The organism is Streptomyces sp. UG1 (assembly GCF_049974585.1).
Taxonomy (GTDB): domain Bacteria; phylum Actinomycetota; class Actinomycetes; order Streptomycetales; family Streptomycetaceae; genus Streptomyces.
In genome coordinates, this window is sequence record NZ_JBNGGG010000020.1 from 57,672 (window position 1) to 173,014 (window position 115,343).

Annotated in this window: 87 protein-coding genes and 6 pseudogenes (2 of these 93 cut by a window edge); 44 read left to right on the top strand and 49 right to left on the bottom strand. The window is 72.1% G+C overall.

The features are described 5' to 3' along the window. The 4 genes and pseudogenes from ACP4J3_RS22715 to ACP4J3_RS22730 form a co-directional block, all read right to left on the bottom strand. Window positions 1-917, bottom strand: partial view of a PP2C family protein-serine/threonine phosphatase gene (locus ACP4J3_RS22715; protein WP_426537239.1) — the 5' portion only. Its footprint begins 184 nt before the window's first position; only the first 917 of its 1,101 coding nucleotides appear in the window; it begins with the start codon at window positions 915-917; the stop codon falls past the left edge of the window. Window positions 918-1,129: 212 nt separating this feature from the next. Further along, entirely contained in the window at window positions 1,130-2,128 is a 999-nt protein-coding gene (gap, locus tag ACP4J3_RS22720) for a type I glyceraldehyde-3-phosphate dehydrogenase (RefSeq protein WP_426537241.1), read from the bottom strand. Window positions 2,129-2,231: 103 nt separating this feature from the next. Beyond that, window positions 2,232-3,188: a GlxA family transcriptional regulator gene (locus tag ACP4J3_RS22725; RefSeq protein ID WP_426537243.1), complete on the bottom strand. Its 957-nt coding sequence runs from the start codon at window positions 3,186-3,188 to the stop codon at window positions 2,232-2,234. Window positions 3,189-3,266: 78 nt separating this feature from the next. After that, window positions 3,267-3,386, bottom strand: a pseudogene (locus ACP4J3_RS22730) (GNAT family N-acetyltransferase); the annotation flags it as partial. Between the two features lie 11 nt (window positions 3,387-3,397). Between ACP4J3_RS22730 and ACP4J3_RS22735 the strand changes: the two are divergent. Then, window positions 3,398-3,700 (top strand): annotated as a pseudogene (locus ACP4J3_RS22735) (histidine phosphatase family protein); the annotation flags it as partial. A gap of 38 nt (window positions 3,701-3,738) precedes the next feature. Here the strand turns inward: ACP4J3_RS22735 and ACP4J3_RS22740 are convergent. From ACP4J3_RS22740 to ACP4J3_RS22755, 4 genes are all read right to left on the bottom strand, one after another. Next, window positions 3,739-4,848: a hypothetical protein gene (locus tag ACP4J3_RS22740; RefSeq protein ID WP_426537245.1), complete on the bottom strand. Its 1,110-nt coding sequence runs from the start codon at window positions 4,846-4,848 to the stop codon at window positions 3,739-3,741. Window positions 4,849-4,850: 2 nt separating this feature from the next. Beyond that, window positions 4,851-5,906, bottom strand: coding sequence for a hypothetical protein (locus ACP4J3_RS22745; protein WP_426537247.1), 1,056 nt, complete (start codon window positions 5,904-5,906; stop codon window positions 4,851-4,853). A gap of 346 nt (window positions 5,907-6,252) precedes the next feature. After that, complete coding sequence (locus tag ACP4J3_RS22750) at window positions 6,253-6,687, bottom strand: VOC family protein (protein ID WP_426537249.1); 435 nt, start codon at window positions 6,685-6,687, stop codon at window positions 6,253-6,255. Between the two features lie 104 nt (window positions 6,688-6,791). Further along, complete coding sequence (locus tag ACP4J3_RS22755; RefSeq protein WP_426537421.1) at window positions 6,792-6,941, bottom strand: hypothetical protein; 150 nt, start codon at window positions 6,939-6,941, stop codon at window positions 6,792-6,794. 358 nt (window positions 6,942-7,299) lie between these two features. Between ACP4J3_RS22755 and ACP4J3_RS22760 the strand changes: the two genes are divergently transcribed. Then, window positions 7,300-7,509 (top strand): CGNR zinc finger domain-containing protein, encoded by a 210-nt coding sequence (locus tag ACP4J3_RS22760; RefSeq protein ID WP_426537415.1) that lies wholly within the window; start codon window positions 7,300-7,302, stop codon window positions 7,507-7,509. Here the strand turns inward: ACP4J3_RS22760 and ACP4J3_RS22765 are convergent. Together ACP4J3_RS22765 and ACP4J3_RS22770 are read right to left on the bottom strand one after the other, a co-directional pair. Then, complete coding sequence (locus ACP4J3_RS22765) at window positions 7,433-7,699, bottom strand: hypothetical protein (protein WP_426537251.1); 267 nt, start codon at window positions 7,697-7,699, stop codon at window positions 7,433-7,435. The two genes, ACP4J3_RS22760 and ACP4J3_RS22765, sit on opposite strands and share 77 nt — an antisense overlap. A 741-nt stretch (window positions 7,700-8,440) precedes the next feature. Then, window positions 8,441-9,016: a CGNR zinc finger domain-containing protein gene (locus ACP4J3_RS22770; protein ID WP_426537253.1), complete on the bottom strand. Its 576-nt coding sequence runs from the start codon at window positions 9,014-9,016 to the stop codon at window positions 8,441-8,443. Window positions 9,017-9,098: 82 nt separating this feature from the next. On the opposite strand from ACP4J3_RS22770, the gene ACP4J3_RS22775 reads away from it, so the two are divergent. The 3 genes from ACP4J3_RS22775 (at window position 9,099) to ACP4J3_RS22785 (ending at window position 11,549) form a co-directional block, all read left to right on the top strand. Further along, entirely contained in the window at window positions 9,099-10,271 is a 1,173-nt protein-coding gene (locus ACP4J3_RS22775; protein ID WP_426537255.1) for an epoxide hydrolase family protein, read from the top strand. Between the two features lie 10 nt (window positions 10,272-10,281). Continuing rightward, window positions 10,282-10,668: a VOC family protein gene (locus tag ACP4J3_RS22780; protein WP_426537257.1), complete on the top strand. Its 387-nt coding sequence runs from the start codon at window positions 10,282-10,284 to the stop codon at window positions 10,666-10,668. A gap of 167 nt (window positions 10,669-10,835) precedes the next feature. Continuing rightward, window positions 10,836-11,549 (top strand): VOC family protein, encoded by a 714-nt coding sequence (locus ACP4J3_RS22785; protein ID WP_426537259.1) that lies wholly within the window; start codon window positions 10,836-10,838, stop codon window positions 11,547-11,549. 275 nt (window positions 11,550-11,824) lie between these two features. On the opposite strand, the gene ACP4J3_RS22790 is transcribed toward ACP4J3_RS22785, so the two are convergent. Then, window positions 11,825-12,040, bottom strand: coding sequence for a hypothetical protein (locus ACP4J3_RS22790; RefSeq protein WP_426537261.1), 216 nt, complete (start codon window positions 12,038-12,040; stop codon window positions 11,825-11,827). An 81-nt stretch (window positions 12,041-12,121) separates the two neighbouring features. Between ACP4J3_RS22790 and ACP4J3_RS22795 the strand changes: the two are divergent. Further along, window positions 12,122-12,309: pseudogene (locus ACP4J3_RS22795) on the top strand (DNA-binding response regulator); the annotation flags it as partial. Window positions 12,310-12,362: 53 nt separating this feature from the next. On the opposite strand, the gene ACP4J3_RS22800 reads toward ACP4J3_RS22795, so the two are convergent. Continuing rightward, window positions 12,363-13,286: an aminoglycoside phosphotransferase family protein gene (locus tag ACP4J3_RS22800; RefSeq protein WP_426537263.1), complete on the bottom strand. Its 924-nt coding sequence runs from the start codon at window positions 13,284-13,286 to the stop codon at window positions 12,363-12,365. 682 nt (window positions 13,287-13,968) lie between these two features. Between ACP4J3_RS22800 and abc-f the strand changes: the two genes are divergently transcribed. Continuing rightward, window positions 13,969-15,594 (top strand): ribosomal protection-like ABC-F family protein, encoded by a 1,626-nt coding sequence (gene abc-f, locus ACP4J3_RS22805; protein WP_426537417.1) that lies wholly within the window; start codon window positions 13,969-13,971, stop codon window positions 15,592-15,594. 779 nt (window positions 15,595-16,373) lie between these two features. Continuing rightward, window positions 16,374-16,586, top strand: a complete 213-nt coding sequence (locus ACP4J3_RS22810) for a hypothetical protein (protein ID WP_426537265.1) — start codon at window positions 16,374-16,376, stop codon at window positions 16,584-16,586. Between the two features lie 68 nt (window positions 16,587-16,654). Here ACP4J3_RS22810 and ACP4J3_RS22815 read toward each other — a convergent pair whose 3' ends face one another. Both ACP4J3_RS22815 and ACP4J3_RS22820 read right to left on the bottom strand, forming a co-directional pair. After that, entirely contained in the window at window positions 16,655-17,368 is a 714-nt protein-coding gene (locus ACP4J3_RS22815) for a hypothetical protein (protein WP_426537267.1), read from the bottom strand. Then, a complete protein-coding gene (locus ACP4J3_RS22820) occupies window positions 17,369-17,914 on the bottom strand; it encodes an RNA polymerase sigma factor (protein ID WP_426537269.1) in 546 nt (181 codons plus the stop codon). 146 nt (window positions 17,915-18,060) lie between these two features. Here ACP4J3_RS22820 and ACP4J3_RS22825 point away from each other — a divergent pair, with 146 nt between their 5' ends. The 5 genes from ACP4J3_RS22825 to ACP4J3_RS22845 all read left to right on the top strand — a co-directional run bounded on the left by ACP4J3_RS22825 (window position 18,061) and on the right by ACP4J3_RS22845 (window position 21,919). Beyond that, complete coding sequence (locus ACP4J3_RS22825; protein ID WP_426537271.1) at window positions 18,061-18,456, top strand: TOBE domain-containing protein; 396 nt, start codon at window positions 18,061-18,063, stop codon at window positions 18,454-18,456. A 162-nt stretch (window positions 18,457-18,618) separates the two neighbouring features. Further along, the gene (gene modA / locus ACP4J3_RS22830) at window positions 18,619-19,431 is read left to right on the top strand and encodes a molybdate ABC transporter substrate-binding protein (RefSeq protein ID WP_426537273.1); all 813 of its coding nucleotides are present in this window, start codon (window positions 18,619-18,621) and stop codon (window positions 19,429-19,431) included. Beyond that, window positions 19,428-20,309, top strand: a complete 882-nt coding sequence (gene modB, locus ACP4J3_RS22835) for a molybdate ABC transporter permease subunit (protein ID WP_426537275.1) — start codon at window positions 19,428-19,430, stop codon at window positions 20,307-20,309. Before modA ends, modB begins: the two co-directional genes overlap by 4 nt. After that, window positions 20,306-21,403: an ABC transporter ATP-binding protein gene (locus ACP4J3_RS22840; RefSeq protein ID WP_426537277.1), complete on the top strand. Its 1,098-nt coding sequence runs from the start codon at window positions 20,306-20,308 to the stop codon at window positions 21,401-21,403. Before modB ends, ACP4J3_RS22840 begins: the two co-directional genes overlap by 4 nt. 96 nt (window positions 21,404-21,499) lie before the next feature. Beyond that, window positions 21,500-21,919, top strand: a complete 420-nt coding sequence (locus ACP4J3_RS22845; RefSeq protein WP_426537279.1) for a TOBE domain-containing protein — start codon at window positions 21,500-21,502, stop codon at window positions 21,917-21,919. Window positions 21,920-22,107: 188 nt separating this feature from the next. Here ACP4J3_RS22845 and ACP4J3_RS22850 read toward each other — a convergent pair whose 3' ends face one another. Then, a complete protein-coding gene (locus ACP4J3_RS22850) occupies window positions 22,108-23,037 on the bottom strand; it encodes a carbohydrate kinase family protein (RefSeq protein WP_426537280.1) in 930 nt (309 codons plus the stop codon). Continuing rightward, the gene (locus ACP4J3_RS22855; RefSeq protein WP_426537281.1) at window positions 23,034-23,732 is read right to left on the bottom strand and encodes a class II aldolase/adducin family protein; all 699 of its coding nucleotides are present in this window, start codon (window positions 23,730-23,732) and stop codon (window positions 23,034-23,036) included. The genes ACP4J3_RS22850 and ACP4J3_RS22855 overlap by 4 nt, the downstream gene beginning before the upstream one ends. A gap of 57 nt (window positions 23,733-23,789) precedes the next feature. Between ACP4J3_RS22855 and ACP4J3_RS22860 the strand changes: the two genes are divergently transcribed. The 3 genes from ACP4J3_RS22860 (at window position 23,790) to ACP4J3_RS22870 (ending at window position 26,103) form a co-directional block, all read left to right on the top strand. After that, window positions 23,790-24,440 (top strand): TetR/AcrR family transcriptional regulator, encoded by a 651-nt coding sequence (locus tag ACP4J3_RS22860; RefSeq protein ID WP_426537283.1) that lies wholly within the window; start codon window positions 23,790-23,792, stop codon window positions 24,438-24,440. Window positions 24,441-24,487: 47 nt separating this feature from the next. Beyond that, the gene (locus ACP4J3_RS22865) at window positions 24,488-25,249 is read left to right on the top strand and encodes a YqjF family protein (RefSeq protein ID WP_426537285.1); all 762 of its coding nucleotides are present in this window, start codon (window positions 24,488-24,490) and stop codon (window positions 25,247-25,249) included. Between the two features lie 104 nt (window positions 25,250-25,353). Continuing rightward, a complete protein-coding gene (locus ACP4J3_RS22870; protein WP_426537287.1) occupies window positions 25,354-26,103 on the top strand; it encodes an SDR family NAD(P)-dependent oxidoreductase in 750 nt (249 codons plus the stop codon). 132 nt (window positions 26,104-26,235) lie between these two features. On the opposite strand, the gene ACP4J3_RS22875 is transcribed toward ACP4J3_RS22870, so the two are convergent. Beyond that, complete coding sequence (locus ACP4J3_RS22875; protein WP_426537289.1) at window positions 26,236-28,176, bottom strand: DUF1996 domain-containing protein; 1,941 nt, start codon at window positions 28,174-28,176, stop codon at window positions 26,236-26,238. A gap of 1,147 nt (window positions 28,177-29,323) precedes the next feature. Here ACP4J3_RS22875 and ACP4J3_RS22880 point away from each other — a divergent pair. Continuing rightward, a pseudogene (locus ACP4J3_RS22880) lies at window positions 29,324-29,371 on the top strand (hypothetical protein); the annotation flags it as partial. 30 nt (window positions 29,372-29,401) lie between these two features. Here ACP4J3_RS22880 and ACP4J3_RS22885 read toward each other — a convergent pair. After that, the gene (locus ACP4J3_RS22885; protein ID WP_426537291.1) at window positions 29,402-29,845 is read right to left on the bottom strand and encodes a flavodoxin family protein; all 444 of its coding nucleotides are present in this window, start codon (window positions 29,843-29,845) and stop codon (window positions 29,402-29,404) included. 37 nt (window positions 29,846-29,882) lie between these two features. Beyond that, a complete protein-coding gene (locus ACP4J3_RS22890; RefSeq protein ID WP_426537293.1) occupies window positions 29,883-30,179 on the bottom strand; it encodes an ANTAR domain-containing protein in 297 nt (98 codons plus the stop codon). A 210-nt stretch (window positions 30,180-30,389) separates the two neighbouring features. Between ACP4J3_RS22890 and ACP4J3_RS22895 the strand changes: the two genes are divergently transcribed. Next, a complete protein-coding gene (locus tag ACP4J3_RS22895; protein ID WP_426537295.1) occupies window positions 30,390-30,755 on the top strand; it encodes a helix-turn-helix transcriptional regulator in 366 nt (121 codons plus the stop codon). A gap of 40 nt (window positions 30,756-30,795) precedes the next feature. Here the strand turns inward: ACP4J3_RS22895 and ACP4J3_RS22900 are convergent, their stop codons facing one another. Together ACP4J3_RS22900 and ACP4J3_RS22905 are read right to left on the bottom strand one after the other, a co-directional pair. Next, entirely contained in the window at window positions 30,796-31,677 is an 882-nt protein-coding gene (locus tag ACP4J3_RS22900) for a YegS/Rv2252/BmrU family lipid kinase (protein WP_426537297.1), read from the bottom strand. Window positions 31,678-31,749: 72 nt separating this feature from the next. Next, window positions 31,750-33,348 (bottom strand): FAD-binding oxidoreductase, encoded by a 1,599-nt coding sequence (locus ACP4J3_RS22905; RefSeq protein WP_426537299.1) that lies wholly within the window; start codon window positions 33,346-33,348, stop codon window positions 31,750-31,752. 73 nt (window positions 33,349-33,421) lie between these two features. Between ACP4J3_RS22905 and ACP4J3_RS22910 the strand changes: the two genes are divergently transcribed. After that, complete coding sequence (locus ACP4J3_RS22910; protein ID WP_426537301.1) at window positions 33,422-34,021, top strand: TetR/AcrR family transcriptional regulator; 600 nt, start codon at window positions 33,422-33,424, stop codon at window positions 34,019-34,021. Then, entirely contained in the window at window positions 34,018-35,622 is a 1,605-nt protein-coding gene (locus ACP4J3_RS22915; protein ID WP_426537303.1) for a glycerol-3-phosphate dehydrogenase/oxidase, read from the top strand. Before ACP4J3_RS22910 ends, ACP4J3_RS22915 begins: the two co-directional genes overlap by 4 nt. Window positions 35,623-35,715: 93 nt before the next feature. Here the strand turns inward: ACP4J3_RS22915 and ACP4J3_RS22920 are convergent, their stop codons facing one another. Then, a complete protein-coding gene (locus tag ACP4J3_RS22920; protein ID WP_426537305.1) occupies window positions 35,716-37,767 on the bottom strand; it encodes a glycoside hydrolase in 2,052 nt (683 codons plus the stop codon). 274 nt (window positions 37,768-38,041) lie between these two features. Between ACP4J3_RS22920 and ACP4J3_RS22925 the strand changes: the two genes are divergently transcribed. After that, the gene (locus ACP4J3_RS22925) at window positions 38,042-39,067 is read left to right on the top strand and encodes a LacI family DNA-binding transcriptional regulator (RefSeq protein ID WP_426537307.1); all 1,026 of its coding nucleotides are present in this window, start codon (window positions 38,042-38,044) and stop codon (window positions 39,065-39,067) included. Window positions 39,068-39,109: 42 nt separating this feature from the next. On the opposite strand, the gene ACP4J3_RS22930 is transcribed toward ACP4J3_RS22925, so the two are convergent. Together ACP4J3_RS22930 and ACP4J3_RS22935 are read right to left on the bottom strand one after the other, a co-directional pair. Further along, on the bottom strand, window positions 39,110-39,361 hold the full coding sequence (locus tag ACP4J3_RS22930) for a hypothetical protein (protein ID WP_426537309.1): 252 nt from the start codon (window positions 39,359-39,361) through the stop codon (window positions 39,110-39,112). Next, entirely contained in the window at window positions 39,358-39,870 is a 513-nt protein-coding gene (locus tag ACP4J3_RS22935; protein ID WP_426537311.1) for a class I SAM-dependent methyltransferase, read from the bottom strand. The genes ACP4J3_RS22930 and ACP4J3_RS22935 overlap by 4 nt, the downstream gene beginning before the upstream one ends. Between ACP4J3_RS22935 and ACP4J3_RS22940 the strand changes: the two genes are divergently transcribed. Then, a complete protein-coding gene (locus ACP4J3_RS22940) occupies window positions 39,848-39,988 on the top strand; it encodes a hypothetical protein (RefSeq protein ID WP_426537313.1) in 141 nt (46 codons plus the stop codon). The two genes, ACP4J3_RS22935 and ACP4J3_RS22940, sit on opposite strands and share 23 nt — an antisense overlap. A 51-nt stretch (window positions 39,989-40,039) precedes the next feature. On the opposite strand, the gene ACP4J3_RS22945 is transcribed toward ACP4J3_RS22940, so the two are convergent. Beyond that, window positions 40,040-40,891 (bottom strand): dienelactone hydrolase family protein, encoded by an 852-nt coding sequence (locus ACP4J3_RS22945; RefSeq protein WP_426537315.1) that lies wholly within the window; start codon window positions 40,889-40,891, stop codon window positions 40,040-40,042. Between the two features lie 94 nt (window positions 40,892-40,985). Between ACP4J3_RS22945 and ACP4J3_RS22950 the strand changes: the two genes are divergently transcribed. Beyond that, window positions 40,986-42,005: a GlxA family transcriptional regulator gene (locus tag ACP4J3_RS22950; protein WP_426537317.1), complete on the top strand. Its 1,020-nt coding sequence runs from the start codon at window positions 40,986-40,988 to the stop codon at window positions 42,003-42,005. Window positions 42,006-42,309: 304 nt separating this feature from the next. Here ACP4J3_RS22950 and ACP4J3_RS22955 read toward each other — a convergent pair whose 3' ends face one another. The 5 genes from ACP4J3_RS22955 to ACP4J3_RS22975 form a co-directional block, all read right to left on the bottom strand. Further along, a complete protein-coding gene (locus ACP4J3_RS22955) occupies window positions 42,310-44,160 on the bottom strand; it encodes an ABC transporter ATP-binding protein (RefSeq protein ID WP_426537319.1) in 1,851 nt (616 codons plus the stop codon). Beyond that, window positions 44,138-44,671, bottom strand: coding sequence for a lasso peptide biosynthesis B2 protein (locus ACP4J3_RS22960; RefSeq protein WP_426537321.1), 534 nt, complete (start codon window positions 44,669-44,671; stop codon window positions 44,138-44,140). Before ACP4J3_RS22960 ends, ACP4J3_RS22955 begins: the two co-directional genes overlap by 23 nt. Further along, entirely contained in the window at window positions 44,668-45,018 is a 351-nt protein-coding gene (locus tag ACP4J3_RS22965; RefSeq protein ID WP_426537323.1) for a lasso peptide biosynthesis PqqD family chaperone, read from the bottom strand. Before ACP4J3_RS22965 ends, ACP4J3_RS22960 begins: the two co-directional genes overlap by 4 nt. 9 nt (window positions 45,019-45,027) lie before the next feature. Beyond that, complete coding sequence (locus ACP4J3_RS22970) at window positions 45,028-46,899, bottom strand: lasso peptide isopeptide bond-forming cyclase (protein WP_426537325.1); 1,872 nt, start codon at window positions 46,897-46,899, stop codon at window positions 45,028-45,030. Window positions 46,900-47,005: 106 nt separating this feature from the next. Continuing rightward, window positions 47,006-47,119, bottom strand: coding sequence for a keywimysin-related RiPP (locus ACP4J3_RS22975; RefSeq protein WP_426537327.1), 114 nt, complete (start codon window positions 47,117-47,119; stop codon window positions 47,006-47,008). A gap of 669 nt (window positions 47,120-47,788) precedes the next feature. Between ACP4J3_RS22975 and ACP4J3_RS22980 the strand changes: the two genes are divergently transcribed. Next, window positions 47,789-50,347, top strand: a complete 2,559-nt coding sequence (locus ACP4J3_RS22980) for a GH32 C-terminal domain-containing protein (protein WP_426537329.1) — start codon at window positions 47,789-47,791, stop codon at window positions 50,345-50,347. Window positions 50,348-50,419: 72 nt separating this feature from the next. On the opposite strand, the gene ACP4J3_RS22985 is transcribed toward ACP4J3_RS22980, so the two are convergent. The 3 genes from ACP4J3_RS22985 to ACP4J3_RS22995 form a co-directional block, all read right to left on the bottom strand. After that, on the bottom strand, window positions 50,420-50,722 hold the full coding sequence (locus ACP4J3_RS22985) for a putative quinol monooxygenase (RefSeq protein ID WP_426537331.1): 303 nt from the start codon (window positions 50,720-50,722) through the stop codon (window positions 50,420-50,422). 82 nt (window positions 50,723-50,804) lie between these two features. Continuing rightward, window positions 50,805-51,218 carry a VOC family protein gene (locus ACP4J3_RS22990; protein ID WP_426537333.1) on the bottom strand — a complete coding sequence of 138 codons (414 nt, stop codon included), beginning with the start codon at window positions 51,216-51,218 and terminating at the stop codon, window positions 50,805-50,807. Continuing rightward, window positions 51,215-51,799, bottom strand: coding sequence for a dihydrofolate reductase family protein (locus ACP4J3_RS22995; RefSeq protein ID WP_426537335.1), 585 nt, complete (start codon window positions 51,797-51,799; stop codon window positions 51,215-51,217). Before ACP4J3_RS22995 ends, ACP4J3_RS22990 begins: the two co-directional genes overlap by 4 nt. A gap of 350 nt (window positions 51,800-52,149) precedes the next feature. Here ACP4J3_RS22995 and ACP4J3_RS23000 point away from each other — a divergent pair, with 350 nt between their 5' ends. The 4 genes from ACP4J3_RS23000 to ACP4J3_RS23015 all read left to right on the top strand — a co-directional run bounded on the left by ACP4J3_RS23000 (window position 52,150) and on the right by ACP4J3_RS23015 (window position 56,270). Beyond that, a complete protein-coding gene (locus tag ACP4J3_RS23000) occupies window positions 52,150-53,172 on the top strand; it encodes a sugar ABC transporter substrate-binding protein (protein ID WP_426537337.1) in 1,023 nt (340 codons plus the stop codon). Window positions 53,173-53,324: 152 nt separating this feature from the next. Then, window positions 53,325-54,338 carry an ABC transporter permease gene (locus ACP4J3_RS23005; RefSeq protein ID WP_426537339.1) on the top strand — a complete coding sequence of 338 codons (1,014 nt, stop codon included), beginning with the start codon at window positions 53,325-53,327 and terminating at the stop codon, window positions 54,336-54,338. Continuing rightward, complete coding sequence (locus tag ACP4J3_RS23010) at window positions 54,335-55,171, top strand: ATP-binding cassette domain-containing protein (protein ID WP_426537341.1); 837 nt, start codon at window positions 54,335-54,337, stop codon at window positions 55,169-55,171. The genes ACP4J3_RS23005 and ACP4J3_RS23010 overlap by 4 nt, the downstream gene beginning before the upstream one ends. A 76-nt stretch (window positions 55,172-55,247) precedes the next feature. After that, window positions 55,248-56,270: a LacI family DNA-binding transcriptional regulator gene (locus tag ACP4J3_RS23015; protein ID WP_426537343.1), complete on the top strand. Its 1,023-nt coding sequence runs from the start codon at window positions 55,248-55,250 to the stop codon at window positions 56,268-56,270. A gap of 9 nt (window positions 56,271-56,279) precedes the next feature. Here the strand turns inward: ACP4J3_RS23015 and ACP4J3_RS23020 are convergent, their stop codons facing one another. Continuing rightward, window positions 56,280-56,918 (bottom strand): class I SAM-dependent methyltransferase, encoded by a 639-nt coding sequence (locus tag ACP4J3_RS23020; protein ID WP_426537345.1) that lies wholly within the window; start codon window positions 56,916-56,918, stop codon window positions 56,280-56,282. A 214-nt stretch (window positions 56,919-57,132) separates the two neighbouring features. Here ACP4J3_RS23020 and ACP4J3_RS23025 point away from each other — a divergent pair, with 214 nt between their 5' ends. Next, complete coding sequence (locus ACP4J3_RS23025) at window positions 57,133-57,759, top strand: NADPH-dependent F420 reductase (protein ID WP_426537347.1); 627 nt, start codon at window positions 57,133-57,135, stop codon at window positions 57,757-57,759. 1 nt (window position 57,760) lies between these two features. Here the strand turns inward: ACP4J3_RS23025 and ACP4J3_RS23030 are convergent, their stop codons facing one another. Next, window positions 57,761-58,552 carry a maleylpyruvate isomerase family mycothiol-dependent enzyme gene (locus ACP4J3_RS23030; protein WP_426537349.1) on the bottom strand — a complete coding sequence of 264 codons (792 nt, stop codon included), beginning with the start codon at window positions 58,550-58,552 and terminating at the stop codon, window positions 57,761-57,763. 102 nt (window positions 58,553-58,654) lie between these two features. Between ACP4J3_RS23030 and ACP4J3_RS23035 the strand changes: the two genes are divergently transcribed. Further along, window positions 58,655-59,338, top strand: coding sequence for a lipoprotein (locus tag ACP4J3_RS23035; RefSeq protein WP_426537351.1), 684 nt, complete (start codon window positions 58,655-58,657; stop codon window positions 59,336-59,338). 46 nt (window positions 59,339-59,384) lie between these two features. Here the strand turns inward: ACP4J3_RS23035 and ACP4J3_RS23040 are convergent, their stop codons facing one another. From ACP4J3_RS23040 to ACP4J3_RS23065, 6 genes are all read right to left on the bottom strand, one after another. Next, window positions 59,385-60,164: an alpha/beta fold hydrolase gene (locus ACP4J3_RS23040; protein WP_426537353.1), complete on the bottom strand. Its 780-nt coding sequence runs from the start codon at window positions 60,162-60,164 to the stop codon at window positions 59,385-59,387. A 63-nt stretch (window positions 60,165-60,227) separates the two neighbouring features. After that, complete coding sequence (locus ACP4J3_RS23045; RefSeq protein WP_426537355.1) at window positions 60,228-61,370, bottom strand: alpha/beta hydrolase; 1,143 nt, start codon at window positions 61,368-61,370, stop codon at window positions 60,228-60,230. Beyond that, window positions 61,367-63,682, bottom strand: coding sequence for a thioester reductase domain-containing protein (locus ACP4J3_RS23050; protein WP_426537357.1), 2,316 nt, complete (start codon window positions 63,680-63,682; stop codon window positions 61,367-61,369). Before ACP4J3_RS23050 ends, ACP4J3_RS23045 begins: the two co-directional genes overlap by 4 nt. A 68-nt stretch (window positions 63,683-63,750) precedes the next feature. Then, a complete protein-coding gene (locus ACP4J3_RS23055; protein WP_426537359.1) occupies window positions 63,751-77,316 on the bottom strand; it encodes an SDR family NAD(P)-dependent oxidoreductase in 13,566 nt (4,521 codons plus the stop codon). Between the two features lie 119 nt (window positions 77,317-77,435). Next, the gene (locus ACP4J3_RS23060; RefSeq protein ID WP_426537361.1) at window positions 77,436-79,178 is read right to left on the bottom strand and encodes a fatty acyl-AMP ligase; all 1,743 of its coding nucleotides are present in this window, start codon (window positions 79,176-79,178) and stop codon (window positions 77,436-77,438) included. A gap of 292 nt (window positions 79,179-79,470) precedes the next feature. Beyond that, on the bottom strand, window positions 79,471-79,707 hold the full coding sequence (locus tag ACP4J3_RS23065; RefSeq protein ID WP_426537363.1) for a hypothetical protein: 237 nt from the start codon (window positions 79,705-79,707) through the stop codon (window positions 79,471-79,473). 237 nt (window positions 79,708-79,944) lie between these two features. Here ACP4J3_RS23065 and ACP4J3_RS23070 point away from each other — a divergent pair, with 237 nt between their 5' ends. From ACP4J3_RS23070 to ACP4J3_RS23095, 6 genes are read left to right on the top strand one after another with little or no spacing between them, the layout of a single operon-like run. Further along, a complete protein-coding gene (locus ACP4J3_RS23070) occupies window positions 79,945-81,408 on the top strand; it encodes an ATP-binding protein (RefSeq protein WP_426537365.1) in 1,464 nt (487 codons plus the stop codon). Continuing rightward, on the top strand, window positions 81,405-81,827 hold the full coding sequence (locus ACP4J3_RS23075) for a roadblock/LC7 domain-containing protein (RefSeq protein WP_426537367.1): 423 nt from the start codon (window positions 81,405-81,407) through the stop codon (window positions 81,825-81,827). Before ACP4J3_RS23070 ends, ACP4J3_RS23075 begins: the two co-directional genes overlap by 4 nt. After that, window positions 81,824-82,186: a DUF742 domain-containing protein gene (locus tag ACP4J3_RS23080; protein WP_426537369.1), complete on the top strand. Its 363-nt coding sequence runs from the start codon at window positions 81,824-81,826 to the stop codon at window positions 82,184-82,186. Before ACP4J3_RS23075 ends, ACP4J3_RS23080 begins: the two co-directional genes overlap by 4 nt. Then, complete coding sequence (locus ACP4J3_RS23085; protein ID WP_426537371.1) at window positions 82,158-82,787, top strand: GTP-binding protein; 630 nt, start codon at window positions 82,158-82,160, stop codon at window positions 82,785-82,787. The genes ACP4J3_RS23080 and ACP4J3_RS23085 overlap by 29 nt, the downstream gene beginning before the upstream one ends. Further along, a complete protein-coding gene (locus ACP4J3_RS23090; RefSeq protein WP_426537373.1) occupies window positions 82,784-84,022 on the top strand; it encodes a cytochrome P450 in 1,239 nt (412 codons plus the stop codon). The genes ACP4J3_RS23085 and ACP4J3_RS23090 overlap by 4 nt, the downstream gene beginning before the upstream one ends. Beyond that, the gene (locus ACP4J3_RS23095) at window positions 84,019-85,251 is read left to right on the top strand and encodes a cytochrome P450 family protein (RefSeq protein ID WP_426537375.1); all 1,233 of its coding nucleotides are present in this window, start codon (window positions 84,019-84,021) and stop codon (window positions 85,249-85,251) included. Before ACP4J3_RS23090 ends, ACP4J3_RS23095 begins: the two co-directional genes overlap by 4 nt. 126 nt (window positions 85,252-85,377) lie before the next feature. On the opposite strand, the gene ACP4J3_RS23100 is transcribed toward ACP4J3_RS23095, so the two are convergent. Beyond that, entirely contained in the window at window positions 85,378-86,910 is a 1,533-nt protein-coding gene (locus ACP4J3_RS23100) for a helix-turn-helix domain-containing protein (protein ID WP_426537377.1), read from the bottom strand. 141 nt (window positions 86,911-87,051) lie between these two features. Here ACP4J3_RS23100 and ACP4J3_RS23105 point away from each other — a divergent pair, with 141 nt between their 5' ends. The 3 genes from ACP4J3_RS23105 to ACP4J3_RS23115 all read left to right on the top strand — a co-directional run bounded on the left by ACP4J3_RS23105 (window position 87,052) and on the right by ACP4J3_RS23115 (window position 89,554). Further along, window positions 87,052-87,672 carry an L-threonylcarbamoyladenylate synthase gene (locus ACP4J3_RS23105; protein ID WP_426537379.1) on the top strand — a complete coding sequence of 207 codons (621 nt, stop codon included), beginning with the start codon at window positions 87,052-87,054 and terminating at the stop codon, window positions 87,670-87,672. A gap of 123 nt (window positions 87,673-87,795) precedes the next feature. Next, window positions 87,796-88,551, top strand: coding sequence for a dienelactone hydrolase family protein (locus tag ACP4J3_RS23110; RefSeq protein WP_426537381.1), 756 nt, complete (start codon window positions 87,796-87,798; stop codon window positions 88,549-88,551). Window positions 88,552-88,603: 52 nt separating this feature from the next. Further along, entirely contained in the window at window positions 88,604-89,554 is a 951-nt protein-coding gene (locus tag ACP4J3_RS23115) for a phosphotransferase (protein ID WP_426537383.1), read from the top strand. Between the two features lie 424 nt (window positions 89,555-89,978). Here ACP4J3_RS23115 and ACP4J3_RS23120 read toward each other — a convergent pair. From ACP4J3_RS23120 to ACP4J3_RS23130, 3 genes and pseudogenes are all read right to left on the bottom strand, one after another. Then, window positions 89,979-90,653 (bottom strand): annotated as a pseudogene (locus ACP4J3_RS23120) (nicotinate-nucleotide--dimethylbenzimidazole phosphoribosyltransferase); the annotation flags it as partial. After that, a complete protein-coding gene (locus tag ACP4J3_RS23125; protein ID WP_426537385.1) occupies window positions 90,598-91,764 on the bottom strand; it encodes a GNAT family N-acetyltransferase in 1,167 nt (388 codons plus the stop codon). The gene ACP4J3_RS23125 and the pseudogene ACP4J3_RS23120, both read right to left, overlap by 56 nt. 764 nt (window positions 91,765-92,528) lie before the next feature. Beyond that, window positions 92,529-93,764 carry an MFS transporter gene (locus tag ACP4J3_RS23130; protein ID WP_426537387.1) on the bottom strand — a complete coding sequence of 412 codons (1,236 nt, stop codon included), beginning with the start codon at window positions 93,762-93,764 and terminating at the stop codon, window positions 92,529-92,531. A 135-nt stretch (window positions 93,765-93,899) separates the two neighbouring features. Here ACP4J3_RS23130 and ACP4J3_RS23135 point away from each other — a divergent pair, with 135 nt between their 5' ends. Continuing rightward, window positions 93,900-95,069, top strand: coding sequence for an MFS transporter (locus ACP4J3_RS23135; RefSeq protein ID WP_426537389.1), 1,170 nt, complete (start codon window positions 93,900-93,902; stop codon window positions 95,067-95,069). A 26-nt stretch (window positions 95,070-95,095) separates the two neighbouring features. Here the strand turns inward: ACP4J3_RS23135 and ACP4J3_RS23140 are convergent, their stop codons facing one another. Both ACP4J3_RS23140 and ACP4J3_RS23145 read right to left on the bottom strand, forming a co-directional pair. Further along, entirely contained in the window at window positions 95,096-96,088 is a 993-nt protein-coding gene (locus tag ACP4J3_RS23140) for an alpha/beta fold hydrolase (protein ID WP_426537391.1), read from the bottom strand. Between the two features lie 113 nt (window positions 96,089-96,201). Further along, window positions 96,202-97,092, bottom strand: coding sequence for an arginase family protein (locus tag ACP4J3_RS23145; protein ID WP_426537393.1), 891 nt, complete (start codon window positions 97,090-97,092; stop codon window positions 96,202-96,204). A 261-nt stretch (window positions 97,093-97,353) separates the two neighbouring features. On the opposite strand from ACP4J3_RS23145, the gene ACP4J3_RS23150 reads away from it, so the two are divergent. The 3 genes from ACP4J3_RS23150 (at window position 97,354) to ACP4J3_RS23160 (ending at window position 100,936) form a co-directional block, all read left to right on the top strand. Beyond that, window positions 97,354-98,235 (top strand): MHYT domain-containing protein, encoded by an 882-nt coding sequence (locus ACP4J3_RS23150; protein WP_426537395.1) that lies wholly within the window; start codon window positions 97,354-97,356, stop codon window positions 98,233-98,235. Between the two features lie 78 nt (window positions 98,236-98,313). Continuing rightward, entirely contained in the window at window positions 98,314-99,816 is a 1,503-nt protein-coding gene (locus tag ACP4J3_RS23155) for a metallophosphoesterase family protein (RefSeq protein ID WP_426537397.1), read from the top strand. An 82-nt stretch (window positions 99,817-99,898) separates the two neighbouring features. Then, window positions 99,899-100,936 (top strand): LLM class flavin-dependent oxidoreductase, encoded by a 1,038-nt coding sequence (locus ACP4J3_RS23160; RefSeq protein WP_426537399.1) that lies wholly within the window; start codon window positions 99,899-99,901, stop codon window positions 100,934-100,936. Here the strand turns inward: ACP4J3_RS23160 and ACP4J3_RS23165 are convergent. Continuing rightward, window positions 100,893-112,688, bottom strand: a complete 11,796-nt coding sequence (locus tag ACP4J3_RS23165; RefSeq protein WP_426537401.1) for an amino acid adenylation domain-containing protein — start codon at window positions 112,686-112,688, stop codon at window positions 100,893-100,895. The genes ACP4J3_RS23160 and ACP4J3_RS23165 overlap by 44 nt on opposite strands. Before the next feature lie 82 nt (window positions 112,689-112,770). Continuing rightward, window positions 112,771-114,795, bottom strand: a complete 2,025-nt coding sequence (locus tag ACP4J3_RS23170; protein ID WP_426537403.1) for a BTAD domain-containing putative transcriptional regulator — start codon at window positions 114,793-114,795, stop codon at window positions 112,771-112,773. A 311-nt stretch (window positions 114,796-115,106) separates the two neighbouring features. Between ACP4J3_RS23170 and ACP4J3_RS23175 the strand changes: the two are divergent. Next, window positions 115,107-115,343 (top strand): annotated as a pseudogene (locus ACP4J3_RS23175) (MFS transporter) (its annotated part continues 645 nt past the right edge of the window); the annotation flags it as partial.

Sequence of the window (115,343 nt, forward strand, 5' to 3'; positions counted from 1 at the left end):
TCGGTCACGCCGTCGGTGTACAGCAGCAGCCGGTCGCCGGGGTGGAAGGGCTCGACATCCACGCGGTAGCGCTCGCCGAGCAGAATGCCGAGGTTGATGGGGAGAGCCGGGTCGGCCGAGTCCAGTTCGGTGACGCCGTCGGGGCCCAGCCGCAGGGGTGGCGGGTGGCCGCAGTTGACGATGCGGACCAAGGGTTCGTGATCGGGAACCTCGGCGAACACGGCGGTGACGAAGCGCTCCGCCGCTTCGCTGCCCGGCAACTGTGCGGCCCTGCGGCTCATGCTCTGTTCGACGCGATGCGCCACACCGGCCAGGTCGGGCTCGTCGTAGGCGGCCTCACGGAAGGCGCCGAGCATCGTGGCGGCCGTCTCCACCGCGAGCAGACCCTTGCCCCGGACATCGCCGATGAGCAGTCGGACTCCGTGCGCGGTGGGCACCGCCTCGTACAGGTCACCGCCGATGCGTGCCTCGGCGTCGGCGGACAGGTAGAGCGCCTCCATCGAGAGCCGGCCGAGGCGGCGGGGCACCGGGCGCAGCAGCACCCGCTGCGCGGTCTCGGCCACGGAGCGCACGCTCGCGAGCGTGCGCTCACGGCGCGTCCGGTGGGCGGCCATGATCGTGCCGAGGACGCCGACCAGGGCGGTGCAGACGTAGGCGCCCACGTAGTGGCGATCCCACAGGTAGCCCACCATGCGCCCCGCACAACACGGAGTGCCGGCCAGGACGCCTTCGAACACGACGGCGAAGGCCGCGATGGCCGCGACACCGACAGGTCCGTGGGCGTAGGCGGCGACCACCGGGAGAGCGATGAGCAGGAAGCTCACCGGCCACTGCACCGGAGTGATCGGCTCGAGCACCAGGATGCCGGCGACGTAGAGGGCCGGCAGCCAGCGCATCCATGCCGGCGGGGCAGGCACCCGGGGTCCCGTGCCGTTCGCCCGCGCCGCACGGCGGCCTTCGGCTCCACGACGGCCGGGCCACCTCACCGCTCACTCCGGCCGCGGATCCACCGACGCGTCCTGTGCACAAGAACTCCTGGCAGGCCTCGACCGCATTGTCAGGATCTTCATCGTAATTCCATGACATTGGCGATTGGTGGAGGTTGCCATGGCGTCGCCGCGGCATCGGGTCAAGCGGTGGCGAGGAGTTCGAGCGTGTCGATCACGCGGTTGGAGAAGCCCCACTCGTTGTCGTACCAGGCGACCACCTTGACGTGACGTCCGTCGACGCGGGTGAGGGCCGAGTCGAAGATGGACGAGGCCGGGTTGCCCGTGATGTCGGACGACACGAGCGGGTCGTCCGAGTACTCGAGGACGCCGGCGAGCGGCCCCTGCGCCGCGGCGCGGTACGCCGCCAGCACGTCGTCGCGCGTCACATCGCGGGCGACGGTCGTGTTGAGTTCGACGATCGAGCCCACCGGAACCGGCACGCGGATCGAGTCGCCCGACAGCTTTCCGTCGAGGTTCGGCAGCACGAGGCCGATCGCCTTGGCGGCGCCCGTCGTGGTCGGCACGATGTTGACTGCGGCCGCACGGGCGCGGCGGGCGTCGCGGTGCGGACCGTCCTGCAGGTTCTGCTCCTGGGTGTAGGCGTGCACCGTCGTCATGAACCCGTGCTCGATGCCGGCGAGCTCGTCAAGGACCGCGGCCAGCGGCGCGAGCGCGTTGGTCGTGCAGGAGGCGTTCGAGACGATCGTGTGCACGGCCGGGTCGTACGCGGCGGTGTTGACCCCGTACGCGAGCGTGACGTCGGCGCCGTCCGACGGCGCGCTGACGAGCACCCTTTTCGCGCCCGCGTCGAGGTGTGCGCGAGCGGCCTTGGCCGAGGTGAAGCGGCCGGTGGCTTCCAGGACGATGTCCACGCCGAGTTCGGCCCATGGCAACTGTGCCGGTTCGCGCTCGGCGAGCACCGTGATGCGGTGTCCGTCGACGACGAGGGCGTCCCCGTCGACGGTCACCGGGCGGCCGAGCCGGCCGGCCGTCGAGTCGTAGGCGAGCAGCCGCGCGAGGGTGGCGGGCTCCGTGAGGTCGTTGACGGCGACGACCTCGAGGTCGCTGGTGCGTTCGAGCAGCGCGCGCAGCACATTGCGTCCGATGCGGCCGAATCCGTTGATGGCGATACGGGTCATGAGGGGTCTCCTTTCGGTTCACGACCAGCCTCGCGTGCCGTCCTCGCTCGTGACCGCGGCGTGAGCGCCACGGTTCGAAAGGATCCCGCCAGGCGGTGGCCGGCTACTCCCCCTGGGTGAACGTGCGCCGGTACTCGCTCGGGGTGGTGCCGAGGATGCGGTGGAAGTGCAGCCGCAGATTCGTGCCGGTGCCCAGACCGACGTCGGCGGCGATCTGTTCGACGCTGCGCTCCGAGCGCTCCAGCAGCTCACGGGCCATGTCGATGCGGGCGCGCATGACCCACTGCATCGGCGTGTACCCGGTGTCCTCGACGAAGCGTCTCGAGAAGGTGCGCGGCGAGACCGCGGCGTGCCGGGCGAGCACATCGAGGGTGAGGGGCTCGCCGAGCCGGTGCAGGGCCCACTCGCGAGTGGTGGCGAACCGTTCGCCGAGCGGCTCGGGCAGGCTGCGCGGCACGTACTGCGCCTGACCGCCGCTGCGGTAGGGGGCGGCGACCAGCCGCCGGGCAGCGTGATTCGACGCGGCCACCCCGAGGTCTCCGCGCAGGATGTGCAGGCACAGGTCGATGCCGGAGGCGGCGCCGGCCGACGTCAGCACGCTGCCCTCGTCGACGAAGAGGACGTTCTCGTCGACTCGGACGAGTGGATGCTTAGCCTTGAGCGCCTGTGAGTAATGCCAGTGCGTCGTGGCGCGCTTGCCGTCGAGCAGGCCCGTGGCGGCGAGCGCGAAGGCGCCCGTGGAGATGGCGGCGAGCCGCGCGCCCCGATCGTGGGCGGCGAGCAGCGCGTCGACGACGGCCGACGGCGGATCGTCCCGGTCCGGATTCCGGTAACCGGGGATGAAGACGACATCGGCCCACGCCAGGGCGTCGAGGTCGTGGGCGACGTGGTACGACAGGCCGTCGCCGCCGGTCACGAGACCGGTCCGCGCACCGCAGACCCGGACCTCGTACGGCATGCTCGCCCGGGTCGTGAACACCTGCGCGGGAATGCCGACATCGAGCGGCTTCGCACCCTCGAGCACAAGGACGGCGACGCGATGGAGGCGGGTGGGAGGCACGGGGAACAGGGTACGAGGGGTGTTTCGGTGGTCAGTCGGCGCGGACGATCGTGGAGTCCACCACCCCGGCGACCGGACTCAACCGGACGGCGTGACCGAGGACCACACGCCGAACCACTGCTCGGCGCCGTACTCCTCGAACCGCTCGACCTCGGTGAACCCCAGCTTCGCCGCGAGGCGCATCGAGCGGGTGTTGGCGGCAGCGGCACGAGGAGCGCCGGCACGGACCTGCGCTGGCCCGCCAGGCGCTGGACATGTTCACCGGGGCGGTGGACGGCGAAGAGGACCGGCATGATCTGGTCGTCACCCACAACTTCCTGGTCGCCTGGCTCGTCCGGGACGCCATGCACGCACCGAAGTGGCGCTGGCTCGGCCTCAACCACTGCAACGCAGCACTCACGGTCATCCGCTACGCGCCCGGTCGACCCGCCACCGTCCTCCTCTCCAACGACATGCGGCATCTGCCCACCGAGCTGCGCTGGACGGGCTTTCCCCCCGAGCTGCACGTCTGAGCGGGCCGGCACCGCCACAGGCCGGGCCGCCGGCGCGCTCAGCCGAACCGCAGGATGCGCGGTGCGAAGGTGCCCTCCGGGCCGGCGGCGCGGCCGACCGACCACACCGTCTCCGTGCCCGGTACCGTCGCCAGGTGCAGCCGGGACGAGTCGCCCTCGCCGGCCACCGCCGGTTCGCTGTACTCGGTGAACGCCTGTCCGTTCCAGGCGAGGAAGTCCGGCCCGGGGACGAGCGGCGGAGAGCTGCCCGGCGGGCCCCACTTCTGCGAACCGGACACCGCGACCCAGGCCAGCGCGCCGGAGGTACTGGGCGCCAGGGAGCTGATCGAGCCGAAGTCGGTGGGCACGGTCACCCGGCTCCACTGCTGCCCGTCCCAGCGGACCAGCAGTGGCGGAATCGGCCGGCCCGGCGGGCCGCCGACGAAGCCGGCCGTGCCACCCGCCCACACCTCCGTCGGCGAGACCGCCAGCACACTGCCCACGGCCGACCGCGGGAACCCGTCCACGGTCGTCTGCTGCCACTCCTGCCCGTCCCAATGCGACACGGCCGCACCGGAGTTGGTGGCGCCTGCGGCCCAGACGTCGTCGGCCGCCAGGATGTGCAGTCCGTATACGGCTCCCGGCGGCACGGGCACGTCCTGCCAGCCGCGCCCGTTTCGGCGCAGCAACACCTGGGCGCCGTCCCGCGAACCGATCAGCCAGGTCTCACCGGCGCCGGCGACGACTTTGGTCAGTACGACGCCACGCGGCGGCCTGCTTTCGTACCAGGCGGTGCCGTCGAAGCGCAGCAGGTGAGCACCGCCCGCCGAGTCACGGCCGACGGCCCAGGCCGCGGTCGGCGAGGGCGCGGCGATGGAGAGCAGCTCCCCCTGCCAACCGACCTTGGGCAGACTCTGGCGCTGCCACGCGGTACCGTCCCAGCGCAGCATCAGCGGAAAGCCCGGCGCCTCGCGGCCGACGGCGTCGGCACCCACCGCCCACGCCCGGTCCGGCCCGAGCGCCACGGCATCGTTCAGCCCCGCCTGCGGCCGTACCTGCGCGGGAACCGGAACGTGCTGCCAGGACAGGGTGTCCGCCGCGGCCGAGGACATGGCCGTGATGAGGGTCAGGGCGGCGGCGAGGGCCGTGACGAGAAGTCTGCGCAGCATGGTCAGCCTCCCAGCCGTTCGCTCATCAGGTTCGGTTTCGTGCCGTAGATCTCGACGGTTCCGAAGGACAGCAGCGAGGACCACCCGGTTCTCGCCAGTGCACGCGGTTTGACGTCGATCGTGTCTGTGCGCTCCGGGCCGTAGGAGAAGGCGGTGCGGGAGCCGTTCACCCGCACGTACTTCGACTGGAACGCACGGTCGCTGCGCACCGGCAGCCACAGCGCGCCGTCCGGGCCGCGCACCATGGTCCCGGTGTAGGTGTCGCCCAGCGGTGGGTGCGTGGTGCGCCAGGCCCCGAGCCCGCTCCAGGTCATCAGGTAGGTGCGGACCGCGCCTTCGGTGTACTGGCTGCCGCCGATGGTGACCCGGCCGGACGGTTCGAGCAGGATCGTGTGCACGTTGCTGTTCGGCGGCAACGGCACTTTGGCGTCCCGCCACGCCGTGCCGTCCCAGCGCAGGACGGTGCTCCCGGTGCTGGTGTCCGCCCAGGCCCAGGCGTCGGTGGCAGTGCGCGCGGTGATCCCCATCAGGACCAGCACACCGTCCGGGGTGGACTGCGTGGTCCAGCCGGAGCCGTCGTAGTGCAACACCTTCAGCCCGGTGTCATCCTCACCGACCACCCACGCGGCACCCGGTACCGCGGCGAAGTCCTGGTAGGTCCACAGGGTTTGCGGCAGCGGGACGGCACTCCACCCTCCCGCCGACCGGCGCAGGATCTGCCCCGCTTCTGTGCCGCTGCGGAAGATCCACACGTCGTCACCGACGAACTGCACTTTTCCGAGCCGACCCGACTCACCGGCGCCGGGAAAGGTCGTGTCCCTGCTCCACGCCGTGCCGTCCCATCGGTACAGCATCGGGCGCAGTCCATCGGCGGCGCGCTCGTACCCGGTCGCCCACGCCTCGCCCGGCCCGCGTGCGGCGAGATCTGACACGGTCACCGGCGGGGCCGCCGCCGGCACCGGCAGCGCGGACCAGCTGGGTGCCACAGCCGCGGCCGGCGACACCACCGCGGTACACGCGATCACAAGGCAGACAACGACAGCACGGAGACCGTTCACGAGACCCCCCATGTCTCGGAGGTCGCAGAGCTTATGGGCGTTCACTCAGCCGTGAACAGACGGCATTTCGGCCATGCCGATGCGACAGGGGTCGCCTCGGTGGACGGATCTGGATCGCGTGGCTGGACGGCCGGTGGTGACCGAACCCACGGTCGAGCGCTTTCGACTGTTCGCCATCATCGGGCTCGGCGAGGTCGTCATCGGTTTCGGTTTCTGTGGAGCCACGCCGACTTGGTGTCCCGACGGCCGGCCCACGAGACCGGCCACTCCCTGGCAACCTGGATCTTCACTCAAGTCGGTACAAGCCGTGCTCGTCACGGAGTCGCGCTGAGCGGTCGGTCACTGTTCAGTCGAGACAGAACTCGTTGCCCTCGATGTCCTGCATCACGATGCATGACTCGTTGTCATCATCGGCAGGCAGCAGTTGCACACGTACCGCGCCGAGCGCGACCAGTCGTGCGCATTCGGCCTCGAGCGCGGCCAGGCGCTCTTCACCCACGAGCCCGGCGCCCACCCGCACGTCAAGATGGACCCGGTTCTTGACGACCTTGCCCTCGGGAACGCGCTGAAAGAACAGCCGCGGGCCCACACCCGAGGGATCACTGCATGCGAACCACGAACCCTGGTCCTCAGGCGGCAGCGAGCGATTGAAGTCGTCCCACGTGGCAAACCCCTTCGGGGGTGAGGGCACGACGTACCCCAGCACCTCGCACCAGAAGCGAGCGACGCGCTCAGGTTCCGCACAGTCGAAGGTGACTTGGACCTGCTTGATCGTTGGCATCGACGCACCATAGCAAGGGATTCAGGCGTCACCACGCCGGGCCCGCGCGCGGACAGCGATGGGGGCGTACGCGCCAGTTCGGCGTGATGAGACATCCGCTGCCGTTACGAGGCGTAGGTCTCGAACTCGGCCACCTTCGGAGTGCCGGTGGCGAGTACCGCACCCGTGTCCGCGTTCAGCAGCCGCCAGGAGCCGATGACTTCCGTGGAGCCGGTCGCCTTCCGGATGGCGACGTGCGATACGGACGTAGCCACTCGTGCATCGCGGGATAGAGCGGCGGGTTGTTGGCGTAGTCGAAGAAGAGCTGTAGCTGTAGCTGTACCTCGGCGTTGCCGGGCCGGGACAGGCCGGCGAAGTCGAGATGCCACGTGTCGGGACTGACGGCACCCTCGTCCAGGGCGCCAGTCGCGCTGGTAGGCCCAGATCGGAGCGTCTGCCCGTGCACCTTCGCGCACCGATGATGAACCACACTCATGAGATCTAACCCCTGCCGGCGCTCCTCAACACCGCTCCCACCATCGAGGGCGCGGTGCAGGATCAGCTCGCGGACGAGGTGTCGGCCCGTTCCGGGCGATCGAATGGGACGGTGTCAGGCGCACGGCCCCGAGTCGGCTGAGAGCGTGTGAAAACTCGAAGAACAACAGCGCACGATGGTGCTCGATGCCCAGTTGCGGCAACCGGATGAAGACTCACCGACGTCACAACGACGGACAGGCGCCCGTGCCCCGGCCTTCTCAGTCCTACGTCACCCAGCGGGTTCGATACGAAGGACGGCGGCGTTGCCGCGGAGCTCGACGACCTGAAGGCTCATGGTGTCGTTGATGGTCGCGGCGGGTCCCTCGTCGCAGCGCAGCTCGACGCCGCCGCTGCCCTCCGAGGACACACCGCCCCCACCGGCACAGCCCGAAACGCCGAAGCCCGACCCCGTCAGCGGCGCGACCATCTCGACCCCGTCGGCGCTGATCGCCTTCACCTCGATCGGCCCGAGGCCGTACGTTTCCGGCACGGTCACGACGTCCCCCACGGCGACCTCGATCTCGCACGTCCCGTCGGCACACGGCCCGGTCGGCGAGGGCGATTTCGTGGGAGTGGGCGTGGAGCCGGAGGCCGGTGACCCGGAGCCGGAGCCGGTGGGGCGGCCCTCGGCGGGGGACCCGTCCGACGATCCCGAGGAACACGACGGGAGAGCGGCGAACACGACAGCGGCCACAAGAGCGACGACAGGGGTGGATGACGTTCTGCGCATCATGGTCGCCATGAAACCCCGCCCCGGCCGGGACCCCTCCCGACCCCTGTCCTCAGGACTCTCGGTGTCCTGCCCCAGCAGGCGACGACGAGGACGCCCGGCTGAGCGACACCGCGCCGCCGTGATCGCTTCGGTGGAAGCGCCGCCGAGCGGCTGGTGCCGGCCCAGTGACGCACCTTGCCGAGATGCCGGCGTTTCGTCAGGGAACTTGCGTCGGCGGCTGAGCTTCGCCGCTGTATCGTCCGCGATGTCTTGCCACGGCGGTCGTCGTTGGCACAGCGCACCGAACAGTAGGTGCGGCGGCCGTTACGGCTCGGATGTGGGTGGCGGCATCCGCTTCGGGGGTGCCGTAGTGCAGATGGGGTCGGCCGTCGTGCAGCGAAGATGTGAGGCCTGGTGGAGGGGTCGGCGAGTAGCGCGTTGACGGCCAGAGTCCCCGCCGGGCAGTGGCGAAACTGGATCAACCAGTCGTGCCGTTGACCGACATCACCCGCCGATTGTCGTCGATCACTCCCCTGATCTGGGGTGTTGGCGCTGTTTGGCATTGAAGCGCGCCTTCTTCTGACGATTCCCGCAGGTGTTCATGTCACACCATTTGCGGGTGCGGCTTTGGCTGGTGTCGAAGAAGGCGGCTTGGCAGGTTGGTGATGCACACAGGGCCAATTTTCCGTCTCGTTCGCCTGAGATGATGCTGATCGCGTCGGCGGCGATCACGCTGAGGGCATCTTCCACGCAGGATGCCGAGCTGAGCTGCCATCGCCGCTGACCCTCGGGCGTCAGGATCGCCGCGGCCCGGCCCTGGGCGCTGCAGTCATTGATGACTTGGACAGCAGATACAGGGAGAGCTTCCTGGATCGCGGCCGCTGTCGCGGCGGCGTGAATCGACTCCCTCAGTTCCCGAGCGAGGTCGAGCTGGGCCGTGGTGCAGGAGTCCACGGCGAGGCCGTTCACCGCCAGCCAGTCGACGAGTCGGTGCGGTGTGGGAATGCGCTCCACAGCGTTGCCATGACGCTCCGTCAGAGTCGCCGTGAAGCTGGTCGCCAGCACGTTGCCGAGGCGGAAGTCAGGGAACCCAGCGCGCATGGAACCACCTTAGCTGGTTGCAGGTCGACATGATGACATGCTAGAACCGTCTTAGCCGGTTCCGCGATGGCCAGGAGGCCTCATGCCCCGTCCAACCCGCGACGTGCAAGCATTCGAAGACCACGCAACTGACGCCGACCTCGACGATCTGCGCGCGCGACTGACCGCGGCGCGGCTACCGGAGGCCGAGACGGTCTGTCGCGCCGCACCCGACCCTCGCCGATGGGAACAGGGCGTTCCCCTCGCCGACCTCGTCGATGTCGTGAACTACTGGCGCACCGGGTACAACTGGCGGTCGTTCGAAGAGCGCCTTGACCGTATCGGCCAGTTCCGCACGACCATTGATGATCTGGGAATCCACTTCCTGCACCGCCGATCCGCGCGTGCAGATGCCACTCCTCTGATCCTGACGCACGGCTGGCCGGGCAGCATTGCTGAGTTCGTGGATGTAATCGACGAGCTGGCAGATCCGGAAGACGCAGACGCGCCGGCGTTTCACGTCGTGGTGCCGTCGCTGCCGGGCTTTGGTTACAGCGACAAGCCGGCCGCCACCGGGTGGGGGACCGAAAAGATCGCGGCCGCATGGGTGGAGCTGATGGGAAGGCTCGGCTACAGCAAGTTCGTAGCCCACGGCGGGGACTGGGGAGGGAATATCACCACGGTGCTCGGCGGCAGGTTCCCGGCACACGTTCTCGGCATCCACACAACGTTCGCGGAGGCGCCGCCCGGGTTGACGACGGACGGGCTGACGGCGGTCGAGCGCAGGTGGACCGAGGAGACCCGCGATTTCTGGCGTCACCGCGCGGCGTACGCGAAGCAGCAGGCGACCCGACCGCAGACCATCGGCTACTCGCTCGTCGACTCACCGGTCGGGCTCCTTGCCTGGATCCTTGACAAGTTCGCCGAATGGTCGGACACCGAAGACAGCCCGTTCGAGACGATTTCCAGAGACCGCGTTCTTGACGACGTCACGCTGTATTGGCTGACGCGGACCGGCGCATCGGCGGCCCGCATCTACTACGAAAGCCACAACTCGGTCGATCCCGATCTTCGGGTCGACGTCCCGTCGGCAATCAGTATGTATCCCCGCGACATCGAGAAGTGTCCGCGCCCCTGGGCACAGGAGCGGTACCGACAGATCGTCCGATGGAGGTCGCCCGAAAGCGGGGGACATTTCCCGTCGCTGGAGGTTCCCGAGTATTTCGTCAAAGATCTGCAGGAGGGCCTCGCGGCAGTGCTGGCCGCTAATCGGTGAACGCGGCTCGGTGCCCCGGGGTCTTTCGGATGGGCAGAGGGGCAGACGGCAGTGTGGGAACTTCCCGTTCCTGAAGGGAGTCCTGTGGCATCCATCAAGGACATCGTCTTCGACAGCCCTCATCCGGCTTCGACCGCCCGATTCTGGGCCCAGGCCCTGGACGGCTACGAGATCGCGGGAGGACGACCCCACGGTCCTGCTCGTTCACCCCGATGGCAGGTCACCGCGCATCTTCTTCCAACTGGTACCGGAGAGCAAGCTGGTCAAGAACCGAGTGCATCTCGATCTGGGCGCTACCGATGCGGCCGCGGAAGCCAAGCGGCTGTGTGCGCTGGGGGCAACGGTTCACGCCAAGCGCGAGGACGTATTCGTGAACGGAGCCACGTCCCCGCCATGAGAAGCAGCGGGCTTCGGGTTCGCTGCGCGACAGGGGGCGAAGTCCGCATGCGGGCGCTGAATATTCGGCTGCAACCGTGATCGCCCGCCCATAGGATCCTCGTTCGAGGCGCCGGCGTGGTGCCCTGCCGACAGTTGGCACTCGACGGACCGAGGATGCGAGGCGCGATGAGCAGCCGACTCTTCGCAATCTCCTTCGATGCGTACCAGCCCGAGCGCCTGGCACATTTCTGGTCCGGCGTCCTGGGCTTGGAGAGAGCCGACGATTCTGACGACGGCGTCACCCTGCTGTCCGGCAATGACGCCGGCTACCGCCTCGGCTTCCGTCCCTCCCAGGCGCAGAAGGTCGCCCAGAACCGGCTGCACTTCGACCTGACCAGTTCCTCCGTGGAAGACCAGCAGGAGACCGTGGCCAGAGCGCTCGGCCTCGGCGCGCAGCACGCCGACGTCGGCCAGGGATCGGACGCGTCCCATGTGGTGCTCGCCGACCCGGAGGGCAACGAGTTCTGTGTCATCGAGCCGGGCAACAATTTCCTCTCCGACTGCGGCTTCATCGGAGCGCTCGCCTGCGACGGTTCGCAGGCCGTCGGCTACTTCTGGAGCAAGGCTCTGGGCTGGCCGCTGGTCTGGGACCAGGACGAAGAGACCGCCATCCAGTCGCCGAACGGCGGTACGAAGATCACGTGGGGTGGCCCTCCGCTGATGCCGGACCCCGGCAAGGACCTGCACTTCGACCTCGCGCCGGACGGCGATCCGCAAGCGGAAGTCGAGCGCCTGCTCTCTCTCGGGGCGAAGCGTCTCGACTCCACCCACGGCGAGGACGGCGCGGTGCTGCTTGCTGACCCTGACAGCAACCAGTTCCGTGTGCTCACGCGCCGGTGAAGCTGGGACCGACGGGAGCCACGGCGGGATGTGAGTTGTTGCTGCGGGGTGCGCGGCAGAGCGGCGGGCAGGTCCCGTCACCGGAGTGACTTGAACTGCGGGGCCTCGGCCCCCTGACGGGGAGCGATGACAGGCTGCGGGTCCCCGCTAGGCCGTTCCGCTCCACAGCCACCGCTACAATCCGCTGGGAGCACGCGACCTCTCGGTCACAGTCCAGCGGACGGCACCGTCACTGACATGTGCCGCCGATCAGCAGCCGCTTTTCCTCGCGCCGTTCAGCTCCCCCACACATCCGGGCCGCCGCCGCGCCACTCGATCAGCGCGGACTGCCGTACGTATGCGGGGTCCGCGTCCTCGATACCCGCCTGGCGCAGGAACTCGGCGATGTCCAGGAGTCCATACGCCATGCCCAGGAAGTGATCGTCCGCACGCACGCGCCGGCCGCCGTCCTCGGCGGGCGGGTAGACGATGACGGGCTGTGTGCGTGCCATGGGACCAGGGTGCGGGGTGGGGCGCTCATCCGCGAGTCCACACCCCGGCGAGGGCACCGTCCGGTCCACGGCCGGCCCTTTGGAGAGGCAGGCGCCGGCGAGCGAGCGCTCGCGCTGGCCCGAAGCTTGCCCCGGACGTGATGCTGATGGACCTGCAACTGGGCGAGGGCCCAAACGTGTGGGCCGAGTGGCCCGACGAGCTCTTCGGCGCGATCCACGCCGCCGCCCAGGGACGTAGCGCCGTGTCCGCCCCGGTCGCCGGCCGCGTTCATGGCCCACCTGCGCCCAATCTACGACAAGCTCGCCGCCCGGCACGTCGACCTCAACGGTCGAGCAGCGCCTCCGAGATCGCGACTGCGGACGGGGCGAGGGCCGTCTCGCCGTCCTCCACGTCCCACAGCGCGTTCTGCAGGAGCCGCCCGAGTGTCCAGCCGGTCGCGCGTGCGCGGTCCAGGTCGAGGGTCGAGGTGAGGAGGTCGAAGCGGCGGCGCACCAACCGCGGGGTGTCAGCCTTCGCAGCCATGTCGTCCAGGCCGCTGTTCAGGGCCGGCCACAGGTCGAAGCCGGGGTCCCCGGCGAGCGGCTCGGGATCGATGGCGAGCCAGGGCTCACGGTCGGCGGCGAGGACGTTGTCGTAGTGCAGATCCCAGTGGAGCATCCGGTCTCCGGGCTCGTCGACCAGTTCGGCCACCGCGGACGACCAGTCCAGCAGGAGCGAGCGTTGCGCGGGGTCGGGCAGGGCCATGACCGCCTCGGGCGTCTGCTTCAGCATCTCGGTGGCGATGTCGCCGAGGCCGCGCAGGCCCTGGGGCGCGGGTACGGCGACCAGTCTGCTCTGAAGCTCGGCGAGGATGCCCATGGCGGTGTCGTCGTCCTCGATCGAGGTCAGGGTGCGGACGGCGTCCAGCCGTTCCAGGAGCATGCTGCCGGTCTCGGGATCGTGATCCAGCAGGCGCACCATCGCGTCGCCGTTCCAGATGCGCAGACCGATGAGCGCGGCGGTCACCTCCGCTCTGGGCATCTGGAGTTTGAGCACCGCGTGCGTGCCGTTCCCGCGTTGTACCGGAAGCACCAGGGAGGCCTGCCCGAATCTGGCCGCGCCGTCCCGTCTCAGCTCCCAGCGGTCCAGTGCCTCGGCGGCCAGAGCCGGCAGTGCGGCGATCCACGCGCTCCCTGCGTCGCCGAAGGCCCTGGCGTACGACATCGCCAGTGGCTGCGGTACCTCGACGGCTTGCGACGGGCTCACAACGACCTTCCTTCAGCCGGGTCAGCATCTCCTCGCAAGCTATCGGAGCAGCGCACACGGTCGGGCCGTCATCTGCTCTTCGGAGCGCATCGCGAGCCTCGCGTGACATGCCTGGTGAAGGACCGGACCGGGGCGAGCCGAGAGGTGGAGCGCGGGCTGGACTGGCCTCGGTTCGCGCAGAGGATGGCGTCGATGGCGCGGGGGTTCCTTGCGGTACACCGAGGGCGCCTTCACCGAGGCCGGCCAGCTGCTGGCCTCTCACGCCGCCGCCGCTACCCGCAGGAGAACAACACCAGGACACACCGGCGGCTCCCCCGGCACGCGGTCTGAACCAGAGGAGCCTGGCCGAGCCAGCCCCCTGGGGTACGCCGCTGAACCCGGCCTGTACACCAAGTCCCCACCACGGTCCCTTTCACTCGGCCCGACGGCCCCGTAGTCCTCGGTTCGGCCCGAGGACCACCCGCACGCCCGCACGCCCGCTCGCCGATACCCGGTCACCGGTCATCGGTCGCCTGAATCCAGTAGAGACGAGACGGACCGTTTTGTTATGGTGAGCGCGTGGCTTTCTTCTTCTACTACTACTTCCGCTGAGTCCGGGCACGGCCCCCGCCGCCGTTTCCACTGCCCGTAGACCCTTCGCGCCCCCAGGGAAAGTCACATGCGCGCACGCGCCCACACGCCCATGCCCGCTGCCATGGCGCAGCTCTCCGTCAAGGACGTCACCAAGTCCTACGGCACCCGGACCGTCCTCGACCAGGTCTCCTTCACCGTCCGCCCGGGCGAGAAGGCGGCCGTCATCGGCGAGAACGGCTCCGGCAAGTCCACCCTGCTGCGGCTGCTCGCGGCCGCCGAGCCGCCGGACGCCGGAGAGCTGACGGTCGGCTTCCCGGGCGGCGTCGGCCACCTAGCCCAGACCCTCGACCTCGCCCCGGACCGCACCGTGCAGGACGCCGTCGACCTCGCCCTCGCCGAGCTGCGTGACATGGAGCGCCGGCTGCGTGCGGCGGAGGAGCGCCTGGGCGAGGCGTCGGAGGAGGAACTCGCCGCTTACGGCGAGCTGGTGATCGCGTACGAGGAACGCGGCGGGTACGAGGCGGACGTACGCGTCGATGCGGCGATGCACGGGCTCGGGCTCGCCGGGATCACCCGCGAGCGTGCGCTCGGCTCGCTCTCGGGCGGCGAGCAGTCCAGGCTCGCGCTGGCCTGTGTGCTGGCCGCCGCGCCCGAGCTGCTGCTGCTCGACGAGCCGACGAACCACCTCGACGCGGCGGCCGTGCGATGGCTCGAGGAGCACCTGCGCGCGCACCGGGGCACGGTGGCGGCGGTCACCCATGACCGCGGCTTCCTGGAGCGCATCGCCACCACGATCCTGAAGGTGGACCGCGATACGCGCACCGTGCGCCGCTACGGCGACGGCTGGACCGGTTACCGCGCCGCGAAGGCCTCCGCCCGGCGCCGCGCGGAGCAGGAGCACATCGAGTGGCTCCAGGAGGTGGCCCGCGCCGAGGAGCTGGTCGAGGGCGCCGGGAAGCGGCTCGCCACCACCGGCAAGGACCCGCGGCAGGGCTTCGGCAAGTACCGTCGCTCGCACGAGGCGAAGCTCGGCGGTCAGGTGCGCGCGGCCCGCGAGCGGCTCGCCCAGTTGCGGCGCCGCCCGGTGCCGGCGCCGCCGGAACCGCTGCGCTTCACGGCGGCGCTGCCGACGGCGGGCGACGGGGATCGTGTCGACGGCCGCCCGATCGCCGAGCTCGACGGCGTGACGGTCGGCGAGCGGCTGCGGCTGGACGGGCTGGTGACGCTCGCGCCCGGTCAGCGGCTGCTGGTCACGGGCGAGAACGGGGCAGGCAAGACGACACTGCTGCGCGTCCTGGCCGGCGATCTGGAGCCGGACGCAGGCACGGTACGCCGTCCCGCCCGCATCGGATACCTGGCTCAGGAGCTGCCCGCGCGCTCCACTCGGCTCCCGTTGCTCTCCGCCTTCGCGGCCGGGCGGCCCGGGCTGCCGCACGAGTACGCCGAACAACTGCTGGCGCTGGGCCTGTTCCGCGAGGAGGATCTGCACGTCCCGGTCGCGGCGCTGTCCGCGGGGCAGCGGCGACGGCTGCAGATCGCCGACCTGGTGACCCGGCCCGCCGGCCTCCTCGTCCTCGACGAGCCGACGAACCACCTCGCGCTCGACCTCGTCGAGGATCTGGAAGCGGCGCTCGCGGCCTACCCGGGAGCGGTGGTCGCGGTCTCTCACGACCAGGGCTTCCGCGAGCAGTTCCCGGGTGAGCGGCTCGAACTGCGGGGCGGTCGCAGGTGCTGACAGCGGCCTGAGATCGGGGGGTCCGACCGACGGGGCGCGGTCCCGAGGGCGGGCACGTCTCCCGTCAGTACGGCGAGTACGAGAATTCCGTCGGCGCCGGCCAAGTCCTTCTCTGGTTCGACATCACCCTCTGCCCGAATGTGGGGGTTTTGCACCGCCGTTGGATGAGTGCTGCATGGAATCCGTGGGGTGGTGTGGGCGGGTTTGGGCGACCGGGGGCAGTGTGGGGGTGCGGATCCAGTCGGGTTGCGGGCGCCGCGCGGTGCGCGGCATCCGCGATCCGGCTGCGGGAACCGGCAGTTCGTCACCCCGGCGCGTCAATGCCGCGGAGGTGAGCCGAAAGCGGGCGGGACAGGTGAATCGGCCCTTCCGGTCATGCCGTTGCTGGCGTGCCCATGACATGCGTGACACGGTCGAGCGGTGATGGAGTCCGTCACCGCCGGCCGCCTCACCGACATCCCCACCCAGCCGGACGTGGACGCCTACAACAACATCTATGGCAGTAGCACCGCCAACTCCGCGGAGCGGTCCGCCCCGTCGGCCGACGGGCCCCGGATGCACGCCGGCTTCGTGACCGACTTCGCCGACGACGCCAAGCTGGCCGACTTCGCCGACGACGTCTTCGTGGGCACCGTCCTCGCCCGGCAGGGGCAGAAGGCGATCTCCGGGCTGCCGGAGACCCAGTACAGCGTCCGCGTCGACAAGAGCTTCAAGGGCGACGCCGACGGCACCAGACCGTCAACCAGCAGGGCGGCCGGCTCGACGGCGCCGCCGAGCCGTTGCTGTTCGAGGGCGACCGGCTGCTCCGGCCGGGCCAGACGTACCTGTTCGCCACCACCGACGAGGCGGCCTTCGGGTGGCGGACCCTGGTCCCGGTGTACGGCGACCGGCACCTGGGGGCCGCGGACTCCGGCGAATCGACGGTCTCCCACGCCGTCGGCGAGCACTGGACCGGGGCCGTGCGCAACCAGGTCCGCTTCACGGGGCGTTGAGCGCGGACCGCTGACAGCCGAGCACCGAACGCTCGGCGTGGACGATCCGTCGTCCACGCCCTACCGGCTCACCCTGTCCCCTCGCAGCGGGGCAGGGTGTCCGACTGCTGCGCGTACGGCCGCAGCTTCGCCACGAGCCGTGCCCCCGGCTCGCCCGGATAGACGGAAGCCTCGGCCCGGTCCGGGTAGACCACCACCGCGGCCTCGATGCCCGCCCGCAGTTCCGCGCGGCCCCGCGTGGTGACCTCCAGCTCTGCGCCGGAGCTCTTGCGCGGCTTGAGGTACTCCCGCACCGTCATCCGCAGCTCGACGCGGCCGCCGCTCAACGCCTCGACCGCGTCGACGCGTCCCTGTGCGACGACCTGAGCGCAGGCCAGCACGCCGGGGCCGCTCAGACTGGTGGCCGTTCCCTGGTCGCTTCCCCCGCCGTCCTGCGACCAGGGCTGCAGTCCGAGCACGGCCGCGCCGAGGCCCACCGCCAGAGCCGCGGCCACGGCGAGGGCCGATCGACGCCACCGACGCACGGCACCCGTCACCGGGGCAGGCACGTCGCGCCGTACCGTCTCGGTCGCCTCCGTCGTCTCGGTCGTTTCAGCCGTACGCGACCGCGCCTCCTCGGCGAGCAGCCCGAGGCCCTGCCGCAGACGGGACTCCACCTGCCGTGCCTCGTCCCACTGCGCCCGCATCTCCGGATCGCCCCGCAACCGGCGCGCCGACGGCGCCTCCCCGGTCACGACGGCATCCCAGACGTCGCCGTCGTCGTGAGAACCCCACGCCCTCACTCACACCACCTCCGTCTCGCGCAGCCGCTGCCGCAGCGACCGCATCGCCGCGTGGAGCCGGCTCTTGACCGTGCCCTCGGGGACGCCCAACTGCTCGGCGATCTGGCGCACCGACAGGTCGGCGTAGAACCGCAGCACCACAAGGCGGCGTACCTCCATGTCCAGGCCCTCCAACGCCTGGGCCACCACCAGGGCGAGTTCCCGCTGCTCGGCGGAGCGGCCCTGGTCGCTGAGCGCGGGCGGGTCACGGCGCCGGATCCGCTCGGCGAGGCCGCGCTCGTGCTGCCGGGCCCGGTGCGTGTCGAGGGCGACGCGGCCGGCGACGGTGGCCAGCCAGGCGCCGCGGTGGCGCAGCCTCCTGCGCGTGCGCTGCTGCTCCAGCAGCGCACGCGCACCTGCTGCACCCCGTCCTCCAGCGCCTCTCTGCGCATCCCTCCGAGGTACAGCACCGCCCGCACCCGATCGTGCTCGTCCGGCGACAGCGGATCGCCCGTGGCTGCCACCCGCCTCACCCCCCTGACTGTTGGCCGGTCTCCCTGTCTGCACTGACCGTCCACCGCAGCGGTCCCGCCCGGCAGACGCGACACCCCTGTGACGGAGAAACCGCCCACGGCGTTCGCCGGTTCACGATTCCTTCGCACTCGCCCACTGCAAGCGCTTCGGGCTCCCGCCCCTGACCTATCTTGGCCTGCATGCAGGCATACACGATCGGCCAGGCCGCACGGCTGCTCGGCGTGAGTCCGGACACCGCGCGGCGGTGGGCGGACGCGGGGCGGGTGGCGACCCACCGGGACGAGGGCGGCAGGCGGCTCATCGACGGCAAGGACCTCGCCGCCTTCTCGGTCGAGCTCGCGAAGAGCGGGGGCGGCGAGGAGGACACCTCCTACACCTCGGCGCGCAACGCCTTTCCCGGCATCGTCACCTCGATCAAGCTGGGCGACGTGGCGGCCCAGGTGGAGATCCAGGCCGGGCCGCACCGGCTGGTCTCGCTGCTGACGCGGGAGGCCGTGGAGGAGCTGGGGCTGGAGGTGGGCATGGAGGCCACGGCCCGGGTGAAGTCGACGAACGTGCACATCGACCGGATGTGAGTGGGTAGGAACGCGCTTCCCTCCACAGCTCCACTGGCACTGACGCACATGCCATGCCATTGCACAGATGGCCCGGCTCATGCGATGCGACGAGAGACTTCCCCCTCGCATCTGCGGCAGTATCATCGGCGCATGCTCACTAGCAGAGGGAGTGGACCCGCGATGACCCGTTCCGTGCGTCGGCCCTGCCGGATGATGAAGGCGACCGGTGCGGGCGCCGCCGCGCTGCTGAGTCTGAGCGCCTGCTCGTCCTCCGGCTCCGACTCCGCCGCCGACTCGGGCTCCGCCTCGGGCGAGCTGTCCGGGCAGGTAACCGTCTTCGCCGCGGCCTCGCTGAAGGAGAGCTTCACAAAGCTGGGCAAGGTGTTCGAGAAGCAGCACCCGGGCACCGAGGTGACCTTGAGCTTCGGCGGCAGCGACGCTCTCGCGGCAGGCATCACCGGCGGTGCGCCCGCCGATGTCTTCGCCTCGGCCAGCCCCAGGACGATGAAGGTCGTCACCGATGCCGGGGACGCCTCGGGCACGCCGGTCACCTTCGTCCGCAACCGGCTGGAGATCGCGACCCTGCCGGGCAACCCCGACGAGATCGCCTCCCTGAAGGACCTCACCGGCCCGGGCCTGAAGGTCGTGCTGTGCGACAAGTCGGTGCCCTGCGGTGCCGCCGCCCACAAGGCCCTCGACTCGAGCGGGCTGAAGCTCACGCCGGTCTCCTACGAGGAGGACGTCAAGTCCGCGCTGAACAAGGTGGTGCTGAAGGAGGCCGACGCGGCGGTCGTGTACAGGACCGACGTGAAGGCGGCGGGTGACAAGGTGGCGGGCGTGGAGTTCCCCGAGTCGGCCGACGCCGTCAACGACTACCCGATCACCGTGCTCAAGGAGTCGCGGAACGCCGGGGCGGCCAAGGCGTTCGTCGCGCTGGTGCGGTCCGCCGAGGGCCAGAAGGTCCTGGCCGAGGCCGGGTTCCTGAAGCCGTGACCTCCTCGTCCCCGGGCAGGGCCGACGCCGTGGACACCCTCACCGGTGGCCCACGGCTCGGCCGCGTCCGCAGAGACCGCACTGGCCCCCGAGGGCGCGGCGGCGGCGCCCCGCTGCCCCTCCTGCTGCCCGCGCTGATCGGCCTGGCCTTCCTCGTGCTGCCGCTCGTCGCCCTGCTGATCCGGGCCCCGTGGCGCAGCATGCCCGACCTGCTGAGCAGCTCCGAGGTGTGGCAGGCGCTCCAGCTGTCCCTGGTCTGCGCGACGGCGGCGACCGCGGTGAGCCTGGTGATCGGGGTGCCGCTGGCCTGGCTGCTGGCCCGGGTGGAGTTCCCTGGGCGTGGTCTCGTACGGGCCCTTGTCACACTGCCGCTCGTGCTGCCGCCGGTGGTCGGGGGTGTGGCGCTGCTGATGGCGCTGGGCCGCAACGGCGTCGTGGGCCGGTGGCTGGACGACTGGTTCGGGGTCACCCTGCCGTTCAGCACGGCAGGGGTGGTGGTGGCGGAGGCGTTCGTCGCGATGCCGTTCCTCGTCATCAGCGTGGAGGGCACGCTGCGCGCCGCCGATCCGCGCTACGAGGAGGCCGCCACGACCCTGGGCGCCTCCCGCTTCACCGCCTTCCGCAGGGTCACCCTGCCGCTGATCGCCCCCGGCATCGCGGCCGGCGCCGTCCTCGCCTGGGCCCGGGCGCTCGGCGAGTTCGGGGCGACGATCACTTTCGCCGGCAACTTCCCGGGCCGTACCCAGACCATGCCGCTCGCCGTCTACCTCGCCCTCCAGAACGACCCGGAGGCGGCGATCGCGCTCAGCCTGGTGCTGCTCGCCGTGTCGATCGCGGTGCTGGCGGGGTTGCGTGACCGTTGGATGACCGCCTCATGACCGACCTCGACGACAAGACCACGCGGGCGGCCGTCGGGGGCTCCGCCCCGCCCGGGGACGGGCTCGACGCGCGGCTGGTGGTCGAGCGCGGTGCGTTCCGTCTCGACGTGGCGCTCAGGGCGGCGCCGGGTGACGTGGTCGCGCTGCTCGGCCCGAACGGGGCGGGCAAGACGACCGCGCTGCGGGCCCTCGCCGGTCTCGTCCCGATGTCCGGCGGTCATCTCCTGCTGGACAGCGCGGAGTTGGACCGTACGCGGCCGGAGTCCCGCCCGGTCGGGGTCGTCTTCCAGGACTACCTGCTCTTCCCGCACCTGTCCGCGCTGGACAACGTCGCCTTCGGGCCGCGCTGTCGCGGTGCCACCAAGGCGGAGGCCCGCGCCCAGGCCGCCGAGTGGCTGGGGCGCATGGGGCTGAACGAGCACGTCGGCAGCAAGCCCCGCAGGCTCTCCGGCGGTCAGGCACAGCGCGTGGCCCTCGCCCGTGCGCTGGCCACCCGTCCGCGCCTGCTGCTGCTCGACGAGCCGCTCGCCGCCCTCGACGCCCGGACCCGGCTCGGCGTCCGCGCCCAGCTCCGCCGTCATCTGGCCGACTTCGAGGCGGTCGCCGTACTCGTCACGCACGATCCGCTGGACGCGATGGTCCTGGCCGACCGGCTGGTCGTCATCGAGGACGGCCACGTCGTCCAGGAGGGCACGCCGTCCGACATCGCCCGCCGTCCGCGCACCGACTACATCGCGCACCTGGTCGGCCTCAACCTCTACCGGGGCGAGGCCGAGGGGCACACGGTCCGCGTCGGGGGCGGCCCGGCGATCACGACCACCGAGGATCTCACCGGCCCGGTCTTCGTCGCCTTCCCGCCCGGCGCGGTCACCTTGCACCGCGACCGCCCCACCGGATCCAGCGCCCGCAACCTGTGGCGCTGCGAGGTGGTCGGCCTGGAGACGCACGGCGACCAGATCCGCGCCGACCTGACCGGCGAACTGCCCCTGGCCGCCGACCTCACCACCATCGCCGCCGCCGAGCTCGACCTGCGCCCCGGAGCCACGGTGTGGGCGACGGTCAAGGCCACCCAGACACACGCGTACCCGGCGTGACGCGGTTCCCGCGGCGGCGGACGTCACCGGACTACGGTGAGCCTCACAACACCCCGCCAAAGGCGGCACATCACACATCCTGCGAGGCGTACGACCATGAGCCTGAGCATCCGCAACCAGATCCCCGGCACCGTCACCTCCGTCACTGCGGGGGAGGCCATGGCAACGGTCAGGATCCGCCTCGACGGCGGCCAGGACGTCACCGCCGCCATCACCCTGGACGCCGTCGAGGACCTGGGCCTCGCCGCGGGGTCGGCCGTGCGCGCCCTGGTCAAGGCCACGGAGGTGGCACTGGCCACCGGCCCGGTGGAGGGGCTGTCCATCCGCAACCGGCTGCCCGGCACCGTGCGCGAGGTCGAGGCGGGGGCCGCGATGGCCTCGGTGCGGGTCTCGGTCGACGGCGGCGAGGTGACGGCCGCGATCACCAAGGACGCGGCCGGCGAACTGGGCCTCGCGGCGGGGTCCCCCGTCACCGTCCTGTTCAAGTCGACCGAGGTCTCACTCGCCACTGGCTGAGACCGAGGGATCTACACGAACGCCCCGGGCCCCCTCCCTATGGGCCAACACCCGGTCGGCTTCCCGGGCAGGATCCCGAACAGCGACGGCCGACCGGCGGCCACGCCCTCCCTGCCGGCCAAGGGTGTCCACTACGACAGCGCCCTGAGCGTCACCAACTGGCCGTCGGACAAGGAGGGCGGCCTGGGTCAGGCGCGCGGCTTGTTCGTCGCTGCGAAGGCGTCGGTGCCCGCGAGGTCGAAGTCGCCGTGATCGCTGCCGAGTCCCTGCGCCACCAGGGCGGCGGCCGCGCTGCCGAGGACGGCGGCGTCGTAGGGGGTGCGGCCCAGGCCCATGCCGCGTACGAAGCCGGCCGAGAACGCGTCGCCGCAGCCGGTGGTGTCCACGACGTCGATCGCGAAGGCGGGCACCTTCTCGATGCGGTCCGGCGTCACCAGCAGCGCGCCGTCGCCGCCCCGCGTGACCGCCACCAGGCCGGCTCCGGCGGCGAGGAGCTTCTGCGCACCCGCGGCCAGGTCCTGCTCGCCGGTGAAGCCGAGGACCTGGTCCTCGTTGGGCAGCATGTGGTCGACGTGGGGCAGCGCGGGCTCGATCTGCTCGAAGCTGCCGAGCGCGCCGGGTGCGAGGAGGTCCACCGAGGTGACCGTGCCGTGCTCCTTGGCGTGCGACAGGATGCGCGTGGCGGTGTCGACGCCGATCAGTTCGGGGCCGCCGAGGTGGAGGTGCGTGGCCTCGGCGATCGCGTCCCAGGGCACGTCGCCGGGGCCGTAGGTGATGTTGGCGCCGAGGAGGTGGAGGGAGGGGCGGTCGCCGTTGGGGCGGATGGGCAGGACGCTCGCGGAGGTGGGGGTGTCCGTGCGGCGCACGAGGTACCGGGTGTCGATGCCCGCCGCGCCCAGGAGCTGGACCAGCATGTCTCCGGTGGGATCGGTGCCGATGGCTCCGGCGCTCTGCACCGAGGCTCCGAGCTTGGCGAGGGTGAGCGCGGTTCCGCCGGCCGTGCCGGCGGCGGTCATCCTGATGTCCTCCACCAGGGTGGCGCCCTGGCCCTCAGGTATGGCCTCGACCGGCCGTACCAGCACGTCCAGCACATGCACGCCCAGCGTGACGACCTTCATCGGTTTCCCTCCTGCACGACGTCCTGCACGGGTGGTACGGGGTGGGTGGTGCCGTAGTTCCGGGCGAGCGCGGCCTCGATCACCTCGAGTTGCTGCTGTTCGTCGAGGACACGGGGCGGGCCGAGGGCGGCCGCGTGCTGGTAGACGCCGCACGCCCACTCCAGCAGCAGGGCGTGCTCGACGGCTTTGTCCAGCGTCGGGGCGTGGGTGAGCGCCCCATGGCTGGCCATCAGCGCGGCGCTGCGGCCCTCCAGCGCGGTCAGGACGGACTCGGCGAGCTCCGGTGTGCCGAAGGTGGCGTACGGGGCGACGCGGATCGAGCCGCCGAGGGTGAGCAACTGGTAGTGGATGCAGGGCAGTTCGTCGAGCACGCAGGACAGCGCGGTCGCCAAAGGCGCATGGGTGTGGACTACCGCGCCCGCGCCGTAGCGGCGGTAGACGCCCAGGTGCAGATCGAGTTCGGAGGTGGGTTCCAGCGTCCCGGCCACGATGTTTCCGTCCAGGTCGACCACGGTCACCTGGTCCGGTGTGAGTTCGGCGAGCACCGCACCGGTCGCCGTGATCGCGACACGGTCGTCCACCCGCACGCTGACGTTGCCGGCCGTGCCGATGAGCAGCCGCTCCGCCCCCAGCTTGCGGCACGCCTCGGCCACGGCGGCGCGCTGCGGACCCAGCAGCGAGCTTGAGCCTGTCATGTGCGTGACGCTAGCCTAAACATGAAACAAAGTCACGTTCAGATTCGGAGGCCGCACATGGGCGACCCGACCGCGGAGCCCGGCGGCACCTGGCAGGTCCCCCTGCGCCGCACTCCTCAGCAGGCGCGCAGCAGAGCCCGCCTCGCTCGAGTCCTCCAGGCCGCCGAACGCGTCCTGGTCCGCGAGGGGGTGCAGGCCCTGACGACGACCCGTATCGCGGCGGAGGCCAAGGTCTCGGTCGGTTCGCTGTACCAGTACCTGCCCGACCGGGACGCCATCATCGACGCCCTCGCGGCCGGCTACTTCGCCCGGCTGGAGGCCGCCATGGACGATCTGGTGGACTCGGCGTCCGCGGAGCGGTGGGACGACCCGGTCGGGGTGCTCATCGACGCGTACGCCGCGATCTACCGCACCGAACACGGCTTCAGGGCCCTGTGGTTCGGCAGCAGCCTCACCGAGCAGACCCGCGCGGCGGACCGCGCGCACAAACGCCGTATGGCCGACGGCATCCGGCGCGTCCTGCTGGCCCTTGGCCTCGCCCACGACGACGCGGCACTCGCCCGCGCCTGCCACGCCGCGGTCCTCGCCGCCGACGCCCTCGCCCAGGAGGCGTTCCGCCGTGACCCGGAGGGCGATCCGGACCTTCTCGACGAGGCCAAGCTGATGCTGCGCGGATACCTCACCGGCATCGCCGCGCGCTACCGATGACCCGTGGCCCCACGCTTCGGCGGATGGGGCTCTGCCATGCTGGCCCGGTGCCGAATCCCACTCCTGTCACGCCGGACGCGCCCGCCCGCATACGCACGCCGCTCCTGACCCAGGAATGGCTCGACCTCGCCTTCATCCACTGGGCCGTCGAACCGGACGTCGTGGCCGGGCTGTTGCCCAAGGGGACGGTTCCGGACACGTATGGCGGCATGACGTACGTCGGGCTGGTCGCGTTCCGGATGCATCGGGTCGGCTGGCTGCGGCTGCCGGGGGTGCCGTATCTCGGAACCTTCCCCGAGACCAACGTGCGCCTGTACTCGGTGGACGGGCACGGGCGGCGCGGTGTCGTGTTCCGGTCGATGGACGCCGCACGGCTGATCCCGGTCGTGATGGGGCGGCTCGGCTTCCGGCTGCCGTACCTGTGGTCGCGGATGACCGTCCGTTCGGCGAGTGACACCGTGACCTACACCAGTACGCGTCGCTGGCCGGGGCCGCGCGGCGCGTCGAGCCGCATCACCGTGCGCACCGGTGAGCGCATCGAGGAGCCGACCGGGCTCGAGCACTTCCTGACCGCTCGCTGGGGCATGCACAACGCCTTCTTCGGCGGGCCCGAGCCGCTGGCGTATCTGCCCAACCACCACCCTCGGTGGCCGCTGTACCGCGCCGAGCTGCTCACCTGCGAGGAGGACCTCGTCACCGCGGCCGGGCTGCCCGCCCCGAGCACGGACCCGGTCAGCGTCCTGTACTCCCCCGGTGTGCCGGTCCGCCTGGGCCGTCCGGCGCGGCCCGCGGGCATCCCCACTCCGTGATCCACATGCGCGTGTCGAATTCCGCGGGTCGGCGCCGACGTATCGGATGAGGGTCAAGGCCGCGTCCGCGGCCGACCGGCAGTCGGACAAGACGGAGATCGATCATGTTGCTCAAGGACAAGGTCGCGGTGGTGTACGGCGCCAGCGGTCCCATCGGCGGGGCGGCGGCGCGCGCCTTCGCCCGCGAGGGTGCGCGGGTCTTCCTCGCCGGGCGTGCCGCGGCACCGCTGGACGGGCTCGCCGAGGACATCCGTGCCGCGGGCGGGACGGTGGAGACCGCCGTGGTCGACCCGCGCGAGGAGGCGGCGGTGGACGCCTTCGTCGACGGCGTCGTCGCTCGGGCGGGGCGGATCGACGTGTCGTTCAACGCCATCGGCTACGGAGACGTCCAGAAGCCGTTGATGGAGATCTCGGAGGCGGACTTCCTGCGGCCCATCGTGACCGCGATGCGGGCGCAGTTCCTGACGACCCGGGCGGCGGCCCGGCACATGATCGAGCGCGGCACGGGAGTGATCCTCGCCTTCGGCGGCGGTGGCCCTCAGACGCTGCCCGGGCTCGGCGGTTTCAAGATCGCGCTGGATGCGCTGGAGGGGCTGCGCCGGCAGTGGGCGATCGAGCTCGGCCCGCACGGCATCCGCGTGGTGACCCTGAAGTCCGGCGGCGTGCCGGAGACCCTGCCCGAGGGCTTCCCCGGCCGGGAGGCCATCGTCGACAGCCTGGTCGAGGCGACGCAGCTCGGCCGTGGCGCGACACTCGCCGACGTCGGCGACGTGGCCGCGTTCGTCGCCTCCGACAAGGCCCGCACGCTCACCGCGACGGACGTGAACATCTCCTGCGGCGCCATCGTGGACTAGCACGCCGCGGGTCACCGTCTGCCGCGTCGCCCCGCGCACACGCGAGGCCCGGACCGGAAATCACCGGTCCGGGCCTCGACGGGCGATCCCGGCGTCAAACGCCGTTCCTGGCCGTCATCGCCGTCGTTGCCGTCATTCGGCGCGGCGCCTGGTGCGCATCAGCAGCACGAAGCCCGCCGTCAGCAGGACGGCACCGGCCGCGGCCGGCCACAGCGTGGTGCCGGTCTCGGCGAGGTCGCCGCCGACGGCCTGCGGCTGCGTGCCGGAGCCGGCGTCGGAGTCGTCGCCGGCCGCGCCCGGCTGGGTCTGCTCGGCAGCGCCGCCCGCGTTCGCGTCGTCGTTGTCCGAGCCGCCCTCGGCCTGGGCGGTGGCCGACGGCGTTCCGTAGGCCTTGGGCGCGACCGTGCTCGACACGGTGGGCTTGTCGTCCTTCGCCGGGTCGGTGGCAGGCGCGTCCTTGTCGGGCTCCTCGGCCGCGGGTGCCTCGGTCGTCGGCTCCTCGGTCGCGGGCTCGTCCTCGGCCGGCGGCTCCGTCTGCTCGTCCCCTCCGTTGCCCGGGTCCGGCTTGTCGCCGTCGGCCGGCGGAGTGGTGGGAGCCTCGGTCGGCTCCTCCTGGCCCGGGTCACCGCCGTCGCCGGCACCCACACCGCACTTGCGGCCCTCGTTGATGCAGTCGACCATCTCGCCCATCAGGCCCTCGTCGAAGACGTTGATGAAGTCGCCGTGGTCGGTGACCGGCTTGTGCAACTGCTCGGGGAACGTGTCCACCGCGAACAGCGGGGTCGTACGGCCACCGTCCTGCAGGCTCGGCGCGTCGACGTCGTACACGATCCGCTGCACAAGCTGCGGGATGGCCTTGAAGCCGTTGCCGCAACTGCCGTCCGCCGCGGCGAACGCCACGTGCGTGCGGTGGTTGGCGCTGTCGATGTTCTGTCCGTCCCAGCAGCTCTGGAACCTGAAGGTGCGCACCACGTCACTGCCCTGCGGGCACAGCGGGTACTTGTCCTTGAGCTGCCGGTCCTCGAAGCCGGTGCAGCTCCAGGAGGCGTTGGCGTTGGCGGTGCCGTTGACGAACGCCTTGGCGTCACCGGTGATGATGCGCAGCAGGCGGGGCATCGCGGTGACCTTGCCGCGCGGGTTGCCCACGAACGTCAGCGTCACTTCCTTGGGGGTGACGATCTCGCCGGCGTTGCCCTCGATGCCGCCGCCGGGCGAGTTGGCGTCCTGTTCCTGCTTGCCGTTCTGAAGACGGATCACGGGCCAGTAGTACGTGGACTTGTCGCCCTGGTCGACACAGCTGGTCTCGGCGTTCGCGAGGTCCTCGTCGCTCGCGAAGGCGTCGTTGGACTGGTTGCCGATGTAGTCGTGGAAGTGGTGGGCGCCGTTGGAGACGCCGGGGGCGACGATGATGTTGTCGGAGTTGAACAGGCCGTTCTCGTTGACTCCGCAACTGCTGGCGAAGGTGCCGCGGGAGGCGTCAGAGGTCAGGGCCGGGCTGGGCACGTTCGGCTGTACGGACTTGATGTCCACGTAGTCCGCGGCGACGGGTCCGTTGCCGGCCTGGCCACCGTTGCCGTTCTGGGCGTCGTCGCCCTGCTGTTGGCCGCCCTGGTCGCCGCCGTTGTCCTGGGCGCCGTCCGCGCCATCGGCGTCGTTCACCTGGTCGCCGTTGCCGCTGTCGGCGGCGCGCAGCGTGCAGGCGGCGAGGGAGTCCAGGCCCTCGGGCCGCTCCCCCACACGGTCCACCGCGATGGCGATGCGCTCGATCGTGGCGCCGCGCTTGTCCTTCAGCGGATTCATGATCGCGTTGTCGGCGAAGCCCGCGTCCTGCTGGATCGCCTGGGCCGACTTTTGCAGCCGTTGGTAGGCGTCTGCGATCTGCTGGTCGAGGAGCGCGAGTTCCTTCGCGACGTCCTCCTTCGCCCCCTCCGGCACATCCGTCAGCTTGCTGCCGACGTCGGGGCAGTCGATCGTGCCGGCCGGGGAGGACAGCGTCCGGGCGGGGTCCGCTCCGGCGTCCTCGGTCGCCGAGGCATAGACGTTGGCCGCAACCAGGCCGCCGCCGCCCAACATCAGCGCGACCGCTGCAAAGGTCGTGCGCCGTGCGCCCGTTGGGCGTCTTCGCGTGCTGCGTCCCAAGGAAGTACTCCTACGCCTCGTGGTCGGTCAGGGCATGAAAATCCCCCGATCCCATACGGAGGCCGACCCCGTGGTGTTCAAACGCCTCGCGAATTCACAGAACTTTCTTATGAGCCCGGGTCCTGTCATCTGAGCCCCTGCCACCGCGTGGCTGGAGTCGGACCCTGCCGAGCAGACTCGGTCCCAGCGCTGCTCGCGCACCGCGGCGAACATGGATGAGGCCGTGACCGAGGCGATGCCTGCCAGGTCCAGGTCCGCCGATTCGGGTCCCGAGATGTCGTGGTGACGCCCGGTCGGCCCACCCACCGCGAGCGCGACGAGGGCGCGGGCCGCCGCAGCAGGCCGGTCGCGCGCGCCTTGATGAGCCAGTCCTGGAAGAACTCGTTGTACGACGAAGCCCTGGCGAACGTGCACGGGACGCCGGAGGCCAGGAGCAGCAGGTCCTCGGCCTCGGCCGGTAGCTTACGTCTGGTCATCGCGACGACGTCCGCGCCGTCCCGGCCTGCGAGCCACCGCACCACCCGCCCGCCCGGGCGGGTGCCGACGGTCCCCATCACGCTGTCACGGCGCCACTTGCCTTGCGGCATCGAGCGATGAGTTCCGATACGAAGCGGGGTCTTCTCGGTCGGCCAGCTCGTCGTGAGGTGCCGGTAGGGCGCCCTCGAGTGACGGGTAAGGAGATCTCCAGCGTGAGCGACATTTCGGTCCAGAAGATCGTCCGGCCCGAGCGCACGATATCGGGCCCGTGGCTGGAGGTGGTCGCCTCGAATCTCGACTACCACCAAGCGACCTTCTTGTGGAAGTTCGAGGGCCTCTCGGAGGGGCAGCTGCGTCTACAGCCTGTGCGGTCGTCGGCGTTGACCTACGTCACCGCTGACGGCGGCGAGTGGTACGGCGAGTCGGACCCTACGCCGGCCAGGGAGGTCCACGAGGACTACCTGACGGCGTGCCAGGAGTCGCGGCAGGTGTTCGCGAAGGTGACCGCCGACCTCGCGCGTGTCGTGCCGAACCCGGAATTCGGTGACACCGATGTGCGGTTCGTCCTCGAGCACGTGATCGAGAGTACGCCCGCCACGTCGGCCATGCGGATCTGCTCCGCGAGGCCATCGACGGCGCCGCCGGCGAGTAGCCCGGCTGTCGCCGGCCGTCGCGGCCGCGCTCAGTCCATCAGTCCGGCGGCGAGTGTCGCCCCCAGTTCCCAGCAGGCCTCGATGTCGGCCTTGCCGGGCTCGCCCGTCACCGTCACGGGCTGCGCGGTGCGTCGCCAGGCGAGGCCGGTCGTGATGGAGTCGATCGCCCGCACGGCACCGGTCACGTCGCTGCCGCCGTGCACGTAGTAGCCGAAGGGCCGGCCACGGGTCGCGTCCAGGCACGGGTAGTAGATCTGGTCGAGGAAATGCTTCATGGCGCCGGAGATGTAGCCGAGGTTCGCCGGGGTGCCCAGGAGGTAGCCGTCGGCGTCCAGCACATCGGAAGCCGTCGCGGACAGCGCCGGTCGCCGTACGACCTCGACGTTCTCGATCTCGGGCGCGGTCGCGCCGGAGACGACCGCTTCGAGCAGGGCCTGGCAGTTGGGCGAGGGGGTGTGATGGACGATCAGCAAGGTAGGGACACCCCGAACCCTGCCGTCGCGGCGCCGATCAGCGCAACTGCGGCGCCCGCGCCGTCGAGTTGACCCTGGCGACCGCGGACGACAACTGCTCCCGTACCTCCACGGGCAACGGATCGCCCTTGACGGTGGCCACCAGGGTTCCGGCGAGACTGTGCAGTTTGGTGTTGGTGTTCTGCGAGACCGCGACCAGCACCGCCCAGGCGTCCTCGGCCTCCAGGCCGAAGGACGCCATCAGAATGCCCCGGGCCAGGTCGATGGTCGGCCGGGTGTGCATGGCCCGCCGCAGTTGGGCGACCTCGGTCCGCAGGTCCTCTTCGCGTTCCACGGATGCCTCCGTGTGCCGGGTGTGCCTGGCTGCCTTGCTCACGGTTGCCGAGCGGTGGGCCGAGGACGTGAGCTCCGGCATGACCGCCTCTCTCTCGGGTGCTCCTCGTCTCCGTACCAGACTGGGCCCGAACGGCCGAACACGTCAACCGATACATGTAATGCCGTGCGTGTTTTTGTATACGTGAATGCCTGGACGTAGCATTGGTTCATGGACGGAGTTCCTGAGTCGCACACCGGGTGGACATTCCTGACCAACCATGCGCGCGTGCTGGCGGCGGTCGCCGACAACCCGAACATCCGCATTCGGCATATCGCGGCGCGCTGCCGCCTCACCGAACGGGCTGTCCAGAAGATCATTTCCGATCTGGAGCGGGACGGGTATCTGTCCCACGTTCGTGAGGGACGCACCAACACCTACCGGATCGAGCCCGGCATGGTGCTGCGTCACCCCGCGGATTCCGGACTGCCGGTGGCCGCACTGCTCTCGCTGCTTCTCAGGGACGAGGTTGACCGCCAGGTCCCCCCGGAGCAGTTCAGCCCCGCGCGCCGGTGGACGCCGGTGGACGGCGGATGAGTGGCCGCGCGGTCGGCCGGCTGAGGCGACGGCGGCCGGATCAGCACAGTACGCGCAGCGCTCCCGGCAGGACTCTGACCGTGACCGGGAGGACGGCCTCGACCTCGCCGTCGGCGCCGTAGGGCACTTCGCGGTCGGCCGCGATCTGTATCTCCTTGCCGCGCAGGATCTGCACCTGGGGGCGGTGCACATGGGCGCCCGTCTTGAGCTCGTTCATCAGGGTGAAGAACAGGCGGCGTGGTGCCTCGCGGATCATCACCACGTCGAGCAGGCCGTCGTCCACGCGGGCGTCGGGCGCGATGAGCCGGCCCGATCCGTAGTAGCCGGAGTTGGCGGCGACGACCGTGTAGCCGGTGTGCAGGTGTTCCTGGCCGTCGACGGTGACCCGGTAGCGGGCGGCGCGCCAGGTGGTGACGGCGCGCAGGCCGCCCGCGTAGTAGGAGGCGGCGCCGCGCAGCAGGGTGGCGTTGTTGGCGTGGCGGTTGGCCAGCGCGTCGACGCCGGCGTACACGCTGCCGAGGGCCACCGTGCGCTGGTGGACGGCCGACTCGACCTCGATGGTGTCGACCTCGCGGGGCTCGTGGTGGAGCAGCACCTCGGCGAGCGCCGCCGGGTCGGTGGGCATCTCGAGCGCCCGGGCGAAGTCGTTGCCGCGTCCGGCCGGGACCAGGCCCAGCAGGGTGTCGGTGCCGCTGAGGGCGCCGCCGATGCCGCCGGCCATGCCGTCGCCGCCGACGGCGAGCACCACCCGGCCCCGCGCTCCGGCGTCCCGCGCCAGTTCCTGGGCGTGGGCGAGGCTGCGGCTGTACTGGGTCTCCAGGTCGGCCCCGGCTTCCCGCAGCGGCCGGGCCACGTCCAGCAGCGCGGCGGCCGCGGCGGATCCGCCCGCCGTGGGGTTGACGATGGCGGTGAACTGTCTCATCGGTGTGCCTTTCGGGCCGACGGGAGGGCGCTGCCGGAGGAGGGTGAGGCGGTGGGTGGTCCTGGTGCCGGGTCAGTCGAGCGGCAGCAGCACGCCGGGGTTGAGCAGGCCCGCCGGGTCCAGTCGCCGCTTCACGGCACGCAGCGCCTCGATGCCCAGGGGGCCGGCCTCGCGGACGTACCAGTCGCGGTGGTCGGTGCCCACGCCGTGGTGGTGGGTGATCGTGCCGCCCGCGGCGAGGATCGCCTCGTTGGCGGCGTGCTTGGCCCTCTCCCAGTGTGCGACCGGTTCGTCGCCCTGGGCCGAGACGACGGTGAAGTACAGCGAGGCGCCGTTGTCGTAGACGTGGGAGATGTGGCACATGATCAGCGGCGGAGTGCCGGCCTCGGTGAGGGTGGCGGTGAGGGCGTCGCGGACGGCCGCGTACAGCTCGGGGACGCGTGACCAGAAGGTCGCCGTCTCCAGCGTCTCGACGAACGCCCCGGCGTCCAGCAGCGAGTCCCGCAAGTAGGGCGCCGAGTATCGGCCGTGCGCCCAGCGCTGCCCCGGGTCCTCGCCCAGCGGGGTTCCGCCGCACTCCCGCAGGACGGCCGCGGCCCGCTGCCTGCGGTACGAGGTGTCCTCCTCGGTGCCCTCGTAGCCGGCGATCGCCATGCATCCCGCGGACTGCTGCCCGGCGTCGGCGGCGCCGATGGCGTCGGGCTGGGCGAGGCCGATCAGGGTCTCGGTCTCGTCGGACAGCCGCAGCACCGTCGGACGCGGGCCGTCCTGGGCCAGGCGGCGCAGTGCGGCGGCGCCCGCCTCGAAGGAGTCGAAGCGCCAGCCCTCGTAGACACACCTCTCGGGGACGGGCCGGATCCGCACGGTCACGGACGTGATGACGCCGAACGCGCCCTCCGAGCCGAGCACGAGCTGGCGCAGGTCGGGCCCGGCCGCCGAGCGCGGTGCGCGGCCCGTGTCGATGGTGCCCTCGGGGGTGGCGAGGGTCAGGCCCAGGACCATCTCGTCGAAGCGGCCGTAGCCGGCGGACGCCTGGCCGCTGGAGCGGGCGGCGGCGAAACCGCCGATGCTGGCCCACTCGTAGGACTGGGGGAAGTGGCCGAGGGTGTAGCCGTGTTCGGCGAGGAGCGCCTCCGCCTGGGGCGCGCGCAGTCCGGGTTGCAGGGTGGCGGTGCGGGAGACGGGGTCGAGGGCGAGCAACTGGTCCATGCGGCGCAGGTCCAGGGCGACGAAGGGCCCGCGCCGGGAGGGGGCGAGGCCGCCGACGACGGAGGTGCCGCCGCCGAACGGGACCACGGGCAGGCCGTGTTCGGCGCAGGCGCGCAGTACGGCGAGCACGTCGTCGTGGCCGGCCGGGAGGACTACGGCCGCGGGGATGTCGTCGACCTCACCGTCGCGGATCCGCAGCAGGTCGGGGGTGGACTTGCCGCGGGTGTGCCGGATGCGGGTCTCGGCGTCGGTGCGGACGTGCTCCTCACCGCCGACCGCGGCGGACAGGGCCTGGCGGGCGGCGGGTTCGAGTCCCGGCTCGGGCACGGCTATGTCCTCAAGGGCGACCGGCCCGGCGGTGCGCGGCTTGACTCCGAGCAGATCGCGCAACAGGCCGACCACGGTCTCGGGCAGCGGCGCCGCCTTGGCCGGGTCGCCCCAGCCGCTCCACAGCATGTCCATGGATCTCGTCCTCACCCGTCGGTTCGAGCGATGCCGTGTCCCGGACGGCCTCGCAGGCGTTACACTGTGACACATGACGCCTATTCGTCACAACCATTCGGACAGCGACGCGGTGCTCGACGCGGTGCGCGACTGTGTCCTGGCCGTCGGGGTCCGCCGCACGACGCTGACCGACGTGGCCCGCCGCGCGGGTGTCTCCCGGATGACGCTGTACCGGCGGTGGCCCGATGTGCGCTCCCTGGTGGGGGACTTGATGACCCGGGAGTGGGTCTCGGTCGCCACCGGGGCCATGCCCGAACGGCGGCCCGGTACGGACACGCGCGACCTGATCGTCGAGGGACTGGTGGCGGGGGCGAAGGCCTTCCGCGCCCACCCGCTCTTCCGGAAGATCGTCGACGTCGATCCCGAACTGCTCCTGCCCTACGTCCTCGACCGCCGCGGCGCGAGCCAGGAGGCGCTGCTCGCCCTGCTCGGCGACGCCCTGCGGGAAGGCCACTCCGACGGATCCGTGTGCGACGGCCATGTGGAGCGGCAAGCGCGGTCCCTGCTGCTGATCGTGCAGTCCTTCACCCTGTCCCTGCGGACCATGACCGACGAGGACGACGCCGACCTGAGCAGCGACGCCTTCCTGGCGGAACTGCGCAGCATCCTGGAGAGGACGCTGACGCCATGACGGACGCCACCGACCTGCCCGGATCGTCACTGTCCGCCGCCCGGCGCTCGCGTGAGCTGGCCGAGACCGTCGGCGGTCCGGCCGTGGACGTCCTGGTCGTCGGGCTGGGCGCGACGGGCGCCGGGGCCGCGCTGGACGCCGCTGCCCGGGGTCTGACGGTGGCCGCCGTCGACACCCACGACCTGGCCTTCGGCACCTCGCGCTTCAGCAGCAAGCTCATCCACGGCGGGCTGCGCTATCTCGCCTCGGCGCAGCTCGACGTCGCCCACGAGAGCGCGGTCGAGCGCGGGGTGCTGATGGAGCGCACGGCACCGCACCTGGTGCGGGCCCAGCCCTTCGTGCTGCCGCTGACTCCCCTGGTCTCCCGCGCCCAGTCCGCCCTGGCCCGGGCGGGCTTCCGGGCCGGCGACACCCTGCGCCTGGCGGCCCGCACCGCCCGGGCCACCCTGCCCGCACCGCGCCGCCTCTCCATGGTGGAGACCCGCCACCTCGCCCCCGCCCTGCGCACCCAGGGCCTGCGCGGCGGACTGCTGTCCTGGGACGGCCGGCTCACCGACGACGCCCGACTGGTGACGGCGATCGCCCGCACCGCCGCCGCCCACGACGCGCGGATCCTGACCCGCGTCAGGGCCCTGGAACTCACCGCGTCCGGCGCCCGCGTGCGCGACGAACTCACCGGCGAGGAGGGCGAGATCAGGGCCCGTGCCGTGATCAACGCGTCCGGCGTCTGGGCGGGTGGCCTGGTGGACGGCATCCGGATCCGCCCCTCGCGCGGCACCCATCTCGTCCTGCGCTCCGAGCACCTTGGCCCGCTGCCCGCGGGGCTGCACGTCCCGGTCCCCGGGGAGACCAACCGCTTCGTCCTCGTCCTGCCCCAGGGCGACGGCCGGATCTACGTCGGCCTCACCGACGAGCCCGTCGAGGGCGACATCCCGGACGTCCCCGAAGTGCCCGAGAGCGACGTCGGCTTCCTGCTCGACGTCCTCGGCTCGGTCCTGGACGTCCCGGTCCGGCGCGACGACGTCGTGGGCGCGTTCGCGGGCCTGCGCCCGCTGCTCGACACCACACCGGCGGCACACTCGGGCGGGGCGTCACGGACCTCCGACATCTCCCGTCGGCACGCGGTCCTCACCTCACCGGAGGGCGTGACCACGGTGGTCGGCGGCAAGCTCACCACCTACCGGCGGATGGCCGAGGACGCCGTCGACGCCGCCGTCGCCACGCACCGCCTCCCGGCCGGCCCCTCCCGCACCGCCGCCCTCCCCCTCGTCGGCGCCGCGTCACCCGAAACCCTCGGTGCCGTCCGGGCGCCGTGCCGCCTCGTCCAGCGCTACGGCACCGAGGCAGCGGCCGTCCAGGCGCTCGCCGCGCACATTCCCAAACTGGGCGAACCAGTACTGCCGGGCCATCCCGTCACCGCCGCCGAACTCCTGTGGGCGGTACGCCACGAAGGCGCCCTGGACGAGTCCGACCTGCTCGACCGACGCACCCGCATCGGACTGGTGCCGGCCGACCGGGCGGCGGCGCTGGATGCCGTACGCGAGGTGTTGGGTGAGGTGTCGGCGCGGGTGGGTCGGGTGCGCCGAAGCACAAGGGACTGAACGTCACGGCCTCGCCCTACGACGTCCGGACGGTCTGCACCGGCCGGGGCCGGGCCGGTGGCGTCGCGGGCGAGGCTCGTGACGAATTGTTGCTTATTCCGCCGTCACGTCGGTCACCTTCCAGCGCTGGTTGGCGCCGGAGTTGGGCTGCCACACGCCGACGGTGGCACCTTCGTTCGTGGACTGGCCGGCGACGTCGGGGAGCTGGCCGGTGGCGGCGTTGACGAGGGTCCAGGTGCCGTCGCCGGTGGTCGACATGATCCACTGGGCGGCGTTGTCGCAGCGGCCCCGGTCGGGCTCGGCCACCAGGGCGCCCTCCCGGACGGCCAGCCGCTTGCCCTGCGTCGCCTCGGTGAAGACGTACCGCTTGCGGTTGTCGTGGCCGCGGATCTGCTCCAGCCGCCACTGCTGACCGCTCGGGTCGGCGGCGTCGGCGCTCCTGATGACGAGGCCGGTGCCGTTGTCGGCGATCGTGAGGTCCTTGCCGCTCTGGACGCCGGTCAGCCGGTAGGTGTGGCCCTTCTGGAGCTCGGCCGCGTCCCTGGCAACCCCGGACACGCCCTTGACGAGGAAGGACGTCACGGACTGGGCGGGCACGGTGACCGTGGCCTGCTTGCCGGTGACCCGGACCGGCTTGTGCCGCTCCAGCTTGCCGTCGGCGCTGGTCACCACCGGGGTGACGGTGGCCCGGGAGGAGACGTGCCCGAACTTCGAGAGGTCGAGGGTGACGTCACGGGCCTCGGTGGTGCTGTTGACGTGGACGACGGTCGCGGCGTCGCCCCTGCGGGAGAGCGCGGCCGTGCTGGAGGTGTCGTTCGTCTTGATCAGCCGGTCGCCGGGCTTGATGAAGTGGGTGAAGTTGCGGGCGGTGTCGAACTTGGTGTTGGTGTAGATCGGGCAGGTTTCGAGGGTGTCCTTCGAGGTGCAGTTGAAGGAGAGCTGGATCTCGCCCCAGTTGCCGCCCTTGGCGGACTCGCCGCCGGGCTTCATGTTGTCGTAGTCCTCGACGGGCTGCCAGAACACCCAGGCGCGGGGCTCCAGTTCACGCAGGTCGTCGACGATGCGCTGGGCCAGGCCGAGACCCGGCCGCATGTCCGTGAAGCTCTGGCCGTCGCCCCAGTCGCCCTCGACCTCGCTCATCCACAGCGGCTTGTCCGCGGCCTTGGCCAGGTCGCGCACGGTGGTGCGCTGGCCGGTGCCGTAGGTGTGGACGTTCATCTGGCCGACGAGGTCGCGGACCTCCTGCGGGTAGGAGTTCCAGTTGGTGGCGAACGTGCCGGGATTGGTCTCGTCCATCGCGGATATCTCCGCGTGGGTACGGGACTTCTCCAGGGTCGGGCCCAGCGCGCGGATCACCTTCTGCTGGAGTTCGGGGCCGATGTGGGCCCCCTCCTGACGGCCGCCCACGGGCTCGCCGTCCGGGCCGAGCTTGGTGCCCCAGTAGTTGGTGTTCGGCTCGTTGAACGGGTCCAGGGTGTCGACCTTGATGCCGTGCGCCTTCTCGAGGCGTTCGGTCGCGCCCACCAGGTACTTGGCGAAGTCGTCCACGGAGTCGGTCTTGAGCTGGTCCTTGCCCGCGTCGAAGTTGCCGGACACGTAGCCGCTCTCGGTCATGAACCACGGCGGCGAGTTGCTGAACGTCTCCCAGTGGGTGATGTCCTTCTTGATGCGGTCGACCCACCAGCGCTGGGTGGCGTCGGCCTTGTTGTTCCAGTCGGCGGGGTCGTCGGCGTCCCACCAGTCGACGTCCTCGCGGGTGGTGCCCGCCGGGGCCTTCCACCAGCCCTCGACCGCTCCGCCTGCCCGCAGGTAGTCCTTGACGTCCGGGGCGTTGCCGCCGCCGATGTTGTAGCGGGCGATGTTCAGCGCGAGGCCGTCGTCCCCGAAGAGGAGCTTGGCCAGCTTCTCCCGTATCGCGGGCGGGTAGTCGCCGGTGGCGTTGGCGAACCAGACCAGGCTGGTGCCCCAGCCCTCGAACCTCTCCTGCCGGTAGGAAGGGTCGGGCCGCACCGTGACCGCTGCGGTGGCCGCGGCCGTGTCGGCGTGCGCGAGCGGCAGCGTGGTGGTGGCCAGGACGGTTCCGGTCGCCAGGGCGGTGATGCCGATGGCCCCGAGGAGCCTTCTCTTACGGGTGCGGTGTGCCATCTCGAGTACTCCAGCTCTTCCGCGTGCCGCGCGTCCCGGCGGAACGCGGAGATCGAGGCCCGCTCGGGGCGGTCTGGTGCGTTTCAGTGCGTTCTCGTACGATTTCGACTAGGCGATGTTTACGTAAACATTCATTGGCGCGATGTCTACACTGTCGGAATCTCGGCGGTCAAGGAGTCGGCCGGGACCGAAAGTTGCGTGGCTGGAGGACGGGATGGAGAGATCGCAGAGCCGTACGAGACGGCGCACGACCCGTCCCCGGCAGGGTGCCTCGATGGCCGACGTCGCCCGCGTCGCGGGCGTGTCCTCCCAGACGGTCTCCCGTGTCTCCAACGGCTTCCCCGGCGTCACCGACGAGACCCGTCGCCAGGTTCTGGCCGCCATGCGGGAGCTGGGCTACCGGCCCAACAGCGCCGCGCGGGCGCTCAAGCGCGGCGAGTTCCGCACCCTCGGCGTGATCACCTTCTCCCTGTCCACCATGGGGAACATCCGTACCCTCGAGGCCATCGCCACGTCCGCCGCCCAGCACGGCTACGCCGTCACGCTCCTCCCGGTCGCCGTGCCGACCCAGGACGAGGTGAACGGGGCCTTCTCCCGCCTCGGCGAACTCGCCGTGGACGCCGTCATCGTCATCATGGAGATACACCTGCTCGACGCGGCGACCGTCTCGCTGCCGCCCGGCGTCCAGGTCGTGGTGGCCGACTCGGACGCCGGCGATCGCTACACCGTGGTCGACACCGACCAGGTGGGCGGAGCCCGCGACGCCGTACGGCATCTGCTGGCCCTCGGCCACGAGACGGTGTGGCATCTGGCCGGCCCCGAGGGCTCGTTCGCCGCCCAGCGCCGTGCCAACGCGTGGCGCGCCACCCTCACCGAGGCGGGCCGCCTCCCACCGCCCCTCGTGCGCGGCGACTGGTCGGCCGAGTCCGGTTACCGGGCCGGTCTCCACCTTGCCGACCAGCAGGACTGCACGGCCGTGTTCGCCGCCAACGACCAGATGGCACTGGGCTTGCTGCGCGCCCTGCACCAGCGCGGCCGGAGGGTACCCGACGACATCAGCGTCGTCGGCTTCGACGACATCCCCGAAGCCGATTCCTTCCTGCCTCCTCTCACCACCATCCACCAGGACTTCGCCGAAGTGGGACGGCTCTGCGTCGAAGGGGTCCTCAGCAAGATCCGCCGCCCCGCACCGGACGCGACGGGACACGGCACCACCCTCGTCCCGACCCGCCTGGTGCTGCGCGACAGCACCGCACCGCCGCCTGCGGGCCAGGACAGGCACGGGGCGCGACCGCGCTAGCGATGTGCGGCCGGCCCGGTTCCCGCGGCCGGCGCGAAGTGTTCACGAAGCCACCCGCACCCACCCCAGGGTCAGTAGACAAGGAGCGTCGAGGACCAGACCGGTGCCGGTGGAGCCGTTGTGCGCCTCGAACAGTTCGGCCAGCGCGGCTCGGGCGTCCTCCCAGCGGCCGAGGGCTCGCAGGGCGGACCGGCGTGCGCGCAGCGGGCCGGGCTTGTTCTCGAAGACGGTGACGGCGTGCTCCACGGACGGGTGGGTGACCCGGACGTGCGCGACCCGGGTTCGTACGGTCACGGGAAGCGGTGCGAACCACGCCCGGATGTGCCGGGGTTCGCCCCGGCGGGTCGGGGGTGATGCGCTCGGCATCCGGTCCAGGTGCCGGGTGACGGTCGGGGCGATCCGGCCCATCGCCCCGTCGGCGTCCAGGAGGCGACGGCCACGATGCCTCCGGGGCGGCACACCCGGACCAGTTCCGCGGCGGTCCGGTGGGCGTCGGGGGCGAACATCACGCCGAAGGTGGACAGGACGGCGTCGAAGGAGTCGGCCGGGAAGGGCAGTTCCGCCGCGTCCCCGACGACGAAGCGCGCCATCGCGGCGAGCCCCGCCCGCCGGGCGCGTGCCGCGGCTGTCCGCAGCAGGGCGGGCTCGGTGTCCAGGCCGACGGCCCTTGCCCCCGCGTGGGCGGCTGCGAGGGCGGCGGGTCCGGTGCCGGTGGCCACGTCGAGCACGTGTGGGGCGAGGTCGGCGGCGGGCGCACGGTCGAGTTCGGCCAGGGCCAGGGTGGCCACGTCCGCCGCCGACATCGCCCTGGCCGTCCTCGGCCCGGAGACCTACGGCCTGCTGGTCACCGGACGGGGCCGGCCCCCGGAGCGCCGGCAGCGGTGGGCGACCGACGCACTCGTACGGCAGTTGCTCCCCTGACCAGGGCCGTACCGGCTCGACGGCGCATGCGGCGCGGCGCGTTCAGCTCCATCAGTTCGGCCCTTCGGCTCCGGTGTCGGGCGTGGTCGTCCCCAGCCGTTCGGCGAGGAAGGCGATGATCTCGTCACGGGCGCGCGTGGTCGGGTGACCCTGCTCGTCGACGAGATGGGCCGTGGTGACGCTGTGGGCGCAGCCGACGACGTCACGGAAGAAGGGCGGCGGGTTCGTGTTCGCCGCTTCGTCCGCGAGCACACGGCCGTCGAACGCGTCGCCGAGCAGAGTCCGGTAGGCCGCGAACCGCCGGCCGGTGCACCACCTGTCGTTCTCGAAGCGGTAGGCGAGCACCTTGAGGCCGTCGCGCCGGATGCGCTCGGCCACGCGGGCGGCGTCATCGGCTGCGATCTCCAGGCCTGCCGGGTCGTCGAGCGGGAGTGAGGGATGGTTGACGACGGGGGCGATGACGGCGGGTTCGAGCGTCATGGTCAGGGCGAAGTTGCCGGTGAAGCACAGCCCGACCGCGCCGACGCCCGGCCCGCCGCACTCCGCGTGCGCCACGCGCGCGAGCCCGCGCAGCCATGCCACGACGGGGCTGGTGCCGCCGCCGGCGAACGCACGGAACTCGGCGCTGACGCAGGCACGCCGGACGACGGCCTGGCCCGCGTCGGCGGTCGGGTAGGCGCCGTCGACGCCGAACAGGGAGGGCAGATACACGCGAAAGCCGGCATCGCGCAGCCAGCGCGCCAGGCGTGCGACGTCAGGGCTGATCCCCGGCATCTCGGGCAGCAGGACGACGGCCGGTCCCGACCCGGTGACGTGCACGGTCTTGCCGACCGTGTCGATGTCGATGACGCGGTGCGAGAAGTCGTCCAGGGAGTCGTCGTGTCGCAGGTGCGTGGTTGTCATGAGGGGCAGCGTGGCAGGAGACTGTCTCCCTCAGAAACGGCGGCATCGCCAGATACTGCGGCGAAATCGCCACCCGCTCGTGCCGGGGGGACACGTGAGTTCACTGCGACTGGGAGTGCTGGCCTACCCCGGGTGTTTCGGCTCGGAGGTGTTCGGAGTCCCGGACCTGCTGGTGATGGCCCGTCACGTCGCTGCGGCGCAGGGGGTGGCACGACCCTCGTGCGAAGCGTCCGTGCTCTCGCCCAGGCGGCGGGTGATCACGTCCGGTGGTCTGACTGTCGGCGTCTCGGCCATGCGCCCGGTGGACGTGCTGATCGTGCCGGGCTTCGAGCTCTCGCCCGCGCTCGATCTCGACGCGGCACTGGCGAACCTGCGGCCCGAGGTGGCAGCCATTCGCTCGCAGGCGGTCTCCGGAGCCGCCGTCGTGTCGATCTGCGTCGGCGCCTTCCTCACTGCCGAGGCCGGCCTGCTCGACGGGCGCGAGGCGACGACCTCCTGGTTGTTCGCAGATCGCCTCGCCCGCCGGTACCCCGACGTGAAGGTACGCCCCGAGCGCCTGGTCGTCACCGACCGGGGGGTGACGACCACGGCCGCCTTCAGCGCCATGTACGACTTCGCACTCCAGCTCATCCGCGAGCAGGACGGCCACGGCGTCGCCCGCGGCACCGCGCGCGTGGCGCTCGTCGACGACGCCCGCACCACCCAGGCCCCGTACGTCGACCCCGCGCTGCTGCCCGTCCAAGGCCGCGAGTTCTCCCGTGGTGTGAAGCGGTGGCTCGACCGGAATCTGGGGTCCCGCTACGACCTCTCCGCCCTCGCCGCGGCGTTTCACGTGAGCACGCGGACGATGCTCCGTCGCTTCGGTGAGGAGGCAGGCCAGACTCCCCTCGCGTACGTGCAGTCCGCTCGGGTCCGCCGGGCCCGGCATCTGCTGGAGACGACCGACAGGACGGTCGCACGCATCGCGGCCGACGTCGGGTACGCCGACGCGAGCACGTTCAGTGCCGTCTTCGCCCGGCACACGGGCCGGCGACCGCGGGACTATCGCGCCATGTTCCGCCGCTCGCCCGCAGAGCCGGCCGGCGACATCCCGCACGGGCCCGGCACCCCCTGACGGCCCCGGAGTTCCTGTGGAACGAGGGGGCCGGCCGCCGCCCGCGCCCGCGGCCGGGTCGGCGGACGCCGGCCGGAGCTGACCGAGGACCAGGCGACCCCGTGCCCAGCAGCTATACGGCGCTCGGGAGAGGGCGGTGCAGCAGATCGCGGTCTGCTCGGGGTGAGCGTGTCGACCTGATGATCGGGAATCTGGTCGGCGGTCGAGTACCGATCAGCGGCCAGCACGGCAGCGGTCATCCGTGGGGCTCGGCCTCCGGCTCGTGCCGGGAAGGAATGCGGCGGCCGACCGGACAGGCTGCCGCTCACCCCGCGCCCGCCCGCGAGCCGTCGATGGCCCCGGTCTGCTGGGCTCGCACCAGACGCCGGTAGTGCTCGCTGGTGGCGACGAGTTGGGCGTGGCTGCCCGCGGCGACGATCCGGCCCTCGTCGAGCACGAGGATCAGGTCAGCGGCGCGGATGGTCGACATGCGGTGGGCGATCACCAGCAGCGTGCACTCCGCCGCCGCGTCCCGGATCGTCCGGCGCAGCGCCGCTTCGTTGACCGCGTCCAGATGGGCGGTCGGTTCGTCCAGGAGAACCAGACGGGGCCGGGCCAGCAGCGCACGGGCGATGGCGATGCGCTGACGCTCCCCGCCGGACAGCGCCATGCCGTGCTCCCCGGCATCGGTGTCCAGCCCGCGCGGCAGCCCGGCGACCAGGTCCGTGAGGTGCACGCGCGCCACCACGCGGTCCACCTCGTCGGGCGCGGCGTCCGGGACGGCGTAGGTCAGGTTTTCCCGCAGGGTGCCGTACAGCACCGGCGCCTGCTGTTCCACCAGGCCGATCCGGGCCCGGTGCGCGGCGCGGCCGATGGCGCGTATGTCCCGGCCCTCGAACTCGACCCGGCCGCGGTCCGGCTCGTAGAACCGCTCGACGAGCGCGAAGACCGTGGACTTCCCGACGCCGGAGCCGCCGATCAGGGCGACATGGGAGTGCTCGGGCACCTCGAAGGTCGCCCCGCGCAGGACGGGGCGGCCGGGTTCGTAACCGAACCACACGTCCCGGAAAGCCAGCAGGGGCTGCGCGCGATCGGCCCCGCGGGACGCCGTCGCGGGCGTCGCCCCGGTCTCCCTCCCGATCTCCCGCCTGATCTCACTCTCCCGGCCGGTCTCCCTCTCCCCCTCGGTCTCGCTCTCCGTCGGCCTCTCCGTCGGCAGGGCCAGTACCTCCGTGACCCTGCGGTAGGCGCCCACGCCCTGCTCCATGGTGCTGAGCGACTGGAACACCGCCCCGATCGGCCCGATCAGATAGATCATGTACAGCAGGAAGGCGGCCAGGTCCGCGACCGATCCGCCCCGGTCGGCGACGCGTATGCCACCGACGAGCAGCACGACGACGAACGACCCCTTGACGGCCAGTTCGATGGCCGGTGCCACCACCGCGTCCAGCTTCGCGATCCGCACGCTTCCCGCGTACGCCGACCTGGCCCGGCCGCCGATACGGTCCGACTCGCGCTGTTCGGCGCGGCTGGCCCGGACGGTGCGGATGGCGCCGAGCGCGCGTTCCAGGTCGGCGGTCATCGCCCCGGTCGCCTGCTGGGTCGCCAGCGATGCCGCAGCGATGCCGCGCAGCACCGAGCCCACGAGCACGGTGGCGAGCGTCACCATGGCCAGCACGATGAGGAACAACTGCCAGTCGAGCCAGATCATCAGCGCCACGACCCCGACCAGTCCGATGCTGCCGGCCACCGCGTCCGTGAAGCCCTCGGCGAGGAGCAGCCGCAGGGTGGTGCTGTCGGCGCTGACGCGGGAGATGAGGTCGCCGACGCGGTGCCGGTCGTACTGGCGCATGGGCAGGCGCAGCAGATGCCCGATCAGGCCGAGCCGGACGCTCAGCACGATGCCTTCGCCGGTACGGGCCAGAACGAACTGGGCGAAGCCCTGCACCACCGCCTGAGCGAAGAAGAAGACCACGAGCAGCACGACGACCGGCGTGACCGGGCTCCCGGACCCCGCCGACTCGATCACCCGCTTCACCAGCAGCGGCTGGGCCAGGCTGAGGACCGAGGCGCCCAGCATCAGCAGCACGGCGAGGGCGATCCGCCGCCGGTGCCCGTACAGCAGGCGCAGGACGTCCCGGGGGCTGACCCGGCTATCCGCGGCTTTGCGCTTCACGGCCGGAACCACCGGGACTACCGGGACCGGAACTGCCGGGACGGGAACTGCCGGAACTGCCGGAACTGCCGGACTCACGGTCGGCAGAACCCGCGCACTCCACGGTGAACAGCGGCCGGAAGTAGTCCGGGGGATATTCCTCGCCCACGGCCGTCCCCTCCGCCTCCACCCAGGCATGCGCCCCGAAGGGCGGCAGCCGCCGTGCCCCCACGCACCAGGTGGGCCACTGGCCGTGGACGCGGCACAGCAGGACCGTGGCCAGGGACCGGACGAGGCACCCCTCCCGCCCCGCACACGCCAGACTGACCGCGACGACGTCCTCCCGGGCTTTTCGCACCTGGTCGACGGTGGCCGGACGAGCACCCCGGCTGAGCCGGCCCAGCACGATCCGGATGCGCCGCGGCCGCTGGACGGCCAGCAGCCGGGCGATGGCCACCACTAGCCGCACCAGGACCCGGCGCGGCAGCGGAACCGAGCGCGGATCGTGGACGATGAACTCGGCCGAGGTCATGACGACCGCCTGCGGGTGCGGCGCCAGGCAGCCCCGTGTCCTGCATCCATGTCTCCTGCGTCCACGTCTCCTGGGCCGACGTCTCCTGCGTCCTCTTCCACCAGCCCGGCCGAGCGCAGTTCACCGATCAGCTCCTGTATGTCCCGGTCCGCGCTGTCGGCATCCACCGCGTACCGGTCGGTGATCGCCCGCACGGCCGCTGCCACGGGCTGGCCGTCCAGCAGCGTCCGTACGGCGACGGCAGCGGTGGGATTGAGGGTGAAGTACTGGTCGCGGTCCTCGTCGAGCAGCGCGATCCCGTATTCGGTTTCGGCGGTGAACACGCCCTCACGCAGCTTGAGTGTCACGACTGCTCCCTACCTCTCCCTCAGGGCGGTGCGGCCTACGGCCGTGGCTTCGATCGTGCGCAGCCACATCTCGCACGCCGCGGTCTGGTACAGGGCGTCCAGCGGCAGCGACGGCGGCAGCGGGCGGCGGCACATCTCGCGCAGCGCGTCCGGGTCGACCAGGCCCAGCCGGGCCAGCCGCGAGTCGTCGCACAGGGCGAGCAGTCTGTCGCGGTCGTCCCGCTGTGCGGCCTCCGCGTCGGCGGAGCCCTCGTCCTTGGTGTTCCGGGTCAGACTCGCGTCGGGAACGATGCCGCGCATCGCCTCGACGATGAGCGGCTTGTACCGCCAGGGTGTGATCCGGTCCTGCGGCCGTACGGCCAGCGCTGCCTCGATCACCCTGTCGTCGTAATACGGGGTGGCGAGAGTGACTCCGAGTCGCGCGGCCATCTGGCCCAGCTGCCGGATCACGCGCGCATTGCTCTGCAGCCCCTCCAGCTCGACGTGCTGCCCATGCGTCGCGGCGAGCGGCTGTGCCGTATGGGCCGCGGTGTGGATCAGCTCGCGTACGGCCGCCACGGCCTGCGGCGTCGCCCACGGCGGCAGCCGCGGCGGTACCCCCCAGCCGAGGGACGGGGTGTCGGCGGCAGGTGCCTCGGCGGTGAGTTGGTCGCCGACCCGGGCGAGCCAGGCCCGGTACGGGGCGCGGTCCCACAGTTGCCGCAGTGTCTCCCGGTACGGCCACGGCCGCTGGGCCGCAAAAGCACGCACGCGCTGCAGTGCGGTCCTGGGGTGGGTGCGCAGCAGCGCGTGCAGGTGCGCCGGCGAACCGGCGAGCAACTCGTCCCCGCCGAAGCCGCTCAGGTGCAGACGCGAGCCGCGTGCCGCGGCCGATCGGGCGACGGCGAGCCACCGGTCGCTGTCGGCTGCGAGCGGACAGGGCTCGTCGAACAGGTCGTCCAGTTCGCCGCCGTCGAGCACGTCTTCGTGGACCATCGGCATCCGGTCGTCCCCGGCGATGACGTGGTGCTCGACGTCGCCCAGTCCGGTGACCGTGCGACGGGCCCACATGACGTCCTCGCCCATGGGGTCGAGACCGTCGGCGGTGTAGGCGACGACTTGAGCCTCACCGTGGGCGGCCAGACAGCACAGCGAGGTCGAATCCAGGCCGCCCAGATCACAGCTCACGAGTTGACGGCCCTGGGTGCGGGCCTCGACCGCCTCGGTCAGGGCTTTCCGCAACGCCGCCGCCCCCTCGGCCATCGGCACGACCGGCTCCGGAGGCTTCCACCAGTGGACCGACCGATGCCGGCCGTCCTCGTCCAGCACCAGGTAGTGACCGGTCGGCAGAGCGCTCACGCCGCGCCAGACCGGCAGACCCGCCACCGGGTGCAGTGCGAACGAGTTCAGCAGACGGACCGCCAGCCGTTGTGGGTCGATGTCGGCGTCGAGCAGGCGGGCGAGTACGTCGGCACGGTCGGCGGCCACCGTGACGTCGCCGACCCTGGCGTGGAACACGGGCCGAAAGCCGTTGACGCTCCCCTGCACCCGCACGCGCCCGTCGACCGACGCGGCAAGATGAAAACTTCCGGCGGCAGACCTGGCCAGTCCGTCGAGTCCGGTGACCGTACGCAAGTGGCCGGCCACCGAGGTGAGGCGGCCGGCGCCGAGAGTGTGCTCGCCGAGCACCGCGACTTTGGCCCGCCCCGCCTCGCCGACCGCCGCTGAGTCCTCGGACCAGCGCCCGAGCAGCCAGGGCCGCCCGGAGGGATGGCGCACCTCCCGCGTCCCACAACCCAGCAGGGCCGCGGTTATCGGCTCCGCCGCGGCACAGTCCGGAAGAGCGACGAACCAGTCCGGTACGTCGCTGTCGTCAAAGTCTCGGAAGTCGGCAAGGCCCATGACCAAACCATCCTGGGGCGGTGGGGGCGCCCAGCCGAGATGCGCTGTGTGAACCCACCACCCCTTGGGGGAACACTCCCCGAGCCGTGTTCGGGAAGCCGGCGCGTCAGAGGCTGAAGCGCAGGAACCGGAAGATCCTCTCCCTACCCCGGAAGAGGCCAAAACCCGTGGCGCGGAAAGAACCGGCCGCGGTCAGTGTCGGACGCTCGTACGCGCGCATCTCATAACACCTCCTTTTTTGCAGACCTCTGCTTCCAGGCTAGACACAGGTCCCGCAATTGCCCACCGTTTCTTTTTCAATTGTTGATGGCGATATAACCCGGGGTGAATTCGTCTCAGCAACGCAACTCACCGGCAGCCGTGGGCAGTTGGTCTGCAGCGCCGCGGAATTGCGTCATCCCTCGCCTTCAGGATGCGCAGGGATACCGTCGTCAAGGAAAACGCAGCCAGCCGACGTGCTTGGACAGTGACGGTGACGCACCGCGGCGGACTGGAGATACGGACGAACTGGGCGAGAGACTGACGCCTTGCGCATCGCGATGACGTCGCGTCAGTTCCGTCTCGACTCCGACGTCGAGCCACGGAGCACGAGGCTGGTGAGAACGATGCACGGGGGCCTGCACCGACGGCCCGACCGGTCAACAGGCCGGAAATGACTCATCAATTGGCCGATCTCGACCTCGACCTCAGCCATGCGATGGATGCATGCCAGTTGCCCCTCCGCCCTGACCTGCCCGTCCGGGAGCAATCGCGCCCGCACCGTTGACGCACCGGCCGGACTACGTCTCATAATCGGGCACTCGATGTCATCGCTGACACAAGTCAACGTTGACACCCAGGTTGGCGGCGTGGGACGTCGACGCGGCCTGGGGCGTCACTAGGAGACACCATGAGCTCTGTACGCGTATCCCGGCATGCCCGTATACGGATGATGGCAGCGGTGGCGACCGTCTGTGCCCTGTCCGCAGCACCGCTCACCCCGCAGGCCATCGCTGCCGACACCCCGGCGTACTCCGAGACCTACAGACCCCAGTTCCACTTCACTCCCCAGAAGAACTGGATGAACGACCCCAACGGCCTCGTGTACTACAAGGGCGAGTACCACCTCTTCTACCAGTACAACCCGAACGGGAACTCCTGGGGCGACATGTCCTGGGGGCACGCGGTGAGCAAAGACCTCGTGCACTGGGAGGAGTTGCCGCTGGCCCTGTCGCACGACGACGAGGAGATGGTGTTCTCCGGAAGCGCGGTCGTCGACTGGGACAACACCACCGGGTTCGGCACGAGGAAGAACCCGCCCATGGTGGCGATCTACACCAGCGCCTACAAGAACGGCGGCAAGCAGGCCCAGTCGCTCGCCTACAGCACCGACCGCGGCCGCACCTGGATCAAGTACCAGGGCAACCCCGTCATCGACATCGGCTCCACCGACTTCCGCGACCCCAAGGTCCAGTGGTACGAGCCGACGAAGAGCTGGCTGATGACGGTGTCGCTGTCCGCCGAGCACAAGGTGCGGTTCTACTCGTCGAAGAACCTCAAGGACTGGGAGCTGCAAAGCGAGTTCGGGCCGGCTGGTGCGACGGGCGGGGTGTGGGAGTGCCCCGACCTGTTCCCCCTCGCCGTCGACGGGGACAAGAAGAAGATCAAGTGGGTCCTGGTGGTCAACATCAACCCCGGTGGCATCGCAGGTGGTTCGGCCGCTCAGTACTTCATCGGCGACTTCGACGGCGAGAAGTTCACCGCCGACGACAAGGGCACCTACACCCCGCCCACCGGCACGGTGCTGCAGGACTTCGAGAGCTCCGGCTTCGGTGAGTGGACGACGACCGGAACGGCGTTCGGCCAGGGACCGGCAACCGGGGCGCTGGACGGGCAGAGGGCTGTCACCGGCTTCGACGGTAAGGGCCTGGCCAACAGCTTCCACGGCGGCGACGGCGCCACCGGCATCCTCACCTCCCCCACCTTCACCGTGGACAGCCCCTACCTCAACTTCAAGATCGGTGGCGGGCGGCATCCGCACGAGCCCGGTACCGTCCTGGACAGCACTCCGCCCGAGGGCACGGTCCTCGCCGACTTCGAAGGCGGAACCTACGGCGACTGGACGGCGACCGGGGACGCCTTCGGCACCGCACCGGCCACCGGCACCCTCCCCGGCCAGCAACAGGTCTCCGGCTTCCTGGGAAACGGGCTGGTCAACACCTTCCGGAACGGCGACTCCACCACCGGCACCCTCACCTCACCCGAGTTCACCCTCGACAAGAAGCACATCAACTTCCTCATCGGCGGCGGCAACCACCCGGCCGGCTCCGCCAACCCCACCGCCGTCGAACTCCTCGTCGACGGCCGAGCCGTCCGCAGCGCCACCGGCAAGGACGCCGAGGCTCTCAACTGGGCCTCCTGGGACGTCAGCGACCTCGCCGGCGAGAAGGCACGGATCAGGATCGTCGACGACAACACCGGCGGCTGGGGCCACCTCAACGTCGACCACATCGTGCTGTCCGACACCCGGGCCCAGCGCGTCTCCCAGGAGGCGTCCGTCAACCTGCTCGTCGACGGTGAGGTCGTCCGCAGCGCGACCGGCGGCGACAGCGAGGTGCTGGACTGGGCGTCCTTCGACATGCGCCCGTACGTCGGCAAACAGGCCCGGATCCAGGTCGTCGACATGAACACCGGCGGCTGGGGCCACGTCCTGGCCGACCGGTTCACGGCCGCCGACAAGCCCGCCCTCTCCGTCGTGCAGCGCGCCGACTGGGCCGACTACGGCAAGGACTACTACGCGGCCGTCTCCTGGGAGAACGCGCCGGGCGGCAAGCGCTACATGATCGGCTGGATGAACAACTGGGACTACGGCCAGTCCATCCCCACCTCCCCCTGGCGCGGCGCGCAGAGCATTCCGAGGGAGATGGCCCTGCGTACCGTCGACGGCCGGGTCCGGCTCACGAGCGAGCCGGTGGGCAGCGTGAAGTCCCTGCGGGAGAAGCACCCGGCGACCGCGGCCGGTGTCACGGTCAAGGGCATCTCCAAGCCCCTCATCGCCCCGTCGGCCAACGGCAAGGCACTCGACATCGAGGCGACCTTCTCCCTCAAGGACGCCGACCGCTTCGGCCTGAAGGTCCGCACCGGCACAGGCGGCGAGGAGACCGTCATCGGCTACGACACCACGACGCACGAGCTGTACGTCGACCGCACCCGCTCCAGCGCCGAGGACTTCAACAGCACCTTCCCCGGCGTCCAGACCGCACCCCTGAAGCCCGACAACGGCAAGGTCAAGCTGCGCATCCTCGTCGACTGGTCATCCGTCGAGGTCTTCGGCGGCAACGGCGAGGCAGTGATCACCGACCAGATCTTCCCCGACCCCTCCAGCACCGGCGTCGACGTCTTCGCCGAAAGCGGCACCGCCACCCTCGACCACATGCAGGCATGGCGGATGAAGTCCATCTGGCGGTGACAAGCCCCGGGTCCGTGCGCCACCGGCGCCCGCGGTGGCCCGCATACGCGCCGCGCCGGTGTTCAACGCTCGTTACGGATGCGTGGTCAGCGGATCGAGGAAGGTCAGTACGGAGGCGTCCTCCTCGATCAGCGGGGTGAGGGCGGCGTTGAACGGGGCGCCGTACGGGGCGTCCAGGTGTGCCTTGAAGGCGTCCTCGTCCCGGTAGACCTCGAAGATCCAGTAGGCGCGCGGGTTGGCCGCCTTGGTGTAGACGTCGAAGGCCAGGTTGCCTTCCTCTTCGCGCACCTTCAGGGCGTAGTCCCGGATCAGGCGGGCGACCTCGGCCTGCGCTCCCTCTCGGGCGGTGAACTCGGCGAGCAGGGTTTTCGTCATGGTTCCTGTCCTTGTCAGTGGGTGGAGTCGAGGTTCCGGATGATGGCCTTGTCCTCGTGAACTGCGCCAGATTCTCCCCCGCTCAGGAGAAGTTCGCGGCGGTGATGCCGTCGGGGTGTCCAGGCGGCCACTGCACCAACTCGATCCGGTAGCCGTCCGGGTCGGTGAGCCACGACGTCTTCGGGCCGCGAGGGCCGCCCGGGTACTGGACAGGTCCCGGCTCCAGCCCGGCGTCGGTCAGCCGCTCCAAGGTGGCGGCCAGTGTGTCCACCTGGATCGCGAGGTGGTCGACACCGCTGCCCACGTCGACACGTCCGCCGACGGGGCGATGGACCAGTTCGAGCGAGGCCGCCGGTTCGCCGGGGAATTTGAGGAGCACGAGGTGGCTCCCGTCGCCGCCCGCGATCCTGCCCAGCTCGACGTAGCCCAGAGCGGTGTAGAAAGCGAGCGAGCGGTCCAGGTCGGTGACGCGGTAGGCGACGAAGAGCGTCTTCACGCGGCCTCCTCGGGTCGGCGCACCCGGTAGCGGAGGTGCGTGACGTCTCGGTCCTCGAGCCGTCGGACGAGGTCGAGTTCGATGTGATCGCCACCGAGGTGGTCGAACAGTCTTCGGCCGTCGCCGAGGAGGACCTGAACCAGGTGGATCTCCATCTCGTCGATGTGCCCGGCTCGCAGGAGCGCTTGGGCCGCGCCCGCCCCGTGGACCATGACCGGCCGGTCCCCGGCGGCCGCGCGAGCCTGACGGGCGCAGTCATCGACGTCGGTGACGAAGCGTGCGTGGCCGGGTGGCACATCCCCGTCATCCACGTGGTGGGTGAGGACGAAGATCGGCACACCGTCGTGGTGGTCGCCCTGCCATCGCCCGGCGAGTTCGAAGGTCCGTCGGCCGGAGATCACCGCGCCGGTCGCCAGCGCCTCGCGATAGACCTGCCCGCTGGGGCCGTCGGATTCCCGGTCGTCGAGCCAGTTGAAGAGACGTCCACCGTCGCGTCCGAGCTCCTGGCCCGGTCGATCGTCCGGACCGGCGACGTAGCCGTCGAGCGACATCGACATGTACAGCCGAATCGGATTGCTCATGGTGGCCTGCATCGCTCCTCCAGGGCGTGGGGATGTTCCGCTTCCCGCCCCGTCGGGGCGAGGCTGTCGAAGGGGAAGACTTCAGGCAGCAGGCAATCTCATCGCGCTCGACGAACCGAACACACGCGTCCGCAGAACGGGCGCGTTGCGGGCAGTCCTTGAGCGGCTTCGGGCGGGACGCCGCCCCGGGCGTTGCCGATTTGTGACGGGTGCAAGGCATTGACGTTGCCCGGAGGCGGAGTCCATCATCCTGGCCAAGCAGTGTCAACGATGACATAAGTCAACGATGACACATCGGGACGGCATGCCCCGATGCCGGCCGATCGCCCGCGATCCCGCAGGAGTTGTTCATGTCACGCATCTCTCGTCCGTCCTCCTCGTTGCTCAGAGCCGCCGCTTGCACGGGCATCGCGGCCCTCACCCTGACCGCCTGTGGATCCGGATCGGGATCGGGCTCCGTGAGCGCCGGATCGGGCAGCGTCAAGGTCGGTCTGATCACCAAGACCGACACCAACCCGTTCTTCGTGAAGATGAAGGAGGGCGCGGAGAAGGCCGCCAAGGAGAACGGCGTCGAACTGTCCACCGCTGCGGGCAAGTTCGACGGGGACAACGCCGGTCAGGTCACCGCCATCGAGAACATGGTCGCCGCCGGGGTGAAGGGCATCCTGATCACGCCGAGCGACTCCAAGGCGATCGTGCCGGCCGTCGAGAAGGCCAAGGCCAAGGGAGTCCTGGTCATCGCCCTGGACACGCCGACGGAGCCGGAGAGCGCGGTCGACGCGCTCTTCGCCACCGACAACTTCAAGGCCGGCGAGCTGATCGGTCAGTACGCCAAGGCCGCCATGCAGGGCAAGGAGGCGAAGATAGCCACCCTCGACCTCGCGCCGGGCGTCTCCGTGGGCATTCAGCGGCACGACGGCTTCCTGAAGGGCTTCGGCGTCAAGGAGGGCGACTCCTCCGTCGTCTGCTCCCAGGACACCGGCGGCGACCAGGCCAAGGGCCAGACGGCGATGGAGAACTGCCTGCAGAAGGCGCCCGGCATCAACGTCGTCTACACCATCAACGAACCCGCGGCGCTGGGCGCGTACACCGCGCTGAAGGCCAAGGGCCGGGAGAAGGACGTGCTGATCGTCTCCGTCGACGGCGGCTGCACCGGCACCCAGGCCGTCAAGGACGGCAAGATCGCCGCGACTTCGCAGCAGTACCCGCTGAAGATGGCCGCCGAGGGCGTCAAGGCTGTCGCGACGTTCGCCAAGGACGGCAAGAAGGCGTCCGGCTACACCGACACCGGCGTCACCCTGATCACCGACAAGGCGCAGGACGGGGTCACGTCCAAGGACACCGCCTACGGCCTGGAGAACTGCTGGGGCTGAGCCGCCGGCCCCCAGCCACCGCCGTTCGACACCGTCAGCGGAGCGGCCGGCCCCTCCTCCCCGACCGGGACGGCCGCCCCTCGTCCTCCCGCCGTCCGGCAAGGACCGCACGAGGACGCACAAGGACTTGAGTCTTCCGACAAGGACTTCGCATGACTGCCACGTCCACGCCACCCTCCACGTCCAAGCCGTACGCGGAGCTCAAAGCCCCGACCACGGTCCGCAGACTGCTCACGCAGCCGACCACCGGCCCGCTGGTCGCCCTCCTCCTGGCCTGTGTCTTCTTCTCCTTCTCGACCGACCAGTTCCTGACCGGCGGGAACTTCTCGCTGATCGTGCAGCAGGTCATGGTCGTCGGCACCCTCGCCATCGGCCAGACCCTGATCATCCTCACCGCGGGCATCGACCTGTCCTGCGGTGCAGTGATGGCGTTCGGCAGCATCATGATCGCCAAGATGGCCGCCGAGGGCACCCTGCCGCCACTCGCCGCGATCGCGCTGGGCCTCGCCGTCTGCGGTGGCTTCGGCATGCTGAACGGGGCGCTGGTGAAGAAGATCCCGCTGCCGCCGTTCATCGTCACCCTCGGCATGCTCAACGTGGCGTTCGCGCTGACCCACATCTACTCCGAGGAACAGACGGTCACCAATCTGCCCGGCCCGCTGACGGCTCTCGGGCAGACCTTCCCGCTCGGCAAGACCGACATCACCTACGGCTCGCTGGTCACCATCGCCCTGTTCCTCCTGCTCGCCTACGCCCTGAGCAGCACCAGTTGGGGCCGGCACGTCTACGCCCTGGGCAACAGCCCGGAAGCGGCGCGGCTGAACGGCATCCGCACCTCCCGGCTGACCATCGGCGTCTACACGGTGGCCGGCCTCCTCTACGGCATCGCCGCCCTGCTGCTCATCTCCCGTACCGGCGTGGGCGACCCACAGGCCGGGCAGACCGACAACCTCGACAGCATCACCGCCGTGGTGCTCGGCGGCACCAGCCTCTTCGGCGGACGCGGCTCGGTCCTGGGCACGTTCATCGGCGTCCTCATCGTCGGCGTCTTCCGCAACGGCCTGCAGCTCATGGGCGTCGCCTCCATCTACCAGACCCTCATCACCGGAATCCTGGTGATCCTCGCGGTGACCGTCGACCAGATCTCCCGGAAGAAGGCCCGATGACCATCACCGGCTCCCCCACCCCTGTCCTGCAGGCCCGCGGTCTGGTCAAGCGCTACGGGCACGTCACCGCCATCGACGGCGCCGACTTCGACCTGCTGCCCGGCGAGGTCCTCGCCGTCATCGGCGACAACGGCGCCGGCAAGACCAGCCTGATCAAGGCCCTTACCGGCGCGGTGATCCCGGACGCGGGCGAGATACGCCTGGGCGGCAAGCCCATCACCTTCTCCGGCCCGCAGAGCGCCCGCGCCCACGGCATCGAGACGGTCTACCAGGACCTCGCCGTGGCCGCCTCCATGGACATCGCCTCCAACATGTTCCTCGGCCGCGAACTGCGCCGCCCCGGCATCCTCGGCAGCGCCTTCCGCATGCTCGACAAGAAGCGCATGCGCCAGGAGGCCGCCGAGCACATGGCCGACCTGAAGATCGGCCTGCGCTCGCTCACCCAGTCGGTCGAGACCCTCTCCGGCGGACAGCGGCAGGCCGTGGCCGTCGCCCGCGCGGTCGCGTGGGCCCGCAGCGTCGTCGTCATGGACGAGCCCACCGCCGCCCTCGGCGTCAAGGAGTCCGGTCAGGTCCTCGACCTCATCCGCCGCGTCCGCGACAAGGGCATGCCGGTCGTGCTGATCAGTCACAACATGCCGCATGTCTTCGAGATCGCCGACCGCATCCACGTCCACCGCCTCGGCCGGCGCGCCGCCCTGATCAAGCCGTCGGACTACTCCATGGCGGAGGTCGTCGCCATCATGACCGGCGCGCTGAGCGTCGACGAGGCCGGAGGTACTGTCGTAGCCGATTCCGAGGCTGCGAAGGCCGCCGGAGTACAGGCCACCTGACAGCGCAACCCGCTCTCGCACGTTCCGGCCGAGGCCGCGGCCGGAACCCGGGAGCACTCAGGAGACGGTTTCCTCCATGGCAGCGAGCCGCCGCCCGACATTGGCCGACGTCGCCCGAGAAGTGGGCGTCAGCGCCAAGACGGTCTCCCGCGTCCTCAACGAGGACGGACCCGTCTCGGCGCAGACGCGGACACAGGTACTCGCCGCGGTGGCCAAGCTGGGCTTCCAGCCGAACCTCATGGCGCGCAACATCCGCGTCGGCGGCCCGGACACCACCATCGGCCTGGTCATCCCCGACCTCGCCAACCCGTTCTTCGGAGCCGTGGCGCGCGGCATCGAGGACACGGTCCGAGAGCGCGGACTCACCCTGCTCATGGGCTCCTCCGCGGACGACCCCGACCGCGAACGCGCCCTGACGGACAAGTTCCTCGCCCGGCGCGTCAGCGTCCTGATCGTCGTGCCGTCCGTCGGCGCGGACCACTCCCACCTCAAGTCGCACCGCACGGCGGGGCTGCCCATCGTCTTCCTCGACCGACCAGGAGTCGGTCTGTCCACGGACAGCGTCGTCAGCACCAACCGCTCAGGCACCCACGACGGCGTCACCCACCTGATCGCCCACGGGCACCGCCGCATCGGATTCGTCGGCGACCTGCCCGTCAAGCTGTACACCCGCCGCGAACGCCTCGCCGGATACCGCGCGGCGCTGCAGGAAGCCGACATCCCCTACGACCGCTCGCTGGTCGCCAGCGCACACGACCAGCAGGGGGCTCAGGCCGCGACCTCCCAACTCCTCGAACTGGCCGATCCCCCCACGGCCCTGTTCGCCGGCAACAACATGATGGCGCTCGGCATCGTCGCCGAACTCGCCCGCAGCAAGCGCAAGAACGTAGCGGTCGTCGCCTTCGACGACGTGGCCCTCGCCGAGGCCCTTGAACCCGCCCTGACGGTCGTCGCCCAGGACCCCGAGGAAATCGGCCGCAGCGCCGCGGCCACCGCCCTGTCCCGCCTCGACGGCGACCGCTCCCGCGCTCGCACCATCACTGTTCCCACTCGGCTGATCGTCCGGGGGTCGGGAGAGCAAGCCGCGCCCGAGCCGTAGGCCGGAGCCTCAGGCGTCACCCCGCCGAATGCGCCACACGTTGTCCTCCCGGAAGCCCTCCACACCCTCCGGCGACACGTGCGCGCTGCGCACCGTCTCCAGCGTCTCCACGGTCCAGTCGGCTTCCGGCAGCGCGAGTTCGTCGAGGACGCCGCGCAGTGTCGGGAACTCCGCGTCGAAGGGTGGCTCGGTCTGCCAGGACGGCCAGCCGGCGTGCATGACGAGGAGCAGGGTGCCGCCCGCCGCGACGGCGTCGGCGGCCCGCCGCAGGATCCGCTGCTGGTCCAGCTCGACCGGCGACTGCAGGAACTGCGCGTTGACCAGGTCGAAGGGGCCCTCGGGGAACGTCTCGCCCAGCACATGACGCTCCCAGGCCGTACGGTCGCTCACACCGGCCTCGGCGGCATGCAGCGCGGCGCGCTCCAGCGCCGTGTGGGAGATGTCGACGCCGGTGACCCGCCAGCCGCGCGAGGCGAGCCACACCGCGTCGGCGCCCTCGCCGCAGCCGAGGTCGAGGGCCCTGCTCGGGGCGAGGTGGCCGGCCTCGCGCACGAGCAGGGAGTTGGGGCGGCCGCTCCACAGCTTGCCGCCGTCGCGGTAGCGGGCCTCCCAGAACTCGGCCGCCGTCAGGGAGTTGGTCTCGGTCATGTCGCCTCCGGAGTGCGCGGGTTCGATGGCGGGACTCGGGCCAGGGCCCGGTCCACGCCTACGAAGCCTGCGGGATGCTCCGATCGACGACAAAGAGACTTGCCGTTCCGGCAAAGCCACCGGGGGACGGGACCTGAGGAGTACGACTTTGGTGCCGGTCCGCCCGGGCCCGCGGCCCGATTCGCCGAGCCCTCGCCGCGCCTAGCGTCGAGCCATGCGTATAGGACTTCTTGGTACCGGCAATGTGGCACGCGCGCTGGCCCAGGGCTGGCGAGCCGCAGGGCACGATGTGCTGCTCGGCTCGCGCGAACCGAGGGAACGCACCGGCCTCGGTCTCCCGGTGGCGGGCCTGGACGAGACGGCGGCGCACGCGGAGGCACTGGTCAACGCAACCCCCGGGACCGTCTCGGTCGGGCTGCTGCACTCCATCGGGCAACCGGCGCTGGCCGGCAAGCTCCTGATCGACGTCGGGGTCGGCCTCTCCGACGACTACACCGAGCTCTCGCACCCCAACCGCAGCCTGGGCGAACAGATCCAGGAGGCCTTTCCCGCGACCTGTGTCGTCAAGACGCTGTGCACGATGGACTCGACGGTCATGATCGCCGCGGACAGCCTCGACGGCCCGAGCACCGTCTTCCTCTCCGGCGACGACGCCGAGGCCAAGCGGACCACCGGCCGCCTGCTCACCGACCTCGGCTGGCCCCCGTCGTCGCAGCTCGACATCGGGGGCATCACCACGGCCCGCGGGCAGGAGCACTTCGCGCTGCTCTTCATGGGCATCGCGGGCGGCCTGGGCGCCCACGCGTTCAACATCAACGTGGTCACCCGCGCGGCCGGGTAGCTCACCCCTCCGGCGCCTCCAGCCAGAAGCCCGCGCGGGTCCGCCACAGGTCGAGGAGGGCGGCGTCGCCCTTGATCTCGACGGCGGGCGCGGGTCGCCTGTAGAAGAACAGGAGCAGGTCGGTCACCGTGCCGCGGGCGGTCGCGGTGGCTTCGCCGGCCCCGGGGCGCCAGACGGGCCGCTCTCCGGTGAGGTCGACGAGCCATCGCCCGGCGCCGGCCGCGTCGAAGTGGAGCGTGCGGTCGGGGCCGAGCAGGTCGGGGAGGTCCGGCCGGGGCTCGAACGCCTCGGGGAAGGTGGAGTACTCCAGCCATTCCTCCACCGCGTCGACGGCGAGATCGTCCTCCAGCCCGAACCCGGCGCCGAACGCCAGGGCCGCGTCGGCCCGGTGCACGACGGTCTCGTACGTCATGCGCCGCGCCCAGAACACCACCGGCGCCGGCTTCTCCTCGGAGGGGTTCCACGCCTGGGCGTCGGGCCCGGCGGCGCGGAGGGTTGCGCTGAGCCGAGCCGCGCCCTCGGTGAGCCACGGGATCAGGACGGACGCGTCCTCGTCGGTGTACGCGGTGAGATCGTTGACCAGGCCGTCGGGGACGGGACCGGTGGACCGGGTCCGGACGATCTCCTCCGCCCAGCGGTGGTCGCCGCCCACGTGCCGCAGCAGTTGCCCCAGGTTCCAGCCGGGGCAGGTGCGCACCGGGGCGGTCAGGTCCGCGCCGCGCACATGGGTGGTGAGCCGTTCGGTCTGGGAGACGATCTCGTCGCAGTAGCGGTCGAAGGTCAGCGAGGTCATCGCCTCATGATGCCGCAGGGCCACAGGGGCCTTGTCGGTGGTCTCGGATACTGTGTGCCGCCTGAGCAAGATCCGTAAGCGGTATTGGGTGGGGAGATCACGGTGTTGGTGGGGGCGGGACATGTGCGGCGTCGGCTGGCCCAGGCGGCGTTGCTGGCCGGGGTGCTGACGGCCTGTTCGGGGACGGCGGAGGACGATCCGAAGGCGACCTCGAGCGCATCGGCATCGGCCGAGCCGGCCGGTGCCGACGATCCGGCGGTGAAGAGCGGGGGCACCATCGGCGCGGCCGGATCGGCGTGCGAACTGCCCGTCACCTTCGACATCGCCGAGGGCTGGAAGGCGGAGGCCGTCGACGGCGAGGACGGCTCCGGGGAAGCCGACAGCGAACTGGCCCAGGAGATCGCCGGCGCCCTTCTGCACCAGGGCCCGGTCACGGCCACCTGCGAGATCGACGCCAAGCCGGCCGGGAACATCGGCTTCCTGCGCATCTGGAAGGGCAAGGCGGGTGACGGCGACGCGCGTGCCGTGCTGGAGGCCTTCGTGAAGGCGGAGAAGGGGGTGAGCAAGGCGAAGTACAGCGCGTTCGAGACGGGCGGCCTCACCGGTGCCGAGGTGAAGTACCTCGTCACCAGCGAGCTCCTGGACGAGACGAAGGAGGAGTCCGCGCTGGCCGTCGCCACGAAGCGGGGGCCGGTCGTCATCCACCTCGGCGGGATGGACACCGACGAGCACCGGGCGATGCTGCCGGCGTACGAGCTCGCCAAGCGGACACTGCGGGCCGGCTGAAGCATGCTGCGGTTCGGACGTTTCGAGGAGTTCCAGCACTGCCCTGCTACGGGCGGTCGGTGAGGAAGCGGTCCAGTGCCGTCGTCAGTTCGGCGGGCTTCTCCACCGGCAGTTCATGGCCGGCGTCCAGCACGCGGACCACCGCGTCCGGGTAGGCCTTGGCCATGCGCAGCATCTGGGAGAGGGGGAGCTGGATGTCGTGGTAGCCGTGCACCATCAGGGTCGGGACCTGTATCTGTCCGACCTGGTCCAGGATGTCGAAGGCGCGCATGGCGCCGTAGAGCGTCATGACGACTTCCCGGGGGGTCTGGGCGGAGGCGCGGATGTACTCGCGGATCTCCTCGCGCGGGTAGCCGGGGGCGAAGGCGCGCTGGATGTTGGCGGCGACGAACAGCTTGAAGGGGGCGAGTGTCGAGGCGGCCATCAGCAGGGCGCGGCCGCGGCTGTAGGCCATCTTCCCGATCGAGTTCACCAGCACCATGCGCTCGACCCGCTCCGGGTGGGCGAGCGCGATGGTCTGGGCGATCATGCCGCCCATGGAGTGGCCGATGATCACGAACCGCTCGATCTTGAGGTGATCGAGGAGAGCGAGGACGTCCTCGGCGAGGTCACCGACCCTGCGCGCGCCCGCTCCGGTGCTCTCGCCGTGCCCGCGCAGGTCGAGCCGGACCACGCGCCGCCGCTCGGCGAAGTGCGCCATCTGGTGGTCCCAGCGGTGCCGGTCCGCCGTCCAGCCGTGGACGAACACCAGGGGCACGGCCTCGCCGTCGCGGGGGCCCTCGTCGTCGTACGTCAGTGTCGCGCCGTCGACTTCGAGCTGCGGCATGGTCGCCTCCTGGCGTGCGCTGCGGTTACTGATCGGTAGGGTATCCGGCCCGGTGGGCGGTAGTCACCGGCGTTCGCCCAGGAAATCGAGGATGTGGCCGTACACGTCGAGGGCCGCTCCCCGGCCGAGGAACGTGTCGAGGTGGCCGTAGCCGGGGATCTCGATGTACGTCACGTCGAGCTGTGGCTCGCGGTGGGCGAGGACGTCGTGGCAGAGCTGCTGGGAGTCGAGCCACAGGCCGTTCTCGCTGCCCGCGAGGAGCAGGACGGGGGTGTCGATGCGGGCGGCCGCGTCCAGGGCGTTCTGCGGGAGGGCGCGGTAGCGGTGGTCGGTGTCGTGCCAGCGGACGACGGTGCGGGCGAGTTCGATGCGGCGCAGGTGCGGCAGGATCCACAGGGGCGCGGGGCCGAGGAGGTCGGCGAGCCGACCGTGGGTGGTGTCGGTCAGGTGCTCGTGGACGAACAGGGAGGCGCCGGTCCCCCAGGCCGAGTTGTGCAGGATCTGGCAAGTCGGGTCCGGGCAGGTGGCCTTGCGGGAGGCCAGCGCGAACAGCGGGGTGTACTTCGACCACAGGCCGACCTGGCGGAAGTCGACGGGGATGTGGTCGATACGGGACTTCAGCAGTTCCCCGGCCAGCGTCATGCGCAGGGAGGTGCGGCCCGCGAGCTTCGGGGTGAGGAAGACGCCCTGGGAGACGACGCCCGCGAGGCCGGGCACCAGGCCCGCCGTCATGCTCAGGGACAGGGTGAGCGAGCCGATGCAGTGGGCGACCGCGAACAGGGGGCGGTCGCCGATGCGGGTGCGGATGTGGGCGACGGCCTCGGGGATGTCGTACAGGGCGACGTCGTCGTAGGTGTAGCGGCGGCCCGTCTCGTTGTAGGGCAGCCGGCGACTGCCCCGCCAGTCGAGCAGCCAGGGCTCGTAGCCCTCGTCCAGGAGGACGTCGACGAGGTTGCGGGTCTCGGGCAGCAGGAACATGTCGGCCGAGGCGGTGTGCCCGTGCAGGAGCAGCACGGCGGGGCGGCCCCGGTCACCGGGGTCGATGCGGGTCAGGCCGAGGCGTAGGCCGTCGCTCGTGCGGAACGGGATCTCCTCGACCTTCGCCGGGTCGAGGCGGTGGCTCAGGGGGCGCAGGGCCGTGGTGGTCCTGACCCTGCGCAGGGCGGGCCGGGTGGTGGTCCTGGGGTTCGGTGTGCGGAAGATCATCGGTGGTGCTCCGTGGAGGTCTGGGTGCGGCGCAGGTCGAGCAGGTCCGCGGCGGCCCGGGCGAAGGGGCCGAGCAGGCCGCGGCCCATCTCCAGGCCGAACCAGGCGAGCCAGGTGAGCTTGGCGGCGCGCTTCTCCTGGCTGGTCAGACGCGGGTCGACCTTGATGCCGTCGATCTGGTCGCGTACGTAGGAATCCGCGGGCACGACGACTTCGCCGGCGAGGCTCGCCGGTTCGCCTTCGCGGCCGAGTTCCACGGTGAGGGCCCGGGTCTGGCGCCAGACGTCGCGGCGGGCGCGGGCGTACTTGTGGCCCTCCAGCCACCAGCGGCCACCGTCGGTGTCCGTCAACTCAAGTCGGTAACGCAGGAGTTGGTGGCGCAGGCCGTGCCGCTGCGGGATGCCCTCCTCGGGGCGGATCCAGATGTCGCCGCGCTCCACGGTCAGCGGCTCGGCGTGCAGGGCCGGGCAGGTGATCTCGCCCCGGACGTCGACGCGGCGGTCCGTCACCAGTTGGTGCATGCTCGCGATGGAGAGGGTGAGGGACATGGAGCACGGGGTGTCGGGGCTGCCCCCGACGGGGCCGACGCCGCCCCGGGTGGTCTCGGTGAACCACAGGTAGGGCTGGTCGTCCTTGTGCGGGAGGCGGGCCAGGCCGTCGTGGGCCAGGGCCTCGAACGTCTTGACCTGGGCGCGGGCGTCGTAACGGGCGGCGGGCGGCAGGCCCAGGGCCTCGACGAGTGCGGTGGTGCGGTCGGCGGTGGCGGCCGGGCCCTTGAGGGTCGCCTCGCACAGCTTCAGTGCCGTGGGGCTCTGCAACACGCGGGTGAGGAAGGCCAGTTCGGGGACCGGCTCGGCCTCCAGACGGGCGAGGGCGTCGGTGCGCCACTCGTCCCAGTCCTGTACGCGCACGTGCATGCCGCCGAACGCCATGTCCCGGACGACGTCGTCGAGGGTGTTGGGCACGCCGGTGAGGTTGTAGTCGAAGCCCCAGGCGTCGGGCTCGCAGACGACGGCGACGGCGACGCGGCTGACCCAGTCGACCGGGGCGGCGTTGAGGTAGCGGAAGGCGGGGACGGTGCGGAAGCGGCCGAAGGCCGAGATGAGGCCGCTGCTGAGGTCCTGCGGGTTGTAGGCGCCGGTCTTGGTGTGGCCGCCGATGCCGCCCGGCCGCAGGGCGGTCACCACCAGGCCGTGGTCCCGGGCGCGCCGCAGGGCGACTTCCGCGGCCCACTTGGTCTGGTCGTAGCCGGCGACGAGCCGGTCGATGTGCGCGAGGGGGTCGTCCTCTCCCATGGAGGGGATGCCGACCTCGTTGAAGACGGCGATGGAGGAGATGTGGTGCAGCGGCTTGGGGCGGCCGGTCGCGGCGAGTTCGGCGAGGGTGAGGGCGCCGAGGACGTTGCTGGTGCGCAGGGACTGGTAGCCGCGCAGGAAGTCCACGGCCGCCGCGACCGAGACGACGCTGTCCAGTTCGTGGGCGAGGGTGTGCCAGAGGTCGTCGGACAGGCCCAGGCGCGGATCGCGGATGTCGCCGGGGAGCACGGTGATCCGGCGGCGGACCTCCGACGACCAGGGCAGGCCATAGCTCCCCAGCGCCTCGCCGAGCCGGGCCGTGGCCGCCTCCTCGTCGGCGGCGCGGACCAGGCAGTGCACGTGGGCGTCGCTGTGCCGCAGCAGGTCCAGGAGCATATGGCTGCCGAGGAAGCCGGTGGCGCCGGTCAGCAGGACGCGGCGGGGCGGGAGGGGTTCGGGCGAGGCGGTGAAGGGGAGGCGGTCGGCGAGGGCCAGGTCGGCGAGGATCTGGGTGAGGTCCTCGGGGCGGGCTGTGGAGTCCGGCGGGGTGGTGAGGGGTGGGGCGGCGGCCATGGGCATCGCCGACTCGACCGGCTCCGGCACGGCGATCACGGCTCCCGTGCTCCCCAGCCCGCGCTTGGCCAAGGCGATGGGCCGGGCGTCGGCGAACACCTCGTCCAGGTCGACCGACACGCCCAGCTCGCCCTCCAGCGCCGAGACCAGTTCGACGGCGTTCACGGAGGTGCCTCCTGCGTCGAAGAAGTCGGCGTCGGGCGACAGCTGTCCTGCGGGGACGTAGCGGCCCGCCACGACCGCGATGGCGGTGGCGAGTTCATCAAGGTCACGCGGGAGGACACCACCCGGAGCGTCGACTTCGGGCCGCTCGGGCGGCTTCGTCGCCCCCTTGACCCTGGCCAGCAGGTCGGTCACGGTCAGCCCGACACCGCCCCGCTCTATCGCCTCCGCGGTCGCCCGCTGGTCGGCGGCCGCCGACGCGTTGTCGTTCACCTCACGCATGAGAGCCCTTCACGGTGTTGTCCTGCCCTTTCATCGCCGCCATCCGCTTCTGCTCACGTCCCGTACCGTCATCGCCGCCGCCAGGAGCGGAACGTCCTCAGGTACTCCGGTGTGGCGACGGCCTCCAGTCGGTCGTCGTCCGGGTCGCCGCCGCCCAGTGCCGCCAGCAGACGGCGGGCCGGGGTGTTGCGCGCGGTGCGTTCCGCCGACAGGCGGACCTTGGCGCAGCGCAGTTCCTCGGCGCGCTCGGCCAGCCACCGCAGGAGCCGTTCCTCGACGCCTCGGCCGAGCGCCCGGCAGCTCATCAGCCAGGCCAGGACGTCGAGTTGGTCGCCCTCGGGGCGCACGGCGAGCAGGCCGATCTGGCCGTAGTCGCCGAAGCGGTCACGGGCCGACGCCGTCCAGACCTCGCCGTGCTCGCGCCACCGGGCGACGTCGCCGCCGTCGGCCGAGCGGGCTCGGAGGGTGAACTGGTTGGTGCGGCGCACGAGTTGCTCGGCCCGCCGCACATCGGCGTCGGACAGCGCCCGGACCTCGACCTCCAGCTCGAGCTGTTCCAGGAACTCCTCGAATCCGGCCTGTTCCCGTACGGCGTCCCGCTCCCGCTCCTGTGCGTAGAACCGCGCCCGCAGCGCGTCCTCGGCGGTCGCCGCGGCGGGGACCAGCGGCCACAACCGGCCCAGGAACTGGGGCAGTTCGGCCGTCGGCGGGCAGGTCACCGACAGCACCTGCGGCAGCGCGGCGCGCATCTTGGCGATCTCGGCCGGGTTGTCGTCGAGGAAGAGGAAGCTGTCCAGGCCGAGGTCGAGGGTGCGCGCCGCGTCGGCGAGGCGGGTCGGCTTGGGGCCCCAGGCGGCGGAGAGCACGCTGAAGTGGTCCGCCTTCAGGGGGCTGTCCGGGCGGTCGAGTACGGCGCGGACGGTGTCCTCGTCGTTGTTGCTGACCAGCACCAGCAGCGCACCCGCCGAGCGCCACTGGAGCAGCCGGCGCGCCAGCAGGGCTCGCGGGCCGGTCAGGTCCACGGCCTCGGGGCCGATCTCGCCGGCCACGCCGCCCCACAGGGTCTCGTCGCCGTCGACCGCGATCACCTTGGGCGCCGGGCGGCGTACGGCCCGGACGGCTTCGGCGAGGCGGAGGGCGACGGCCGCCTGGAAGGGCGGGGTGAACGGCAGGTGGGCCGCGCGTTCGGTGCGCTCGTCGAAGACGGAGTCGACGGGATGGTGGCGCATCCAGTCGTCGGGGCCGAGGACGGCGATGCCGGGCACCTCGGCCAGTTCGGCGGCGATCTCCTGCTCCCATCGCTCGAGGCGGTCCTCGACCTGTGCGGTGGGCAGGAAGCCGACGATCAGCGGCTTGCGGGTGCGTTCGGCCACCTCGCGCAGGGCGGCCGGGTAGGCGGTGCGCAGTTCGGCGAGCAGCGTGTCGTCGATCGGGCCGAAGCGTTGCAGGTCCGTCGCCCGCAGCAGGACGACGCCCACGGCCGTGGCCGGGTCGGCGAACACGCCGGACGGGTCGCGCAGGCTCGCCGTCACATGGTGGTACGGGGCTTCCGCGACGGTCGTCACGCCGCCGTCCGGCGCCGACTCGTTGACGGCCGTCTCGCACATCAGCGGCAGGTTGCCGAGGGCGAAGGTGGCGGCGAGAGCAAGCTTGCGGGGCGACTCGGCGTGCGGCGCAACCGTACTCACCCGCCCCGACGGGTCCTCGGCCGTCTCCGCCAGCAGCCCCAGCAACTCCTCCCCCAGCTCGGCCACCGTCGCCGCGTCCAGGATGTCGAGGTTGTGGTCGAGGCGGATCCGGCCCGCGTCCGGGGTCATGGTGATCATCAGGTCGAGGTCGGAGTAACCGGTCCCGGCCGGCAGCACCTCCAGGCCGGTCAGCCCGCGTGCGGCGCGTACGTAGTTGAAGTACACCTCCACCAGCGGCGCGTTCGCCCGGTACAGCCCCTGTTCGGCCAGCGCGGGCAGCACGTCGGAGAACATGGCGCCCTTGGTCAGCACCCGCTCCAGGCGCCCGTCGGTGCGGCGCAGCACCTCCTCGATCCGCTCCCCCGCGTTCGCCTCGGCGGGGAAGGGCACCGGCACGCCGAAGAAGCCCACCGCGTCGTAGGCGTCGGCGTGGATGCGGGTGTCCACGGGCACGGCGAGGACGAAACGTTCCCGCCGGCGCTTCCTGGCCAGCAGGACGGTCAGGGTGCCCAGGCAGAAGGCGGCGGGCGTCACGGCCAGGCGGCTCGCGGCGGCCGAGATCCGGTCCGTCAACCCGTCGGGGATCGGCACGGTGACGCTGCCGGCGCGGTACGAGCGGGTCTGCGGGCGCGGCCGGCTCAGGGCGAGGTCCAGGCGCGCGCTGCCCCGGAATGCCTCGCGCCAGTCGCTCGCGTCGGTGCTCCCGTCGGCGTGCTCACCGGTCCGCTGGGCCTCGATCAGCAGATGGACGTCGCGGTTGGTGACGGTGTCGCCGAGCGCCGCACCGGACAGCTCGGCGTCGATCTCGCCCGCCACCAGCAGCAGCGACTGCAGATCGCTGACGGCGTGGTGGGCGCCGTACACCAGGAACTGGCCGCGCTCACCGCCGTCCAACAGCTCGAATCGCCACAGGGGCGCGGCGGCGAGGTCGAAGGGTGGCTCCAGGAGCTCGCGCAGTTGGTCGGCGGGGTCGAGGGGGGTGCCGTCCGGCACGACGGTCCACCGCAGCAGGGGCTCCGGCGGTTCGCGGTGCACGTTCAGCAGGCGTCCGCCTTCGGCGGCGGTGACGACGGCGGTGCGCAGGGCCGCGTGCCGTGCGGTGAGGCGGGCGAGGATGCCGGTGAGCGCCTCGCGGGTGGTCGGTGTGATCAGGCGTACCGCCAGGCCGACGGCGTGGGCAGCGTCCGGCATGCCCGGCTGGGCGCTGCGCAGCAGCCGTACGACGTCGCGGGTCGCGGCGTGCGATTCGGTCGCCGGAACCTCTGCCGCCCGCTCGGGTTCGTCCACCGTCCGCTCGGGTTCGTCGACCGGCGCTGTCTCCCGCTCGGGCAGTGCCGTGCCGAGGGCCTGGGCGAGGCCGCGGATGTCGGCGGCCGAGAAGACGGTGGCGGCGGGCAGTTCGACGCCGAGTTCGCGGGCGAAGGTGTTGCGCAGGCGCACCAGCATCAGGGAGTCGAGGCCGAGTTCCTTCAGGGCCGTGGTCGCGGACACCTGGACCGCGCCGCCGGAGACCTCGCCGATCCTGGCGCGTACGTAGGCCTCGAGGCGTGCGGTCCGCTCGGTGTCGGTCGTCGCCGCGAACACCGTCTTCACCAGGTCGTCCGTGCCGGGTGTGCCGGTGAGGACGGTGACCAGGTCGGCCAGGATCGGGCGGGTGCGGGCGGCGCCGGGGTCGAGGGCCAGCATCTCCCAGTCCAGGGCCAGTGGGGCGAGCTGGCGGCGGCCCGTGCTCAGCACGCGTTCGAACAGCTCGCCGCCGTCCTGCGCGGAGAAGGCGACCAGGCCCGAGCGGGCGGTCTCGGCCTCGCGGGTGCCGGACTCGGACACCATGCCGACACCGGACCAGCCGCCCCAGTCCAGGCTCAGCGCCCGCCGGTCGCTGCGGGCGAGGTGGTGGGCCCAGGCGTCGAGGAAGGCGTTGGCCGCCGAGTACGGGCTCTGTCCGGCCGAGCCGAGCAGACCGGCAGCCGACGCGAACAGCACGAAGTCCGCCGCGTCCGGGGTGAGTTCGGTGAGCAGGGCGGTGCCGAGGACCTTAGGGGCGAGGACGCGCAGGACGCGCTCGTCGGTCAGGTTGGCGATCGTGGCGTCGTCCAGGACGCCTGCCGCGTGCACGACGCCGGTGATCGGGCCGAGTGCGTGGCGTACGGCGTCCAGGGCGGCCGTCAGCCCTGCGCGGTCGGCGACGTCCGCGCGTGCCAGGTGCACGGTCACGCCCCGCTCTTCGAGCGTCCGGATCCAGCCGAGGGCGTCCCGGGTGGGCACGCCGCGGCTCATCAGCGCCAGCCGTCGGGCGCCCCGTCCGGCGAGCCGCTCGGCGACGACCCGCCCGAGGCCGCCGAGGCCACCGGTGATCAGGTACACGCCGTCCGGGGTGATCGTGCCCTGGCCGCCGTCGTCGGGGCGGGTGCGGGCCAGGCGGGGTACCAGTCGTCCGGTCCCGCGCAGCACCACGAGCCGTTCGTCGTCGGCGTGCCGCAACTGGGTCCACAGGGCGTCGGCGCCGTCCGTCGGCGGCAGGTCGACGAGGGTGGTCCGCAGCTCGGGGTGCTCCTGCGCCACCGCGAGCCCGAAGCCCCAGGCGAGCGCCTGCTGGGGGTGTGTCACCTGTGTGCTGTCACCGGCGGCCTGGCTGCCCCGTGCGACGACGAAGAGGCGGGGCGTCCGGCCGCCCCGCGAACGATCCGCGAGCGAGCGCACCAGGTGCAGCGTGCTCAGGCAGCACAGCCGGGCCGCCTCACTCGCCGTACCGGCGTCCTCGATAGCGGGGGCGTCCAGGGCGGACAACTGGACGATCCGCTCGGGTGGTTCGTGCGCGAAGGCCTCGTCGAGGAGGCGCGCCAGGTGCTGCGGGTCGGCCGGGTCCAGGACGTAACTGCCCGAGCCTTCGGCGGCGAACGACTGCCCCCTTCGGGCGATCACATACGGCACCTCGCTTCCGAGCCGCTCCGCGAGTTCGGCCGCCATGCCCGTCTCGTCGGCCAGGATGAGCCAGCTTCCGCGCACGGGCGGTTCGCCGGCGATCGGGCGCGACTGCCAGCGGGTCTCGAAGAGCGCCCCGTCCAAGGGCGAGAGCGCGGCCAGCTCGACCTCCTCCGCCTCCAGGAGCAGTTGGTCGTTCTCGTCGTACAGGCGAAGGTCCAGTGTCGCTGTGTCCCCGGACACGGACCGGAGCTCGCAGGTCACCCACACGGGAGTGGTGTGCAGCCCGGTGTGACGGAGGCGTCCGACTCCGGCGGGCACGAACGCCCGTCCCTGGGGTGCATCGGCGGGCAGCGCGGCCGTGTGGAAGGCGGCGTCGAGGACGGCCGGGTGGAGCAGATGGCCGGCGGCGGGCTGGTTGGCGAGCCGGGCGAGGGCGGCGGAGTGGGTGCGGTGGCCGGACTCCAGGCCTCGGAAGGCGGGGCCGTACTCGATGCCGAGGGTGGCGAGAGCGCCGTAGACGCCGGGCAGGTCGACCTGCTCGGTGCACCGTTCGCGGAGGGCGGCGAGCGGATCGGCGGCGGTTTCGGCGCTGGTGACGGCGATGCGTCCGGCGACGTGGCGCTCCCAGCCTGCGCGCTGTCCGCCGCCGGTGGCCGCCGAGGCGATGGTGAAGTCCCGGAAGCCGTCGGCGGCGGGGCGCAGGACGAGTTGCAGCCGGGTCGGCCGGGACTCGTCGAGACGCAGCGGCTGGAGGAACCGCACCTCGTCGAGCCTTACGTCACCTCCGTCCCGCACGACGGACGCCGCCTCCAGCGCCATGCCGAGGAAGGCGGCACCGGGCAGCCACACTTCTCCGGTCACGCGGTGGTCGGTGAGATAGGCGAAGCGGCCGTCGCGCAGGTCCACCTCGCTCTGGAAGATGTGCCGGTCGGCCTCGTCGCTGGCCTCGACGTGCGTGCCCAGCAGCGGTGAGGCGCCGGTCGCGGTGGCCGGGGCGGGGGCGAGCCAGTGGCGTTCGCGGCCGAAGGCGTAGGTGGGCAGGTCGACGCGGCGGCCCGCCGGGAACAGGGCCCGCCAGTCGGGGGTGTGGCCGGCCGTGTACAGCTCCCCCAGCCTGCCGAGCAGTGCGTCCCGCCCGCCGTGCTGGCGGCGCAGCGAGCCGACGCTCACCGCGTCGGTTCCGGCCTCGGCCGCCACCGCCTCGATGGCGGAGCCCAGCGAGGGGTGCGGGCTCAGCTCGACGAAGTAGCGGTAGCCGTCGTCCAGCATGCGGCGGATGGTGTGGGCGAACCGGACGGGCTCGCTGAGGTTGGCGTACCAGTACTCGGGGTTCAGGCGGTCGCCCGCGACGGGTTCCGCCAGCACCGTCGAGTACAGAGCGGTGTGGTTGCGGCTGCCCCGGAGGCCGGCGAAGCGGTCGAGGAGGTCGTCGCGCAACGGTGCCATCAGCGGGGTGTGCGAGGCGAACGGCGTCGACAGCGACCGGGCCTCGATGCCCTGTTCGTCGAGGCACCGGCGCAGGTCGGCCAGCGCGTCGGCGGCGCCCGAAACGGCGGTGGAGTGCGGGCTGTTGACGGCCGCGACGAAGAGGCGGCCGGCGTACGGGGCGAGCAGTTGCTCGACCCGGGGGCGCGGCAGGTTCAGGGACAGCATGCCGCCCTTGCCCGCGACGGGTACGACCGCCTGGGCCCGCCCGGTCACCACGGCCACGGCGTCGTCCAGGGTGAGGGCGCCCGCACTGTACGCGGCGGCGATCTCGCCGAGGCTGTGCCCGGTCACGGCGTCCGGGGCGACGCCCAGCGAGCGCCAGGCGGCCGTCAGTGCCGCGTTCACCGCGAACAGCGTCGGCTGCAGGTACTCGGTCCGCTCCAGCGGGGAGAACTCCTCGGGAGCCCGCAGGGCGTTGAGCACCGACCAGCCGGCGTGCCGCCGCACCGCCTCGTCGATCCGCGTCAGCTCCTCGCGGAAGGGCTCCGACTCCCGCATCAGGTCGAGGCCCATGCCGGGCCACTGACCGCCATGCCCGGCGTAGACGAAGGCGATCTTGCCGGTCTGTTCCTCCCGGAGCGCGGGGAGCGGGATCTGCCCGGATGCCAACTCGCCCAGCACGGACCGCAGTTCGTCCCGGTCCTCGGCCACGATCGCCGTGCGCCGCTCGAAGTGGCTGCGGTGGCGGGCCAGGGTGTGGGCGAGGTCCGGCAGCGCGGCAGAGTCGTCGGCGAGGTGGTGCGCCAGGGCGGCGGCCTGCCCGCGCAGGCCGGCCTCGCTGCGGCCGGAGAGGACGAACAGCCGCTTGCCGGCGGGCGGCTCGTCGACGGGATCTGGCGCCAGGGACTGGGACTGGGGCGCCTCCTCCACGATCACATGTGCGTTGGTGCCGCTGATCCCGAAGGCGCTGACGCCCGCGCGCCGCACCCGTTCGGGGTCCCGTGGCCAGGCGTGCGCCTCGCTCAGCACGCGCAGGCCGCTGTCCGTCCAGTCGACGTGGCGGCTGGGCGGGTCGGCGTGCAGGGTGCGTGGCAGGGTCTCGTGGCGCAGGGACTGCACGACCTTGATCAGGCCGACCACGCCCGAAGCCGCCTGGGTGTGCCCCACGTTGGACTTCAGCGAGCCCAGGTACAGCGGGCGCCCCTCGGCGCGTGAGTCGCCGAAGACCTCCGCGAGGGCGTTCGCCTCGATCGGGTCGCCCAGGGTCGTGCCGGTGCCGTGTGCCTCGACGTGGTCGATGTCCTCGGCCCGCAGCCCGGACCGGTCCAGGGCGCGGCGGATCACCTGCTCCTGCGCGGGTCCATTGGGCGCGGACAGGCCCTGGCTGCGGCCGTCCTGGTTGACGGCGGTGCCGCGCAGCACGGCCAGGATCCGGTCGCCGTCACGCCGGGCGTCGCCGAGGCGCTTCAGTACGACCATCCCGGCGCCCTCGGCCCAGATGGCGCCGTCGGCGGCGTCGGAGAAAGAGCGGCAGCGGCCGGTCGGGGACAAGCCCCGCAGCCGGCTGAACTCGACGAAGGTCTGCGGCGTGACCATCAGCGTGACGCCGCCGGCCAGCGCCAGATCGCACTCGCCCGCGCGCAGCGCCTGCGCCGCCAGATGCACCGCCACGAGCGACGAGGAGCACGCGGTGTCCACGGTCAGCGCGGGCCCGTTCAGCCCCAGGGTGTAGGCGAGGCGTCCGGAGGCCACGCTCAGGGCGGAGCCCGTGCCGACGTAGCCGTCGAGCTGGTCGAGGCGGGTGCCGGACAGGTAGGCGCTGCCGAACATCCCGACGTAGACGCCGGTGGTGCTGCCCGCCAGTTCGGCCGGCACGATGCCCGCGCGCTCCAGCGACTCCCAGGCCGTCTCCAGCAGCAGCCGCTGCTGCGGGTCCATGGCGGCCGCCTCCTTCGGGGTGATGCCGAAGAAGCCCGCGTCGAAGGACTCGATGTCGTCGAGGAAGCCGCCCTCGCGGGCGTACGACTTGCCGGGCACGTCCGGGTCGGGGTCGTACAGCGACTCGACGTCCCACCGTCCCGCCGGGAACGGTCCGACGGCGTCCCGTCCCTCCGCGACCAGGCGCCACAGGCCCTCGGGGTCGCTGACTCCGCCGGGCAGCCGGCAGGCCATGGCGACGAGGGCCACCGGCTCGTCGGAGGCGGGCCCGGGTGCGGGTGCGGCCTGTCGGCTCGGGCGTGCCGTGGTCGCCAGGGCGCCGGTCAGCAGGTGTTCGCTCAGGCGGGTCGGCGTGGGGTGGTCGAAGAGCAGGGTGGCGGGGAGCTTGGTGCCGATGCGGGCGCTGATGCGGTTGCGCAGGTCGACCGCCGTCACCGAGTCCATGCCGAGGTCGCGCAGCGGCTGGTCGGGACGGACGGACTCCGCCGAGCGCAGGCCGAGCGCATGGGCGGCTTCCTCGCGGACCAGGGCGAGCACGCGTGCGGCGCGTTCGGGCTCCGGCAGCCGGGCCAGTCGGTCGGCCAGGGTGCGGCTGCCGGGCTGGGCGGGGCGGGTGGTGGGGAGCAGGGAGCGCCACAGTGCGTCGGTGGGCGCGGCGGCCCTGAGCCGGGGCAGGTCCAGGGCCCAGGCGACCAGGTGGGGGGAGTCGCGGCGCAGGGCGAGTTCGGCCAGGTCGCGGCCCTGGTCCGGGGTGAGGGCACGATGGCCGAGCCGGGCCATCCTCTCCAGGTCGGCGTGCTCGGCGGCAAGCCCCTCCCCCGCCCAGGCGCCGAAGGAGACCGACACGCCGGGCAGGCCCAGGGCACGGCGGTGCTGGGCGAGTTGGTCGAGAAAGGCGTTGGCGGCGGCGTAGTTGGCCTGGCCCGCGTTGCCGACGACGCCGGCGGCGGAGGAGACCAGCAGGAAGAGGTCGAGCGGGTGATCGGCGGTGAGCCGGTGCAGGTGCGCGGCGCCGTCGACCTTGGGGCGCAGCACCTGTGCCAGGCGCTCGGGGCTCAGCTCGGCGACCACGCCGTCGGCCAGGACTCCGGCGCAGTGCACGACGCCGCGCAGGTACCCGATACGGCCCAGTACGTCCGCCACGGCCGCCGCGTCGGCGACGTCGCACGCGGCGATCTCGACCTCGGTGCCGAGGGCGGTGAGTTCGGCGGTGACGTCGGCCGCGCGCGGGTCGTCGGCGCCCGTTCGGGACGTCAGCAGCAGGTGGGGGACGCCGTTCTCGGCGAGCATGCGGGCTATGTGGCGGCCCACCGCGCCCAGACCGCCGGTGATCAGCACCGTCCCGTCGGTGGGGATGTGCACGGCTCCCTCGGCGGACGCGGGGCGGGCCCGCACCAGGCGCGGAGCGAGCAACTCGCCGCCGCGCAGGGCGAGTTCGGGCTCATCCGTGACGGAGAGCGGGGGCGCTTCATCGACGTCGATGTCGAGCAAGGTCAGCCCGAGGTCGGGATGTTCGGCACGGGCGCTGCGGGCCAGCCCCCACAGCACCGACTGCGCCAGCCCGGAAACGGTGTCCCCGTCGGCCGCCGCGACGGCTCCACGAGTCACCCAGACCGTGCGGGCGGGCGCCTCCTCCGGCGGGAGCGCGATCAGGGCCTGCAATTCGGCGAGCGCCGTGGCCGCCAGCTCGTGGGCTGCGGCGGCCGGTTCGGTGTCCGCTGTCGTCCCGGGCCAGAACCGTACGACGGTGTCGGCGTCCTCCTCCTCACCTGCGACGCCCGTCCACGCCACCTCGTACAGATGCCGACCGTTCTCGGAACCGCTGTTCAGGTCGGCCGGATCGGCGGCCCGCAGACGCACGCCCTCCAGGCGGCCCGCCGGGAAGCCGTCGGTGTCCCACAGGGCCACGTCCAGGGTGAGGTCCGTGCCGGAGCCGCCGGTCCGGCGCACCGCCGCGGTAAGCTCCGTCGCCCCGCCGGGCGGCAGGACGCAGCGGGCCACCGCGACCGGCAGCAGCACACGCCGGTCGGAGGCGTCGAGGGCGGCGGCCAGTTGGAGGGCGGCGTCCAGGAGTGCCGGGTGCACCGGGTAGGGGTCGGCCGTGTCGCGGGCCACGGGCGGCAGGGAGAGGCGGGCCAGCACGGTCCCGTCGCCGGTCGCGGTGGCCTGGCGTACGCCCTGGAAGGCGGGGCCGTAGCCGAGGCCGAGCCGGGTCAGGTGCGCGTAGGTGTCCTCGTGCCAGGCCGGTTCGGACGTCTCGGGCCAGGCCGGGGGCTCGGCGGCGGGCGGGGCGGTCGGGTCGGCGGCGGACGCGGTGGCGTGCAGGGTCCAGTCCGTCGGCTCCTGGCCGCGGGGGCGGCTGTGGACGGTGATCTCCGGTACCGGCCCGGCGGTGATCACCTCGACGGACACCTCGACGGTGCCGGTGCCGGGCAGGGTGAGAGGGGTCAGGAGGAGCAGGTCGGTGACGTCGGCGGGGGTGTCGGGGCGGGCCGCGGTGAGGGCGGCGCGGCACAGTTCCATCAGGGTGGTGCCCGAGAGCACGGTCCGGCCGAAGACGGTGTGGTCGGGCAGCCAGTCGGCGGTGGCCGGGGACCACTCGCTGCGGAAGGTCCAGCGGGTCTCGTCCGCCGACTGGAGCTGGATGCCGAGCAACGGGTGCGCGGCGCGGTCGAAGAAGCCGGGGACGGTCGCCGCGGTGGCGGGCTCGGTCCAGTGGCGCTGTTCGTCCCAGGCGTACGTCGGCAGGTCGGCCGGGGTCGTCTGCGGGACCAGGCGGCGCCAGTCGATCCGCCGTCCGTGGACGTGGAGTTCGGCGGCGGCGCGGGCCAGGCAGGCGGGGCCGTCCTCGTCGCGGCGCAGGGAGCCGACGGCGACCAGGTCCTCGTCGATGGTGCGCAGGGCGGTGAGCAGCGACGGGTGCGGGGCGAGTTCGACGAAGTGGCGGTGGCCGTCGGCGACCATGCGCTCGACGGTGGGCGCGAAGCGGACGGGTTCGCGCAGGTTGGCGTACCAGTGGTCGGCGTCGAGTTCGGCGGTGACCGGTTCGCCCGTGACCGTGGAGTACCAGGCGACGGACGTGGGGTAGCTGGTGACTCCGTCGAGTTCGTCGAGGATCGTGGTGCGGATCCGCTCGACCCGGTCGGTGTGGGAGGCGTAGTCGACGTCGAGGCGGCGGGCGAAGATCCGCTGCCGGTCGAGTTCGGCGAGCAGGGCTTCCACGGCGTCCACGGCACCGGCGATCACGGTCGAGCGGCCGCTGTTGACGGCGGCGACGCCGATCTCGCCGCCGTGGTCGGCGAGCCGGGCCTCGACCTCGGGGTGCGGCAGGGCGACGACGGCCATCGTGCCGGTGCCGGACAGTTCGGTCAGGACCTGGCTGCGCAGGGCGACCACGGCCGCGGCGTCGTTGAGGCTGAGCGCCCCGGCGACGCAGGCCGCGGCGACCTCGCCCTGGCTGTGTCCGACGACCGCGTCCGGCCGCACTCCGCGCGCCCGCCACACGGCGGCCAGCGACACCATCACGGCGAAGAGGACCGGCTGGACGACGTCGACCCGGTCCAGGCTCGGGGCGCCCGCGTCGCCGCGCAGGACGGATGTGACCGACCAGTCGGTGAACGGGCGCAGGGCGGCGTCGCAGCGGTCGAGTTCGTCGGCGAACACCGGGTCGCGGTCTAGCAGATCGCGGGCCATGCCGGTCCACTGGGATCCCTGGCCGGGGAAGACGAACGCCACCTTGCCCGCGGGGAGGGTCTGTTGGGGGCCGACGGTCAGGTCGGTGTCGGGGCGGTCCTCGGTGAGTGCGCGCAGGGCGGTGAGCAGTTCCGCGTGGTCGGCGGCCTGGACGACGGCGCGGTGCTCGAAGTGGGTGCGGTGGTGGGCCAGGGTGGCGGCGACGGCGGGGAGCGGCAACTCGGGCTGCTGCTCGATGGTTTGGCGGAGGCGGTCGGCCTGGCCCCGGAGTGCGGGGAGGGTGCGGGCCGAGAGCGGGAACAGGGTGGGGGTGCCGGGGAGGTCGCCGGGCGGCTGGGACGGGTCCTCGGGCGCTTCCTCCAGCACCACATGGGCGTTGGTGCCGCTGATCCCGAAGGCGCTCACGCCCGCGCGCCGCACCCGCTCGGGGTCCCGTGGCCAGGCGTGCGCCTCGCTCACGACGCGCAGGCCGCTGTGCGCCCAGTCGATGTGCTCGGTGGGCGTCTCGGCGTGCAGGGAGGCCGGTATGCGTTCGTGGCCGAGGGCCAGCACGGTCTTGATGACGCCGGCGATGCCCGCGGCGGCCTGGGTGTGGCCGATGTTGGACTTGAGGGAGCCGACGCCGAGGGGGCGGCCGGCCGGGCGGTCGGGGCCGAACACGGAGGCCAGGGCGCGGCCCTCGATGGGGTCGCCGAGCCGGGTGCCGGTGCCATGCGCCTCGATGTGGTCCAGGTCATGCGGCTGGAGCCCGGCGGCGTCGAGGGCGGCGCGCAGTACGCGTTCCTGGGCGGGGCCGTTGGGGGCGCTCAGGCCCTGGCTGCGGCCGTCCTGGTTGATCGCCGAGCCCTTGACGACCGCGAGGATCCGGTCGCCGTCGCGGCGTGCGTCGGCGAGCCGCTTCAGCAGCACCACGCCGCAGCCCTCGGCCCACACCACGCCGTCGGCATCGGCCGAGAAGGGGCTGCACCGCCCGGACGGCGACAGCCCGCGCAGCCTGCTGAACTCGACGTGCCCACGCGGCGTCACCATCAGCGTCGCACCGCCCGCCAGCGCCAGGTCGCACTCCCCGCCCGCCAGGGCCCGCGCCGCCAGATGCAGTGCGACCAGGGAGGACGAGCATGCGGTGTCGACGGTGACCGCCGGGCCCTGCAGGCCGAGGGTGTAGGCGATGCGGCCGGAGGCCACGCTGGCCGCCGAGCCGGTGCCGACGTGCCCGTCGAGCTGGTCCAGGGCGGCGGAGGCGAGGTATCCGCTGTCGTAGAGGCCGATGTAGACGCCCGTGGAGCTGCCGTTCAGCGTCTCGGGGACGATACCGGCGCGTTCGATCGCCTCCCAGCTCGTCCGCAGCAGCAGCCGCTGCTGGGGGTCCATGGCGGCGGCCTCGCGCGGCGAGATCCCGAAGAAGGCGGCGTCGAAGCGGTCGATGCCACAGAGGTAGCCGCCGTGCAGGGAGTACGCCTTGCCGGTGGCCTCCGGGTCGGGGTCGTGCAGCCCCTGGGTGTCCCAACGGCCCGCCGGTGCCTCGGTGATGGCGTCCTCGCCCTGCGCCAGCAGCCGCCACAGCGCCTCGGGGTGCTCGGCGCCGCCGGGGAACCGGCAGGCCATGGAGATGATCGCGATGTCGTCACCGGCCGGCACGGCGGTGTCGTCCGGCGCGGGGATCTCCACCGGGGTCCGCGCGGGCGCGTCGGTCAGGACCGCCTCCGTGAGCGCCGTGATGGTGGGGTGGTTGAAGACGAGGGACGGGTCCAGGGTCCGGCCGGTCAAGGTGGACAGCTCGGCGGCCAGGGTCACCAACTGCCGTGATCCCAGGCCGAATTCGGCGATCGGCCGGTCGGGGTCGACGGCGAGCGGATCGAGCCCGGCCGTCTCGGCGACGGCCGACTCCAGCCAGACCCGCACGCCCTGCTCAGTGCTGAGGGACGGCTCGGGGGACTGCTTCGGGGACTCGTGCGCAGGCATCTGGAGAGGTGTCCTCGTGGATTCGGGCAGCGGGCGGGGCGGCCGTACGACGCACCGGGTTCGGGTCGGTGGTACGGCCGCTGCGGACGTCGTACGGCTGTCTCGTCGGCGTACGACGATCAGCCGGGCGGCGTCAGCTCGGCGGGCGCGGTGACCGCGGCGAGGGTGCCGTCGAGGTAGGCGGCCCGGGAGGCGCGGCGCTGGATCTTGCCGCTGGAGGTCTTGGGGATGGTGCCCGGCCGGACCAGGACGACGTCGCGCACGGACAGGCCGTGGGCCTCGCCGATCCCGCTGCGGACGACATCGATGATCTTCTCGGCCTCGGAGGCCGCCTCCGGGGCGATCTCGGCGACGAGCACGGCCTGTTCGCCGCCCGCTCCCCCGTCGCCGTCGACGGAGAACGCGGCGGTGCAGCCGGGGCGCAGCGCCGGGTGGGCCATCTCGGCGGTCAGTTCCAGGTCCTGCGGGTAGTGGTTGCGGCCGTCGATGACGATGAGGTCCTTGAGTCGGCCGGTGACGAACAGTTCGCCGTCGCGCAGGAATCCGAGGTCGCCGGTGCGCAGGAAGCGGCCGTCGTGGCCGGCCAGGGTGGCGCGGAAGGTCTCGCGGGTGGCGAGGGCGTTGCGCCAGTAGCCCTTGGCGACGCTCGCGCCGCGCACCCAGATCTCGCCGGTCTCGCCCTCGGGCAGTTCCTCGCGCCGTTCGGGGTCGGCGATGACGACGGTGACGTCGGGGCCGGGGCGTCCGGAGCCGACGGCCGCGGCGTCGGACTGGCCGGCGTGCGGTCCGGTCTCGGGGGCCGCGAGCAGGGTGGGCGGGGTGCGGACCGTGCTGCCGGTGACCATCAGGGTGGCCTCGGCGAGTCCGTAGCAGGGGTAGAGGGCCTCGCGGCGGAAGCCGGCCGGGGCGAAGGCGTCGGTGAAGCGTCGCAGGGTGGCGGCGCGTACCGGTTCGGCGCCGTTGAACGCGACCTTCCAGGCGCTGAGGTCGAGTTCGTCGAGGAGCCCGGGGGTGGCGTGCTTCAGGCACAGCTCGTAGGCGAAGTTGGGGCCTCCGCTGGTGTGCGGGCGGTAGCGGCTGATCGCGGTCAGCCAGCGCTGGGGCTGCTGGAGGAAGTGCAGCGGCGAGAAGAGGGTGGCGGTGACACCCAGGTGGATGGTGTTGAGGACGGGGCCTATGAGGCCCATGTCGTGGTACATGGGCAGCCAGCTCACGAACATCTCGTGGCCGTACTCCGCGATGACGTCCGGTGTGTGGCCCATGCGCTCGGTGATGACCCGCTCGTTGTCCAGCAGGTTCCGGTGGGTGACCATCACGCCGCGCGGGGCGGAGGTGGAGCCGGAGGTGTACTGGAGAAAGGCGACCGAGTCGGCGGTGAGGTCGGGCTCGCGCCAGGAGGCGGCGGCCGCGTCGGGGATGTCCTCGGTGGCGACACGGGTGATGGCGTCGAGCTCGGGCAGGTGCTCCGCCAGGCCGGACAGGGCCGTGATCACCTCGCGGCCGCCCAGGATCACCTTGGCGTCGGCGTCGGCGATCAGCCGCTTCATCCGGGTCAGGGCACGGTGGTTGTGCGCACGGCCCTGCGGCGGGACGCCCGGCACGGCGACGACGCCGGCGGCGAGGCAGCCGAGGTAGCCGCAGATGAACTCCGGGCCGGGCGGGTACAGCAGCATGGCGCGGGACCCGGCGAGGCCGCGCTCCTGGAGCCAGGCGGCGACGGCCCGGGATCGCTCGGCGAGACGGCCGTAGGAGATCTCCTGGATCTCGCCGTCGCAGTCGCCGGTGACGAGGTAGCGGTAGGCGGTGCGGTCGGGGTGGTGCGCGGCGTGCTGGGAGAGCAGATCGACCAGGGATCGAACCATGTTGCGAGTCACACCTGTCTGCATCGAAGGACGACGAACTGGAGTTCGAGGGTCAGATGCGGGTTGAGCGCGGATCGCTCAGTCGGCGGCCATCCCCCGTCCAGCTTGCTACCGGCGAGTAGCACCATAGCAACCGCGACGGTTCGACAGGCCGAACGAATGTAAACCCTACGTGTCGAAAGCGAGTTGACGAGCCGAGGGTCCGATCCACCGCACCTCTCGGTGTCCATACAGGCGAAAGCCCGGACACTCTCGTCGATCTCGGTGTCCGGGCCGCACGTGGGGGCTCGACTCAGCCCTCGCCCAGTCGCGTGCGCAGCAGCGACTTTCCCAGTTCGGCGCCCTTGCGGCTGTCGGCCTGGGCCTTGCGGAACAGGTCGGCCGCCTCGGTGTCCTTGCCGCGTTCCGCGTCCTGGATGTAGGTCTCCAGCCGCAGCGCGTTGCTCAGACACGCCTCCACGTACCAGATCAGGTTGTAGTCCTTGTCCTGTGTACCGGTGACGCCGCCGGTCTCCGTGCCACTGGTCATACGGGCCTCCTCCAGCGTTGGTTTCTCCTGACCTGAGCGCCGAGTACCCGCCGCCCGGCCGTCAATTCCGACAGTCCGCGCAGAAGTGAGCAGAGTCCCTTCACTTTCGAAGCGAAGTATCTGTCGACCGTGCGAGATCGATCGATGACGGTGTGTACTGTGCTGCGAGCGGCTCACCGACGGCCCTCGGAACCAGCCCTGCCCGACTGCCCCGAACCGACCTCTGGAACCGACTCGATGATCGAATTACCGGACCTGGCGACCGGCGGTCTCGCCGTCGGCATCGTGTCCGCACTCGCCTTGGGCGGCGGGCTGCTGCGCGCACAGCGGCAACAGGCCCGCCAGCGGGCCGAGATCGCCGCGTTACGACGCCAACTCGACGGCGCGGTCAAGGCGTTCACGGCCGAGATCGAGCATCTGGCGGCCCGGCGCGTCCCGGCCGCCGCCCAGCAGATGGCGCATCCCCATGTCCCCGTTCCGGGCCCGCTGCATCCGCAGACCTCCGACACCCCGATCGGCCCGGCACTGGAGCACGTGCTGAACGGGCTGCGCGTCGAGCTGGCCGCACAGCGCACCCGGATCGACGCCGCCGCACAGGCCGGCATGCGCGGGGCGACCCGCGAGATCCAGGCGGCCCTGTACCGGCTCCAGGACGCCCTGCGCGGGCTGCAGCAGAAGTACGACGAACCGGAGTTGGCGCAGACCCTGTTCCAACTGGACCACGAGAACGAGCAGTCGCTGCGGCGGGCGCAGGTCGCCGCCGTGGTGTGCGGGGCCTGGGTCGGACTCGCCCGCGAGGAGTCGCACCTGGTGGACGCGGTGACCGGCGGCCAGGCCCGGCTCGCGGGCTACCACCGGGTCCGGATCCACAACCACCTCACCGCGGGCACCGGGCTGGTGTCGCACGCCGTCGAGCCGGTCGCGATCATCGTCGCCGAGCTCCTCGACAACGCGCTGCGGCACTCCGCGCCGGACACCGAGGTGCTGGTCAACCTGGAGCACGTCCATCACGGCGTCTGCGTCACGGTCGACGACGCGGGCCTGGGCATGACCCAGGACGAACGCGCCCACGCGCAGCGGCTGGTGGCGGGCTCCGAGCCGATCCTCCTCACCGAACTGGGCGATCCGCCCCGCATGGGGCTCGCCGCGATCGGCCAGCTCACCCGGCAGTTCGATCTGGACGTCGACCTGTCGTCGCCGTCGCCGTACGGCGGGGTGCGAGCGGTGCTGCGGGTCGACAGCCGTCTGCTCAGCCGTATCGACCCCGAGGAGCGCCCGCCGGCCGCCAGCGCAGCGCGCTCCACCCGCCCGGCCGAGCGGGCGGAGACCCGACACGAGCCGTCCGTCGACTCCGTCGCGCGCGCCGAGGTGGCCGGTACCACGCACGGGTACGGAACCGAGCACGACGACGCCTCCGACGCCGCGTCCGGGCACCATGCCCCACGGGACACCGGCGGTCTGCCGCAGCGTCGCCGCCGAAGGCGCACGACGACCGCGTCCGGCGACACGCCCGAACCGAACCCCCCGGCACGCCGCCCGGAGGAGGCCGCCGCGGCGCTGGGGGCGCTGCAGGCCGGTACCGCCGCGGCCCGGTCCGCGGCCGGGGAGCCCGCGGACGACGACCGCGCCGCCGTGTCGGACACCGGGCACGACGACACCGATCAGACCGACCATGAACACGAAGGGGGAACGGCTCGATGACCAGCCGCGATGCCGCAGACACCGCCTGGGTGCTCGAACCGATCCTGCAGGTGCCGCACGTGGTGGCCGCCGTGCTGCTCACGCGGGACGGGCTGGTGACCGGGTACACCGACGCGCTCACCCGGCCCTCGGCCGAGCGGGTCGCGGCGATCACCAGCACCGTGCAGGGGGCGTGCCGGACGGCGGCCGCCGCGTTCGCCGACCGGGAGCGGGCCGAGGTGCGGCAGGTCGTCATCGAGTCGGACCACGGGTATGTGCTGATCGTGCCGACGGACCACGGCACCTGCGTGGCCGCGTACGGGGACGGGGAGGTGCGCCTGGATCTGCTCGCGCACCGGGTGCACTCGCAGGTGGCGCGGCTGGGCGGGAAGGCGATGGCCGCCGCCTCCCGAGGTGCCGACGGCGGCGCGCCGGCATGACCGGCCGCCGTGGCGGCCGCCCCCTGGTTCCCGCGTATCTGTCGACCGGCGGCGTGGCCCGGCCCAGCCGCCCCCATCTGGAGCGGCTGTCGGTGCTCACCAGCACCCGCACCGCCGCGCCCGCCGGTCTGCCCGCCGCCCAACTCGCCCTGCTGGACGCCCTGAACGACGGTTCGCTCACCGTCGTGGAGGCGGCGGCGCTGCTGCGGCTGCCGGTGTCCGCCGTACGTGTCCTGGCGGGCGAGCTGATCGACCGGGACCTGGCGTCGTCCAGGGCTCCGATCCCGCCCGCCGGACGCTTCGACCCCGATTTGCTGAAGAGAGTGGCCGATGGCCTTCGCGCCCTCAAGCACCCCTAGCGGCACGGCGAGCCCGCCGGTCGACGTCCACCTGCCCGACACCGCCCGCGACCTGGTCAAGATCCTCGTCGCCGGCCCCTTCGGCGTGGGCAAGACGACCTTGATCGGCTCGGTCTCCGAGATCCGGCCGCTGCACACCGAGGAGCCGATCAGCGAGGCGTCCGCGCCGCTGGACGACCTGGCCGGGGTGCGGGACAAGGCGACGACCACCGTCGCCGTGGACTTCGGCCGGATCAGCCTGCCGGGCGGGGTCGTGCTGTATCTGTTCGGCACACCGGGCCAGGAGCGGTTCCGGCCGCTGTGGGACGACATCGCGTACGGCGCGCTGGGGGCGCTGGTCCTGGTCGACAGCCGTCGTATCGACGCGTCGTTCGACGTGCTGGGGCTGGTGGAGGAGTCGGGGCTGCCCTACGCGGTCGCCTTCAACGCCTTTCCGGACGCGCCCCGGCATCACACCGAGGAACAGTTGCGCGCCGCCCTGGACCTGGAGGCGGACACCCCGATGGTGACGTGTGACGCGCGGGAGGCCGACTCGTCCGTCGACGCGCTGCTCGCGCTGGTCCAGCACCTCATCGACCGTCACGCTCCGGAGGACCGGTGACCACCCGATCGCCCGACCGGCAGGCCTTCCCCCGTACGGCGCCCGTGCGGCTGTGGGAGGACGGCTTCGCGCTGGATCCGTACTCCTACTACGACGCACTGCGCACCCAAGGGCCGGTCGGCTGGGCGGAGTTGGCGCCCGGTGTGCCGGCGTACGTCGTCACCGACCGGCGGGCGGCACTGGATCTGCTGCGCGACACGGACACGTTCTCGCACGACCCGCGGCCCTGGGAGGCGACGGTCGCCGACGACTCGCCGATCCTGGGCATGATGCGCTGGCGGCCCAACACCCTGTTCGCCGACGGCGCGGCCCATGTCCGGTACCGGACCTCGCTGATCGACACCTTCGACCGGATCGAGCCGCACGATCTGCGCGCCCGGGTGCACCGGACGGTGCGGGTGCTGGTGGACCGGATCGGGCCGAAGGGCGAGGCCGATCTGGTCGCCGAGTTCGCGCGACCGCTGATGGCGCTGGTGTTCAACAGCCTGTTCGGCTTGCCCGACAGCCACAGCGACCGGCTCAACGCCGCGCTGGGCAAGATGATGGAGGGCGGCGCCGAAGCGGCCGAGGGCGAGGCGGAGTTCGGCGGCTACGTGATGGAGCTGATCGCGGCCAAGACCGAGGAGCGGGGCGACGACCTGCCGAGCCGCCTCCTGGACCACCCCGCCGGGCTCACCCCCGAGGAGGTCACCTGGCAGGTGTTCCTCACCCTCGGCGCCGGGCACGAGCCGACGGCCAACCTGGTGTCCAACGCGCTCTCGCGCATCCTCGGCAACCCGCTGTACTACTCCACCCTCACCAGCGGCGCCCGCCCCGTGACGGAGGCGGTGGTGGAGGTGCTGCACCACGAGACGCCGCTGGCCAACTACGGCATCCACTACGCGCGCAGCCCGGTGTCCTTCCACGGCACATGGATCAGGGCCGCGGTGCCGGTGGTCGTCTCGTACGGGGCGCTCGCCCACTTCTCCGAGCGGGAGGACACCGGCGGCCGCCATCCCCGCGACGCCTCGCACCTGTCCTGGTCGGCGGGCCCGCACGCCTGCCCGGTCCGGCAGCACACGCTGCTCATCGCCACCGAGGCGATCGAGCGGCTCACCCAGTGGCTCCCGGACCTGGAGCCGGTCCTGCCGCGGGCGCGCCTGACATGGCGCCCCGGTCCCTTCCACCGCTCGCTGACCTCCCTGCCCGTCCGGTTCAGCCCTCGCTCCCCCGACCAGCCAGGAGATCCCTCGTGACCGTGTCCGACCGCATCGACCGCTTCGCCATCGACCCGTTCGGCGCCGACATCCCCGGCGAGAGCGCCCGGCTGCGCGCCCTCGGCCCGATCGTGCCGGTGGAGCTGCCGGGCGGCATTCCCGCGTGGGCGCCCACGGGCTACGACACGCTCAAGGAGCTGATCCTCGATCCGCGGGTCAGCAAGGATCCGCGGCGGCACTGGCGGCTGTGGCCCGAGGTGGCCGAACACCCCTCCTGGGGCTGGATCCTGGGCTGGGTGGGCGTGGTCAACATGCTCTCGACGTACGGCTCCGACCATGCGCGGCTGCGCAAGCTGGTCGCACCGAGCTTCACCCAGCGGCGCACGCAGATGATGCGGCCGCGGGTGGAGGCGATCACCCGGGAACTGCTCGACGCGCTCGACAAGGGCGAGCCGGAGGTCGATCTGAAGGCCGCCTTCGCCCATCCCCTGCCGATGCGGATGATCTGCGAACTGTTCGGTGTGCCCGAGGAGTTGCGGGAGGACACCGCGGCGCTCATAGCGGCGATCATGGACACCTCCGACCCGAGTCCGGAGCACGCGGCGTTCGTGCAGCGGCAGATCGGCACGGTGCTGCCGGCGTTGATCGCGTATCGCGGCGAGCACCCCGGGGACGATCTGACGACCGAGCTGATCCGGGTGCGCGACGAGGACGGCGACCGGCTCAGCGACGAGGAACTGCTGTACACGCTGCTGCTGGTGATCGGCGCCGGGTTCGAGACGACCGTCAATCTCATCGGCAACGCGGTGGTCGCCCTGCTGACCCACCCCGAGCAGTTGGACGCCGTACGCTCCGGGCGGATCGGCTGGGACGCGGTGATCGACGAGACGCTGCGCGTGCACCCGTCGATCGCGTCGCTCCCCCTGCGGTTCGCGGTCAGCGACATCGAGGTCGGGGACGTGCGGATCGCGGCCGGGGACGCCATCATCACGACGTTCGCGGCCGCGGGAGTCGATCCCGCGCACTACGGGCCCGACGCGGACACCTTCGACGCCGCGCGCGGGGCGGACGACCATCTGGCCTTCGGGATCGGGGTGCACCGGTGCATCGGAGCCCCGCTGGCCCGTGTCGAGGCGATGACCGCGCTGCCGTCCCTCTTCGACCGCTTCCCCGAACTGCGGCTGGCCGTCGGCGCTCAGGAACTGCGTCAGGTGCCGTCTTTCATCGCGTTCGGCTGGCAGGAGATCCCGGTCCGGCTGCGGGGGTGAGCCGCACACAGGCGCGGGGACGCGACCGGTCCCCCGTTCCGGTCGTGCCCCCGCGGAGAGTTGAACGTACGTCCACGGCGCGGGCATTGGGTATCGCGTTGATGCCCACTGTGCCGCGATTCGGACTCACCCGTGCACAGGTGAGTCCGGATGGCCCGGTTTCGCCCCGTGCAGCACGGGCTCACTCAGGTCACCCAGCGTGAGATGGGCCAGGACGACCTCGTACAGGTCGCTGCCGCCGGTCAGCAGGCGGCGTTCCAGGACCGGTTCGGCGCTGCGGACGTGCTCGCGGACCGTCTGGGCGTGGACACCGAGGGTCTGCGCGGTCCGTTCGGCGTTGCCGCCCTCGGCGATCCAGGTCCGCAGGGTGCGGCGCAGGTCCCGGGTGTCCTTGTCGAGGTGGGCGAGGAGGTCCTGCGCCCAGGTGCGCATGGCGGGCCCGGTGAGCAGGTCCCGCAGCGGGACGGCGGTCGCCTGCGAAAGGCCGTCGTCGGCCGGGGTGTCGGCCAGGCCGATCTGGATGTTGAGCGCGAGGTGGACCACGGCACGGGCCGTCAGATCGGCGAAGTCCGTGCCCAGCAGGGCTTCCACGCGTTCCATGCGGGCACGGACCGTGTTGCGGCTGACGCCCATGACCTTGGCCGCGCTCACGGCGGTGAACTCCAGGCCCAGCCGGGTGGTGGCGAGCAGTTCGGCGCGGGTGTGGTGCGGCAGCGTGTCGAGCGGACGCAGCAGCCGGTCCGTCCACCCGCGCAGGGCCGCCGGGTCGATGAGGCGCTCGGGGTGGGTGCGCTCGGCGTAGACGGCGGCCTTGTCCGGCCTGAAGTGCGCGACGGCGAGCGCGCTCATGGCCTGCCCGTAGGCGGTGGCGGTGCGGGCCAGGCTGTGCCGGGCGCTGCCGCCGATGAAGGTGCGCGGGCGCCGGCCGATCAGCGCTCTCAGTTCACGGGCGTCCGCCTCGCCGGGCGTCACGACGATCACATGCTCGTCCACCGCCGGGCAGAGCACGACCAGCGCGCGCTCCTGGGTGACGTCGAGGCATTCCCCGGCGAGCCGGTCGCGCTCCTCGGCGGTGCCCTCGACGACATGGACACAGGCGCTGTCGGTGTCGAGCAGGCCCGGCCACAGCCCGGCGGCGACGCGGCGGGCCGCGACGGTGTCCTCCACCATCAGCAGTTGCAGGATCGCCAGGCGCAGATCGGAGGTGGCCCTCTCGAGCCGGAGTCCGGCGGCGGTCGTCTCGTCCGCCTTGAGCAGGAGTTCGATGACCTGGAGGGTGTGGGTGACGATGTCGGACGCGCGCCGGTCGAACGGTGTCTCGCGCGCCACCGCGAGGACGCCCGCCGCGGCGGGGTTCGGGTACGTCACCCGGACCAGCCGCACATGACGGCCCTGGTCCTCCCAGGCGGCGGAGGCGATACGGCCGGCGGCGACGGCCTCGACGAGCTGGTCGTCCAGGGGCGGCCGGGTGCCGGCGAGGAGTCTGCCGGCGTCGTCCTGGAGCGAGACGACGCCCTGCACGGTGTCCGCGAGCCAGGCGACGACCCGGCGGACGTCGCGCCCGCCCGGCCGCAGGTGCTCCAGCAACTCCTCCGCCCAGGCCGAGCCGTCGGCGCCCCGCACCCCCGCCCGACGGTTCCCGTCCTCTCTGCCAGCCACTTCGCCGTTCACCTCGTCCTGCACCTCTTCACAACGTACCGGTCGGGGACGTTACCCCACGCATCCATGAACGCGAGGTGGGCGGACGCCGGCGCCGCCCGCCTGCGCGGCGGTCGGGCCTGAAGGGCATAGGCTCGGCGAATGGCGAAGTACTTCGACGTGCACCCCGACAATCCCCAGCCGCGCACCATCGCCCAGGTCGCCGAGAGCGTCCGCTCCGGTGCGCTGATCGCGTACCCGACGGACTCCTGCTATGCGCTGGGCTGCAAGCTGGGCAGCCGTGACGGCATCGACCGGATCCGGGCCATTCGCCGCCTGGACGACCGGCACCACTTCACCCTGGTCTGCCAGGACTTCGCACAGCTCGGCCAGTTCGTGCGGGTCGACAACGACGTGTTCCGCGCGATCAAGGCGTCGACGCCCGGCAGCTACACGTTCATCCTGCCCGCGACGAGGGAGGTGCCGCGCATGCTGCAGCATCCGAAGAAGAAGACGGTGGGCGTGCGCATCCCCGACCACGTCGTCACCCAGGCGCTGGTCACCGAGCTCGGGGAGCCCCTGCTGTCGAGCACGCTGCTGCTGCCCGACGAGGACGAGCCGATGACCCAGGGCTGGGAGATCAAGGACCGGCTCGATCACGTACTCGACGCGGTGGTCGACTCCGGGGACTGCGGCACCGAGCCGACGACGGTGATCGACTTCTCGGGCGGCGAGGCCGAGATCGTGCGGAAGGGAGCGGGTGACACGTCCCGGTTCGAGTAAAGCCGTCCCCAAGGGGGAGGGGGTGCCGCGAGCCGTTTCCATGGTGCGTGCAACCATGCGTGCGGCCCGGTGCGACCGGGTCGGCAACCTGTTCACCGTGAACCACCTAGAGAGGCACCCCCCATGACCTCCGTACAGGGAACAGACGTCGACATCCCCACCGAGGACGGTGTGGCGGACTCCTACCTGGCCCATCCGGGCGACGGCCTCCCCCGGCCGGGCGTCCTTCTCTACCAGGACGCCTTCGGACTCCGTCCCCACCTGCGGCAGATGGCCGACCGGCTCGCCGGTGCGGGCTACGCGGTCCTCGTGCCGAACGTCTTCTACCGGCACGGGCGCAGCCCGGTCCTCGACCTGCCCGAGTTCATCGACCCCGCGGCCAGGCCGGAACTGTGGCAGCAGATCGTCCCGGTCATGCAGTCCCTGACGCCCGAGCTCGCGGTGCGCGACGCCGGCGCCTATCTGCGCTGGATGGCCGAGCGGCCCGAGATCGCCGACGGCCCGGTCGCCCTCACCGGGTACTGCATGGGCGCCCGGCTCGCCCTGCGCACCGCCGGTGCCTACCCGGACCGGGTGGCCGCCGCGGCCGGTTTCCACGGCGGCCAACTGGCGACCGACGCTCCGGACAGCCCGCACCTGGCCGCCGAACACATCACCGCGGAGCTGTACTTCGGGCACGCCGACGCGGACCAGTCGATGCCGCCGGAGCAGATGGAGCGCCTCGCCGCCGCGCTGACCGCGGCCGGGGTCCGCCACCGGTACGAGGTGTACGAGGGCGCCCACCACGGTTACACGCAGGCCGACACCTCGGCGTACGACGAGGCCGCGGCCGAGCGGCACTGGGCGGCGCTGCTGGATCTGCTGAAGCGGACGTTCTGAGCGGCCGGTCCGCGTCGCGGCACCTCGCTCGCGCGGATGCGATGATCGAACCGTGACCGACTTACTGACGCCACAGGACATCGCCCGCCGCACCGCCGCCGCAGCCGAGGCGGCCGTCGCGGCGGGGCGGCATCTCGGGCTCACCGTCACCGACGCCAAGGTGCTCTACGAGCTGTTCTCCGTCGTCGTGCACCTCGCGCCGTCTCCGGTCGTGGCCCGCATCCCCACCGTTGTGCCGACCTACGCCGACCTCGACTCCCTGACACACCGCCAGCGGGCGGAACTGGACGTGACCCAGTGGCTCGCGGATCAGGGAGTCCCGGTGATCCCGCCGAGCCCGCTCGTCCCGGCGGAGCCCGTGCGGCGCGACGGGTTCTCGATGACGTTCTGGCAGTTCGTCGAGGAGGACCGGGACAGGGGGACCGACTACGCGGCGAACTCCGCGATCACCGCCGACCTGCACGCCGCACTGCGCACGTACCCCGGTCGGCTGTCCTTCCTGTCCGCGGCCGAGCCGCGTTTCATCACCGAAGCCCTCGAGTCGCTCGAACAGTGCCCCGACCTCGTCGATCCGGCCGACCTGGACCGCGCGCGCCGCGAGTGGCAGGTCCTGGAACCGCTGGTGCGCTCACGCGCGGCGTTCGAGGAACGGTTCCCGGACATCGACCTCCAGCCCATCCACGGCGACTCGCCGCCCGCGAACATCTTTCCCGGCGTGGACGGGGACCTCTACTCCGACTTCGAGCTGATCACGTTGGGGCCCGTCGAGTGGGACCTGGCCGCTCTCGGGCCCGACCTCGAAGCCGCCTACGACCGCCGGGCCCAGAGCAAGGGCATGAGGCCGCTGGACCAGGACGTACTGCGCTTCGTGAACGCCGTGGGAATGCTGCGGACCATCGCCGCGCTCAGCCTCGTACCGCAACTGCCCGCGCTGCTCGAGTACTTGAAGCCGGTCATCGACCAGTGGCGCACCGCGCCGTTCGCCGGCGGCCTGACCGACTGACTGGCCGTCGGGTCGCGCCGAACGTGGCGGGAACCGTGGCGAGTTGGGCCTTCTCCAGGTAGTTGGCAACGACCGTCAGCCCTCGGCCCGGGCACGCCTGGTGAGCGGTCAGCCGGTTCAGTGGCCGCGAACGGCTCACCGGCGCCGATCCCGCCCTCGACGAAGTAGCGGCTCCCGTATCGAATCGGCGAGTTCCGGTACGGGAAGGCGGACAGCGCCCGCCTCATGGGGCCTCCGGGGTCACCGCGCTGCAGCACCCGGATCAGCAGGGTGTACAGGGCGTGCTCATGGGTCCTCGCAAGGACGAGCGCCGGGTCCGGAGCCCGGAGCCCGGAGCCCGGAGCCCGTACCTACGGTGCCCGTAACCTACGGTGCCGTCACCAGACTTCGTGCGCCGCGCAGGCACCCGGTCCCGCGGGCCGGTTCAGGGATGCTCGTGCGAGACCCCGGCGGAGTCGAAGGTGGCCATGTCACGCAGGGCACGCACCGCCGCCTGCACGAGCGGCAGTGCCAGCAGGGCTCCGGTGCCCTCACCGAGCCGCAGCCCCAGGTCGAGCAGGGGATGCAGTCCGAGATGCCGCAGGGCGATGGCGTGCCCGGGCTCGACCGAGCGGTGTCCCGCCACGCAGGCGGCCAGGGAGTCCGGGGCCAGCGCGGCCGCGACCAGGGCCGCCGACGATGCGATCACACCGTCCAGGACCACCGGGACCCTGCGGGCGGCGGCACCCAGCACGAACCCGGCGATCGCGGCGTGCTCCAGCCCGCCGACCGCCGCCACCACTGCGACCGGGTCGTGCGGGTCCGGCCGGTGCAGTTCCAGAGCCGTGCGCACCACACCCACCTTGTGCCGCCGGGTCGGATCGTCGATTCCCGCTCCGTGACCGGTGACGTCGTCCGGGTCCGCGCCGGTGAACGCGGCGATCAGCGCCGCGGACGCGGTGGTGTTGGCGATCCCCATGTCGCCGGTGATCAGGCAGCGGCAGCCGCCGTCGACGAGTTCCGCGGCGACGCCGATGCCGACCTCGAATGCGCGGACGGCATGGTCACCTGCTTCCGTTGCTTCCGTCGGAGGGGCGGGGGGCGGACGCGGTGCGCTCGGGCGCGCGTCGAGGGGGCGCGGCGGCTCCCGGCAGGGCCGACGTACGGAGGGAGCCGACCGTCTTCAGTAACCGGTCGGCAGGCTGCCGCAGCCCGGGATGGGCCAGGACGGTGTTTCTCAGTCCGCGCACCGGTCTGCGCCACATCCTGTGGGCCGTCGCCACCGGGTGCGGGCGCACGGCGAACCCCTCGCCCACCCGCAGCTCACGGGTCTTGAGCCAGTCCTTGTACTCCATGTCGCCGCGCCCGAGATCCACGCAGGTCACTCCGTGCGCGCCGGCCGCCTCCGCCAACCTCAGATGCATGATCAGCCCGGGCGAGTAGCGGCGGAACTCGGGGTCGTACGCGGGAAACCAGGTCGCCAGCACCGTGCGCGACCTCGGCCCGAAGTGCGCGGCCACCGGCCGGTCGCCGGCGTACAGCACGGACAGCACACCTGTGAAGTGGTCGTCCCGGGTATGGAACAGGTCGTCCACCAGGTGCACGATCCACGGCCGGGCGAACCGGTCCATCCGTCCCGTCCTGCGGTACTGCGCGGACTTCCACTCCATGAGCCGGCGCAGCATCCGCGGGTCACGCTCGTCGAAGACGAACCGCACCTCGCCGATGTCGCGCCCCATGCGGCGTTCTTTGGCCAGCGTGGACTTGGTGAGCCGAGGGGAGGTGCGGCGCAGCCACTCCGCATACCCTCTCTCGTCGTGTTGCAGGTCGATCACGGGCGAGGCGAACGTGCCGGTGACGTGTCTCGCGAAGGGTCCCTGTTCCTCGACGAGGTGGTCGAACTCGAAGACGGACATCCCGCAGGCTCGCAGCAGTTCCCGGGTGTCCCAGGTGATCCCTGGGCGGTGCACCAGAGCCTGGCAGTCGGACAGGCCCAGGCCGATCGCCCGGCCGACGCCGAAGGTCCCGCGCTGGTACGGAAGAAATCCGACGGGCTCCCCGCCCTCCCGCAGGACGGCCACGCGCGCTCCGGGTCGGTGTCGAGCGATCGCCATGGCGAACTGCGGTGACAGGAAGGGGTTGGCGTACTGGGGTGAATCATCCATCGCCCCGTGCCACACGCGGCGAAGCGCGGGGCTCAGCTCGTCGAGGTCGTGGATCGTGATGTCCATATCAGACCTGCCGATCTCCTCGGTTCACGGTTGTCAGAGGCGGCCCTTGAAGGGGGCTCCTCACTGCGTGGTGCTGCCGGTCCGCTGAGGCGGCACGGCAGAGGGTGGTGACGACGGCTGTGCGTGCACTGCGGACCGTGGTGAGCCCCAGGGGGTAGGGCATTTCCCGCACGTCCGGTTCAGGCACACCGGCCTCCTCTGCACTTCGACGTCCGTATGCGCCCGCCTCCGGTCGTACGTCCGGCCGGCTTCGCGGTCGGACGGGAGTGGCGCCTCGCTGCGGCTGCGACGGTCGCAGCGTCCCCCGGCGGCGACGCGGGGGCAAGCCTGCTCATGGGTCTCCAGCGGTTCTCAGCCGGTTCGCACGACGCGCCCGCTGCGGCCGGTCACACGCCAGCATGGTGATGCCGACGCGTTCACACGTGGGCCGAAAGGGCACGTCCGCATGACCCACTGGTCCCCCTTCACCCCCCGGCCGGGAACCAGCCGTCCGGACAGGGGCTTTCGACCCAGAGCCGTCTGCCGCGTCCTTCTGGCATCGGCCCGTGGACAGCAGCCGTCATCCGGACCGGGCAGGATGCGGCCCAGCAGAGGACCAGTGGGTCAACCCTGCCCGGCCTTTGCGAACCCATGTTGATGCGCCGGTCGAAGCCCCAGCGACTCGAAGACGGGCGCGACCGGGCACCACCTGGCCACGGCGGTCGCCTGCCGTCGAGCTGGCCGGCTGATGCGTGGCCGCACACCGGACGGCCGGGTCCGAAGGCTCACCCCGCATGCCTGGCCGCCCGGTGCGTGGCCACGGCCATGACGGCCACGGACGTCAGGGTGAGCCCGGCGCCGGTGTAGAGGGGCGCGGTGTGGCCGAGGCCCGCGGTGAGGGCCAGGCCGCCGAGCCAGGCGCCGAGGGCGTTGCCGATGTTGGACGCGGACACGTTCGCGGAGGCGGCCAGGGCGGCTCCGTGCGCGAAGTCGGTCACGCGCGTGATCAGGCCGGGCACACTGGCGAACCCGGTCACCCCCATCAGGAACGTCAGTGTCACCGTCGCGGCAAGGCTGTCGGCCAGCAAGCCGAACACCGCCAGGACGGCGGTGAGTCCGAGCAGGGCGAGGACCAGGGCACGGTCACGGTCGTGGTCGGCCGCTCGCCCGCCGATCGCGTTCCCGACGACCAGTCCGATGCCGTACACCATCAGCAGCCAGGAGACGTCCCCCGGTGAGAACCCGCCGACCTCGGTGTAGGTGTAGGCGATGTAGCTGAACGCGCCGAACATCCCGCCGTACCCGAGCGCGGTGGCCGTCAGCGTGAGCCAGACCTGTGCCGAGCGGAAGGCACGCAGTTGGGCCCGCAGGCCGTTCGGTGGGCCCGTACGGCCTCGCGGTGCCTGTCCCGCCCACGCGGGGACGAGGGCGACGATGCCTGCCAGCGCCAGCACACCGATCGCGGTGACCGCCCAGAACGCCGCCCGCCAGCCCCAGCGCTCGCCGATCCAGGCGCCGAAGGGCACGCCCAGTACGTTCGCGACGGTGAGCCCGGCGAACATGACCGCCACCGCGCGGGACTTCCTCTCCGGCGCCACCAGACCGCGCGCGACCAGCGAGCCGATGCCGAAGAACGAGCCGTGGCACAGCGCCGCGACGATCCGGCCGAGCAGCATCACCGGATAGCTCGGCGCGACGGCCGACAGCAGGTTGCCCACGACGAACAGCGCCACCAGGCCGACCAGGACCGTCTTGCGGGGCAGTCGCGCCGTCGCCGCGGTCAGGACGATAGCGCCGATCGCCACGCTCAGCGCGTACCCGGAGATCAGCCGCCCCGCCGCCGCCTCGGACACCGCGAAGCTCGACGCCACCTGCGGCAGCAGCCCGGCGATCAGGAACTCGGTCAGCCCGATGCCGAAGCCGCCGAGTGCCAGCGCGATCAGCCCACTTGGCGTCCGTCGCCGTTCGGGCGGGCGGTCGCGTAAGAGGAAGTCCGTGTCCGTGGCGCCGCATTCACTCATGCATCCACCGTCGGCCGTGGCGCCGCGTCCCGCCCATGGACAAAGATCGGCGGCTCTTGGACGAACGTCACCCGCGTGGCGGCCGCCCTGCGCGCCGCCGCGGACGGCCACGCGGGGCGGACGCAAGCTGGAGGCATGCCCTCATCGCCTGCCGGCAACACGAGACCTGTGAGGAGCAATGGGTGGCGTGCGTGTCTGCTCGGCGGGGCCGTGTTCGCCGTGGGCATGGCGGGCACCACCCTGCCGACGCCCCTGTACGGCCACTACCAGGAGAAGTTCGGGTTCTCCGAGCTGACGGCCACCGTCGTGTACGCGGTGTACGCCTTCGCGGTGATCGGTGTGCTGCTGCTCGCGGGCAACGCCTCGGACGCCGTGGGCAGACGGCCGGTGATCGTGTCGGCCCTGGGCTGGCTGTACGCCGGCCGGTTGCTTTCGGGGCTGTCCGCCGGTCTGCTCACCGGGGCCGCCACGGCGTATGTGATGGAGCTGGCGCCGCGTGATGGCGCCGCCCGGGCCACGCTCGTCGCGACCGCCGCCAACATGGGCGGCCTGGGCTGCGGTCCGCTGCTCGCCGGGGTGCTGGCGCAGTACGCTCCCTGGCCGCTGTATCTGCCGTTCGTCGCGCATCTCGCCCTGGTGGCCTGCTCGGTCACCGTGGTGCTGTCGCTTGCGGAGACCGTGCGGGAGCGGCGGCCGCTGAGCACCGTACGGCCGCAGCGGCCCAGCCTGCCGCCGCGGGTGCGGTCGGTGTTCGGTCCGGCGGCGACCGCCTCCTTCGTGGGGTTCGCCCTGCTCGGCGTGTTCACCTCGGTCAGCCCGGCGTTTCTCGCCGAGTCCCTGCACGAGCGCGACCACGCCGTGAGCGGGGCGATCGTGGCGATGGCCTTCTTCGCCTCGATCGCCGGGCAACTGGCCGTCGGCCGAATCGGGGTGAGCCGGTCGCTGCCGCTGGGCTGCGCGGCACTCCTCTTCGGGCTGGCGCTGCTCGCCGGGGCGCTGCGCTGGGACCTGCTGCCGCTGGTGGTGGCGAGCGCGATCGTCGGCGGGAGCGGTCAGGGGCTGGCGTTCCGCGCGGCGCTGTCCGCGGTGGCCGCGGCCTCGCCGGCGGACCGGCGGGCGGCGGTGATCTCGACGCTGTTCGTGGTGGCGTACGGCGGTATCTCGCTGCCGGTCGTCGGGGTGGGGGTGCTGACGGGTCCGATCGGGCTGGAGGGCGCCGGCCTGGTGTTCATCGCCTGCATGACCGTCCTGGTCCTGACCGCCGCCGGCTATCTGGTCCGGCGGCCGGTGCCGGCGCGGGCGTGAGCCTCGGCCGGTGCGGCTGTGTGGACCTAGGCGACTTCCGGCAGGGCGGCGAGCCAGTCGGTCAGCAGCCGGTTGGTCTCCTGTGGGCGTTCCTGCTGGATCCAGTGGCCGCAGCCGTCGAGGAGGTTCGAGGAACGCAGACCGGGCAGGGTGGTGGGGTAGGCCTTGATCGCGTCGGCCAGCCAGGTGGTGGAGGCGTCGAGGGCGCCGCCGAGGAACAGTGCGGGCTGGGTGAGGGGGGCGCCGTTGTGGTCGGCGAGGTCGGCCCAGTCGCGGTCCATGTTCCGGTAGCGGTTGAGGGCCCCGGTCATGCCGGTGCGTTCGAACTCCCCCGCGTAGACGTCCAGGTCGGACTCCGCCAGCCAGGAAGGCAGATGGCCGGCCGGGAAGCGGTCGCGCAGGGTGCCGCCGTGGGTGACGAAGTGCGGGTCGGGGGCGCCGGGGCCCGGCATGGTGTCGGCGGACAGGGCGGCGTAGAAGCCCGCGAGCCAGCCGCGGACGTCGGGCTCGATCTCGGCCTCGGCCCGACCCGGCCGCTGGAAGTAGGAGACGTAGAACTCCTCCGGGCCGCCCATCCGTGCGAACGCCTCGCTCGGTTTCGGACCGCCGGGCGGGGTGTAGGGCACGCTCAGCAGTCCGACCGCGTGGAAGACATCGGGGTGCAGCAGCGCGGTGGTGGCGGCGATGGTCGCGCCCCAGTCGTGTCCCACGATGACCGCGGACCGCTCGCCGAGGGCGTCCACCACGGCGACGTTGTCCGCCACCAGCTCCAGCATCCGGTAGGCGTCGAGCGCATCGGGCCGTGAGGAGCGGCCGTATCCGCGCACGTCGACGGCGACCGCGCGGTATCCGGCGGCCGCCAGCGCCGGGAGTTGGTGGCGCCACGAGTACCAGCACTCGGGGAAGCCGTGCACGAGGAGGACCAGGGGCCCTGTTCCCTGCTCGACGAGGTGGATCCGGCCGGCGGGAGCGGGGACCAGGCGGTGGGTGACGTCCGTCGCATGGGCGGGGTGCGGCATGTTTCTCCTCCGGAGCTGCGCGGGGTTCCGCCATGCTGCGTCGGCCGGAAGAGGTGTCGCGAGTCTCCTTGCCGGTTCGGCAAAGTCGCGGGTTCGGCCTCACCCGACCTGCCTCAAGATCCGGCACGCGCCGACAGCGCCCGGCGCAGGCATCCGGCGAGTTGTCCGGCGATCGTGCCGTCCAGGTCGAGACAGGGGTTGAAGATCGTGACGTCCAGGCCTGCGGCCCTCGGGTCGCCCAGTGCCGTGCTCAGTACGCTCTCCAGTTCCCGCCAGGTCAGTCCGTCCGGCTGCCTGTAGTCGACCGCGGGCATGATCGCGTCGTCCAGGACGTCGACGTCGAGGTGCACCCAGAACCCGGTGCTCGCATCGGCGGTGAGCCGTTCGACGGCCCGGCGCGCGACGCTGTCCGCACCCGCCTCACGGACGCCTTCGAGGTCGATCGCGTGCAGCCCGGCCGGCAGCGGCTGCATTCCGGCCCGGGCGGAGTCGTCCGCGTCACGGAAGCCGAGGGCCATCACGTCCTCGTCCCGCAGCAGGGGCCCGCGGCCCTCCAGGTCGGTGAGCAGCCCGGGGCCGCGGCCGGTGGCGAGGGCGAGTTCCATCGAGGCCGCTTCGCCGTACGGCTCGGCCGAGGGCTGGTAGAAGTCGGTGTGGCCGTCGAGGAACAGCAGTCCGGGGCGGCCGCGGCGGCGCAGGGCGAGGAGGTTGCCGAGCAGGACGGTGCAGTCGCCGCCGAGGACGACCGGGAAGTGGCCGGCGTCGAGGACGTTGCCGACGGCGTCGGCCAGTCGGACCGAGTACTCGGCGATGCCGTGGGGATTGAGCACGCCCGTGTCGGCGTCGCGCGTCGGATCGTACGCCGGCGGCTCGACCCGTCCCGCCCGCACCGCGTCGAGACCGGTGAGCAGACCGGCGCCCAGGAGAGCCGCCGGCAGCTCCTGGACGCCGGACGGCCGCAGGCCCAGCACGGACGGTGCCTCGATGATCGCGAGTCGCCGCATGTCCGGCTCCTCTCCAGCGCTGCCTGTCGGCCCCCATCACTCTCCATCTGTGCCACATCCACCGGGCCGACACCACTCGTGGCAGTAGCACACTTCCCCAGGCGCGGCCTCCGTCTGGCCGAATCTCATCCCTGCGTGACCGGAGTTCACGCCCTGTGATGCAAAATTCAACGGCTACCGGCGGTAAACGCTTGCTTTCGCACTCCCTTGCCCCGTACACCTTGCTCGACAACAGGCCAGGACTCTGGGGGGAGTTGGCTAATGCAAGGCACGGTTGACGGGTTCCGCTACGGTGCGGTGACCCCGGTGGCGGCCTATCTGATGGCCTGCCTGGGAGGGGCGTTGGGGCTGCGGTGCATCGTGCGGTCCCTGCTCGACGGACAGTCGTGGAAGCCGGGCTGGCTGGCGCTCGGTGCGGCCTCGATCGGCTGCGGCATCTGGACGATGCACTTCATCGCCATGATCGGCTTCCAGGTCGAGGAGACCCGGATCCGGTACGACACGGGGCTGACCGTCCTCAGCCTCGCCGTGGCGATCTTCGTGGTCGGCATCGGCGTGTTCATGGTCGGCTATCTCGGCGCCGGGCCGGGCCCGCTGACCGGCGCGGGTGTCATCACCGGGCTCGGGGTGGCGGCCATGCACTATCTCGGGATGGCGGCGCTGCGGCTCGACGGCGACATCGCGTACGACGCGTTCACCGTCGGGCTCTCCATCCTGATCGCGATCGTCGCCGCCACCGCCGCGCTGTGGGCGGCCGTGACCATCCGCGGTTTCCTGACCAGTCTCGGGGCGAGCCTCGTCATGGGGGTGGCCGTCTCCGGAATGCACTACACGGGCATGGCGGCCGTCAGTGTGCACCTGCACAGCACGACGGGCGCGTCGTGGGCCGGGGACTCGCCCAGCTCGCTGCTGCTGCCCATGCTGCTGGGGCCGACCATCTTCCTGCTGCTGGCCGGAGTGGTGGTGATGTTCGACCCGCTGCTGGTTCTCGGCGACGGCGAGTGGAACCGCTCCGGCGCGGACCGGCGCCGACGGGACGACCCGAGCCAGGCCGAGGTGCAACAGCCGCGCCAGGACTCCGGGTTCGAGGCGTTCGGCGACACGCCGGAGCCGCGCCGCAAGCCCTACGCCCGCAAGTGGTGACCGGGGCGGGGGCCGGCCGACGCGCCGCGCCCCGGCTCCCCCTCTCGGCCTTCTCTGGATCGTTGTTACGGTGCACCGGTGTCTGATTCCTCACGCGATACCGCCGAAGGCGCCGGCTGGGGCGCCACCGAACTCGGCACGTACAAGCGGCTGATGCCGGCCAAGGTCGAGAAGATCTCGTGGCTCGACCCCCGGATGCTGTGGGCCGCGCGCAACGGTGTGCTGGCGTCCTGGTTCGGGGACCCCACGGGCCGTACCCGCAGCCGCTGGGTGGCACAGCGCACGGCCGCCGGCGCCCCCGCCGACAAGGTGATCCGGAGGGACGACCCCGACCGGTTCTCCTTCCTCGTCATCGGTGACACGGGCGAGGGCGACGATCCCCAATACGCCGTGGTGCCGGGCTTTCTGAAGGCGGGTCAGGACACCAGGTTCACGGTCCTCACCAGCGATGTGATCTACCCGGTCGGCAGCGCCGACGACTACGACACCAAGTTCTTCCGGCCCTACCAGGACTATCAGGCACCCATCTACGCGATACCGGGCAACCACGACTGGTACGAGGACCTGGGCGCGTTCATGCGCGTCTTCTGCGACGACGCCCCGCCCCTCGCCCCGGAGCCCGCGCCGCGCCGGTTCAGCCGGGCCTGGCTACGTGAGCTGCTGTGGCACCGGCCGCGCAAGGGAGACGGCCAACGGCTGGACGAGGCGAGGGCGTTGAGGTCGGCCGCCGCCCAACAGACCGTCCAGCCGGGGCCGTACTGGGCGATCGACGCCGGGCCGGTGCGGCTGATAGCCATCGACACCGGGCTGCTCGGCACCATCGACGCCGAGCAGGGGGCATGGCTGCGCGAGGTCTCGAAGGACCCGCGCCCGAAGATCCTCATCACCGGCTCGCCCCTGTACGTGGACGGCGAACACCACCCCTGCGAGATCGAGGGCGGCGGCACCGTCGACGAGATCGTCCGCGACCCGGCCCACCGCTATGTCGCGGCGATAGGCGGCGACATCCACAACTACCAGCGCTATCCGGTCCAGGTGGACGGCCGCACGATCCAGTACGTCGTCTCGGGCGGCGGCGGTGCCTTCATGCACGCCACGCACACCATCCCCCGGGTCGACATCGCGAACGTCACCGAGAAGGAGTTCCGCTGCTATCCGCTGCGCGGCGACTCCCTGGCCTTCTACAGCACGCTCTACGGCCGCCGGCTGCGCCTGCGCCGCTTCTTCACGCTGACCGAGGAGCAGGCCACGGCCGTCATCGCCGAACGCCTGGAGATCCAGCCGGGTCGCGCGGCGGCCCCGGACGCCCGCATCACGTGGCGCACGCGTCTGGTCGCGGGCCTGCTGGGCACCGGACGCCGCCCGGACCGGGCCAAGCGGTTCCGCCTGCCCGTGCGCAAGATCTACACCTCGCTGTTCTCCCCGAGCTCGGCGACGTACAGCCCGCCCTTCTTCAAGCAGTTCCTCCGCCTGGACGTCGCCCCGGAGACCGTCCGTCTGCGCTGCTACGCCGCGACGGGCAGCCGCGCCCAGGAGCTTCAACCACCGGTCGAGGACGAGGTGACGATCCCGCTGATCTGAGTGCGCACGGCGGGAACACGTCGGGCCGTGATCGAGTTGGCACTGGAACAGACCCATTGAATGTTCAACGATGGAGACGTCCATGGCGCCGACCTCACGCCCGCTGCGCAAGCTGGGCTTCCTCACGATCGGGCTCTTCGACGAGGCGGATCCGCGCCGCGGCCACGAGTCCACGCTGGAGATCATCGAGCTGGGCGAACGGCTCGGTTTCGACAGCGCGTGGCTGCGCCACCGCCATCTGCAGTACGGCATCTCCTCCCCCGTCGCCGTCCTCGCGGCGGCCTCGCAGCGCACCAGCCGGATCGAGCTCGGCACCGCGGTCATCCCGCTCGGCTGGGAGAACCCCTTGCGGCTGGCGGAGGACCTGGCGACGGTCGACCTGCTGTCCGGCGGCCGTATCAATCCGGGCGTGAGCGTGGGCCCGCCGATGCACTACGACCGCGTCAAGGAGGCCCTCTACCCCGACACGGGCGACGTCGAGGACTTCGGCTACGAACGGGTGCGGCGGCTGCTGGACTTCGTGCGCGGCAAGCCGGCCACGGACTTCAGCGGGGTTGAGGGCTTTGAGGTGTTCTCGGATCGGGTGCAGCCGCAGTCCCCCGGACTGGGCAGCCGCATGTGGTACGGCGGCGGCAGCCTGCGTTCGGCGCAGTGGGCGGGCGAGCACGGGATGAACTTCCTGACCAGCAGCGTCGTCAAGGCGGAAGGACCCGAGGACACGGCCGGGGCACCGGATTTCGCGCAGATCCAGCTCTCGCACATCCGCGCCTTCCGCGCCCACCACCCCGACGGCGAGAACGCCCGTGTCTCCCAGGGCCTCGTCGTCATCCCCACCGACTCCGCGACACCGAAACAGCGCGCGAAGTACGAGGAGTACGTCGCCCGGCGCACCCCGCGCACCACCTCGCCGCAGGGTCCGGCACGGCTGCTGTTCGCACCCGACCTCGTCGGCACCTCGGCGGAGATCGCCGAGCGCCTCCACGCCCACGCCGCGTTCCGCGAGGTGGACGAGGTGGCGTTCGCGCTGCCGTTCACGTTCGAGCACGAGGACTATGTGCAGATCCTCACCGACATCGCTACCGCTCTCGGCCCGGCGCTCGGCCGGCGCCCGGGACGATGACCTGATCGAGCAGGTGCAGCGGGGCGGCCCGCACCCCGGCCGCCTCGGTCGCGTCCCAGTGGGCGAGGGCCCGGGGCAGGTCGACGAGGCCGTGCGTCAAGGGGAGTTCGGTCGCGGGCCGGCCGGGTGCCCCGAGGTGGGCGTGGAGCAGTGACTCCAGCCGGCACGAGGCCAAGGTGCCCTCGATGCCGGGGCGCATGGCGAAGCCCGCGCTCGCCGCGTCCGGCAGGTCGTCGCCGAGCCGGGTCCGCGTGAAGTCCAGGGCCAGCAGGCCGCCTCCGACGACCAGGACGTCCTGCCGCCGGCTCATCCGGTCCAGCGCACTCGCGGTGTCGAAGCAGTGCGGGAAGGAGTCGTCGACCACGATCGTGCCGGGGCGCAGCCGCTCGATGTCCAAGAGGCTCGTCGCGCCGCTGACGGCAGTGACGATCACGTCAGCCGCGTAGCAGGCGGCGGGCAGGGTCCGCCCCGACTCGACGACCTGGATCCGCGTCGCCGGATACTCGGACGCCAGCTCCGCCGCCAGCCGCTGAAGCCGCGCGGTGCTGCCGGGCAGGTCGCACAGCAGCAGCCCGGCCGGCGGGCGGGGAGCCGTCGCCAGCAGCAGCCGTAGCGACGAGGTGCCGATCGAGCCGCAGCCGACTACGGCGAGGGACAGCTCGTCGAGACGGCGGCCGGTCGCCGTGAGCGCGGCATGGACGGTCTTCACGACGGCGACGGTCGTCGAGGCGTGCCCGGTGGTGATCGCCGCGCCGGTCGTGGTCTCCCGCAGGACGTCGTAGCCGTACCCGGTGAGCGACGGGATCATGCCCGCGAGCGAGACGCAGCGCGCGCCCAGTGAGGCGGCGTACTCGACGGCGCGGGCGGTGCGGGCGGCCAGGTCGCCCCCGGCCGGGGCCAGTTCGTCGGCGAAGAGCGGAAGGGCGACGAAGCCGGAGTCACCGAGCGGCGTCCCGGTCTCCTCCAGCAGCCGGGCGCGGCCGTCCGGGAAGAGGAGGGAACGGATCTCCTCCCGGCCGAGCCCAGTGCTGTCGTACGGAAGCCCGGCCAGGGCGGCGAGGTGCTGTGGAGTCGGCAGGTATCCGACGAGCGCGGCGTCGAGCCGCGGTCGCCGACGGCGGCCGGTGCCGCGCACGGCCTCGTCGAGCTGCCTCCGCAGGTTCTCGGCGAACCCGGTCACCTCACCGGCCGTGAGGGCGGCCGCCGAGGCCCGCACCGTGACGCGCAGGCTCGCACCATCGGCCAACGGCCGTACGGCCAGGAACACATCGGTGCCGAGCGGCGGCGGGGCGAGGGCGGTGTCGGACTCGTCGGCGTGCAGTGAAAGGCTGCCGCCCGCCTCGGAGCCCAGGGAAGTGAAGTCGAGGAAGGTGAAGAAGAACTGGGCGTGGCACGGCAGTCCCGCCGCCGTGCGCACCTCGCTGGGCCCTTCGGCCCGGGCCAGCTCCGCCTCGGCGGCCAGCCCCCGCAGGTCGTCCTCGAAAGCGACGCCAGGCAGTGCGGGGCGCAGTGCCACCGCCTCCGCGAACGGGCCGAACACCCGATGCGCGTCCGCCGTGGACTCCTCACGTCCGGTGACGGCGAGCCCGAGCACCAGGTCACGCTGCCCGGTGAGTTCGGCGAGGGCGCGGTGGTACGCGGTGAGCAGCGGCGCGTACAGGGTGCGGTGCACCGCTCGGGCGAGTCTGCGCAACGCGCTCGTCGTGGCGGGGTCCACGGTGAATCCCGCGGTGTGGAAGGCCGGTTGTGGGTCGGCGGCCTCGGTGACCGGTCGGCTCAGCACGGGAGGCGTGTAGGGCGCGCGGAGGCGGGCGCGGTACTCCTCGGCCTCGGGTCCGTGCGGGCGTGGCCGTACGGCGGACCGGGTGACGTGATCGCGGAAGGTGCTGTCGAGCGGCGGCAGCCCGTGCGGCAGGCCTCGGTCGAGGTGGTCGTAGGCGGTGAGCAGTTCCCTCGTGAGCAGGGCGGCGCTGTAGCCGTCGCCGATGAGGTGGTGGGCGTGGACGAGCAGGACGTGCTCGGCGGGCGCCAGGGTGAACAGCCGCAGCCGGAGCAACGGCCAGGCCCAGGGCTCCAGTCGGCGCCGCGCCTCCTCGGCGATGCGCTGCTCCAGCAGGCCGGGGTCCGTGAGGGTCTCCGTCTCGACCGGCAGGCGCAACGTGTCGGGCAGCTCCTGCTGTACGGGCGGGCGGGCGCCGGCGGGAAAGACGGTGCGCAGCATCGGATGTCGGGCCACCAGGACGTCGACGGCGCGCTGGAGGACGTCAGGGCGCAGCGGTCCGCTCAGCCGGAACCGGGCGAGCCATCCGGTGCCCGCCTCGGGGTCGATGGTCTCGGCGAGCAGGAAGCCCCGTTGGGATGGGGTAAGGGGGTATGGGTCCGTGGAACGCACGACGGCGGGGGCCGGGTCCGGCGCGGGGGCCACGGTGGCGGTGTCGATGGCCGCCGCGAGTGCGCCGAGGGTGCGGTGGGTGTAGAGGGTCGTCGGCCGTGGGACCGCGGGAAGTTCCGCGCGCAGGCGGGCGAAGAGCTCCAGCACCAGGATGGAGTCGCCGCCGAGTTCGAAGAAGTCGTCCTCGCGGGTGACGTCGGGTGCGTCGAGCAGGGCCGCCCAGATGCGCGCCACGGTGCGCTCGGTGGGGGTGGCGGGCGGGGTTCCGGGCTCGGGGGCGGCAGGGGCGTCGGCCTCTGTCGAGGCGCCGTTGACGGCTGTCGACAGCCGGTTGCGGTCGATCTTGCCGGTACCGGTCAGCGGCATCGACGGGAGCGTGCGGATGCGTCCGGGCAGCATGTACGGCGGCAGCATGCGGGACAGGAAGGCGCGCACCTCGCGGGTGTCCGGCTCGGACGCGCCGGTCCGGGGTTCGAGGTACGCCACGAGACGGCCGTCGACGAGCAGTACGGCGGCACGGGCGACGTCCGGGTGGGTGAGCAGCGCGGCCTCGACCTCGCCGAGTTCCACGCGGTGGCCGCGGACCTTGACCTGGTCGTCGAGGCGGCCGAGGAACTCCAGTACGCCGTCCGGGGTGTGCCGGACCCGGTCACCGCTGCGGTACCAGCGGCGACCGTCACGCTCGACGAAGGTTTCAGCCGTGAGCTGCGGCTCGCTGAGGTAGCCCGGTGTCAACCCGGTTCCGGTGATGAGCAGTTCACCGGCCTCGCCCGGAGCGCAGGGGCGTCCGTCCTCGGTGACGACGGCCAGTTCGGTCCCGGCCACGGGCCGGCCGATGGGCAACTGCCGTACGTCGTCGGCGGGCCGGGTGTCGATGATGTGGCAGGTGGCGTTGATGGTGGCCTCGGTGGGCCCGTACAGGTTGGAGATCCTGTGCCCCGCCGCTCCCCCGCAGGTGTCGAGCAGATCGAACCACCGGCGCACGTGCGCGGCGGGCAGCGCCTCCCCGCCGACGTGCACCCAGCGCAGTGCCGACAGGTCCGGGGGTGTCCCGTCCCGGCTCGCCCGGGTCTCGGCGGCGGTCAGCAGCCGCTCCCACAGGGTCGGCACCGAGCTCCACACCGTGATCCGGTCGTCGACGAGGCGGTCCAGGAGCGCATCGGGGTCGCGCAGCAGGTCCCGGGTGAGGGTGTGGACGGTGGCGCCGGCCAGCAGCGGTGCCAGCAACTGGCGTACGGAGGCGTCGAAGCAGACGGACGCGGTCTGCACGAGGTGGTCGCCAGGGCCGTAACCGAAGGTGCTCAGTGACCAGTCGAGGTAGTTGAGCATGGACCGATGGGTGATGGGCACCGCCTTGGGGCGGCCCGTGGAACCCGAAGTGAAGATCACGTAGGCGATGGCGTCCGGGTCGGCGGGCGGTTGTTCGACGGGGCTCGGCGAGCCCGGGGTCCGGTCGTCGGCCATGACCGGGTTGATGCCGTCCAGCGCGGTGGCTGTGGTGCGCGTCGCCGTGTGGCAGACCACTGCGGTGATGCCCGTGCGGGCCACGTGGTCCCGCAGCCGGGCCACGGGATGGGTCGGGTCCAGGGGCACCCAGCCGGCGCCCGCTCGAAGGATGCCCACCACGCCCACAACGGTGTCCGCGCCGGGATCGGTGAGCAGGCCGACCAGGTCGCCGGGGCGTACGCCGCTCGCCCGCAGCCGGGAGGCGAGGGCTGCGGAGGCGGCGTCGAGTTGGGCGTAGGTGAGGGTGGTGCGGCCGGTGTGCACCGCGACGGCCGCCGGTGTCGCGCGGAACCGGGCGGCCAGCCGTCCGGCCACCCCCTGGGCGCGGTCCGGGGCGGGCTGCTCGGCCGCGGCCGCTGCTCGCAGTTCGAGCGCGTACTCCTGCGCGAGCCGCTCGACGGTCTCGCGGCGGAAGAGGTGCGCGGGGTGGTTCCAGGAGAAGTGCAGGGTGTCGTCCGACTCCCAGCACAGCAGCCCCAGCCTGGTCGCCGCGGAGGCGGTGGCCGCCGCGGTCGGGGTCACGGTGACCGGCCAGTCGCGGCCGTGGCGCACGGGGAAACGGGCGAAGCTGAACCCTGCCGGGGCGACCGTACGGGGAGCGGGGCCGGTGGCGGGCAGCAGCGCGGCGATGTCGGGGCTGGTGAGCGTCGCGTGGGACTCGGCCTCGCGCCAGATGTGCCGCAGCCGCCGGGCCAGGGACGTCACGGGCTCGTCCGTGTCGACGGTGACGAACACCGGGAGCGTGTCGGCGAGCGGACCGACGAGCCGTTCGATCCCGGGCAGCGGCGCTTCCCGCCGGGCACGCGCCACGTTCACGGCGATGTCCGGCTGTCGGCCCCAACGGGCCAGGCAGCGGCCGTAGACGGCGAGGAGCAGATGGAAGAGGGAGACTTCGTGGCGGGCCGCCACCTCGCGCAGCATGGCCGTGAGCGGCGCGTCGAGGGTCGACTGGTGGTGGGTGAGCGGCGGCGCCGGGAGGGCTTGCGGGTCGCCGTCGTACGGCAGTGCCGCGGGCGTGTGCCCGGCGACGCGGTCACGCCAGTACTGCTGGTCCCGGGTGAAGGCCGGGGACCGCCGGTCGGCGCTGACGAGGGCGGCGTGGTCGGCGAACTCGGCTGGCAGAGGGGGTAGTTCGTCAGGGCGGCCGTGGGCGAGGGAGGTGTAGAGCGACCAGACTTCCTCGCAGAGCACCTTCAGGCTGAAACCGTCCGCCGCGCCGTGGTGGACGACGAGAAGGAGGTGTGCGTCGTCGCGGTCGCGGACGAGGAGGGCGCGGACCGGGTCTTCCGCGGTGAGGTCGAAGGGGCGGTTGTACAGCCGTTGTTCGAGGTCGGGCAGCGGTGGCACGGCAGCGTCCGGCTCGTGCACCTGATACCAGCGGGGCGCGGTGTCGGTGGGCTCGGCGGGCGCGATGAACTGACGAGGTGGTGTGGCGTCCCTGGTGATCCTCAGGCGCAGCATGGGGTGGCGGGCGGCGAGTTGGGCGAGGGCGCGGCCGAGGAGGTCGGGGTCGAGGGGCCCGCGGATGGTCTGGCGTATGTAGCCATAGGCGGTGACGCCTTCGTAGAGGGTTTCGGTGGTGAGGAAGGCGAGCTGGAGCGGGGTGAGCGGGTGGGGAGTGTTCTCCTGGGCCCGGCTCACGGGGGCGGGCGCCTCCCGGGCTTCCGGGCTCTGTGTGCTGAGGTGGCCGACCAGTTCGGCGACCGTGCGGTACTCGAAGAGCAGTGTGGCGGGCAGGGGAAGCCCGAGTTCCGCCTCCAGGCGGCGTGCGAGGTCGACGGCGGTGAGCGAGTCCAGGCCAAGGCCCAGGAACTGCTCGTCGTCGGCGATGTCCTCGGGCGCCCGGTGCAGGGCCTCGGCCAGCAGGCGGCGTATCAGGTCGGCGGTGCGGAGCCCGGCGCCTTCGTCGCCGGGCGAGCTGGTGACGGGGTGTCCCTGCGCCCGTCTGGGCGTCTCCGCGGCCGTCACCAGAACGTGAGCGGCCCCGGTCGCGACCGCCGCCCGCAGCCCCTTGATCGCGGCCCGCGAGGACATCGGCCCCAGGCCGCGCGCACGCAGCCGTGCCCCGGCGGCCAGTCCCACGTCGGCAACGGGCCCGAATCCGATCGACCGCCAGGGGCGGCCCGCCGCGCGCTCGGCGGCGGCGAAGGCGTCCAGGAAGGCGTTGGCGGCCGCGTAGTCGCCGAGTGCGCCCGCCAGGCCGGGCAGCACCGAGGAGACGGAGGAGAAGGCGACGCATACGGCCGGTTCCTGACCGTGCCGGCGCAGCGCCTCGGCGAGCAGCGCCGTGCCCCGCACCTTCGCGGCGAGCGTCTGCTCGATCTCCGAGTCGGCCTTGGAGCGGAGCGAGCCGGGCCGGACGGTGCCGGCGGCGTGGAAGACCCCGTCCAGCGGGGGCAGTTCGGCGCACAGCGCCTCGACGGCCGCCTCGTCGGACACGTCGGCCGCGCGGTACCGGGCCCGTGCGCCCTGGGCGCGGAGCTCGGCGAGCAGTTCTTCGGGCACGGTCGCGGAACGTCCGGTCAGGATCAGCTCGCACCCGCCTCGGCCCGCCAGGTCACGCGCGAGCGCCGAACCGAGCCCTCCGGCTCCCCCGGTGATCAGATAGGTGCCGTCCGAAGGCAGTTCCCCGGACGCGGCGGGAGCGTCCGCCACGTCGGCGGGCGTACGGCTGAGCCTGCGCCCGGAACGCCACGCGACGGTACCCTCGGCGCCCGGCTCGTGGGCCGAGTACAACTCGCGTTCCAGGGCATCGACTCGGACGGCGAGCGTGTCGGCGGAGGACAGGTCGACGCCGCGGGCGGCGAGCCCCGGGTGCTCCTGCGGAAGGGCCAGCGCGAAGCCGTGCGGGAGTGCCTGCGCGGGGCTCGTCGGTTCCGTCGGTGTGCCGGTGGCGTAGGCGTCCTCGGTGACCACCAGCAGGCGGGAGCAGTCGGCGGGGAGGTGGTCGAGGGCGTGGCGCAGGGCGGTGAGGGTGGCTTTGGTGACGGCGTCGAGGTCGTCGTGCGCCGCCTCGGCCTCTGCCAGCCATACGACGGTGTCCGCCGGCGTCGCGGCCTGGTCGTGAGCCGTGTCGTCCCTGACGACCGTCACCCCACGACCGGCGAGCCGCTGGCCCAGCGCCCGGCCGAGCGCCCGGTCGCCGCTGAGCAGCCGCACCACGGCAGGGCCATCAGCGGGCGTGAGCGGCGCCTCCCGCCAGTCGAGGCGCCGCACGACAGGCATCGCGCCGGTCTCGCGCGGCCAGTGACGGGTGCGTTGGAGGGGGTACGTCGGCACGGGCACCTTTGGCCGCTGCCCGGGCGCCGGGGTCGTACGGTCCAGAGTCGTCCCGCGTGCCCACAGCCGACCGGCCGTCTCCAGCAGGGCCCGTGATGTCGGCGCTGTCGCCGAGGAAGGACCTGCCGCCGGGGAAGGCCCTGCCGCCAGGGAAGGACCTGCTGCCAGGGAAGGCCCTGCCGACAACACCGCCACATCGGCGCCGCCCCGCGCGCCGGCCACCGCCCGGACCGCCACACCCAGGGTGTCCCCCGGGCCGAGCTCGACGAAGGTGTCGTAGCCCTCGTCCAGGAGCCGCGCCACCGCCGCCCCGAACCGGACCGGCTCGACCGCGTGCCGCTGCCAGTAGCCGGGCGTGAGGCCGGGCTGCCACTCGCCGGTGACCGTGCTGAGCATCGGTACGGCCGGCGGTTTCACCGACAGTGTCTTGGCGGCGTCCCGCAGCGGGGCGAGGGCCGGTTCCAGCAGGGGCGAGTGGAAGGCATGGGAGACGCGGAGCCGGCGCGTGGCCACGCCGCGCCTCGTCAGCGCCGCGACGGCACGGTCCACTGCGTCCTCGGTCCCCGAAATCACCACCTGCCCGGGCCCGTTGACGGCGGCGACGCTCACCGCTCCCGCGAACTCGGCGACGGTGTCCTCGTCCCCTCGCACCGCGGCCATGGCGCCGGGGAGGGCCAGTTCGCCCACCAGCCGCCCGCGCTCCGCGGCGAACCCGACCGCCTCGGCCAGGCTCAGCGAACCGCCGACGCACGCCGCCGCGATCTCGCCGACGCTGTGCCCGGCGACCGCGTCGGCGGACACGCCCCACTCCCCCAACTGCCGGGCCAGCCCCACCCCGAACGCGACGAGCAGCGGCTGCGCCACCTCCGTCCTCGCCAACTCCCCGGGGTCCACGAGGGGATCGAGGCACCACTCGGCGAGCGAGCGCCCGAGCACGGGCCCCGTCAGCGACGATGCCTCGTCCAGAGCCTCCCGGAAGGCCGGAGCCGACCGGTACAGCTCCCGGCCCTGGCCGGGTAGCTGGGCGCCCTGGCCCGGCAGCAGGAACACCGTGCGGGGCCGGTTCAGGGCAGTCGTGAAGTCCGCCGGGCGGGCGGCCTGGAGGCGGTCCGCGAGGTCGCCGTCGGCGACCACGGCGAGCCGGTGACGGCCGTCGTCCCGGGCGGTGTTGACGGTGGCGCAGATGTCCGCCTCCCGCACGGACGGGTGCCTGCGGACATACGCGGCCAGGTCGGCGGCGGCCACCTCGAGCGCGTCGGCGCTGTGGGCCGACAGTGTGAGCAGGTGCGGACCGTCGGCGGGCGGGGTCGGGGCGGTTGTCCGCCCGGGTGCCTCTTCCAGGACGGCGTGGGCGTTGGTGCCGCCGAAGCCGAAGGCGTTGACGCCCGCGATCAGGGGTCCTGGGCTCGGCCATTCCCGCTGCTCGGTGGCCAGTTGGAAGCCGGGGGCGACGCGCTCCAGGTAGGGCGCGGGCGGGGTGGCGTTCGGGGAGGGCGGGATCTGCCGGTGCTGGAGTGCCAGGATCGTCTTGACCAGGCTCGGCATGCCGGCGGCGTTGAGCAGATGTCCGATGTTCGCCTTGACCGAGCCGAGCAGGCGGGGCTGTCCGTCCGCGCGGGGCGGGAAGGCGTGCCCGAGGGACTGGGCCTCGATGGGGTCGCCGACGGGGGTGCCGGTTCCGTGCGCCTCGACGTACGACACCGTGTCGGGGTCGATGCCGCACTCGCCGTATGCCCGGGTGATGACCTCGCGCTGGGTGCGCGGGTTCGGGGCGAGCAGGCTCAGCGACCGGCCGTCGTTGTTGACGGCGGTGCCCCGGACGAGGGCCAGTACCGGATCGTCGTCCCGCAGTGCGTCGTCGAGGCGGGCCAGGACGAGGGCCGCTCCGCCCTCGCCGGGCACGATGCCGTCGGCGGTGGCGCCGAAGGGGCGGCTGCCGCCCGTCGGGGACAGTGCGCCCGCGTGGGCGAGCAGGCGGTGGCCGGTCGGGGTGAGGGCGAGTTGGACGCCGCCGACGACGGCGACATCGCACTCGCCGCTCTGGAGGCTGCGCCGTGCCAGGTGGAGGGCGACGAGCGCCGAGGAGCAGGCGGTGTCGACCGCCAGGGCGGGGCCGTCGAGGTCGAGTGTGTGGGAGAGGCGGGCGGCGATCAGGTTGGGCAGGTTGCCGGTGAGGGCGCCCGGGTGCGCGGCCAGGTCGCCGTCGCCGGCCGGGGCGAGGATCTCGCGGTATCCGCTGTCGCCGACGGCGGCGAACACACCGACCCTGCGGCCGTCGCGCCGCGCTCCCGCGTACCCGGCGCGCTCCAGGGCTTCGTGGGCCAGTTCGAGGAAGATCCGCGCCTGTGGGTCGGTGGCGCGGGCCTCTTCGTCGTCCATGCCGAAGCAGCCGGCGTCGAAGTGTGCGGGGTCGGGGAGGAAGGAGCCGAAGAGGTCGGGGGCGTCGTCCCAGCGGTCGTCCGGTACGGCCCTCAACGTGTCGCGGCCGGAGCGGAGCAGTTCCCAGAATGCCTCAGGTGTCTCCGCGCCGGGGAAGCGGCAGGCCATGCCGAGGACGGCCACCGGTCCCTCCCCCGGGCGCTCGCCGGACGCCGTGGAAACCCGCCGCGCCGCGGACACTCCGTCGCCGTCCCCGGTCAGGGACAGCACATGCCCGGCCAGCGCGGCCACGGTGTCATGGTCGCGCAGCGCCCGGGGTTCCACCGTGACGGAGAAGGCGTCCTCGATGCCGGCGAGCACCGCCATCGCCTTGAGCGAGGAGCCTCCTAGGGCGAAGAAGCGGTCGTCCCGGTCGATGGCCGCCGGGGAGAGGTCCAGCGCCTGTGCCCAGATCCCCCGGATCGCTTCCTCGACGTCCCGCCGCGAACGCGGCGCGCCCCTCTGCGGACGGCCCTCCGCACGCACCGCTGCCGCCAACCGCTCCTCGACGGCCGCATAGGCGCCCGCCTCGAACCGGTCGCGCATCAGTGCTCGGCGCAGCTTGCCGCTCGTCGTCCGGGGAAACGCGCCCGGCGGCAGGGGCAGCACCCGGACGTCGTCGTGTCCCAGCGCTTCCCGGACCCGGGCGGCGGCCGCGTCCAGCACCGGAAGTGCCGTGGCCAGGACGGGCCTTGCCCATTGCACGAAGACCACCACCCGGTCGCCCCCGGTGTCCGGATCGGTGGACCCGATCGCCGCCACCGTCCCCTCGGGCAGCCCCGCAGTGGCGGCGGCGGTCTCCTCCAGGTCGGGTGCGTGGAAGGTACGGCCGCCGACGAACACGACGTCCTTGTGCCGGCCGGTGACGCACAGCCGGCCCTCGCTCAGAAAGCCCAGGTCGCCGGTGCGCAGCCAGCCCTCGCGGAACGCGGACGCGCTCGCTGCGGGAGCGCGGTGATAGCCGCGTGCGAGCTGCGGACCGCGTACCTCGACATGCCCGATGCGCCGGTCGCCGAGGGCTCGGCCGGAGTCGTCCGTGACCCGGATCTCGCAGTCGGGGACGGGGCGGCCGAGGTCCATGAACTCGACGGTGTCCGGGCCGGGTTCCGCGGGGACGGCCCTGCCTCGGCTCAGCGCCTTGCGGTCCAGGCGCAGGGGCGCGGCGACCTCCCCGAGCGGGGGCACGGTCACGGCGAGAGTGGCCTCGGCCAGTCCGTACACCGGAAGCATCGCCGTGGCGTCCAGCCCGGCCGGCTCCGCCTTGGCGGTGAACTCCCGCCACACACGCGGTGCGATGGGCTCGGCGCCCACGAGCATCAGGCGTACGCGGCTCAGGTCCAGTCCCGCCCAGGTGCTGTCCGGCACCCGCCGCACCGCGAGGGCGAGCGCGAAGTTCGCCGCCGACAGCAGGGTGGCCCGATGCCGTGCCACCGACTCCAGCCACAGCGCCGGGCGCTTGGCGAAGGTGAGGGGTTCGAGCCGTATCTGCTTCAGGCCGGCCGCCATGGGGACCAGGTGGGTGCCGATCAGACCCATGTCGTGGAAGTACGGCATCCAGGTGGCCACGACGTCGTCGGGCGTGACCGCCGTGGCCGCGTGGATCTGGCGGAGGTTCGCGAGGACGGCCTCGTGGGTGAGTTCCACGCCCTTGGGGTCGCCGGTGCTGCCGGAGGAGAACTGGAGGAACGCCAGGTCCTGGGGGTTCCGGCGGTGAGGCAGCGTGCGCAGCGGGCGGGCCTCGCGCAGCGCGCCCAGCCGCAGGGCCCGCACCGGTTCCGGCAGCTCGGCGAGCAGGTCCTCGCAGGCGTCGTCGACAAGGACGGCGGGCCGGCCGAGGAACTCCCACACCGGTCCGACCCGGCGCGGCTCCGGTGCGAGCGGTACGGGCACCAGCCCTGCGGCCAGCGCTCCCCAGAACAGTGGCTGGAAGTCCGCGCCGAGAGCGGCGAGGAGCGGGACGGGGGTGCCGGGCCGAAGTCCCGCCGCGCGCAGGCCGCCCGCTACGCGCAGCGCGTCGTCGCGGAGTTCGGCGAAGGTCACGGTGTGCTCGTCGCCGTCTCCTCGGACGTGGACGATGACCTGGCCCGGGTTGCGCTCGGCGGCGTGCAGCAGTACGTCGAGGAGGGTGACGGCGGTAGGGGGCCCGGGAGTCGGCATGTGCTTCCTTCCTCGTCGCACGCGGCGAGGGGCACGCGGGCGCGCCCCGCCGGCGTCGGGTACCCGGCGGGAGCGTTGTCGATCATTCACCCTTACGACGACGAGTTTCGCCCAACGGTTCATCGGCGACAGCCGAATGGCCCGTTCCGCGAAGGGCGGCGCCGAGGTCGTCCAGATACGCCGAGACCGGCCCCAGGGTGAGCAACCCGCTGCCCGCGCCCGCCAGTTCGTTCGCCGCGGGGGTGAGGGCGGCGCGGGCGCGGGCCATGGTCCGCCGGTCGCCGAGGGCCAGTGCGGCCCGGGCGGTGAGGCACCACAGGGCCTCCTGGAGGAGGTCGCGGGGCGGTTCGGGTGTCGCGTGGAGGGCGGCGCGGGCCTCAGTGCGACGGCCGTGGTCGAGGAGGAGCAGGGGACGCGCCCAAGGGCCGTACGGGCCCCAGTCGGTGTGTTCGTCGAAGCGGAGCGGCAGGGTGTGCCGCAGGCGCAGACACAGCAGCGCGAGGGGCGGCAGGCCGTGGGCGAGGCCCGGCATTCCCGCGTCGTCGAGCAGGGCGGCCGCGTCGCGGTAGGCCGCCGCCACCTCGGCCATGGGTGCTTGGCCGGTGGCGTCCAGTCGCAGGGCGGCGTACCAGCCGGTGAACACTCCCACGAGCGGCCGTTCGTGCCGTGCGGCCAGTGCGTCGGCGGCGGCCGCGTGGTGGTCGGCGGTGGTGAAGTCGCCGAGGGCGCTGCGGGCTTGGAGGCGGACGAGGTGGCCGAGGATCTCGTACGTGGACAGGCCGTGCCGGGCGGCGAGGGCGATCAGCTCCGCGCCGATCCCGTCCCGGCGTGGCGCGAGCCCGGTGCGGTCGAAGCACTGCATGAAGGAGGCGTTGAGGGCGAACGCCAGCAGCGCCGGATCGTCGAGGCGGCGGGCGATCTCCTCGGCCTGGCGGGCGGCCTGCGGGGCACGGGCGCTGCGGGTGCCGCGGGACTCCAGGCCGATGGTGGCGAGCAGCCGTGCCCGGTCGGCGGCCCGGCCCTCTCCCGGCAGGGCGGCGAGGGTGCGCTCGGCCGCCGCGACGACCTGTGCGGCCTGTTCCGGGTCGTCGAGGCGGGTCCAGATCGCCGGGACGTCATAGGCGCCGATCACCCGCGCGGTCAGTTCGGCGTCGCCCAGTTCCTCGGCGGCCGCGACGGCGGCGACCCGGTGCTCGCGGGCGGCCGGCAGGCCGCTGCCGCCGGTCAGCGCGAGGTTGCGCAGCAGGCCGACGGTGGATTCAAGGCGGGCGCGGGCGCCGGGGGCGACGGTGCGGTCATAGGCGGCGGCTACCTGCTCCCAGACCCGGCCGGCGGGGTGGTCCGGTGTCCGGCCGAGGCAGTCGGACTGCCGGAGGATGTCCGACTCCAGGGCGCGCAGTGCGGGCCCGGGGTCGATGCCCAGGTCGTCGGCCAGCAGCGCCCGCGCCCTGCGCAGGACGTCCAGGGCGTCGGCCTGACGGCCCGTGCGGTACAGGGCCAGGGCGAGCAGGCGCCAGGCGTTCTCGCGCCAGGGATGCTCGGCCGCGTGCGCCCGCAGGTCCGCGGCCACCCGGTCGGCAGGACCGAGGTCGACCAGCGCCTCGGCACGCAGTTCCACGGCGTGCAGCCGCAGCTCGGCCAGCCGGCGGCTCTCGGCGCGGGCCCACGGCTGCTCGGCGAACTCCGCGTAGGCGGGCCCGCGCCACAGCCCGAGCGCCTCCTCCAGCCGTACGGCCGCTTCCTTCGGCGGCAGCGTCGCGGCATCGGCGACGGTCTGCTCGAACCGCCGGGCGTCGACCGCGTCCGGCGCGGTGCGCAGGGCGTAGCCCGGGCCCTCGGTGACCAGCAGCAGGGCCGGAGCGCGCGGCGGGCGGTCGGGTTCCAGGGCGCGGCGCAGGGCGGCGACGAAGGTGCGCACCGCGCCCACGGCGTCGGCGGGCGGGTCCGTCCAGAGGTCGTCGACCAAGCGGGCGACGGGCACGACACGGCCCCGGGCGACGATCAGCCGGGCCAGCACCGAGCGGTGTCTCGGCCCTTTCAGGGCGATCGCGTTCCCGCCCTCGTCCCAGGCCGTCACCGGCCCGAGCACGCCGAAGGCAGGGGCCATGCCTGCCACCGCCCTCCACCGTCGCGGGTCACCGGACACCGACGGGATGTGCGGTCCGTGGTGACTTCAAGATAGTGGGCCTCATGGCCTCCCGGCCGCCGGGGAGGGAGCCATCCACGGCATGGATAGGGCTGATACGGGAGTCGGATCGCGCCGAGGATGGCGGCACGCCCCCGGACAGCCCTTAGTCGTCCCTACCCGCACGCCGCCTGTCCGGACCAGCCGTTGCCGTGCGGCCGTCCTTTCAGCATGCCGTGCGCCGTAGCCGCCCTGAAGGCATGCCCGCTCCCGTTGGACCGTCCCCTGGAGCCATGTCTGGTTCCGTCCCACCGCCGCCTCCCGCCGCCGTGGACACCGCCGCTGCGTCACCCGTCGCCGTCTCGGGCCCGGCCCATCGGCTGCGGTTGGCTCTGCTGATGGCGGGCAGCTGCCTGCCGATCCTGGGGGCGGTGCTGATCGCCCCGGTGCTGCCGAAGTTGGAGGACTACTTCGAGTCGACCGCGGGGGCCAAGGCGCTGGTTCCGCTCGCGCTGACGGTTCCGGCGCTG

Excerpts from the sequence above, each read along its gene's own strand:
- gap (WP_426537241.1), bottom strand. The coding sequence starts at position 2,128 with ATGACCCGTATCGCCATCAACGGATTCGGCCGCATCGGACGCAATGTG.
- ACP4J3_RS22740 (WP_426537245.1), bottom strand. The coding sequence starts at position 4,848 with ATGCTGCGCAGACTTCTCGTCACGGCCCTCGCCGCCGCCCTGACCCTC.
- ACP4J3_RS22750 (WP_426537249.1), bottom strand. The coding sequence starts at position 6,687 with ATGCCAACGATCAAGCAGGTCCAAGTCACCTTCGACTGTGCGGAACCT.
- ACP4J3_RS22770 (WP_426537253.1), bottom strand. The coding sequence starts at position 9,016 with ATGCGCGCTGGGTTCCCTGACTTCCGCCTCGGCAACGTGCTGGCGACC.
- ACP4J3_RS22775 (WP_426537255.1), top strand. The coding sequence starts at position 9,099 with ATGCCCCGTCCAACCCGCGACGTGCAAGCATTCGAAGACCACGCAACT.
- ACP4J3_RS22785 (WP_426537259.1), top strand. The coding sequence starts at position 10,836 with ATGAGCAGCCGACTCTTCGCAATCTCCTTCGATGCGTACCAGCCCGAG.
- ACP4J3_RS22790 (WP_426537261.1), bottom strand. The coding sequence starts at position 12,040 with ATGGCACGCACACAGCCCGTCATCGTCTACCCGCCCGCCGAGGACGGC.
- abc-f (WP_426537417.1), top strand. The coding sequence starts at position 13,969 with ATGCCCGCTGCCATGGCGCAGCTCTCCGTCAAGGACGTCACCAAGTCC.
- ACP4J3_RS22825 (WP_426537271.1), top strand. The coding sequence starts at position 18,061 with ATGCAGGCATACACGATCGGCCAGGCCGCACGGCTGCTCGGCGTGAGT.
- modA (WP_426537273.1), top strand. The coding sequence starts at position 18,619 with ATGACCCGTTCCGTGCGTCGGCCCTGCCGGATGATGAAGGCGACCGGT.
- ACP4J3_RS22840 (WP_426537277.1), top strand. The coding sequence starts at position 20,306 with ATGACCGACCTCGACGACAAGACCACGCGGGCGGCCGTCGGGGGCTCC.
- ACP4J3_RS22845 (WP_426537279.1), top strand. The coding sequence starts at position 21,500 with ATGAGCCTGAGCATCCGCAACCAGATCCCCGGCACCGTCACCTCCGTC.
- ACP4J3_RS22850 (WP_426537280.1), bottom strand. The coding sequence starts at position 23,037 with ATGAAGGTCGTCACGCTGGGCGTGCATGTGCTGGACGTGCTGGTACGG.
- ACP4J3_RS22855 (WP_426537281.1), bottom strand. The coding sequence starts at position 23,732 with ATGACAGGCTCAAGCTCGCTGCTGGGTCCGCAGCGCGCCGCCGTGGCC.
- ACP4J3_RS22860 (WP_426537283.1), top strand. The coding sequence starts at position 23,790 with ATGGGCGACCCGACCGCGGAGCCCGGCGGCACCTGGCAGGTCCCCCTG.
- ACP4J3_RS22870 (WP_426537287.1), top strand. The coding sequence starts at position 25,354 with ATGTTGCTCAAGGACAAGGTCGCGGTGGTGTACGGCGCCAGCGGTCCC.
- ACP4J3_RS22875 (WP_426537289.1), bottom strand. The coding sequence starts at position 28,176 with ATGTTGGGCGGCGGCGGCCTGGTTGCGGCCAACGTCTATGCCTCGGCG.
- ACP4J3_RS22895 (WP_426537295.1), top strand. The coding sequence starts at position 30,390 with ATGGACGGAGTTCCTGAGTCGCACACCGGGTGGACATTCCTGACCAAC.
- ACP4J3_RS22900 (WP_426537297.1), bottom strand. The coding sequence starts at position 31,677 with ATGAGACAGTTCACCGCCATCGTCAACCCCACGGCGGGCGGATCCGCC.
- ACP4J3_RS22905 (WP_426537299.1), bottom strand. The coding sequence starts at position 33,348 with ATGGACATGCTGTGGAGCGGCTGGGGCGACCCGGCCAAGGCGGCGCCG.
- ACP4J3_RS22910 (WP_426537301.1), top strand. The coding sequence starts at position 33,422 with ATGACGCCTATTCGTCACAACCATTCGGACAGCGACGCGGTGCTCGAC.
- ACP4J3_RS22915 (WP_426537303.1), top strand. The coding sequence starts at position 34,018 with ATGACGGACGCCACCGACCTGCCCGGATCGTCACTGTCCGCCGCCCGG.
- ACP4J3_RS22920 (WP_426537305.1), bottom strand. The coding sequence starts at position 37,767 with ATGGCACACCGCACCCGTAAGAGAAGGCTCCTCGGGGCCATCGGCATC.
- ACP4J3_RS22925 (WP_426537307.1), top strand. The coding sequence starts at position 38,042 with ATGGCCGACGTCGCCCGCGTCGCGGGCGTGTCCTCCCAGACGGTCTCC.
- ACP4J3_RS22935 (WP_426537311.1), bottom strand. The coding sequence starts at position 39,870 with ATGTCGGCGGCGGACGTGGCCACCCTGGCCCTGGCCGAACTCGACCGT.
- ACP4J3_RS22945 (WP_426537315.1), bottom strand. The coding sequence starts at position 40,891 with ATGACAACCACGCACCTGCGACACGACGACTCCCTGGACGACTTCTCG.
- ACP4J3_RS22960 (WP_426537321.1), bottom strand. The coding sequence starts at position 44,671 with ATGACCTCGGCCGAGTTCATCGTCCACGATCCGCGCTCGGTTCCGCTG.
- ACP4J3_RS22970 (WP_426537325.1), bottom strand. The coding sequence starts at position 46,899 with ATGGGCCTTGCCGACTTCCGAGACTTTGACGACAGCGACGTACCGGAC.
- ACP4J3_RS22975 (WP_426537327.1), bottom strand. The coding sequence starts at position 47,119 with ATGCGCGCGTACGAGCGTCCGACACTGACCGCGGCCGGTTCTTTCCGC.
- ACP4J3_RS22980 (WP_426537329.1), top strand. The coding sequence starts at position 47,789 with ATGAGCTCTGTACGCGTATCCCGGCATGCCCGTATACGGATGATGGCA.
- ACP4J3_RS22985 (WP_426537331.1), bottom strand. The coding sequence starts at position 50,722 with ATGACGAAAACCCTGCTCGCCGAGTTCACCGCCCGAGAGGGAGCGCAG.
- ACP4J3_RS22995 (WP_426537335.1), bottom strand. The coding sequence starts at position 51,799 with ATGAGCAATCCGATTCGGCTGTACATGTCGATGTCGCTCGACGGCTAC.
- ACP4J3_RS23000 (WP_426537337.1), top strand. The coding sequence starts at position 52,150 with ATGTCACGCATCTCTCGTCCGTCCTCCTCGTTGCTCAGAGCCGCCGCT.
- ACP4J3_RS23005 (WP_426537339.1), top strand. The coding sequence starts at position 53,325 with ATGACTGCCACGTCCACGCCACCCTCCACGTCCAAGCCGTACGCGGAG.
- ACP4J3_RS23010 (WP_426537341.1), top strand. The coding sequence starts at position 54,335 with ATGACCATCACCGGCTCCCCCACCCCTGTCCTGCAGGCCCGCGGTCTG.
- ACP4J3_RS23015 (WP_426537343.1), top strand. The coding sequence starts at position 55,248 with ATGGCAGCGAGCCGCCGCCCGACATTGGCCGACGTCGCCCGAGAAGTG.
- ACP4J3_RS23020 (WP_426537345.1), bottom strand. The coding sequence starts at position 56,918 with ATGACCGAGACCAACTCCCTGACGGCGGCCGAGTTCTGGGAGGCCCGC.
- ACP4J3_RS23025 (WP_426537347.1), top strand. The coding sequence starts at position 57,133 with ATGCGTATAGGACTTCTTGGTACCGGCAATGTGGCACGCGCGCTGGCC.
- ACP4J3_RS23030 (WP_426537349.1), bottom strand. The coding sequence starts at position 58,552 with ATGACCTCGCTGACCTTCGACCGCTACTGCGACGAGATCGTCTCCCAG.
- ACP4J3_RS23040 (WP_426537353.1), bottom strand. The coding sequence starts at position 60,164 with ATGCCGCAGCTCGAAGTCGACGGCGCGACACTGACGTACGACGACGAG.
- ACP4J3_RS23045 (WP_426537355.1), bottom strand. The coding sequence starts at position 61,370 with ATGATCTTCCGCACACCGAACCCCAGGACCACCACCCGGCCCGCCCTG.
- ACP4J3_RS23050 (WP_426537357.1), bottom strand. The coding sequence starts at position 63,682 with ATGCGTGAGGTGAACGACAACGCGTCGGCGGCCGCCGACCAGCGGGCG.
- ACP4J3_RS23055 (WP_426537359.1), bottom strand. The coding sequence starts at position 77,316 with ATGCCTGCGCACGAGTCCCCGAAGCAGTCCCCCGAGCCGTCCCTCAGC.
- ACP4J3_RS23060 (WP_426537361.1), bottom strand. The coding sequence starts at position 79,178 with ATGGTTCGATCCCTGGTCGATCTGCTCTCCCAGCACGCCGCGCACCAC.
- ACP4J3_RS23065 (WP_426537363.1), bottom strand. The coding sequence starts at position 79,707 with ATGACCAGTGGCACGGAGACCGGCGGCGTCACCGGTACACAGGACAAG.
- ACP4J3_RS23070 (WP_426537365.1), top strand. The coding sequence starts at position 79,945 with ATGATCGAATTACCGGACCTGGCGACCGGCGGTCTCGCCGTCGGCATC.
- ACP4J3_RS23075 (WP_426537367.1), top strand. The coding sequence starts at position 81,405 with ATGACCAGCCGCGATGCCGCAGACACCGCCTGGGTGCTCGAACCGATC.
- ACP4J3_RS23080 (WP_426537369.1), top strand. The coding sequence starts at position 81,824 with ATGACCGGCCGCCGTGGCGGCCGCCCCCTGGTTCCCGCGTATCTGTCG.
- ACP4J3_RS23085 (WP_426537371.1), top strand. The coding sequence starts at position 82,158 with ATGGCCTTCGCGCCCTCAAGCACCCCTAGCGGCACGGCGAGCCCGCCG.
- ACP4J3_RS23105 (WP_426537379.1), top strand. The coding sequence starts at position 87,052 with ATGGCGAAGTACTTCGACGTGCACCCCGACAATCCCCAGCCGCGCACC.
- ACP4J3_RS23110 (WP_426537381.1), top strand. The coding sequence starts at position 87,796 with ATGACCTCCGTACAGGGAACAGACGTCGACATCCCCACCGAGGACGGT.
- ACP4J3_RS23125 (WP_426537385.1), bottom strand. The coding sequence starts at position 91,764 with ATGGACATCACGATCCACGACCTCGACGAGCTGAGCCCCGCGCTTCGC.
- ACP4J3_RS23130 (WP_426537387.1), bottom strand. The coding sequence starts at position 93,764 with ATGAGTGAATGCGGCGCCACGGACACGGACTTCCTCTTACGCGACCGC.
- ACP4J3_RS23135 (WP_426537389.1), top strand. The coding sequence starts at position 93,900 with ATGCCCTCATCGCCTGCCGGCAACACGAGACCTGTGAGGAGCAATGGG.
- ACP4J3_RS23140 (WP_426537391.1), bottom strand. The coding sequence starts at position 96,088 with ATGCCGCACCCCGCCCATGCGACGGACGTCACCCACCGCCTGGTCCCC.
- ACP4J3_RS23145 (WP_426537393.1), bottom strand. The coding sequence starts at position 97,092 with ATGCGGCGACTCGCGATCATCGAGGCACCGTCCGTGCTGGGCCTGCGG.
- ACP4J3_RS23150 (WP_426537395.1), top strand. The coding sequence starts at position 97,354 with ATGCAAGGCACGGTTGACGGGTTCCGCTACGGTGCGGTGACCCCGGTG.
- ACP4J3_RS23160 (WP_426537399.1), top strand. The coding sequence starts at position 99,899 with ATGGCGCCGACCTCACGCCCGCTGCGCAAGCTGGGCTTCCTCACGATC.
- ACP4J3_RS23165 (WP_426537401.1), bottom strand. The coding sequence starts at position 112,688 with ATGCCGACTCCCGGGCCCCCTACCGCCGTCACCCTCCTCGACGTACTG.
- ACP4J3_RS23170 (WP_426537403.1), bottom strand. The coding sequence starts at position 114,795 with ATGGCCCCTGCCTTCGGCGTGCTCGGGCCGGTGACGGCCTGGGACGAG.